This window comes from Yersinia sp. Marseille-Q3913 (genome assembly GCF_963892745.1).
Taxonomy (GTDB): Bacteria; Pseudomonadota; Gammaproteobacteria; order Enterobacterales; family Enterobacteriaceae; genus Yersinia; species Yersinia bercovieri.
This window is the reverse complement of record NZ_CAWQAF010000004.1, coordinates 1-114,400: the sequence shown is the minus strand read 5'-3', so window position 1 is coordinate 114,400 and position 114,400 is coordinate 1. Positions and strand designations below refer to the sequence as shown.

Genomic DNA, 114,400 nt, shown 5'->3' with positions numbered 1-114,400 from the left:
AAAACCTTGTAAATTTTCTGCGACAATTTCCTGTTATTTGTTAGTCTTAAAGCTACTTAGCCTGCAATATGGCGCTTAATTATCGTTAAATGGCTGTAATGCCCGTTTAATACAGTAAAGTTATTAGGAGCCTTCTCAAAATGAAGTCGCAACATGATCCTGGCCGATCTAAATCACGCCATCACGAATACTCCCTTATTCTGCCCATTATTGCGCTGGTTATTCTTAATATCTGGGGCAATACCAGTAATTTCGCCGCGGTTATCATTATCAACCTGATTGCCCTGGTGGGTATTCTGAGCAGCGCTTTCAGCGTGGTTCGCCATGCCGACGTGTTAGCACACCGCTTGGGTGAACCTTATGGTTCTCTGATCCTTAGTCTGTCGGTGGTGGTCCTTGAGGTCAGCCTGATCTCGGCAATGATGGCAACCGGTGATGCCGCCCCCGCGTTGATGCGCGATACACTCTACTCCATCATCATGATTGTTATCGGTGGATTGGTGGGTGTCTCCTTACTGCTGGGTGGGCGTAAATTTGCCACCCAGCACGTCAATTTGGTGGGTATCAAACAATATCTGATGGCTATCTTTCCGCTGGCAATCATTGTGTTGGTGCTACCCGGCACCCTGCCCGGCGGTAATTTTACCGTTGCGCAGTCACTGGTTGTCGCGGCCATTTCGGCGGCGATGTATGGCGTTTTCCTGCTGATCCAGACCAAAACGCACCAGAACTTGTTTGTCTATGAACACGAAGACGAAGGTGATGATCCCAGTGACCCGCACGGTAAGCCGTCGTCTCACAGCAGCCTGTGGCATACACTGTGGTTGTTGGTTCATCTGGTTGCGGTGATTGCAGTCACCAAATTTGATGCTAATCCACTGGAAGCATTGCTGACTGAATTGAATGCACCGGCCAAATTTACGGGCTTCCTGATTGCCTTGCTGATCCTCTCCCCTGAAGGCTTGGGTGCTTTAAAAGCGGTGCTGGCGAATCAGGTGCAGCGCGCCATGAACCTGTTCTTCGGCTCAGTGCTGGCGACCATTTCACTGACAGTTCCAGCGGTGACACTGATAGCGGTACTGACCGGGCAAGAGTTGAACTTTGGTCTGGAAGCGCCGCATATCGTGGTGATGGTCAGCGTCTTGATTCTGTCGCAGATCTCATTCTCCACCGGCAGAACCAACGTCTTGAACGGCACTGCCCATTTGGCACTGTTTGCCGCTTACATGATGACAATTATGCTGTAGCTGCTATTCATCAGCTTTTTCATTGAAAGCAAAGGGCAAGCGTTTATCGCGCTTGCCCTTTTTTATCGGGTCATCTATTCAGAAACTGCCGTTATGAGTAGGCATTCAACGTGTGTTGGCACAGCGCTGAGCGGACGCAATCCTGTTTGTCAAAGCGGATAATACCAATCATTTCATCCTCAGCGAAACGCTCCAGCGCGTCACTAAGACCTGATTTCACACCACGCGGCAGGTCGCATTGGGTGATATCTCCATTAACGATAACCGTGACATTTTCACCGAGACGGGTCAGAAACATCTTCATTTGGCTGGCGGTCACGTTTTGTGCCTCATCGAGGATCACCACCGCATTCTCAAAGGTACGCCCACGCATATAAGCAAATGGCGCAATTTCCACTTTGCCAATTTCCGGACGCAAACAATATTGCATGAAAGAGGAGCCGAGTCGGCGCAGCAGAATGTCATACACCGGGCGGAAGTAAGGCGCGAATTTCTCCGAGATATCACCGGGCAGGAAGCCCAGATCTTCATCTGCCTGTAAAACAGGCCGCGTCACAATAATTCGATCAACTTCTTTGTGAATGAGCGCTTCAGCGGCTTTGGCCGCGCTGATAAAGGTTTTACCACACCCCGCTTCACCAGTGGCGAAGATGAGCAGTTTACTGTCTATGGCTGATAAGTAATGACCTTGAGCTTCCGTACGCGCCTGAATAACGGAGGTATCACGGCTATCCCGTGCCATACCTATTGATTCAACACCGCCCATTTGCACTAACGATGTCACGTTCTCTTCCTCACGCTGACGATGACTACGTGAATCACGTCTAATGACGCGTTTCGCTTCACGACGAGCTTTGATCACTGCTTTCTGTCTTCCCATAGTGGCACCTTACAGTTTGTTTCACCTACCGCAGCAGAAGTTGCCTGCGCGATTATGTTTCACATACGGATGAGGTTTTGGCTTCCTTCGCAGCCAATAGTAGCCAATGAAAAATGCGTATAATATAAACACTCAAGCGGCCTAATAGCTCGAGTGAAAACAGTATCGCAACGGGGGGTATTAAGGGATATAAGTATTGGGAACAAAAATGTTGGAGATAATAGATCAGGAGTAGAGACTGACAGTGGTGCTGGAAATTGAGAGTCGGAGGGGGAGCCCTCGTCACAACGAGTTGCTTGAGTAAAACTTTGGTCTTGTCTTAACAGCCCAATCATGGACTCTACCATTAGCGATCCCCGCAGTGATAAACAACAGCCTAAACTATAATCAGCTTAAACAATGCACCGTGTGAAAAATACCGCCAGATGATTACAGTATAATGACACTCTTAACTTTCGCGCGATCAAAATGCAAAAAATATATAATTTTTTATTTGTTCATTTTTCACTCTAATCATTTTTCAAATCGCGCTATACTATTTAGCCCCGTTTTACTCCCTGAATTAATCTCGCGCTGCTATTTCGCCCTTACCCTTTTTATCTCAGCTTTAAGTAAAGGCGAAATCTAATCATCAATTGGTAATTCAAGGGGATAGTATTAAATATAATTAATCTGGCTATTACTAACGGCTGATTCTTAAATCCTGCAAACGCGCTTTTTGCTTACCCTGACTATCAAAATTTTCCATAGCCAGCCAATCATTAAATGCCTGTTTAATTAATGGCCACTCGCGATCAGTGATTGAATACCAATTGGTGTCTCTATTACGCCCTTTCGTCACGATAGCCTGGCGAAACTGCCCTTCGAATTGGAAACCAAAGCGAGATGCCGCAGCATTTGACGGCTCATTCAATGAATCACATTTCCACTCACAGCGACGATAACCTAATTTGTCAAAGACGTAATGTAAGAGTAAATATATCGCCTCAGTACCTGCCGAGTTGCGCTTTAATCGCGGCGACCAATTAACCGAGCCTATCTCGATAACACCATTCTTTTCATCAACTCGTTGTAAGCCAACAGTGCCTAATGCGAGGCCCATTTGGGCATCAACCACCGTATAGTGGAGAGACTCTGTGCTATTGATTAATGTTTGCAAATATTGATGAAAATCGGCTTCATTTTCCGGCCGCTCACAATAAAAATAGGTCCAGTCATGAGCATCTTTAACCATCTGATACGCCTGATATAAGCAGGCCTCATGTTTATCTGCATTGACTGGGGCGAGATAGCAAAAATGGCCCGGCAAAATTTCCCGCTGCGGCAACAGTGCTGCTTGCCAATCCAATAATTCTGCTCCGATAGTTTGTCCGAAATCGTTTTGCTTCACTGTGTGCTCCCTTTTTAACTCAACTGCCAGAGGAATAGCTGTTATGACGAAACTCAATGATGACTTCACACTATAATTTCAGTCAGATCATAACAATATATAAGGAGGGGTAATAAAAGAAAGTGGTGTTTTGCGGCATCTATCTCAGAAGCAGAGCTAAAATCACAACGGCTATCCCTGAATACCTGATACCAGCGCCTGATAGCCACTGACCTCAAGTATCCAGAGATTATCGCCCATCACCCTCGGCGTAAATTAACCACCGGAGCGACAGTTGGCAGTTGTAGCCCCTCTTTGACCTCAAGAAGTTGCCCGTGCTCATCGTTGTATAACGTGAGACAGGAGCCAGCCTTCAACTGGGCTATCATCTCGCCCGAGAGATCCATGCTGTTCGCCAACTCCTCATCATCCAGATGTGGCCGATGACCACGACGTTCAACCTGAAAACGAATTTGGTTGTACTTGGCCCAGATAATAATAATCACAGCATTGAATAGCGCAATAGCCGCATACAGGGCGATAGTGGTCAAACCGCTGAGAATATAGAGCCGAAACGGGATCGGCCCCATGTTCGGCGCCCGGTCGATCATATCCAAAAATCCCTTCACAAACAGAAAGATAAAACCGAACCAGGCCAATGCGGTAATGATGATGTCGATCCAGCGGGGTAAGGCCCGCTGCTCGGTATGAATCAGGGGTTCATTCATGGTTTAACTCTCCCTATTCCACGGTCTGGGCTCACCCAACGCGCACGTTTACGCTTGCTGTTGAGCATGACCTTGGGGAACGCAACCACAGTGGTAAACAGACTGAGCATCCAGTAGACCATCGGATACCAGATAATCCAAAACAGGGAAGTGCCCAGTTTAGGCTCATAGCGCCGTTCAATCACCAGGCTGATAGCAAACTGCAACAGACAGGTCAGGGCCAATACCATTCCGGTAAAAGCTGGCGGGAAGACCGTTTGCACATGAATTCCCGGCGGCAGTGGAATAACCAGACCCAGCAGGAATAGAGTGATGCTGAACAGGTAAGTAAAGGCCCAAGTGATAGAGAGCGAATACTCCAGGAACAGCAGCCACATCCGGCGATTACGCCAGCGCCACAGCTTGAACATATTCTTCAGGAAGACTTCTGCCCCGCCCTGCGCCCAGCGCAGACGCTGTTTCCACAAGCCGCCCAAGGTTTCTGGCATCAAAATCCAGCACAAACCCCGTGGCTCAAAGAATACTGACCAGTGTCTGACCTGCAATTTCCAACTGATATCAATATCTTCCGTGATCATATCCGGGCTCCAGTAGCCCACATCCGCCAGCGCTCTACGGCGGAAAGCGGCCACCACACCTGAAACGGTGAAGACTTGACCATAGACGCGCTGCGTCCGCTTAATCAGCCCGATAATAGAGGAGAACTCGCCAACCTGCACACGACCAATCAAGGTTGAGCGGGTGCGGATACGTGGGTTGCCGGTGACAGCTCCGGTGCGCGGGTTGGCAATCAGTGGCGCGACCAGATAAGGCACCGCTTTTTTGTCCAGTAAGGCGTCACCATCGATGCACACCAGATATTCACTGCGCGCCGCCGCCGCACCCATGCGCAGGGCAATGGCTTTGCCCTGATTATGGGCCAGATGAATGACTCGCAGACGAGGATCTTCAGCCAGCAGCGAATCCAGCACTTGGGCGGTATCATCACTGGAGCCATCGTTGATCGCGATAACTTCAATATTGGTGTAGGTCTGTGCCAATGCCGCGTGAATGGTCTCCCGCGCATTTAACCCCTCGTTAAAGCAAGGGATTAAAATCGACACCAACGGGTTGCCTTTCAGCTCCGGCGCTGGCACATCATCGCCCCACGGCCAATGTCTCTCCCGGCGTAGCCAGAAGTAGAGGCCGCCGGTTATCCAGATACCGGACATAAAGAGCGGATAGAAGAAAACAAAATTCAGCAGTACGTCACCGGTAAAGAGCAGGATCATTCCCGCAGGAATGCTCAATACCAGGCATAGGATGAGTAACGCAATAATTCTATCGATCATATAAAGGATACCAGGCAGAAGATAGCACAGGGCGGACATCTTTTAGCGGTGGTTCGCCAGTGATAAAGTTATCCGGATAGTAACCAAAATTTTGCGCGCCATTTAACTGCAACTGGCGCATCCATCCTGCCAGTATCGGGCCGCTAATAGCATTGCTGCCCTCAGGCTTGGTCCAGTCCTTCGATTGCAGTTCAAATACAGTTTTATTCAGTGCGCCAGGGCGTTCTGCAACCTTATTAACCAGTTGCGATAGCCACTCTTTCGACTCAGATAGCGGCACTTTCTCCATTAATGGCATCGCCATCGGAGCAACCCAATCATAGTTAGCCAGGAAATCATCAAGATTCTGCGCAAACCACGCCTCACTTTCCGGTTCTAAGATTGGCATAGCGAATATATTGCGTGCTGATTTTACTTGCGGGCCACGGATGTCACGCACCTGTTTTGTTAATTCATTAGTGAAATCAACCAGATACTTGCTCTTATAGCGGGTCCAGCGAGCCATAGTTTCGGGATCGTTGCGGATGGTAGCAATCGAACCTGGGAAGCCAGCTTTCTCATATGCGCGGATAGCATCCGGTGAGGCGTCTTCGAAATCAGACATCACTGCATCGTCGTGATAGAGAATGCCATCAATAGGTGCGCTGTAGGCCATATCGCGATAGATATCAATGATGCGCTGCCGAACCTCTGGATTGAATGGCGACAGCCGGCGATATTGGTCTGGATCGATGCTGGTTTTGCCAGTTTTCGGATCAATACGGGTGACGCGGGGCAAAGATGGGTCCATGTCAAAGGCCAGCACTGGCATCCAGGCATACACATCGACATCTGGACGAGAGGCTAATTGCCAGGCTACGCGGTTAAACAAGTCCTGACGCATTGGGATCCAGCGGTTAGGGAAGTAGACCTGCCGGATATTGCCATCCCCTTTCGGGTCAGAAAAAGCTTGTAAAAACACCGTAGTAACACGTAAATCAGAGATCCGCTGCACCAGTTTATCGAGATTTTCCTTCTCCTGTGCCGGGTCTGGATCGTAGAGATAATCCAAATCGACATGTGCCACCCGCATAATATCTTTTTCTTGTACCGAGGTGACCAACTGGGCAAAGTCTTTCAACGATGGGTTATTACTGATCAAAATACGCGGGATATTCATCAGGTCATTGACGTTAGCAATGCCCGGCTCCAGAGTCATCGCCATTTGATAACCCTGCTGACGTAAGATAGTTAATACTGTGCCGTTCGGCGCACCGTATGGCCAAACCCAGACCCGTGGTTGTTTCCCCGTGGCCTTGATAATCCGCTGCGTAATCAACGAAACGTCTTTTTCCATCCGCTGCTTGAATGCCGCTTCGGTTTCATATTTCTTCGTCTTTGGATCATAGATCAGGTTGGCCGCCGCCGGTTCGGTATTCCCCTGCGGGTTGGCAATCACACCGTAATGTGAGGCATAGGTATGCGCACCTATCTCAATCAGTTTTGATTTAGACATTTCGGCGATCTCTTTCCAGGTGAGGAAACGATCGCGATCGGTACTTAAACCACCAAAATCGACCTTTTTATTGGGCGGTGTATCAATCCAGGTGCCTACCGGTGCCAACACTGCGCTAAAATTATTAGCTTCTAACAGCGGATACACACGGGTGTAAAAACTGCGGTAACCATCGTCAAAAGTGAGCAAAACAGCTTTGTTCGGCAGTGGCGTCCCCCCATTACGGGCCGCCAAAATCTGATCGACAGAGACCACGTTGTAGCGATTATCTTTCAACCACGCCAACTGCTCACTTAAGGCGCTGCTTCTTACCGACAGATAGCGCTGATCTGCCGAGTCATCTTCAACATCATGATAGGCAATGACCACAAAGGTATTTTTTTGCCACGGCCTTTCACTTAGCGGTAACGCACGCTCGGCCGGAGGAACGAATACCGGTTTTTCGGCATAACACACGGATGCCAGTAGCGTTATCATTCCTACTACGAGTATCCGGATAATAAATAGTATCTTCGCCATAGCGCTGATCCCTTAGAAACGGTAATTCAAATCAAAAGCGAGCGAGAGATCATGCTCACGGACACCATCATAAGGGCGTTTATCATAGGTAACCGCCACACCAGCATCGACAACATCATTCCATTGAATACGTTGCCCATAACCGGCCGTGGTGACCAGGCCATTACCATAGTTTTTCTCCCAGTAGCCCCCCACGCCAAGCTGTATTTGTTGGCTCCAGACCGTCTTATAATGGCGATACATAATGTGATTGAGGGTCACTGCTGGCAGGTAAGTGAAATCACTTTTCGGGTTGTAGTAGATAACATCTTCTTTGGTGTTATGGCTCGCAGCCAGACCCAAACTGAAGTCAGCTGTCAGATATGGCCCGGTCCAGATGCGCTGACGCCCATTAAGCTCATATTCCCAACGGTTATTGCCGTCAGAGAAGTCTGATGGTGTGACGTTAAATTCGAGATCACGTCGATCATCGGCCTTCCATAACACGAAGGCAGAAGCACTGTTGGCGGTGATATTGTTTTTCAACGCGCGCAGTGGGGTCTCTTTAGCCAATCTTTCGACCTGACCCCCGACCCGCCAGTGATCATTAAAATCGTACCAAGTGGCTAACCGGGCACCGGTTTTATTGCCAAAACCGTAATTCTGGTTATTCACTTCGGCCTCAGCCCAGTGGTCACGAGAGGTCCACTCCCCGCCTAAACGCATCACGCGATTAATGCCCTTTCCTTCCTCAAATTGCGCATTGTCATAGTTGCCACCACCAAATACCCGCCAGTTTTCCGCTATCGGCGGGCTATACAGCAGGGTTTCAATACCAAAGTCTTTGCTGCCGCTAACCGGGCTATTGGAGGAGAGCGTGTGGTTACCGAGGATACGCAGCTCATACATATTGTGGACTTTGCGTTGGCGGTCTAACTCTTGCGACGGCACGTCTTCCGGTGAGCGAGTAATCACATCATCGGTCAGTAACTCCATCTGATGCCACTCCTGTAAATCCATCGCGGTTTCAGCTTGTGCACGTTCTAAAATAAGGCTGCGTGGTGCCAGGGATTCAACTGCTTTCAACTCTTGTTCAGCTTTGCGCGGCAGATCTCTGGCCAGATAAACACTGGCTAAGGCGATACGTAGATTCTGGTTAGCAGGGGCAGTACTGGATAGTGTCTCCAGCTTTTTCTGTGCTGCGGGGAGGTCATTGAGCGCCACCAGGGATTGAACCAGCAGCGTCTGACCCTCCATCCAATCGTCATTGGGCTCTTTACCCGGCAGGCCGTAAACTCCAACCTGGTACGGGGTTTGCTCGCTATAGTTCTTAGCAAATTGATGCGCTTTATCCAATTGCTCACTTTCATTCAGTGCGTAATAGAGATCATCAGCATCAAGCAAGTCATCACTGTTGCGGAAGGTTTTACCATCGGCGTAATACAAACTGGTCAAGATCGGCGCAGCTTTTTCTGGCATCCGGCGATCAATATAAGCAGAAGCGGCCCAGCGACGGGCATAGTCAGGCATTTTGTAACCTTCCGCTTCCATCGCTTCATATTCTTTAATCAGCTCAGCGGTATTACGGCGCACTAGCAATGCACCCAGCCTATCAATACGGGCGCGCTGGTAATCTGCCTGAGCCTCGGGATCTTTGCTCCAGCGGGCTAACAAATCCTGATAGTCTGCCAGCGCCTGATCTGCGATGTAGAAACGTTCAGTTTCGCTGCGCGTTGGCAACACCGCCATACGGACCTGTTCCGCCGCCGCATCTCTCTCAAGTTGCCTATATTGCTCAGCGGTGACCAGTTTTGGATTCTCTTTAGCAAGCTGCAATGCCGGATCGGCAATACGGTTTCTTTGCAAGATTTCAAGGTGATTTTTTAATACTTCCTCAGACTCAGGGGCTAATCGTACCGCCTCACTGGAAGCCTGCAACGCATCATAATTGCGGTTGGTGGCCCGATTCAGGTAAGAGAGTGTCATGTAGTTTTTGGCGGAGGGATCACGCTCGGCCAACGCTTTTGCCTGCTGTAAAGCCTCCCCCCCACGCCCCGAGTCAGCCTGCGTCATGATCATGCCGGTGATAAGATCAGGGTTGGTCGGGTCTTTCTTCAAGCTGCTTTGCCACAGAGCCAAAGCTTGATCCCAACGTTTTTCGTTGCGATAAGCACGCGCCGCAGCCGCTAATCCACGCGAGGAGAGATTCATTGAAGAGTGATATTTTTCGTAAACGTCGATCACTTCCTGATCGCGCCCTGCCCAACCGGCTATCTGTAGCCAGTCATCAACCTGGCCGCTATTAAGTGGGCCTGCATTAGATTCTTTTTTTAAATAGTCAAGGACCGGCGCAGTATCCCCTGCTCTGGCTTTGATGATTAATGAATCATACTGTGTTTCTGCCATGACGGGGTTAACTGAAAGGCCGGAAATTAATAGCGCTAATATAGTAATTCTCTGCCGATGCAATGGGCGCAGCAGTGTCGTAAATGCGTTATACATTATATAACCCTTAAGCCAGCAACTTGTTTGATGATCAAGAAAAGCCACTTCACGAACTTCCGTTTTTCATTATGGAATTATGATGAAATGAAGTCCTTAGAATGTATTACAGCATGTTACATAGGATAGTTGAAAGAAAATACTGTTGTCGAATTATTATAGAATATTGTTATTCCAGCGATTAATAGAGGTAAAAATGTGATATGTACGTCAATCCAAGCACACTTAAGAATTATCTTAGTTAAAAATATCGTAAAAATCCACTTAGTGGAGATAAAATATTTTCACTAAGTGAATACCACGACACAGTATCCTGTGAAAAGGCAGCAAGATTTGGTCCTATGTACCATTTACTGCTCATAATTTTGATTCTATAAAATAATCTTTATATTTAGGATCACAAGTTCACACTATTATTGGCAAGGTCGATTATCACTTCCGTTATCATTGTTAATAGAACTATTTCAAACTAATAAATAACCAAGAGAATGCTATTAACAGTAGAGTTAATTCACTCATGTGCTTTAACCCTCTATTTTATATGAATAATATTACTATTTACGGGAACCTACACATCTGCTCCCGTAAAAGGTAAATAAGCGCACGGAAAGAGCCGAGGAGCTTATTCTCAGAGATGAATTTAATTCACGTAAAGTGAGATATTGTGCACAAATTAATGGTAGCGCAGTAAATCACGGTTCAATTTACTTAAAAACTCGAAACCGTTATTGGTAATGAGAATCATATCCTCTAACATAATTGAACCAACACCAATACCGTAATAAGGTGTTTCGAGACTTAATACCATTCCTGGACGAAAGGTTTCAGTTGCCGATGTACTCACAAAGGGAGCTTCTTCTAATCCTAAAAATACACCATCACCATGCCCGAGATGACCTCGATTATAGTGCGGCAAGCCTGACTTTTTGATGACATCCATGGTGGAATCAAAGACATCTTTTAATTTCACCCCTGGTGCTACCATCGATAACATATGTTCATGGCCGATTCTGATGGTGTCATAGATTTGCTGTGTCAGTGGGTCTGGCTCCCCTAACACAAAGGTTCTTGCCAAGTCCGCACCATAGCCGGCAACATCAACACCGCAATCAAACTTAATTAAGTCACCCATTTTGGCCGGCGTCTCATCTGCGATCATTTTAGGTGAGAAATTATCGCCAACAGCAATAAGATTGAAACGGGAAAAGTTAGTTTCCGGGAACGTCATTACTGCCGCTTTAAATGCAGCAGTTAACTCCGCAGCAGTGCAACCAACACGAATTTTTTTAGCCGCACAAGCAATACCATATTCGGTAATCTTAGCGCTTTTTCGCAGATGCTTGATCTCCCACGGGCTTTTTATCACTCTTATTTCGTTAAACAGCGGAGCGGAATCAACCAATTTTAACCCTGGGGCTACTTGATCCAACACCCTTTTACCGCCGTTGGACATTGCATTTAATTCAATAGCAATCGTCTTATTCATTACACCCGCACTCTCCAGCGCCGCTTTAACTAAGCTGAAAACAGCCTCAACCGGCGGGCCAATCGGGCGCTCACTTTTTTTCAGATGATTAAGCGGATTACGTGGATCGTCGACATCAACCCATACTGGAAAAGTTTTCAGCTCCATATTGGGCATATCAAAGTGTGTGCTGGCAGCTTCAAACTCATTCATAATGATTTGCGAAGGAATGGTGTCATCCCGAAACATGATAGCAACCGCCGCGCCGGTATGCCGGAAGGTGTACATAAAGAAACTGGCAAACCCAGTCAGATAATAAAAATTATCACATACTGTGACCACCAAAGCATCTAGCCCTTCTCGTTCCATTACTCGACGGGCGTTATGACTTACCGCGTCTAAATGCTCAATCTTTTCGTTATTCACCGAAACTTCCCTCAACTTCGCCTATTTATTGACTATATCGCCAGCTGGTTGCGCAATACCCCCAACTTACCACCCGTTAAATTATCAGCAAGTTAGCATAAGATTTTAACTATCACGCAGCGGCAAGCTCTGTTCGAGGCTGCAATTACGGTTTTTTCGCCAGCAAGGTCGCAAAGCGTAATTTTATTCGATTACCTTGGGCGTCAGTCTTATGTAATTGCCCAATATCTTCGTTGTACTTAATGATCTCCCAATTTTTATAGTAATGGCTTAACTCACCTGACTTTAACGTAAAGGAGAATGGCACAGTACAAGGGAAGTCATCGGTCGACATGGCGGAGATAATCAGATTATAACCACCGGGCAAGGTACACTCTTGCATGTTGTTAATAATATGGGGGATTCTTTCCGGCTGCAGGAACATCAAAACAACCGTCGACAGAATAAAGTCGTAGCGGTTATCCAAACTGGCCTCATTGATGTTATATGTATCGGCGGTTATTTTTTGCAGATCTTCCTGTGCAATGAACTGCTGTAAATTACTGATGCTGTCGGCACTCTTATCCACAGCCGTAACATCAAAGCCTAATAAACTCAGGTATAGCGAGTTGCGCCCGGAGCCACAACCTAAGTCTAATGCTTTACCCGGTTGAACCCACTTTACCGCTTCAATCACTTCAGAGTGTGTCGGGGTTAAATTGTATTTTTTATGGTAAAAATCTTCTGCTGTGCAGTAAAAGCTAAGCTGGCATTGCAGATCATCTGAGCAGGCAGCAATACGGTGCCAGACTTGTGGCTCAATAAACGGCGGCTGATGTTCATTTGAAAATGAGTGTCTTTCCAGGGTGTTTCCTGCTTCATCCAGAATCAGAAAATCCATCTCCCCGCGAAGAATAGTGAGTTTGGCCCAAGTGCCAGCTTTGGTATTGTGTTTCTCGCGAAACATCGCTGGCACACCAGCACTGTTCCAGAGAGGTAACTCTTTATAACAAAGCAGCGCTGATCTATTTTCCATGCTGATATTCCTCAAATAACTTAAAGATGCATTTTATATACAACATATAATACAGCATTCATCTGACCAAATGAAGCAGCGAAATCACTCATATTCAGTGATGACCCTACGCGCATTTAATTTATAAAATCATCCAGATAGCGTCATGATAGGAAATCAGGGGGCTTTAGGCCGGGCGATTTTTAGATTTTCAATATGATCAGCAAGCTTTTGGATATCTTCATTTGACAGATGCGCTTTAGCTTTATTCCCCCTGCCGACAATCTTGCCATCGCGCCGCGCCGTGAGACCATCGACTATCTCATTGCGAGATAACGATATCAGCGAAGGTGCTTTATCCAAACCTTTCCTGTCAGCCAAACGCCCATGGCAGCTTGAACAGGTTTGTTTATAGATATGCTCACCGTCAGCGGCCGCCTGTGCGGTTAAGCTGAACATCATCATACACAGGGCCAACAGCATGACTTTCATTATGCACCCGCTGCCCATTGTTGGAACAACGCCGTCAAATCCTTCTCATTACGTGCGCCCTGATGCAATTCAGTTACCTTGCCGCTTTGATCAATCAGAAAAGAGGTTGGCGTGCCAATAACCTGATAGCGCTCCTGCGTGATCCCCAGTTGATCACGAATGACAGGGTAGCTGAGATTGCGTTGTGCCAATACCGGGTTGATATCCACCTGCGCCGGATCGGTGTTGATAGCCACCACCACAATATCATTCTGATATTGCTGACTCAGCTTATCCAGTGCCGCCATTTCAGCCAGACAACCGCCACAGCTTGCCGACCAAAAGTTGAGGTATATCTGTTTGCCTTTCCATTGATCGAGTGCGACCGGTTTACCCTGCATATCATAAGCTGCCAGTTGAGGGGCCACTTCCCCCACCGCAACCTCTTCTTGTTTACAGGCGCTAAGCAGCAATAGCAGACTACAAAGGCCAATCGTTTTTAACCCATTAAGCCACATGATGACGACTCTCTTCGTTAAGATATTTACCATGCTGGAGTCGAATTATCCGATCAGCAACACACCCTAAGTCTGGATTGTGAGTAACCATAACGATGGTTCTGCCTTGGTGATGAATATGGTTTAACAGATCCAAGACCCGCTGTTCATTCTCTTCATCAAGGTTGCCGGTAGGTTCATCGGCAAAAATAATCGGCGGCTGATTGACCAGTGCGCGCGCAATGCATACCCGCTGTTGTTCACCACCAGAAAGCTGACTGGGTAAGTGACCCATACGTGGCGTCATCCCAACCTGCTCCAATACTTGCCGCGCCGCCTCTTCATCCACCACACTGTGGTAATGCTGCGCTAACATAATGTTTTCTAACGCCGTCAGGTAGGGGATAAGGTGGAACTGCTGGAAAACCAGCCCTATCTTGTCTGCCCGAAATTTCCGGCGCCCCTCTTCATCCAGGCCCGCAGCATCAATGCCATCGAGCAACACCTGCCCTTCGCTTACCGTGTCCAGGCAAGTCAGAATGTTCATCAGCGTGGTTTTACCTGAGCCTGATGCCCCCATAATTGCCACAAACTCACCACGATTGATGCGAATATTGATATCTTCTAGCGCCGTCACCTGCCCGAAACGCTTATATAAGTGCCGGGTTTCAATGACAGCATCCGTAACGTGCTCAGGTTTCACCTGTGTTAGCTTTGATGTCATTTGCTACTCTCCTTTAAGGACTTTAGCGGGTTCAATATGAATAGCCCGGCGGGTGGGAACAATTGCCGCAACAGCGGCCACTAACAATGACAATATCAGTGTCAGCGGTAATACCGGGGCACGTAAGGCTATTGACGCACTGAATACGGTCTGCCCCAAGACTTGCGCCAATATATACCCCAGCAAAGCCCCACAGAGTGCGGCAGCCAGCGAGATAATCAGGGTTTCGGTCAACATTTGGCGAATGATGTCACCACCACTGGCTCCCAGTGCTTTTTGTAAGGCGAACTCTTTCGAGCGCTCGCCCACAATCGCCATCAGTGTGGTATTGACACATAGGGAGGACAAAATAAGGATCACCACCGACACCAACCCCATCAGCCCTTTTATTTTATCGAGCACCTGCCCTTCTGAGGCTGATACCTTTCGAATTGGCCGAATTTCAAGGTCAGGATATTGTTCACGCAGATGGCTGGCAAAAGTCTCGACCTGCCCCACATCATTACTGACGCTAAGCAGCGCGTTACTGATGTGCCCCGGTTGATTGAGCCATTTCTGGGCCAGTTCCAGATTAACGATCAACATGTTATCGGTGGCATCGCCAGCCTCAACAATACCTTTAATTTGCAGACGCTGCCGCGCACCTTCACTCACTAAGGTGAGGGTATCACCCACTTTGACATGCAGGCGCTCCGCAAGTTTGACACCTATCATCGCGTTGCGATCATCAAAACTGACGCCAATCCAATTGCCGGTGACTTGCCAGTAAGGCACCAGCTGTTGCAGGGATTCAAACCACACTCCCATCAACACCACTCTCTCCAGTTCAGTCCGTGCCATGCCATAAATATAGGGGCTGGAGGCGTTGATAAGCCCTTTCGGGGCAGCATCAATGATTGGCTGGAATCGTTCTTGCTCAAATGAACTGCCATGCCCAGGGCCGATATAGAAATTCGCGCCGAAAGTGCGTAACTCCTGACTCATCTTGGCATTAATATCGAAATAGACGGCCGACATGGCCGTGACAATCGCCGCACCGACAGTCAGTGCCGCAAAGACCACACTGACCCGCTGCATCCGCAAGCGTAAGGCACGGAGCACTAGCCGCCAAAACATGCTATGGCTGCCTTTATGTTGCACCACCGGATGATTAACGGCCATAGAGCACCTCCACCGGATAGAGGCTAGCGATACGCCGCGCAGGGAACCAAGTGCCAATGACCGCAATCAAAATCGAAATCACCAACACACAAGGCACTACCATCCAGGCGAAGCTCAATGGAGCACCAAACAGCATCAAGCCGATGGTTTTTGCTAACCCCCATCCCGCCAGGCAACCCGCTAACCCCCCAATCAAACCACTGATGGCGGCCTCAAGATAGAACAACATCAGAATTTGCCACTGGCGCGCTCCTAATGCTTTCATCAAACCGATCTCTTTAGCCCGCTCCATAATCGTACTGGTCATCAGTGATGCTATCCCCATGGCCGCGGCAATCAATGCGGCCATGGTGACGACGGCCAGCAGCAACTGTATTTTTTCAATCACCACGCCTTCCGATGCCGCGACCTGCCAGATGGGCCGGACCACTGATCCGGAGATGGCCTCTTCTAGTTGGTGGGCGATTGAGGAGACATAGGCGGTGCAATACCACAGGTCATACTCTTCGGCGTTGAGAGCCTCAAGATTTTCACGCGCTTTACGTGACAATTCGTTTTCCGGCACAGTCAGTGCCGATACCCGTACGGCCTGAATTTTCCCCGGCAGACCCAGTAACGATTGCACCGCGGCCAGCGGTAACACCAGACGACTCTCCTCTTCACCACCACTGCTCAGCACGCCGCTTATCTTCACTGTTAACGGGCCAGAAACGCCGTTCAGATGCAGTTCATCGCCGGTTTTCCAGCCGGTTTGTTGCGCCAATTGCTTACCCAGCAACGCCTGAACCTCCTGAGCATCGGTTTTGATTGGCTCTTGCGGCCAAGCGCCATTGACCTGCCAATATGGGCTGATAATTTGCTGACCCGTGTGGTAATCCTCTTCATCAGGCACATCAACTGGCTGATTAAAATAGGTGCCCAGTAGCGGAATAGTCTGCCCATTGATCTCAGTTTCACCGCTGAGTAATGGGGCGAAACCGACAATATTGTTACGCCAGAAAATATCTTTAATATTGGGCAACTCAGCTTGATCCAGGAAATCCTGGCCACTCAGTGGATTACTCTGCTCACCAAACAGCGACGGCAGCGCAACCTGACCGGCAGGTTCAATCAGAATATTGGCACCATAAGATTTCAGCTCACGGGACATTTTATCGCCAATATCTATCGACACCGCCAACAGTGAAGAGATTAGCCCTGCGGCAAGGAATACTGTAAATACGGCCAGCGACTTGCGGCGGACATTCCTAAACCAAGACTGCTTGAGCATACGCCACAACATAATTATGGGTTCTCCTGAGTATCACTCTCTTCACTGCGGATAGCTGGGGTGACAAATTGTTCTGGACTATCGCGGAAACGGTTGTAATTCGCCTCTGATGAGAAGAAGTAGGTTTTATCGCCATAACTGTACTTAAATTCGGCTTTTTGGTTAGTCAGGTGCGTTTTATCAACCGGATCAATGACATCTAATGTCACAACCGTGGTGAAGTAATTGACCCCGGCCTCCAGAGAGGCTTTGGGGATCACCAGCTCTTTATCATCACTTCGCCACTCTTCCAGCGGAATCGGATTGCATCCCCCCGCTTTGCCAATAGAAGGAATGAAAATATGCACCGCGCAAGCAACACAAATAACCTGATTACCCTCCATCACGTAGCCTTGGTCGCCACATAACAGGCAGGCATCAAAGACCACACTAAGGCGCAAACGGTCTGGGTAGCGGTTAATAATGAAGAAACGTACGGCTTTGCCATCATCAGCGACCCAAACAAAACGGTGCAACTTGCCGTCCCGCACCTGCTCTACCGGAATATGGACTAAACCATCTGCGGCTAGCGTGACGGGTAAAGCTTCAGAGAGTTGTGGCGGCTGAGAAGCCACTTTGTCCCAATAGAGTTGCGCGCCCGTCACCACAATCCATGCCAATAAAGCCAACACAAAAATTCTGCGCACATTGCGGTAACCCGCCAAAGCTTTACGGTGAGCAATCGGCTCTGAATTTTCACTGACCATCTGGCGAGCATGGCGCAGCGGCATCAGATAACAGAGTGTTATCAATGCCAGTAGCAGCGCACAAATATAGCTGAGCCAGGCATGTCCGTTAGTCACCAAAGCAACATAGCTGAGCAGTGATTTGGTTAACGGCAACACCTGCAACTTCATCAGTAGCAGGATAGCATCGCCACTCAACGGCAAAATGAGTAGCAGTGTTAATAGCAGTAACAGCGGCCAGCGGCAGCCTGGCAGTTGCCGAATCATCATCAGCAATAATACTGCACAGAAAATTACCCAAGCGAATGCGACGATAATAGCCGCCAGATTGAGAAGCAGGTCAGTGTTGATAACATGGATGTTGGTAAACGCTCCCAAATTAGGGTTATTACCCCAATTGAGTGCTGCGCCGAATACCAGAACTGCCTGCCAGAAATAGCCCAATGAGCGGCGGGGAGTGAATTGACTGAATAAGAGTAACAACAGCGCGAGCAGTTGAATCCCCACCAGCGCTAACTGCAACTGCTGCGATTTAGGGTAATGAGTACCGGCCCATATCCCGACTATAGCCATAAGTATTGTTATCCATACCACCCGACTCAATGCAGGGGCGGGACGAATCACCCAACTTAACCCCAGTAGCAAGGCCACGGGTAAAAAGGCTTGTAGTACGGAAACAAAAAAATAACTCATTAGCACACACCTTGGGCAAGGAGATCACAACACCTGCCAGTTATCACTGATCAGCACTTATAGGTGCTGATAACAACAATTGCCTGACCACTCTATATCAGTAAAAAACCGCGATCACTGCATCAGCCATCGCGGTATTACTATCAATTCAAGCCGGTATATTTAAAGTCATAGCTCACATCAAACGGCTTCCACCAACGACCCACACCTGTTTCGCTATCTGTATGGCGATGTAAACCGGCTTTGGATGGCTCGCTAATGTGATAGGTCACTTTATAGTTACCCACCCCCATCATTTTGATGTTAGCGCCGTAGTGTGGGCCATCGCTGGCAACCATTGGCATAAAGGTGCCTTCTTGTTTAGCGCCGGTATCAGTATTCACCAAGGTGTAAGCGATAGTCAGGTAGGGCATCCATTCGCCAGCACCGAAACCATTTTTATTGCCTTCAGTGGCATGGATATCAGCTTCCAGATGGATGTCGGCTTTCGCTGCCGGCAAGCCCATGCCGCGAGGTTCCATATCAATCGGCTGTAAGTAGACCGCCGCAATTTCCATATCATTAATTTTGATAGGTTCGCCAGCTGGATACTCTTTAAAGGCAAAAGCAGCCGGTGCTGCAAAAATGCTGGCAATGATGCTGCTGGCAATAATCGTTTTCTTCATGGTCATGTAGCACACCCTCTGGTATCAAATGATAAGTACATTGTCGTAATTCACACCGGCATCATGCCGGACCATTATGCTGGGATAGCACGACCGCGCCGTTGCATTACCCAAAGGGCAATCAGTGCAGCAATCAGTAATATCCCTTGAGGAATCAACGTCTCCAGGTATGGATAGATCCCCAACCAACTAATTTCAGGTACGCCCGGTAGCAGGGTCGGCTCAAATAATTTACCCTCAATCAGCTCAAGGACACTCTTACCGGCGAATACAAACGCCATCAGATACATAAAGCCACCGGTAAACATAAAGAAGGGTTTAAGCGGCAATTTGACCACGGTAAAGCGCATGACCAAATAAGCCACCAGCAGGAAAACGGAGCCAATGCCAAAGCCCGCCAGAATCGACAAATGACCACTGGTGGTACTGGCATCGCCCATCAACGCCAGATAGAACAGCACGGTTTCGGCCCCTTCGCGGTACACCGCCAGGAAGCTGGTTAGCCATAACCCTATCATCGAGCCGCTACTGAGTGATTTGGAGAACTTCCCTTCGAGATAGGCTTTCCATTGGCGTGCTTCTGTTTTGGATAGCAGCCAATAGCTCATAGAGAACAGCATCACCACAGCAATCATCATAGTGAAGCCCTCCAGTAATTCGCGACTTTGCCCTGAATTGGCAAAGAGCCACTGGAAGACAAAGGCGGTGAGTACACTGGCAATTAATGCCACTACAACTGATTGGCGAATCAGCGGCAGTTTGTCCTGATGGTTGTTTTTGACCAGATAAGCGACGATAGCCGCCACAATCAGCAAAGCTTCCAGACCCTCGCGGACAATGATCAGCAGGCTGTAGATAAACAGGCTCCAGTTGGTTTCATCCCCGCCACCTAACATCACGACCGCGCTGGAGAGATCGTTTTGCAAGGCCACCGCTTCAGCTTGCAACTGTTCGGCCGGTTGTCCCGCTTTCATCAGGCTAACCAGCCGGGTGAAGTGGCCTTCTAGTGTTGATTTAAACGCCGCATCACGGGAACCGACTTTGTTCTCCATGCCACTGGCTTCGAACAGATCAAAATAGGTGTCCTGTACCGCCATCATGGCAGCTGCAGTCTGCCCTTTTTGGTACTGACCGATAGCCGCAGTAATTGCCTGATTTATTTTGTCGGAAACCGCGGCCCAATCAGCATTAGCCGCTCCATCGGTATTGGCCCCCCCCGCAGAGGTTTGCCCCGCAGTTGGTTGATCCGCGCTGACTTGCTGCTGCTCCCGGGTGGTGGGTAGCCCCGGCAGTATCTCTTCAATGGTTTGCAACAAGCCCGTGACGCGATAAGCGACTTCCGTCATTTGGTCAGGTTTGCTGGTTAAATCGATTAATGCGGTGAATTGTTGGTTAATCGCGGCGGCGTCTTGTGCGGAGCGATTGCCCCGCACTGACATCTCCATTTCAGAGTTTTTAAAACCCTGATAGTGCGCCTGTTGCACACTCTGGCTGGCGGCGGCGAAATTCCCCGCCTGATACTCACTGATAGCCTGCGCCAGTAAATCATCGATAATTTTAAAGCTCTGCTGCCAATACACGGCAATGTCACTGTTTTCATAAGCCGCATGTTGTTGTTCGCCAGTGAGCTTATGGCCATCAGTCAGGATGGGTAGCACCCCTGCCAGCTCACTTTTGAGCCAATTGATTTTATTATCAACCTCAGCTTGTGGCCGCCCTTCGCCAATCATGCGGCGGATTTCACCAAAGGCCGCTTCCATTTGATAACTCTTTTGGGCAGAGATATTGATACGAATCGGCCCTTCCAGGTTTTCAAATACTTCAAAATACGCCATCTGCACCGTGGTGCGGGCCTCATCACTGTTCTGCTGTTGATAGAGTTGAGACGTTTTATCAAGGCGGGATTGGATATCATTGACCAGTTGCTGGTAATCGACAGCGGCCCAAGCTAATGAACCAGAAAGCCACCAGCAGCAGCAAAGCAGAGTAAATTTGTGCCAAAGTTGCATAATTGAGTAACGCATATGAAGTTGATAATGAGATTTATTAACATTAACACTAAACAAAGGAAATGTGTCTTGATCCGTATCAAAAAATATTTAGTCTCTTGAAGTTTTGTTTGTAAATGCGGAACGCCCCGCAACTATTTGCCAGTAAAACGTGTTTCCCATGCCAGTTTTGTGGTCTATCTTCAGGCGGCTTAGATGTGATTGATGAGCAGAAAATAAACGCGCCTGCTGCGGAAATACCACAGGTGAAGATGACCTAAATCCGCAGACAGGCGCTTATTGCAGTAGATATATAATCTAATTTAAGTAGTTAACTGATAATATTTATTATCCAATAACTGATATTAAGTCAGAAGAAATATTTGAATCTGGCACGAACACCATAACGATCATCGTTTTCGCCATTCATCACTTTATTATTTTCAGCAACTTCCAATTTAGACCAGTAGGCACCAAGGTATAAATTAAAGTTATTCATATCCATAATATTGGCAATCTTATAAGAGGTATGAATTGTGTGAACATCATATTTGTCTGGTGAGGTTAATATCCCGGAAGTTATCACACCAGCATTCGCACTGTTGAAATATTCTATGTCGTTGTGTGCGTAAATATAACCAATTTCAAAGTTTCGCCATAATATATTAGCGCCAGCACTGAAGTTCTTCTCATTGGTTGCATCCATATAAGCCGAACTCAAGTTTGCCACAATGCCATTTTCGGGGTCTTTATCCTGATTATTAAAGGTGAAGGTGGCACCATAACCATTACGTTTAGACTGATCCTGCCACTCTCCCTGGTCATCCCGATAGCCATAGGCATTGCTAATGACGTTACTTTCCATCGCAATAGCAGCAGAGAGACTCTCTTGTTTCCACGAAATGACCGGGCGAACATAAGCCACATTTTTTTCGTTTTCCAGCGTATTACCATGGTAAGTATTATTGGCAAACAGTGAAGTGCCATCTTTTAAGATGGTGTTAACTTCAAAATACCAGTTACCTAAATATTTGCTTACCAAGAAGTTGCCGCCATTGTTACTGCGCCCCCGCCCCTCTTTCATCATATAGATGTAGCCATAGCCGTCACTATATAAGTCATTCGCGGTGTTCCCTGAGTGCTGGACAAAAGTATCCTGATTCAGTGGGAACATATCGTAAGCTTCAAAGCGGCCGACTTTAACTTTCCAGTCTTTTTCATGACCAAAGAAGAATGCTGCATCATCAAGGTTCATGCTGCCGCCAACATCTGCTAATGGCTGCACGGTAAAGCCCGCAAAGTTGCCATTATTCAGGCGGCGATAACCATCCAGACCAATAAGAATTCGTCCATTAATATCCCATTGCTCCCTGCTACCTGCTTTCCAGTCTTTATTTGCACTGGTACGTAATGAGGTGAGTTGCCCACTCTTACTGGCCGCGTCCATATTAATTTCAACATCACCATATAATTTAAGATCCCCTTGAGGAGTTTCCCAAGTCACTTCAGCTAATGCAGGCATTGATAAAAGACTGGCAAGTCCAACCAGTATAAACTTATTCATATTGACCATCTCTATTTAGGATAATGTGAAGTAAAAGATACTTTCATAATCTATGGGCAGCACTCTGCCACTCGATTTTAAAGAGTTAATAATTTATTTATTTTTATACCCAGAAACATTAATTGGCAAATAACACACCATGGTTAAATATTCATATTTGACCTCTACGAAACAGCTAATGCCTATTTTTATTTGACGACAGTTAATTATGGCGAGTTAATTACACTCGCTGATACAGTAATACTATTTCATTGGTTAACTCACGGGCTAATAGCGACGTCATTAAGTGATCCTGCGCATGGACCATAATAAGTGTCATCGGCGTTTTGGCTTCACCTGCATCTTGTTCAATCAGTTTGGTCTGCATACGATGCGCCGCTTTGGTGAACCCATTAGACTCCGCTAACAGGGCATGAGCCTGGGTGAAATCCCCTTCCCGCGCGGCGCGCAAAGCTTCAAAACACAAGCTTCTGGCTTGACCGGCATTGACGATGATCTCCATGACCGCCTCTTCAAGATCAATCATTTTTCTCTACCTCATCAAAACCTTGGTTATTAGCGGTTGCCGCGAACCATTCACCACTCTTCTTCACTATGCGTTGTTGAGTTTTCAAATCTAACTGCACAAAACCATAGCGGTTTTTGTAAGCATTACACCATGACCAGTTATCAATAAATGTCCACATATGATAGCCCAGGCAGTGACTCCCTTCGGCTAATGCGCGGTGAACCCATTTTAAATGTTCAGAGACAAACTCAATACGATAGTCATCATTAATCTGCCCGTGCTGGCTAAAGCGCTGTTCGTTTTCAACACCCATGCCATTTTCTGAAATAAAGCAGCGTGGATTATCGTAATTTTCACGCAAGTTAGTCAGAATATCGTAAATACCGGGTTCATAAATTTCCCAACCTCGATGCGGATTCATTTTGCAGCCCGGCATCTGATAATAATCAAATAACCATTCCGGCATAAAGGGTGCCTCAGGATTAACCCGGCTATCGCGGCATTTTATTCTACGCGGCTGATAATAATTAATGCCGAGCAGATCAACCTTTCCCTCAACGATTAATGCACGGTCACCGGGCTGGCAATCAGGTAATTGATCGTAATCTTTCAGTAAAGCGACAAGTTCTGCCGGATATTCGCCGCGTAATACCGGGTCGAGAAAACTGCGGTTAAACAGTAAATCTGCAATGTTAGCCGCTTTAACATCCGCCGGATTCTCAGAGCGAGGGTAGGATGGCGTCAGATTTAAAATAATGCCGATTTCGCCACCTAATTCGCGCTGACGGTATTTTTTTACCGCTAAAGCATGGGCCAGTACGGTGTGATAGGCCACGGTTGCCGCGCGCTTGAAATCCACAACATTAGGGTAATGAAAATCGTACAGATAGCCGCCTTCAACGGGCACGATAGGCTCATTGAAAGTGAACCAGTGTTGTACCCTATCGCCAAAGAGACGGAAGCAGGTATCAGCATATTCTGCATAGGACTCAACCACATAGCGACTTTCCCAGCCCCCCTGTTCTTGCATCACCGTCGGCATATCAAAGTGGAACAGATTGATAAATGGGGTTATTCCCTGCGCCAGCAATTCGTCAATCACGCCATTGTAGAAATCCACCGCCTCTGGATTGACGTCACCCCGCCCTTTGGGCATCAAGCGCGCCCAGGAAATTGAGGTGCGAAAACTATTGTGATTTAACTGTTTTAGCAGGGCGATATCTTGCTGCCAGTGCTGATAAAACGTCGACGTCTGCTGCGGGCCAATTTGCTGATGAAAGCGCCCTGGCTGCCTGGCATACCAGGTGTCCCAGACTGTCGCACTTTTGCCACCACTCAGGCTTGCACCTTCAGTTTGCGGGGCAGAACTGGCGCTGCCCCACCAGAAATCACGTGGAAATTGATACTTCATTGCACTCTCCATAAAAACAGATCTAATTAGGATCTAGCGAGTTTCAGCTGCTTCAGCAAAGCTCTGTTGTTGCTCTTTCTCTTCATCAGCTTTCAGCAGACTGCGCTCATAAGCCTTGAGGAATGGGTAGTACATTACCGCAGAGAACAGCATACATAACAAACACATAACCACTGGACTAAAGGCCCAGTTTGCCGCCCAGGAGGCACCAATAGGTGCAGGTGTGGTCCATGGCGTTAATGACACAACTTGTGCTATCCAGCCCAACTTGGTGGCGATATAAGCCAATGTGGCATTGATCATCGGAACAAAGATAAAGGGCAGGAAGAACACCGGGTTCATGATGATCGGCGCACCAAAGAGAATCGGTTCGTTGATATTAAAGAAGCTCGGCACAATCCCCATCTTGCCAATAGTTCGTAAGTGAATAGCTTTACTGCGCAGTAACAGGAAGGCCAGCGGTAGCGTAGAGCCCACACCGCCAATCAATAAGTAGTGGTCCCAAAAGCCTTGCAGGTAGATATGGGGCAGCGGTGCCCCCGCAGCTAATGCCGCCTGGTTCAAGGCCAGATTGGTCATCCAGAATGGGTTCATGATACCGGTAACAATTAATGCACCATGAATACCCGCAAACCACAAAATTTGGCAGAGCAATACTGACAGCAAAATAGCCGGCAGCGAATCTGAAGCTGAAACCAGAGGGGCTAACAGATGCATGATCGCTTCAGGAATAATCATTCCGGTGGATGATTCGATAAATAAGTTCAGAGGGTGTAGCGTCGCGACCACGGCCACCACTGGGATCAGGATCTCAAAAGAGCGCGCAACACCGGTCGGCACCTCTTTGGGCAAGCGAATGGTAATATTGTGGCGCTTTAAAAATGCATAGAGTTCAGTGGAGTAGACCGCCGTCACGATGGCGGTAAAAATCCCCTGGCCGGAGAAGTATTGAGTTGAAATATGGCCGTCGGCTAAAGGTGCCGCCACCAGCAAGAATGACATCAATGCCAGCAGGCCCGTCATGATCGGGTCGAGCTTATATTGCCGCCCCAGACTTGCGCCAATCCCAACGGAGATAAAGAAGGTCATCACCCCCATACTGAGATTGAAAGGCAACATCAGTTGATTACGATAAGTGCTGGAGAAATTCAGCCATGCACGGGCAAAACCCCAAGTGGTGTCAGCCGAAAATGGCGGGAAGATAAAGACCAGCATAAACGAGCCGATGATCATAAACGGCAGCGCCGAGGTAAAACCGTCGCGGATCGCGATAATGTACTTTTGTTGCCCTAATCGCCCGGCCAGCGGCGTGATGGTTTGCTCTATCATCCCAACCATTGTTTGGTAAAGAGAACTCATTGCAGATACCTTTTATTTCACTGCATTAATAAGAGATAAGGCGAAGTCGAGGACCTTATCACCGCGTTGCATGCCGTAATCCATCATGTCGATGGTCATTACCGGAATTCCCAACGGCTCAGCTATCGCGGCTAAATCCCGTTGCATGTATTTCACCTGCGGCCCTAGCAGCACAACCTGATAACGGCTGAATTGCTCGTTGAACTCGCTGGCACCAAAAGCATCAATTTGAACCTCAAGTCCACGTGTTGCCGCTTCAGCCAGCATTTTTTTCACCAACATACTCGTGGACATCCCCGCTGAGCAGCACAACATTATCTTTTTCATTACCTAGAGCCTCACTGTCACTTTGTCATATTGAGCCTCATTGGAAACAAAATGGAAACCGGTTTCCATCCAAACAGAATAGATATGAGAGCGCGCTCAAATATTTACTTACTGAAAGATATGCAGTTGTGAAAGACATCACAAAAAGCTAAGCAGGAATAAAGGTTTTACTGGATACTCTCTGGTAACAGCAGTTTCCGTAAAGGCAATCAGGGTATAGAATGGGTGGCGCTGGATTGGAACCAAGGATAAAAGGAACTGATAAGGCCCTCTGGCCATTGATCAGATAAAGTGGAGTGAAGTTATGTCGACTATTAATGATGTATCGCGGTTAGCCAACGTATCTAAAGCCACTGTGTCGCGGGTGTTGAGCGGGTCACGCGGGGTCAAGGAAGAGAGCCGTCTGGCAGTAATGAAAGCGGTCGAAACTCTTAACTATAAACCGAATGTGATCGCGCAATTTCTGACCGCACAGTCAACGGGCTGTGTCGGGGTAATTTGTGCTACTGAACATATTCAGCAAACAACCAGTTATCTATTTGCCCTGGAAAAACAGTTTAGTCAGCACCAAAAGCACCTATTACTGCGCTTTGCGGATAACAGTGTCGGGGTGGCCAATGCCGTCACTGAGCTTGCCAATGGTCTGTGTGATGCCATCATCATCATCGGCGCGCGCTTTCCGTTGCCACCACCCGATGACAAGACCATCATGATTGATTGTCTTGAATCCTCAACCCCTAATAGTATTTTATTCGACCACTCATTCGCGGCAGAGACCGCCTGCCACTATCTGGTCAGTCAGGGCCGTCGGCATATCGCGCTGTTAAACCATGCTTCGGGTACTGTGGCGGAGCAGACGCTACTGGGTTATCAGCGGGCGCTAGAAAATTACCTGATCCCCTATAATCGCAGCCTGGTGATGGGGAGTGTTCTCTCCTCTTCCGAGGCACTACAGACACTGTTGAACAATGGCGTGCAGTTTAATGCCCTGCTGGTGATGGATGAAATTGAAGCCCAAAAAGCCATTGCGCTGCTGCATCTCTTCAAGCGCACCGTGCCAGATAAAGTGATGGTTTTCAGCCTGGACGGTTCCGTGCAATTACCAGGTGTTCCGGCGGTGCCCGCCATAGAGTATTCGTTGGAAACACTGGCCAGAAAAGTTGTCGACTTAATTGATGCCCGGGCAGGTAACCATGTCAATCCACAAGTTTTTCGGGGCAATCTGGTGGTTCCGCATGGTTTAACCGAATAACACTTACAGTTTTCGTCCATTACCGTGATGACGTTACAGAACGCAGGTGATTAGCGGTGGGATAAAGTTTTGACCAGAAAGGAGAGTGACAGCGGCAATCCTCATCGCCCACTGTCACTCTTTTTTAGAATATTTTTTCTAACAAAACCGCCGCTTATTTACCGGCTTTTGGCTCCAGATTATCCGCAGGCAATTCACCCGGTAGATAGTCAGGTAAGCGACCGGCAGGGAAAATAGCCAGCAGTGATAACAACGCCATGATCAGCAAGCCAAATTTCAGCGCTCGTAACCGTGCTTCTTCGTTGACGCGCACTGCTTCTGCAACCTGTTCAGGGGTAGCGGTCGTTTGTGCTAACACCCCTTGCAGGCGGTCATTACTGACGAAGTTGATGCTATCCATATTGACTTGAGCCTGGATCTCTGGCGTCAGAATTGGCGTTTCAGCCACACCGCGCATCACGTTGGCACTTAACAAGCCCACTAGCAAAGCACCGGCAACCGCAGTACCGATGGCGTTAGCCAGGTTGTTGGTGGTGCCACGCAGTGAACCCACATCGCCTGCCAGTGCCTTAGGTGATGCGCTGACCAACACGTTGAACAGCAAGGTAACCAGCGCCCCTTGAGCAAGGCCGAAGATCACCAGACCTATCAGAACGGCGAACTCACTCCAGTTATTACGCACCACAAATGCCAGCCACAACAGGGCGATGGTACAAGTGATAAAGCCATAACGGCCGATTTTACGTGGTGTCAGTCTCTTGTAGAAACGAACAATCAGCATCGCCGAGAAGAACACCGACAAGTTAAACGGCATCATGGCGATCGCCGTTGCCATTGGGGTACTGCCCTGCACGATTTGAATGTACAACGGAACAGAGAAGTTCAACATCGCTTCCAGTGCCACCACGGCGAACATGGCAAACACGGCGGCTTTCTCGGTGGATGAGGTAATCACTTCCAGTGCCAGTAACGGCGTCTTGCCTTGCTCCTGGCGACGACGTGTCCAGACCACAAACGCCTGACCCAACACGATACCCAGTACAATCATAAATGGCGCAGGTGAGAAGCCCAGCAGATCAAATGGCGCACCGTCACGCACTAAGCCGAAGCCCCAGCGGTTCAGGTTATTGAAGCCGAATGACAGCAAAATAATGGCCGAAGCGGCGAGAACTACACCGATGATATCGATGCCCACTTCAGGACGGCCCTTATCCGCTTTCAAGCGGAAGCTCAGTACAAAGATGACCGCCGACAACACAATCAAAATACCAAACGCCGGACGCCAGCCAATATAAGTCCCGAGAATACCCCCGATCAGAAACGCCGCGACACCGGCACCGGCACGGGCAGAACCCAAAGCGCCGAGCGCGGTCGCCTGTTGCGTACCACGGTAGTTTTCAGCAATCAGTGCCACCAATGCTGGCACCAAGGCGGCACCCGCCAAACCACTGAGTGCCTGCGCACTGATCATCACGGTAACATTCGGGCTGAATGTCATCATGACCTGTGCGATACCGAACAATAAAACAGTGCTGCGGAACACCACCAATGGCCCAAAACGCTGATTGAGTTTGGCACCCAACATAACGAAACCGGCAACTGACAGTGAGTACATCACGATAGCGGTCGCAATCGTGGTGGGTGGCACATTAAAACTTTTGACCATTCCACCCAAGGCGACCGGCAGAGAGGCTACGTTGAATGACATTAAAATCTGGGCTAATGCGATGGTTATCATCGGCACCCAGGACTCTTTAACTTCCGCACCTGCGCGGTGAGCTGATTGATTCGCCATAAATTTCTCTATCCTTTTGACATGTTATTCTTGTTTTCAAAACCACTCGGCGGTTGAAACCGCTTAGTTGTTAAAACGAACGATTTTCAGCGCAGTGCCCAGTTATCTGGACTCAACCCTTTTCGGTGTAAGGCTCAGAAACAAACATGTCCATCCCAAGACGACGTGATAAGAATCGGGCAGCCAGTTGCCCTTTGACACTGTTCCCCGCAGCATCCAGTAATGGGGCGAAGGTCCCCAAGCCACCTTTCCCTGGTGACACTGTCACAATTCCGCCACCAATGCCGCTTTTACCAGGTAGACCAATGTCATACAACCAGTCACCGGAGGTTTCGTACAGCCCTGCTGTTACCATGACGGCTAATGCGTAATGGCACACATCGTTATCCACCACCCGCTCACGGGTCAGTGGGTTAACACCGCCATCAGCCAGTGTTGCACCCATCACCGCAAGATCACGGGCGCTGACATTCAGTGAACATTGGCGGGTATATAAGTCAGTGGCGATCAGCGGATCACAGCCCAGACGCCCATAGCCCTGCAATACATTGGCGATACCACGATTGCGGAAGTTGGTTTCACAGGCAGATTGATACACCTCTTCATTCAGTGTCAGTTCGCGTCCAGCAAAGCGGCATAAACCGTCATAAATAAATTTCCACTGCTCATCACTGGTCGCACCCGGCACTAAACTTGTGGTGGCAATTGCACCGGAGTTCACCATTGGGTTTGTGCGCCCATCCGGTGCGCGTTCAATCGCAGTGACCGAGTTAAATGCCATCCCCGTACTGTTCACGCCCAGTTTTTCACGGGCAACTTTCGCCCCAATAGCCTGACAAACCAGCGCAAAAACAAAGGGTTTAGAGACGCTCATGATGGTAAATTCATAGTCTACATCGCCGGCGGAATGCACTTTACCGTTAGTGCCGACCATGCATACACCAAAGAGATTCGGTGGAATACGCTCCAATGCAGGGTAAACTGTTGAAACCACGCCTTCTGTATCTGTGCCAAAACGTTGGTGGGCTTCTTGCACCAGTTTAACGACTGTATCTGGATCCGGCAGATGTCCGGTTGATACGTAGTCGATAATTCCATTCTTGCTATCATCTGTAGGCATATTGGTTATCTCTCGTTTAACTTCCGTTTATTCTTCTATCTTTCTTTTGTCTCTTTAACTTATTTTAAACGGCAGAAATAGTTCCTTCGCTTAAATTCATAGGAGCTGGTAATAATCAATTGAAGCTTACCCGAGCCTTAGTTTTATCAAAAAATCATGAAATTCTTAGAGTAAGATATCCTAGCTTAAGAAAGCTGTATATCACTTGTTTTCAATAATTTGATTGTTATTGAGCTGAGGAAAAAACATCGAGACTGTTTCAGAATCATGACATTAAAGACGAGGAATAAAAAATTGACGATCGTGTCTTTAATTACAAACAGCAGATTCCCATGTTAGCTAGCAATAATCTGACATAACAGCGCAACAAAGGCATGAAGTTTGCCGTTAATCACTAATATTAATAAAAATGAAACAGCATCTATCGCGATATTTAATGCTGCCACATGAGTCAAATTAATACAGATAATTGTTTTCTCTTTCCGATACATGGAATGAATCACAGAATCACATGATTTAACATTTATAAGTTATGTTTTTCATTACCTCATTTATCAACAAAATTAGTCAATTAGCGCTAAAAAATAACAAGAACACTTTTACTACCGTGTATAATCACATTAATTACCATCAAATTATCGGTAAGCAGGCTAACTTAACAAGCAATGGTCGTGCTAGCACTTGAACGTCACCAACTGAGACTGGCTTGGGTTGCCGAATTCGACCAACTCGCCTGATTGTAGTGACCGAATCTGGGCAGATCGCACATAGCCCTCGGTCGTGATATCCAGGCCGTGAAGGGTGATATTTGAATAACTATATAAATCGTTATGTAGCTAAAGTAACCCTAAGTATTAGCATCCTAATTACTAAACAGCGTAAACTATAAGGCAACTTTGTCAGCCCGCTTATTGGGATTACGGCTTTTGGTCACCCACCCATTTCATCTATCTGGACGTCTGAGGATCATCCAGGCCGGTGTCTCTGGAGCATGGCATGAACAACGCAACATCGGCAGGAAAACAAAAAATGCCGCTACGGCTCAGCACCTCAATTACCCTGATGGTCTCTGCGGTGATTATCTCTGTGCTATTAGTGGTTCACACGCTGTTCTTCATTCAGCTCAGCCAGATGGCTCAAGAGAGTTTGCAAAACAAAGCCGTCGCCGTTGCACGGGCCTTATCATACTCACCCACCATCATTAACGGCTTAACAGACCCGGCGGCCGGCCAGCAGATCCAGGCCTATACCAGCGAAGTACAGAGAGCCAATGAGCTGCTATTCATCGTTATTACTGATATGAAAGGCATCCGTTATTCACATCCCAACCCTGAAATGATCGGTCAACACTTTATCGGCAATGATCTGCTCCCCGCATTGCAGGGTAAAGAGCACAGCGCGATAAATCGTGGTGTACTGGCGCAGGCATTGCGTATTTTTATCCCTATCTATAAGCAGGGAAAACAGATTGGCGTGGTGGCGATTGGTATTTCCCTGACCAGTATTGATTCGGTGGTGAGTGAAACCCGCTGGACTATCCCGTGGACCATCTTATTTGGCGCACTGATTGGTTCACTGGGAACCTGGTTTTTGGTTAAGGCGCTGAAACGAATTATGTTGGGCTTCGAACCCTACGAGATATCTAATTTGTTTGAGCAGCGTAACGCCATGCTGCAATCAATTAAGGAGGGCGTCATTGCTGTTGATGCCGACTCACGTATTACCGTGGTTAACCATGAAGCCAAACGCCTATTTAAGCAAAGTGGCCCGATGGAGAATTTGTTATTGAGTCATGCCAGTCAATATTGGCCGGTGCGCTTATATTTACAACAGGTATTGGAAACTGGCATTGCCCGCCGTGACGAAGAGATAAACTTTAATGGCAGCATATTACTGACCAATACTGTCCCAGTGATGGTGAAAGGTAATATTATCGGCGCCATTGCCACATTCCGCGATAAAACTGAAGTGAGCCAACTAATGCAACGCCTGACCGGCATGGTGCATTACGCTGATGCTTTACGCGCGCAGTCACATGAATTTATGAATAAGCTCCATGTGATCCTCGGCCTGCTACACATGAAGTACTATCAACAACTCGAAGATTACATCGTTAAAACATCGAATAATTATCAGGCAGAAATCGGCTCTCTGCTACGCAAAGTAAAATCACCGGTCATTGCTGGTTTCCTGTTAGGGAAAATTAACCGGGCGCGGGACTTAGGTATCACATTATCCATTAGCGACGATAGCTTATTGCCGGATACCGATAATGAACAAGTGACCACCACCTTAATCACGGTATTAGGCAATTTGATTGAAAATGCCATGGAGGCTATTGGTAGCCAGGGCCAACGTGAGATCAATGTCAGCTTTCATTATCAACATGGCCGAGTGCATTGTGTTGTCAGTGATGATGGGCCGGGCATATCAGCTGAACTGCAAGATCGTATTTTTGATAATGGCTTCTCCACCAAAGGAAATGAACACGGCATCGGTTTGAGCCTGGTGCGTCAGAGTTTAGAGAGCATTGGCGGTAATATTGAGTTTGATTCTGAAGCGGGCGTTTTTACACAGTTCTTTATCAGCCTCCCCTACGACACTACCCTTAATAATATGACACCTAATAACAATATGACTTCTAGCGATATTTCTTCAAACAACATCAGCGCGGTAAATCATGATTAATGTATTAATAGTGGATGATGATGCCATGGTGGCTGAACTGAACAAGTGCTATCTCAACCAGGTAGCTGGCTTCAACTGCTGCGGTTCAGTTTCCAGCTTACAGCAAGCCAGAGAGTACTTAATGGCCGCGGAGCAGCCGATTGATCTCGTACTGCTGGATGTTTTTATGCGCCAAGACAATGGATTGGATTTGTTGCCAGTGCTGCGTGAATTCAGCGTGCATACTGATGTGATTGTGATTTCATCAGCCACCGACGTGAATACCATTAAAAAAGCACTGCAATATGGGGTAGTCGATTACTTAATTAAGCCCTTCCAATTCTCACGTTTTGAAGAGGCGCTCTCCATTTACCGTGAAAAAAAGAACTTGCTGGAACAACGTGAATATTGTGCTCAAGAAGATGTGGACTCATTACTGCGGCGCAGTAATCTGCTCCCTGCCGAGCGGAAAAAGTTACCAAAAGGGCTGACTGCACAGACACTGCGCACGGTATGTGAATGGATCCAAGAAATGCAAGAGGGGGAGTTCTCAACTGAGCAAATGGCGAACGCCATTGGTATTTCGCGGGTTTCTTGCCGCAAATATCTGATTTATCTTTCAGATACCGAAGTCCTCAGCACCAAGGTTCTTTACGGTGCGACCGGGCGCCCCGTCTATCTCTACAAGCGCTTACCCAGTCAGCAAGAAGTCTTAAAACAGTATTGCCAATAGCAGCATTACCAATAACAGAGTGCGCCTAAGCCCCCGAAAAAAGCGGCATCCGATAAGGGATACCGCTTGTTGCGCCAGTACCAATAGAGGAATTATATAATCCAGCCTAATAGCAGCGTGGCACCAATCACGGTAGATGCACCACCAATACGGGTTGCTATCTGAGCAAAGGGCATCAATGACATTCGATTAGAGGCGGACAAAATGGCAACATCCCCCGTCCCCCCTAATCCACTGTGACAGCTAGTGACGATGGAAGCTTCAACCGGATACATATTTAAATACGGGGCGATAATAAAACTGATTGCAGCCATTGATAGCACCACGGCACCACAGACCACCACATAGCCGACAGAGAACACCGCGACAACACTTTCCAATGGAACATATAGCATTCCCAGACCAATCATCAGCGGCCACACCAGTGTGGTAGAGACAAATTTGTACCAACTATGCGCACCCTGCTCCATTTTCGATGGAATAACCTGTGCGTATTTGCACATCACCGCAATCAAGATCATCAGTACGGGGCCAGGAATATGAACGATATGCTCAAACAGACCGCCAACAATAAAGAAAGCGCAGGTCATCAACAACCCTCCGCCCATTAATTGGAAATCCGCTTGTTTTGGCCCCTCTTGCGAAGTAAATACGGCATTGTCCTTTGCCGAACGAATTAGCATCCCCTCGCCATTGAGATCTTTGCGGCGCATACCAATACGCGCCAGTCCCCCTGCACAAATAATCGCAAAAATATTGCCAACTACCGCCGCAGGGGCAAGTTGAGCCACATAAATATCCGGAGACTGCCCAAGGATAGCTGAATACGCCAATGATAATGGCAAAATACCTTCGCCAATACCACCGCCGATGATGGGGACAATAATAAAGAAGAAAGTGTGGTAAGCGGTAAAACCAAATAATTTACCAACCAGTAAACCGGTAGCCACTGCGGTTATCGTGCCCACCACCAGCGGGATAAACATTCGTGTCATCCCTTGAATAAGCACCACGCGGTTCATACCGAGAATACTACCGACCACCAGGCTGGCTATCACAAAATAGAGTAAATTCGCCTCTTTCATCAGCAAGTGGACAGTGTCCAGCGTATTTGTTTGGAAAATACCAAAGTAAACCAGAACCGACGGCACCATTAAGCATAAAATGGCCGGCCCACCAATATCTTTCAGCACGGGAATATGACGGCCAATGTGTGATAAAACAAAGCCCATCGTCATGATAACAGCCAGGCCACCAATCATATTTTTCGGTAAATAGCTGGCATAAGCCGAAATGAACACAATGGCCGAAATAGTCATAAACAGGGCCATTGGCATGGTATTTATATTCATCTCATTGATACTTGAAAAAAATCTCTTGGTTGCGGATTTATCCGCCATATCAATTTTATCGGCGGATGAAAGAGTGATATCCTGATTTGTTTTTTTCATTTTAGACCTACAGTTGGGTAGCACCTAAGGAACGGAAGATGGCCTATCTAATGCCTAAAGCCGTTAATATTCATCCGATTAATATTTCTGATAAAGACATCAATCAGATTGGCACTAAAAATAAATTATCGATATTACATATCAACCATTTTGTTGAAATGTAAATATATGCCATCAAACTACCACTCGATTAAAAATAAAAAAACAACCACAGTGGTTAGGATTTCTGTTTTTGAGAAGATATCGTCAAGTTTATTATAATTAACTTAACTTGGCGTTTTGTAATTAAATAATCTGAAGGGTGACAGTTTTGTCTGGTATGATTTTCAGTTGGTGGTGAATGGATTTATGTTGAGATGCAGTTAGGGCCGACTGCCACTACTCATCATCCGTTGACGAACCCACAATCCGAACCAGGTGTATGATTAAATACAATATTTCATCATTTGAGATAGTGATGCTCAGCAGGTTTTTGATATAATCACGGATTAACATACTGCATCGGTACTCAGCTGGATACTCGCGAATTACTTGTTCAAAAATAAAATTATCTTTGGTTTTAATCTGGCTACTCTCAATCATACGCTGAATAAAAAACTGCATATGAGTCAGAAAACGTTGGTAATTGAGTGAATTCTGGTCAATCACAACATTAAAGTGATATTTAATAATATTAAAGATATCTTTCAGCATCTTAACTGAAAGCAGAGTACTCTCCATGCTCTGGATATTAGTCTGACCATTCACTAAATGGAATGCAATATTACCGGCCTCTTCTTCCGGCAACTGAATATTGAGTTTTTCATTCAGATAATTAACGGCTTGTTGTGCAATGACAAACTCATGTGGATAAAATATTTTGACTTCATATAATAAGCGATTTTGAATTGAAATACCTTTTTGAAAGCGCTCAATAGCAAAAGTGATATGACCCGTCAATGTGAAGAATAACTGCTCGCTCAGTTTTCCCTTTAGGCTTAAATTGGCGTTATTCATAATATTCTGAACCAAAGAGAGATACTCCTCTGGCGTATTTTCAATCAACCGCACATACTCTTTACTTGCCTGTGTGTTTTGTACACCATAGATTTTTTCTATTTTTCCGGATCGATCGCATCGCCAATTTTGCTATTGAATCCAATACCTTTGCCCATAACAATAACTTCATTATGTTACAGGATGGGGGCCAACCCTCGGTCCTGTAAATAGCGCCACGCCAGCGAATTATAACGGCCATCAACAGCCACATCGAGAAAGCTCCAACAGCGTAATATTTCCCAGTTATGCGCAGCAATCGCATCTTGTGGTGCGCACTTGCCTGATACATGGAGGTGGTATTAATCGCCGGGCCAATTTTCCCGTCAGGACACATTTGGTGGCACAATGTCATAATCTCGCCCGTGACCGGAGCACGAACTTCCCCCACCTCCGGGGTGATAGCCACACCTTGCCCCAACAACCCCAGAGAGAAAACATCATCGTTAACCTGAGCTAGTGGCAGTAACTTACCGCTCAGCGGGCTGTTAATGACCTCGGCCAGTACCGCCGTTTCAGCGCGGTTGCCTGCGGTATCTGATCTGCTATTATCTTTAATAATTTCATCGAGTTGTGGCTGCTTCTCAACCGGGTCCTCAAAACCCAGCACCCACGTCAGGGCAAAAGTGACAACAATCGCAATCACGCAAGTTATCAGTGCATGAACGATATTCATTGGATTTTCGCCAATAAATGCCGGTAACGCAGCAAGCCCTGGTGAAACAAAGGCGTAACGCACCACGCCACTTAACCCCGCATAGATACCTGCACAGCCCCCACCAATCATCGCCGCCACCAGTGGACGCTTCAGTTTAAGGGTCACACTGTACAATGACGGTTCGGTTATCCCCAATAGTGCGGTAAAACCTGCAGAGGATACCAGTTGTTTCAGATCCCTATTCTTGGTCTTGAATGCCACGCAGAGGGTAGCGGCACTTTGGGCAAATTGTGTGCCAGATCTCATCCTGACCAAAAACATGCGTGTTTTATGCTCAGTGAGTGAGCAAGGTCATTCACATAAAAATATCTGAACCAAAATCTATTGGAGAAACAGATTTCATTATAACAATCTAGTAGCTTACTAAATACCATTGATGACATTAACGTGGTTACATAAAAATAAATTATAAGTTAGCACGGAGAAATAAAAAACAATGATGCCTCATTATTAATATCAATAGGATAAGTTGCAATCTTGTGAGATGTAACAATCTAGCAATAGAAACTAAGCGAGTTAATAATTTACTACGAATAGATAAGGAGTTAATATATATTTAAAATAAGCAGCGCTTTAATTTTCATCAATTAAACAATGAGCTATAAATTGCTGATAATTTAATCAATAACCATGGAGAATGTGACTACCACAAAGAATTCTCATTGAATATAAATAAGCCGCCTAATCTCAATTATTGACTCTGCTAATAACACAAAAAAAATAATTTATAAGTGAATATTTTTTTGCCTCATCACGACAGAAACGATAGCATGCCCCTCCAGAAATCCAATGGCAGCAATAAAAACCATAATAACTGAAGGCGCTAAGACGCTCTTTATGCATTAACCTTTAGCAATCAGTTGCTGTAATACATTCACCATGATTGCACGACAGACAGGAAAATAGGGAAAGTCTATGATGTCAGGAAAGCACTCTGCGGAGACCCATCACGCCGCAAAAAAACGCTGGTTAGATTCTCATGATACTGGCTACCACAAAAGTATGGGGCGACGTCATATACAGATGATAGCTATCGGCGGTTCTATTGGTACCGGATTGTTTTTGGGTACAGGTGCCCGCTTGCAAATGGCAGGTCCGGCGCTAGCGTTAGTTTATCTTGTGTGCGGAGTTTTCTCGTTTTTTATTCTCAGAGCTCTCGGCGAATTAATCTTACATCGCCCGTCCAGTGGTAGCTTTGTTTCTTATGCCAGAGAGTTTTTAGGCGAAAAAGCGTCCTATGTCGCGGGGTGGATGTATTTCCTCAATTGGGCAATGACCGGGATCGTCGATATTACTGCTGTAGCACTTTATATGCACTATTGGGGGACATTCTCTGATGTACCCCAATGGTTATTTGCACTCGGCGCGTTATCCATTGTTGCGACCATGAATATGATTGGTGTGAAGTGGTTTGCCGAAATGGAGTTTTGGTTCGCGCTGATCAAAGTTGCTGCCATTGCAATATTTTTGGTGGTGGGAGTCGTCTTCCTTGGGACTGGGCAGAGTGTTGCTGGGCATTCAACCGGTGTGCATCTCATCACCGATAATGGCGGACTCTTTCCTCACGGGTTATTACCAGCGCTGATATTGGTCCAAGGAGTCATATTCGCTTTCGCAGGGATTGAATTGATCGGTACTGCCGCCGGTGAATGCAAGGACCCGGAAAAAATGCTGCCAAAGGCCATTAATAGTGTTATTTGGCGCATCGGCCTATTTTATGTCGGTTCCGTAGTGCTGTTAGTCTGTTTGCTACCATGGAATGCCTATCAGGCGGGGCAAAGTCCTTTTGTAACATTTTTCAGCAACTTAGGTGTCCCCTATATTGGCAGCATCATGAATATTGTGGTGTTAACGGCTGCACTTTCCAGCTTGAACTCAGGCCTTTACTCTACTGGCCGCATTTTACGCTCGCTATCAATGGGCGGTTCAGCACCTAAATTCATGTCCAAAATGAGCCCGCAGTCTGTCCCCTATGCCGGGATACTCGTTACCGTAGGAATTTATGTCTTTGGCGTGTTACTAAACTACCTTGTCCCATCACAAGTATTTGAAATCGTTTTGAACATTGCCTCATTGGGCATTATCAGCTCATGGGCATTTATCATTATCTGCCAGATGAAATTACGCCAGGCAATAAAACAGGGCACAGCTAAACCGGTCTCCTTTAAAATGCCCGGCGCTCCAGTAACATCTTGGCTGACACTCTGTTTCTTGCTCGGTGTTTTAGTGATGATGGCTTTCGACTATCCGAATGGCACCTGGACTATCGCCACTGTCCCCGTGATAACTCTGTTACTTATTGCCGGTTGGTTCAGCTTACGTAAACGCGCCCGCGAGGTTGCTGCTGCGCCGATCGAAGTTGTATCGCAAGACGCCCTATTTAACGAAGCCGAAATGCCAAAAACACCACCAAAAGAGCTATGTAAGCAAGAGTCGGCAGGCTAATACCCTCAATAATTGAAAGTCTGTAGGTGGGTCATTACCCCTACAGACTGGATTGAATTTTATGTATTATCTGTTCAACCTCAATTAGAAATATCAGTAGTCAAACTGGTAAAAATAAGTACGAGAAGGCTAACAACAAATACAATGATAGTGATTTCTTCATAAATACTAACATGTTATATTCATTTCTGCTGAACCATTGGTGAAAAAAATGACTACTGTTCCGATGAATACCACCAGACAGATGAAACAAAAAAATATTATGTTGGTTACAAGTACATTAAAATCACTGACGTCTGCAACCAAAGGCGATATATCCAACCACACCGGGCTAAGTCTGGCGACATGCGGCACCATTTTGAATGAACTCTGTTCAAAGGGAGAAATTATTGAGGAGTCTCTTGATGAATCGCGCGGTGGCCGCCCGGCAAAACGATATATATATAATTCGAACTATTTTAGCCTATTAAGTATTTATATTGAGGGAACCAACACCTCAGGTGTTATATCCTCTCGCCTAATCTCTGCTGATAATAAGACTATCGAAGAATATAATGAGATCTACAGTAATCTCACTGTGGATGCATTGATAACGCACATTCAGAATATTGCTGATAAGCATAGTAATATCCGAGCCATAGGGCTTGGGTTACCCGGTATTGTTGGTGGTGGAAGCGTACTTTCCTGCGATATTATCAACCTGGAGGGATTAGCAATAACCGAGTTATTAAGTGCCCGCTTTGGTATTTTTGTCCAGGTAGGTAACGATATGAATTATACGGCATTTGGTTTCTATCGGAATAACTGCCGTGATATAGATGAACCTATCGCTTATATTTATATGCCGCCAAGGCATTGTACTGGTTGTGGTATTGTTATTTCAGGGGAAATGCTTAGAGGCGCTAGCCAATTTGCAGGTGAAGTATCTAATCTGCCATTTTATAATAACGTTGAAAATAGCGACAATATAAAATCTCATCACACCTTGGTGTTAGAGAGACTAATCCATATTACGTCATCTTTGATTGCAATAATTAACCCCGCCACCATAGCCATATCAGGGGAACTGGTCAGCCAGAGTTGTATCGAAGATCTCTCTGCTGAGTTACTAAAAAGGTTTGATAGCAAACACATCCCTCACTTTGTTTATCGCGATAGCATAAAATCTGATTACCATAATGGAATATCAGAATACACCCTTGATGCTTACAATAGCTTCCGAGTATTTAAGATTTAGCACTCAGATACTTCTGCCATCGGGTAAATATGTCTAAGACATAAATACACCATTCAAAAAAATGCACTTCCAGTTTGCACTCACCACTGAATACTTCCGCCCTTCAACCTCAGGTGATAAACCTGTTCACCAGTCAAGATTGTGCTTGACACTACTCGCGGTAGCATTATATTTTATAACTTAATTTAAGTATTTTATAAAGTGTTTTAGAATTGATTACTCGAACATTTAACCAGACAAAGGTCACTATAGAATGTCTACTTATCCCCGCGACTACCCTCTGGACTCTCAGGCTAAACGTATCGCCACACGAGCCATCTTCTTTGTCGCCGGATTTGCTATGGGGCTTTGGGCATCACTAGTGCCTTATGCCCAAAACAGATTAAATTTCGATGCAGGCTCATTGGGTATGTTGCTGCTCTGCCTGGGTAGTGGCTCACTTCTGGCGATGCTTTTCTCAGGAAAACTCATCGGCCGTTTTGGGTGCAGAAATATAATGCTATTGGGTATCACACTGACCAGTATTTTCTTACCTACTTTGGCCGTTATTGACCAATTTCCCTTAATGGCACTATGCCTATTCTTTTTTGGCGCGGGTATTGGCCTGGTCGATGTCGCCGTGAATGTTCAGGGCTCTCTGGTTGAACAATCCGCTGATAAGCCCCTAATGTCCGGCTTCCATTGCTTATTCAGTATTGGCTCACTTGCTGGCGCTGGGGGCGGCGCAATACTGTTTACGGTCGGCTTAATGCCCTTCACCGTAACACTTATTGCTGTCGCAGTGATTGCAATAATTACATCAACCGTATTCAACCAATTAATCCCCTTTGGCGATCATAAAGAGCCTAATGAGCCGGTAATAACAAAACCGCGACCAAACTTTAGGCTCATTTTAATGGCGCTGATGTGCATGATATGTTTCATGGCAGAAGGTGCAATATTGGATTGGAGTGGCGTATTTCTGACTAATGACCGTGGCCTCGATATCGCCCATGCCGGATGGGGATTTGCCATTTTCGGTGGCACTATGTCGGTCATGCGTTTTACTGGCGACAAAGTTGTCACTCTCTTGGGACGTAAACGTGTACTGATTTTCAGTAGTGTCTTTGCCATGATCGGTTATACCATCGCGGTCGCTATTCCTGACTGGAAATTGACCTTGCTTGGTTTTGCTCTGGTGGGGATTGGGGCTGCGAATATAGTTCCAGTGCTTATCACTCTGGCGGGGCAGGAAAAAGTGATGCCTGTTAATATGTCAGTCGCTCTGGTCGCAACAATGGGTTATTTCGGGGTCTTGGGTGGGCCAGCATTAATCGGTTTTATTGCCCACTTGACTGACCTTTACACGGCATTCTCAATAGTTGCACTGACATTCCTTGTTATCGCAATAGGCGCTTTTAAGCTGAAGTATTCCAGTGACTAGTGACAATATGACTGGAATGAAAGCTACGGAAGAGTTAGCCAACGCAATGTTTTGAAGATTAAATTTGAAGATTAAAATGTAACTGAGTAGGTAATTTTACCGGCTAGCAAAATTATGCTAGCTTTTTTTTAGATAAATTATGTGTAAATATTTTCTATTAGCCCTATTTTAAAATATGTTAAAGAGGAAAATGAAATGAGCATCAAAATTATTGCTGTTGATATGGATGGAACCTTCCTCAACGATCAAATGAGCTTTGATCGGCAACGGTTTAGTGCACAATATTCACAATTAAAAGAGAATGGAATAAAATTTGTTGTTGCCAGTGGTAATCAATATTATCAGCTAATTTCATTTTTCCCTGATATCGTTAATGAAATCGCTTTTGTTGCTGAGAATGGCGCCTATGTCAGCAATGAAAATACCGAGATTTTTTGTGGCGAAATCGCCAGTGGCGACTGTCATCATGTGCTAAAAACGTTACTGCCGATCCCCTATCTTGATGTAATACTTTGCGGAAAGAGTGGTGCGTATATGCTGAGTTCTTCAGATCAAGAATTCTATACCACCATGAGCAAATACTATCACCGACTTAAAATCATTGATGACTTTAATCAAGTCACAGAACCAGCATTTAAATTCGCGATCAGTTTACCCAATGAAAAGTTGCCCGACTTTATGACATTCATTGAATATGAATTGGCAGGTATTGTCACGCCAGTCTCCAGCGGCCATGGTTCTGTCGACCTGATAATACCCGGTGTCCACAAAGCCAATGGCATCAAATTACTCCAAAATATTTGGGGGGTAAAAGATGAGGAGGTGGTCACCTTTGGTGATGGTGGCAATGATATTGAGATGTTGCAATATGCCGGATTTGGCTATGCCATGGCAAATGCACCCGATAATATTAAAAAAATTGCCAAGTATCAGACTGACTCAAATAATGATTCTGGTGTGCTAAATATCATAGATAAAATCCTGAAAAAAGAGTCTCCATTCGCGTAAGGATTCACATCAGATGGCGGGAAGAGTTCCCGCCTATCCTAAGATCAATTAAAACGCAGCAATCAGTAGTACTCAGTATTATATGTTGCCGTATAGACCTCAATGACTTTACCTGCGGGCTCCATACTCTCTATTTTGCAAGATGTCGGATTCCCATGTGAATCAGTTTTGCAATCTCTTTTAGTTGAGAGTAGCAGCTTATCATTTTCATAAATCTTCGTTTTATAATTGAATGGGCGTTGCCCTTTAGCATCTAATTCAGTCACTATTTTAAATGTCTTACCATGATCGTAGCTAATATCTACAACAGGAAACCCACTAGCATCATAATCATAATGTTTCTTTGTCACTCCAGACTCAGACATTTTAACATCGGTTACGAATCCTTTGTCATTACTTATGACTTTAACGTTTCCACTCGCGGTTTGAGTAATGTTGCATTTATCATTTAAAATGAGCTGTTTTTCTTTAGTTTTATTATCGATTAGATAACTCCCCTCTTTTACGTAATCCAAATCAACATCTTGGTCAGGAGTATGTATCCGAAGGACGGTAAAGCAGCCATCTTTATTTATCTCTGCATGAACATCAGAATAAGTATCACCCTTTGCATCTAGCATTTTTTGAGTCAGTGATTTCACCGGCCCCTGTATTGGGTCAAACCCGAATATATTCGAATAGCTTGCAACGTTTGCGGTGAAGACGAAAGGCTCATGGCCCCTATCGCAGGCACTTAATGCCAAAGCCAGCAAACAAATACTTAAAATCCGTCCCATTAATTACTATTCCTATAATAATCAGTGGGCATACTCTAGCAGAGAGTGGATCCAAAACCATGAGACATACCACTAATACCTTAAAAATTTCCGGAATTTTGCTAATCGCAGGATATTAAGTCAGCTAAGAATGGCTATTTTGCAGAAGGGTTTTGCAGAAGAAATGTTAGAGTGTTGAAAAACCCACGGAAGCATAAGCCCCCGTGAAGTTTTATAGATGTATTAAAATCACATGTGTTGAATAATGGCGTCGCCAAATTCACTGCATTTCAACAGTTTAGCGCCATCCATTAAGCGCTCGAAATCATAAGTCACTGTCTTGGCCTGAATCGCGCCTTCAGTGCCTTTAATGATTAAATCAGCCGCTTCAAACCAGCCCATATGACGCAGCATCATCTCTGCTGACAGAATAATAGAACCTGGGTTCACTTTATCCTGACCCGCATATTTTGGTGCAGTCCCGTGTGTGGCTTCGAACAAGGCACATTCATCACCAATATTAGCACCTGGGGCAATACCGATACCGCCAACCTGTGCAGCCAATGCATCAGAAATATAATCGCCGTTCAGGTTCATACAGGCGATAACATCATATTCAGCAGGACGCAGTAGGATTTGTTGCAGGAAGGCATCAGCAATCACATCTTTCACGATGATCTCTTTGCCGTTGTTTGGGTTTTTGATTTTAACCCAAGGGCCGCCGTCGATCAGCTCACCACCAAACTCCTCGCGCGCTAACTGGTAACCCCAGTCTTTAAATGCGCCTTCGGTGAATTTCATAATGTTGCCTTTATGAACCAGAGTGACTGATTCACGATCGTTGGTAATTGCATACTCAATCGCAGCACGTACCAAGCGCTTGGTCCCCTCTTCTGAACAAGGTTTTACACCGATACCGCACTGTTCAGGGAAGCGGATTTTCTTCACGCCCATCTCTTCACGCAGGAACTTGATGACTTTCTCTGCTTCTGGTGAACCCGCTTTCCATTCGATGCCCGCATAGATGTCTTCTGCGTTTTCGCGGAAAATCACCATATTGGTTAATTCAGGGTGTTTTACCGGGCTTGGTGTCCCTTCGTAATAACGCACTGGGCGCAGGCACACATACAGATCGAGTTGTTGACGTAAAGCAACGTTTAAAGAGCGAATACCGCCACCAACTGGCGTGGTCAACGGGCCTTTAATCGCAACACGATAGTCACGAATCAGATCCAGTGTCTCTTCTGGCAACCAAACGTCTTTACCATAAACATGCGTTGATTTTTCACCGGTGTAGATCTCCATCCAGGCGATTTTACGCTCACCTTTATAGGCTTTCTTCACCGCAGCATCGACCACGTTGATCATGGCTGGAGTCACATCAACACCAATGCCGTCACCTTCAATAAAGGGAATGATCGGATTATGCGGAACAACCAGTTTACCCTGAGCATCGACAGTAATTTTCTTACCTTCTGCCGGAACCACTACTTTGCTTTCCATCAACCTCTCCTTCAGCGCAATTTTGTTAATGCCTTGTAAGATTCGTGTCAATACTACTTGAATATTCGTTCCACGCCAATCCGAAACGGATTGAGGTATAATGCGCTAATCATTCGGAATCGCAATAATCATGAATAAATTCTCTGTTAAAAATCACAAAGTTAACCGATTCAGCACTCAGTCACAGGCCAAAGCGGTAACACCAGTCACCCTACGGCGAGTACTGTTATTCAACAAGCCTTTTGATGTGTTGCCGCAATTTACAGATGAGTCCGGACGCCGAACATTGAAGGAATTCATTCCTTTTAATGATGTTTATGCCGCTGGCCGACTCGATCGTGACAGTGAAGGTTTACTGGTATTAACCAACGATGGCAAATTACAAGCCAAACTGACGCAACCGGCCCAGAAAACAGGTAAAGTCTATTTTGTGCAAATAGAGGGGGTACCCGGAGAGGAAGCGCTTACTCAGCTTCAACGGGGTGTGACCTTAAAAGATGGCCCGACCCTACCGGCCGGAGCTGAGTTAGTGGCTGAACCCGAATGGCTCTGGCCACGTAATCCGCCTATTCGAGAACGAAAATCGATCCCCACTAGTTGGCTAAAGATCACGCTTTTCGAGGGCCGCAACCGGCAAGTCCGCAGAATGACTGCCCATGTTGGCTTCCCAACCCTGCGCCTGATACGTTTTAGTATGGGAAATTTAAGTCTTGGCGACCTACAGCCAGGCGAATGGAAGGAGATAAACCATGTTTAAGCCCCATGTTACCGTCGCTTGTGTCGTACACGCTCAAGGGAAGTTTTTAGTTGTTGAAGAGACCATTAACGGTAAAAAGTTGTGGAATCAACCTGCGGGTCACTTGGAAGCAGATGAAACCCTGCTACAGGCCGCGGAAAGAGAGCTGTGGGAAGAGACCGGTATTCGGGCAACACCGCAATCGTTTTTGCGGATGCATCAATGGATCGCACCGGACAAAACGCCATTTTTACGTTTCGCTTTTGTGATTGAACTGCCGGCCCCACTACCCACCTCGCCCCATGACAGTGATATCGACTGCTGCCTGTGGCTCACTGCCGATGAAATAGTGCAATCAGCCAATTTGCGTTCACCGCTGGTCGCTGAAAGTATCCGCTGTTACCAACAGCCAGAGCGCTACTCCCTTGATTTGGTAGGCCCCTTTAACTGGCCGCTGTAGCAGGCGGATTTGATTTACGTAGGTAATTTCACTCAGACTGCGAATCAACAATGCAGCAACGCGATCAACGTGATAAAATCCGGCGCTTGTTTTTATAATGCCTTATCGGCGTGGAAAAATTGTTCGGATGGTTGATCCGCAAGAGTCCTGCCGAGGCTTAGGTATTTACGTTAGTGAGACTCCCATGTCAGATAACAGCCAGAAAAAAGTCATTGTCGGTATGTCCGGCGGTGTCGACTCTTCCGTTTCCGCTTACCTGCTCCAGCAACAGGGCTACCAAGTCGCTGGCCTGTTCATGAAGAACTGGGAAGAGGATGATGGCGAAGAGTATTGCTCAGCAGCGACCGATTTGGCCGATGCTCAAGCGGTATGCGACAAGCTGGGCATGGAGTTGCACACCGTCAATTTTGCTGCAGAATATTGGGACAACGTGTTCGAACTGTTCCTCGCAGAGTATAAAGCTGGGCGCACGCCTAATCCCGATATTCTCTGTAATAAAGAGATCAAATTTAAAGCTTTCCTTGAGTTCGCCGCCGAAGATCTGGGGGCTGACTATATTGCTACCGGTCACTATGTTCGCCGTCAGGACGTTAATGGTAAAAGCCGCTTGTTACGTGGCTTGGATGGCAATAAAGATCAAAGCTACTTCCTTTATACCCTCAGTCACGAACAGCTTGCTCAGAGCCTGTTCCCGGTGGGTGAGTTAGAAAAACCTGAAGTTCGCCGCATCGCCGAGCAGCTTGATCTGGTTACCGCAAAGAAAAAAGACTCTACCGGTATCTGTTTTATTGGTGAACGCAAATTCCGCGATTTCCTTGGTCGTTACCTGCCCGCGCAACCCGGCCCAATCATGACCGTAGACGGCCAACATATGGGTGAACATCAGGGCCTGATGTATCACACCTTGGGGCAACGTAAGGGGTTAGGGATTGGTGGCACCAAAGATGGCGGCGATGACCCTTGGTATGTGGTGGATAAAGATGTGGCCAACAATATCTTGCTGGTGGCACAAGGCCATGAACATCCGCGATTGATGTCTGTGGGTCTGATTGCCCAACAGCTACATTGGGTTGATCGTCAACCTATCACCGCCGCTTTCCGCTGTGTCGTGAAAACACGTTACCGCCAGCAGGACATTCCTTGCACCGTGACACCGCTGGATGATGAACGTGTGGAAGTTCGGTTTGATGATCCGGTGGCAGCAGTTACGCCCGGTCAGTCCGCCGTCTTCTACCAGGCTGAAGTGTGTCTCGGTGGTGGTATTATTGAAGCGCGCTATCCGCTGATTGACTCAGCAACCCACTAAATCAGTCAACACTGAGCCGAAATGTTTACAGGAGTGACCGTGGCGAAGAACTATTATGATATTACGCTGGCATTGGCAGGAGTCTGCCAGTCAGCTCGCTTGGTTCAACAATTGGCCCATGAAGGTCAGTGCGATAATGACGCATTAAGTACCGTGTTGGGGGGGCTGCTGCAAACCAATCCCCCCTCAACACTGGCGGTGTTTGGCGGTAATGAGCAATCCCTGAAAATGGGATTGGAAACCTTGCAAAGCGTCTTAAATGCCAATCGCCAGGGGCCAGCAGCGGAATTGACCCGCTATACCCTGAGCCTGATGGTGCTGGAACGGAAGCTCAACGCCAATAAATCAGCCATGAATACCTTAGGTGAACGTATCAGCCAGCTTGATCGCCAACTGGCACATTTTGACCTCGAATCTGAAACTATGATGAGTTCGCTGGCATCTATTTATACTGATGTTATCAGCCCGCTCGGCCCGCGTATTCAGGTCATAGGTTCACCGGCTATTTTACAAAGCACACTGGTGCAGGCAAAAATTCGTGCCACCCTGCTGGCGGGTATCCGCTCAACCGTGCTTTGGCAACAAGTTGGCGGAAGCCGCTTGCAGTTAATGTTTTCGCGAAATCGTCTGTTTAAGCAGGCACAGAGTATTCTTGCTCATAATTGAAATCTGATCTCAGGAGTCGCCACCGATGGAATTATCCTCACTGACCGCCGTTTCACCTATTGATGGACGCTATGGCGATAAAGTCAGCGCACTGCGCCCAATCTTCAGCGAATTCGGTTTGCTGAAATTCCGTGTGCAGGTCGAAGTACGTTGGCTGCAAAAACTGGCCGCCTGTGCAGAAATCAAAGAAGTTCCGGCTTTTAATGCCGACGCAAACGCTTACCTCGATAAGATCGTGCAAGAGTTCAATGAACAGGATGCACAACGCATCAAAACCATTGAACGTACCACGAACCATGATGTGAAAGCGGTTGAGTACTTCCTCAAAGAGAAGGTGGAGAGCATTCCAGCCCTACATGCGGTGTCAGAATTCATTCACTTCGCTTGTACGTCTGAAGATATCAATAACTTATCCCACGCCTTAATGTTGCAAACCGCCCGCCAGGATGTGGTCTTACCGATGTGGCGTCAGATTATTGATTCAATTAAAGCGCTGGCCCACCAATATCGTGACTTGCCGCTGCTGTCCCGCACCCATGGTCAACCAGCAACCCCCTCCACTATCGGTAAAGAATTTGCTAACGTTGCTTACCGTATGGAGCGTCAGTTCCGCCAACTGTCACAAGTGGAAATTCTGGGCAAAATCAACGGTGCTGTTGGTAACTATAATGCGCACATCGTGGCTTATCCTGAAGTTGACTGGCATCAGTTCAGCGAAAGTTTTGTCACGTCACTGGGGATTAACTGGAACCCATACACCACTCAAATCGAACCTCACGATTATATTGCCGAGCTTTTTGATTGTGTTGCCCGCTTCAATACTATCCTGATCGATTTTGATCGCGATATCTGGGGTTATGTTGCACTGAATCACTTCAAGCAAAAAACCATCGCTGGCGAGATTGGTTCAAGTACCATGCCGCATAAAGTCAACCCGATTGATTTTGAAAACTCCGAGGGCAACCTTGGGCTATCTAATGCAGTGCTGGGCCATTTGGCTAGCAAGTTACCGGTTTCACGCTGGCAGCGTGATCTCACAGACTCCACCGTGTTGCGAAATCTGGGTGTCGGCCTGGGTTATGCCCTGATCGCCTATCAGGCGACGATGAAAGGGATCAGCAAGCTGGAGGTCAATAAAGCACACCTGCTGGAAGAGTTGGACCATAACTGGGAAGTTCTGGCTGAGCCAATCCAGACTGTCATGCGCCGCTATGGCATTGAAAAACCTTATGAGAAGCTGAAAGAACTTACCCGTGGCAAGCGTGTTGATGCCGCAGGTATGCAGGCGTTTATTGATGGTCTGGCCTTGCCGGAAGAGGAGAAAACTCGCCTGAAGGCCATGACACCTGCCAACTATATTGGTCGGGCTGTCACCATGGTTGATGAATTAAAGTAATATATCACCACTGCTTGAGCCTCAAGGATGAGGCTCATTAGCGTCTTAATCATTTTTATCCCTCCACGCTCCTGCCCTGTTTATACCCTGTTTAGTCGTTGTGATTGATAATAATAGCGATATCAAAAGGATTTCTTACACGCAGGAGTTATTATCAAATGTTGAAACCAACCCTACTAGCACTCACCCTGATGGGAACTTGTGTCACCTCAATGGCGAGTGACTACACATACGTCGCCGGTGGACTGCAATACGGTGTGATCAATAATAATGCGCGCTTTGATCAACAATTTAGTCAAAATAACTACTCTCATGTTGGCAACCGCAATATGGGTGGTCTCTATATCAACGGTGGCTATGGCTTTGATAACAATGTATTTATTGATGGTCGCCTAAATAGCATTGCCAATAAAGACCGAGGTCTTGCAGAAGCCGTTCTCGGAGTTGGGTATCACTTTGCTTTTTCCCCTAATATCGATTTTTATAGTTTAGTGGGCGCTAGTCGCCGCGCAATGGTATTTGATGCCAGTAAAGACGGTAAAAAAACCAATACTTACAATAGTGCTACGGGCGAAATTGGCATTAAAAGTAAACTATCGCAGAACGTCGGTATGGATGTAGCCTATCGAATGGCAAACTATGACCATCGTGCCTTCCATGAAGCTCGCATTATGACAAGCTACGCGTTCACGCAAAGCCTCGTGGGCGAAGTGGGATACACTTACCATAATTGGAAGGTGAGTGATCAAGCAATGCAAGTGGGTTTACGTTATAACTTCTAATTAATAACTTACCGGGTAATATTGGTTATCCGGTTATTTACTTATCGAGGGACGTGGTATGCGGGTTTTGGTTGTGGAAGATAACGCTTTGTTGCGCCACCATCTTACGGTGCAAATGCGTGAAATGGGCCATCAGGTCGACGCAGCAGAAGATGCTAAAGAGGCGGACTATTTCTTACAAGAGCACGCCCCAGATATCGCCATTATTGATCTTGGCCTACCCGGCGAAGATGGGTTGAGCCTTATCCGTCGTTGGCGTAGCCATCAAACAAACCTCCCCATTTTGGTGCTAACTGCACGTGAGAGCTGGCAAGATAAAGTTGCAGTGCTGGAAGCCGGTGCCGATGATTATGTGACCAAACCCTTTCATCTGGAGGAGGTCATTGCCCGAATGCAAGCTTTGATGCGACGCAATATTGGTCTGGCGTCTCAGGTCATTGAGTTCCCCCCGTTTCAGATTGACCTTTCGCGCCGGGAGTTGTGTGTCAACCAGCAACAGATTAAACTGACCGCCTTCGAATACACCATTATTGAAACCCTGATTCGTAATTCGGGTAAGGTCGTCAGCAAAGAGACACTTATGCTGCAACTGTACCCTGATGCAGAACTACGTGAGAGCCATACCATTGATGTATTAATGGGCCGTTTGCGTAAAAAACTGCAGGCAGAACATGAGGGTGAAGTGATTACGACCATCCGTGGTCAGGGCTACCGTTTTGACGCCAACTAGACACCATGTTCAGGAAAAATAGTAAGCCGTTCTCCCTGCGTGCCCGTTTTCTTATGGCAACTGCCGGTGTCATCCTTGCGCTATCACTATCTTATGGCATGGTCGCTGTGGTGGGCTATATTGTCAGCTTTGATAAGAACACCTTCAGAGCTCACCGTGGTGAAAGTAACTTATTTTTCAGTCTGGCACAGTGGCACGATAATAAACTCAGTATTTCGGTGCCCCCTGAACTTGAACTGAACATCCCTACGCTGATTTTGATTTACGATAAAGATGGCAACATCTTGTGGCGTCAGCGCCATGTCCCTGAACTTGAATCTCATATCGAAAAAAGCTGGTTACAAAAACCGGGCTTTTACGAACTGGATACCGGGACACACATCAGTAGCATGATGCTCGGTGATAACCCGAAAGCCCAAGATCAGCTTAAAAAATATGACGATAACGATAACAGCGCCTTAACTCACTCAATCTCCGTCAATACTTATCCCGCGACCTCCCGCTTGCCACAACTCACTATTGTGGTCGTCGATACCATCCCGCAGGAGTTACAGCGCTCTGACCTGGTTTGGGACTGGTTTAGCTATGTCTTATTGGCAAATTTACTGTTGGTGATCCCCCTGCTGTGGTTAGCAGCCTATTGGAGCCTGCGGCCAATTAAAGCGCTGGTCAGCCAGATCAATCAGCTTGAAAAAGGTGAGCGCGAACAACTAGATGAGAACCCACCTCGCGAATTACAGGGTTTGGTCCGTAATCTCAATACCTTGCTAACCAATGAACGCCAGCGTTATACCAAATATCGCACCACACTGTCGGACCTCACCCATAGTCTTAAGACCCCACTGGCAGTATTGCAGACGACGTTACGCTCTTTACGTACCGGTAAGCAGACGACTATCGAGGAAGTTGAGCCGATCATGCTTGAGCAGATCAGTCGAATCTCCCAGCAAATTGGTTATTACCTGCATCGTGCGAGTATGCGTTCAGAACATAGCGTGCTGGTTCGGGAAATTCACTCTGTTCCTGCCCTGCTAGATAGCTTGTGCAGTGCGCTGAATAAAGTTTACCAGCGTAAAGGGGTCGTATTGACACTGGATATCTCGCCGGAAGTCACTTTCCTCGGTGATAAAAATGACTTTATGGAGGTGATGGGCAATGTTTTGGATAACGCCTGCAAATACTGTTTGGAATTTGTTGAGATCACCGCCCTGCACTCTGAAAAACAGCTCACTATCGTAGTCGAGGATGATGGGCCAGGCATCCCTGAAAGCAAGCGACAGTTGATTTTCCAACGCGGGCTGCGGGTTGATACGTTACGCCCAGGGCAAGGGCTGGGGTTATCAGTCGCCGCCGAAATAATCGAACAGTATCAGGGTGAAATTTCCATCACTGAGAGCCTCTTAGGGGGCGCAAAAATGATGGTCACCTTTGGGCAACAAAATGATTATCACGATGATTAACAAAATTTGCCTATCACCCCCTGATACTGGTGGCAGGCATCCGTTATAATCACTGCCAAGCCCCTCCTATTTGGAATAAACATGGATTACCAACTCGATCTCGATTGGCCTGATTTTCTGCAACGCTATTGGCAGAAACGTCCCGTTATCCTCAAACGCGGCTTTAAAAACTTTATTGACCCGCTCTCGCCAGACGAGCTTGCCGGGTTAGCGATGGAGAATGAGGTCGATAGCCGTCTGGTCAGTCATGAAGATGGTCGCTGGCAAGTGGGTCACGGCCCCTTTGAGAGCTTTGACCACTTAGGCGAAACCAACTGGTCACTGCTGGTGCAGGCGGTTGACCACTGGCACGAACCCGCGGCGGCATTAATGCGCCCCTTCCGTGAGCTTTCTGACTGGCGCATGGATGACTTAATGATCTCCTTCTCGGTACCCGGTGGCGGCGTAGGCCCGCACTTTGACCAATATGACGTCTTTATCATTCAGGGTACGGGCCGGCGGCGCTGGCGGGTCGGCGAAAAAACCGAAATGAAGCAGCATTGCCCACATCCAGATTTGCTGCAAGTTGCCCCCTTCGACGCCATCATTGATGAAGAGATGGAGCCGGGTGATATTCTCTATATCCCACCGGGTTTCCCTCATGAAGGCTATGCACTTGAAAATGCATTGAATTACTCCGTCGGCTTCCGCGCTCCAAATGCGCGGGAACTGGTCAGTGGCTTTGCTGACTACATACTTTCACGGGAGTTAGGCAGCTACCGCTACAGTGATCCCGACCTGCAATTGCGCGAACATCCTGCTGAGGTGTTGCCGCAAGAAGTCGATAAGCTGCGTACCATGATGTTGGATTTAGTCCAGCAACCAGAGCACTTCCAAAATTGGTTCGGTGAGTTTATCTCTCAATCGCGCCATGAGTTGGATATTGCACCACCGGAGCCGCCTTATCAGGCCGGTGATATCTATGAATTACTTCAGCAAGGCGAGGCGTTACAACGCCTGACCGGCCTGCGCGTGCTACGCATTGGTGATCATTGTTATGCTAACGGTGAGCTGATTGACACACCGCATTTGCAGGCCGCCGACGCATTGTGCCAACATTTCAGTGTTGATGCCGAGAAACTGGGTGATGCACTGGAAGACCCTTCATTCCTGGCGATGCTGAGTGCAATGGTAAACAGCGGATATTGGTATTTTAACGACTGATTTGCGGTTTATGATACAAAAATGCCCCGAATAACGGGGCATTCTACTAAAAAATAGCCAGTAACTTTATGCGACTTTAGCTCGTTTAGCGGTCAATTCCGCAATTCGCATAATAACTGAGACCGCTTTCTCCATCCCTTCCAGCGTAATAAACTCATGCTTACCGTGATAGTTATAACCGCCGGTAAAGATATTTGGGCAAGGCAACCCGCGGAAGGATAGCTGAGCGCCATCGGTCCCGCCACGGATCGGCTTCATAATCGGGGTGATATCACAATCGCGCATGGCCTGCTGGGCCAGTTCAATAATATGCGGATGCTTAACAATATGCTCACGCATGTTGTAATAGCTGTCATCCATAATGATTTCGATATAGCAATCACGGTGTAAACCTTTCCCGACCCGCTTGGCAATATCTACCATATTCTTCTTGCGCGCTTCAAAACCATCGCGATTGAAATCCCGCACAATATAGTGCATTTCAGCCCGCTCAACAGTGCCTTTGATACTTTGCAGATGGTAGAAACCTTCGTAACCCTCTGTACACTCAGGTGTTTCATCCACAGGAAGTTCCTGATGGAAGCGAGTCGCCAGCGACAAAGCATTGACCATCACCCCTTTAGCACTGCCGGGATGAACATTATTGCCTACAATTTTGATGGTCACTGATGCCGCATTAAAGTTCTCAAACTCCAGCTCACCAACACCGCCACCATCTACCGTGTAAGCCCACTGCGCATCAAACTCCTCCACATTAAAGAAGCGCGCACCTTTGCCCACCTCTTCATCTGGTGTGAACGCAATGCGGATATCCCCATGAGGAACATGGGTGTGCTTTAAGCGCACCATGGCGGTGATTATCTCGGCAATGCCAGCTTTATCATCCGCGCCTAACAGAGTTTTACCGTCAGTGGTTATCAAGGTGTGTCCAAGTAGCTGATGCAATACCGGGAACATAACCGGAGACAAAACCTCGTCACCCATACCCAAGGCAATATCGCCACCGCGGTAGTTTTCTAAAATCTGTGGATTGACGTTTTTACCTGAGAAATCAGGTGAAGTATCAAGATGGGCAATAAAACCAATGGTGGGGACCGGCCAGGAGACATTTGCAGGCAATGTTGCCATGACACAGCCATGGTCACTCAAGCTAACCTGAGAGAGACCCAGCGCCTGCAACTCATGTTGTAATGCCTGAGCAAGCTTGCGCTGCCCTTCAGTGCTCGGCACGGATTTTACATTGGCTTTTGCTTGTGTATCAAAAGAGACATAGTTGAAAAAGCGGTCGAGTAATTTGTCCATGGTTCCCACCCTCATAATAGTGATTATCATTATGGGGAAGTGATCGTGATCAAATATTGCGTCAGGTCAGTTTTAGACAAACTTAAGCCAGAATAAAAGCCGCGACATAAAAAACTCGCCGGATGAGTTATTGATCAACCGGCAGAGTATTATTGCGGTGCCAATCCAATGAAGCAGATAGCGCATTAGCCGAAATCATTAGTCGCCCTGACGATTCTCGCCCCGCGTGGTTAAAAACTCGCGCACATATTCTGGAACCACTTTACTCGCCAGACCATAGTGCTTTTCATCAAACTGACTTTCCACCTGACTAGGCTCCAGATTCAACTCGACGGTATGCGCACCATGTAAGCTTGATTCATGCACAAAACCGGCAGCAGGATAGACATGGCCTGAGGTGCCAATCGAGATAAAGAAATCAGCTTCAGCCAGTGCTTGATAGATCTCATCCATCCCTATCGGCATTTCGCCAAACCACACAATGTGCGGCCGCAGCGGTGAAGGGAATTGGCAGCAGTGGCAGCGCTCATCAGCAGAGAGATCACCCGGCCAATCCAGCACTTGACCTGACTGCGTGCAACGGACTTTCAGCAGCTCACCATGCATATGGATCACTCGCTTACTGCCCGCTCTTTCATGCAAATTATCAATATTCTGAGTCACCAGAACAAAGTTATCACCGAGCACGGCTTCCAAATCTGCCAGTGCGAAGTGAGCCGCATTGGGTGCAATATCTGGCTGCTGCAACTGGCGACGGCGGGCGTTATAAAAAGCCTGGACTAATTCAGGATCCCGACGATACCCCTCAGGCGTGGCGACATCCTCAACCTGATGCTCCTCCCATAAACCATCAGCGGCACGGAAAGTACGAATGCCCGATTCAGCCGAGATCCCCGCTCCCGTAAGTACCACCACCAAGGGTTTTTTCATTTCTGAGATGGCAGCACTGTCCCGATGAAAAATGCGGGAGCGAAAACGTTGATGCCGCAAATGCTTATTCTTGCGAAACCGACATAGCCGATGGCGAATGCGCATAACTTTTTGCCTCTTCTATAACCTTGCCACTTGGGGTTACAGGGGCAACAACATGCTGCCGACCTGTAGCATCAATGACATTGGGTATTATTATTGATAGTAACGACTATTGCTCATTCAAATTCAGAAATGCAGCCCCACGAACACCACCCGCATCGCCATAACGCGCTTTTTCAATACGTGGCAATCGCGCCACTCGCAATAAGTGCTGCGGTAAGCGTTTTGGTAGCTCCTCGTAGATCTGCGCGAAATTAGATAATCCGCCGCCAATCACCACTAAATGGGGGTCCAGCATGGTCAATAAGTTGCCCAGACACACGGCGAGCACATCCATAAATCGCTCAATATGAGCCATGGCCTTAGGTTCACCAGCATTATAGTTGGCGATAATCTCGGTCGCTGGCAAGGATTGCTGAGTGAAGTGCTGATACAGCCATTCAAAACCACGACCAGAAATATAATTCTCGATGCAACCATTATGGCCGCAGCCACAAGGCACCCGAGGAATATCTGCGCCCAAGATATCTAGCGCATCCACCGGTAAGCGGAAGTGACCAAATTCACCGGTGATATGGTTGCGTCCACTGACAATGCTGCCGTTGACAATCAGGCCACCACCAACCCCCGTGCCAAGGATCAGCCCCAAAACGGTTGGATAGGCACGAAATTCCGGATCCCAAGCTTCAGACAGCGCAAAACAGTTGGCATCGTTATCAATGCGAACTTCACGCTGAATCAATTTTGACAGGTCGCCTTGCAATGATTGGCCCATCGCCGCCGGGACATTGGCGGTGAAAACAGTGCCATCATCTGCATTAGGTAAACCGGGAATACCAATACCCACACGGCCTTTAACACCACAATGCGCATCTGCTTCCAGTGTTAAACTCTGTAATGTTTGCAGCAACTGTTGATAGTCTTCACGTGGCGTAGGGACTCGTTTATGCCAGATTCGTTGTAGGTTGGCATCAAAAACGCCCAACTCAATTTTGGTGCCACCCATATCAAAGCCGTAATACATAAACTTATCCTTATATGCCCTAGATAATTCGAGTTGTAGCCGGCGGCCAACATAGATGCCGCTGGGAGTATCACGGCAATAACTACTGCCCGCTCAATACCCGCGCAGGATCAATACGACTGGCACGACGCGCAGGATACCAACTGGCAATCAAGCTCAGGATCAGCGCGGTTGCCAACACGCAGGCCACGTCAAACCAGTGCAGCTCTGACGGCAAGAAATCGATGAAATAGATATCACCCGACAAAAATTGATGCCCGATCAGCTGTTCCAAGCCGCGGATAATGGTGGTTAATTGCAGCGAAATAATCACCCCCGCCACCACACCGCTAATACTGCCGATAAACCCGGCCAGCAAACCATACCAGATGAAGATGGCCCGGATCAGGCCATCTTTAGCGCCTAACGTGCGCAATACGGCGATATCACTACTCTTATCTTTAACCGCCATCACCAACGTAGACACAATATTAAAACTGGCAACCCCGATCACCAGCACCATAGCTAAGTACATGATAGTGCGGATCATCTGGATATCTCGGTACATATAGCCATAGGTGCCAATCCAGCTGCTGATATAGACATAGGCGTTACTCACCTCACCGGCGCTGCGCACCAGTTTATTGGCGTTATAAACATCATCTACCTTGATGGCGATACCGGTAACACTATCACCCATATCAAGATATTGCTGTGCATCAGCCAATGGCACCAGTGCCAGACTGTGATCCAACTGACCACTTAGCTGAAAAATACCCGCCACTTGTAGACGAATGCGCTTAGGTTGCAGCAATTTCATCTCAGGATCGCTATTGGGGATCATCACCGTCAGCCAGGAGCCCTGTTTCACCCCCAGGGCATCCGCCAGACCCTTGCCTAAGATAATCTGCTGCTGCCCCGCCTTGAAATTATCCCAGGCGTGATCAGCAACAAAACTGGGCAATGCGCTAAGGCGCTGCTCAGACTCGGGATCAACCCCTTTGACCTGCACCGCCCGCAGTTGCGTGGCGTTTTCAATCAGCCCGGTGAAATTGATATAAGGGGCGGCAGCCAGAATACCCGGCACTTTTTCAATGCGTTGTAAGCTTTGTGACCAGTCAGCGAACGGTTGATTAACCGCCGCAATTTCACCATGGGGCACAACCGCCAAAATACGGTTTTTCAGCTCACGTTCGAAGCCATTCATCGCACTTAGGCCGACGATCAAGACGGCAACACCCAAGGCAATACCCAGAGTGGAGATCACCGAAATTAGCGACACCATACCACCACGACGGCGACCACGGCTAAAACGTAAACCGATTAAGAGCGAAAGTGGCAAAGCGCCCATCACTGAGCCCCCACCAACGTCAAGTGCTGCTGTAACTGACCATCACGCATTTCTAGCTGGCGACTCATCCGTTTCGCCAACTGTAAATCGTGGGTAACCACTAAAAATGCCGTCCCTTGACGAACATTCAATTCACCCAGCAAATTGAAGATGCTATCCGCATTGCGTTGGTCAAGATTACCGGTCGGCTCATCGGCTAAAACTAGCGAAGGGTTATTGACCAGCGAACGGGCAATCGCCACCCGCTGCCGCTCACCACCGGATAACTCAGAGGGGCGATGCTTACTGCGCTTCTCCAGCCCTACAGCCACTAACATGGCACGGGCCTTATCCTGCGCCTGCGCCGGTTTAGCGCCGCCAATTAACAGGGGCATCGCGACATTTTCTAATGCCGTAAAATCAGGCAACAAATGGTGGAATTGATAGATGAAACCTAACTCACGGTTACGCAATTCTGCTTTCGCGCTGGAGGAGAGCTGATTCAGTGAGCGCCCCTGATAAATCACCTCACCGGATGTCGGGGTATCTAAACCCCCCAACAGATGCAGCAAGGTGCTTTTCCCTGAACCGGAGCTACCGACAATCGCCATCAGCTCACCAGACTCAATGGTGAACGACACATTACTCAAAACGTCAGTATGCAGTTGCCCTTCCTGATAGCGTTTGCACAAGTTTAAGCACTGTAATAAAGGATGATTACTCATAGCGTAAAGCCTCGGCAGGTTGTGCGGCGGCAGCGCGCCAGGAAGGATAAAGCGTGGACAGCAAAGCAATCGCCATCGCCACCAGGGCAATGACTGTGACCTGAAGCGGGTTAATTTCCACCGGTAATGAGCCGCCATCGATCAGTAAACCGAGAATAGGAATGATGGTGTTCAATTGGCTGGCAAGTAAAATACCCAACCCGGCACCAAGCAACGCACCAATCACGCCAGCGGTCGCGCCCTGTACCATAAATATCAGCATGATTTGGCGGCGGCTCAAGCCTTGCGTCTGCAAAATAGCCACCTCGCCCTGCTTTTCCATCACCAACAGACCCAGCGAGGTAATGATATTAAAGGCCGCAACGGCAATAATCAGGCTCAGCAGCAGCCCCATCATATTCTTTTCCATGCGCACGGCTTGGAACAACTCACCTTTGCGATCACGCCAATCCTTCCATACCATGCCTTCCGGCAAGGTCTGCTGGCTCAGGCTATCAACGGATAGTGGCTGTGAAAGGAATAAGCGCCAGCCGGTAATATTACCCGCCGGATAGCGCATTAGACGCGATGCATCCTGTTGATTAACCAGCATTTGATAGCCATCGACTTCGCTGTCCGCCGCGAATGTCCCGATCACATTAAATAGCCGCTGGCTAGGAATGCGCCCCATAGGGGTGAACTGGCTGGCACTCGGCACCATCAAACGCAGCGTTTCGCCCCGTTTAACCCCTAACTGCCCTGCGAGCTTCTCGCCGAGGATCATATTGTAGCTACCGGGCTGTAAATCTTTCAGCTGCACATTAACCAGATAGCTGGCCAATGGCTCATGCTGAGAGGGATCAACCCCCAACATCACCCCTGCGGAGAGATTGCGCGCGCTTTGCAACACCACGTCTGCGGTGGTCAGCGGCACAATGTCGGTCACACCGGTCAGTGATTTCAGTGCTGAAGCTGGCATCTGCTTCGGGTCGAGTGAACCTTGCGGCGTGGTTATCAGCGCCTGTGGCATCAGCCCCAAAATATTATCTTGCAAACCGCGCTCAAAACCATTCATCACAGATAATACTGTAATCAGTGCCATCACACCCAGCGTGATGCCAATGGTCGAAAGCCACGAAACGAACCGACCGAAACGGTCGGATGCACGGCCGCGCATATAACGCAGGCCAATAAATAGTGCGACAGGTTGATACATGAAATCTGTTTAGATCCTGTTGCTAAAGCAAAGTGATCGAGGATAATAAAGGGTACTACCGCTTTATGGAACCATTAACCGCCTAAATCTCCGGCTTTTATTCCAAAAAAGAGCACCCATCTGTGGCTATAGCTGTTCACGTGCTAGGATAGCCGCCGAGATAATTTGTCCTGATAAAGAGACTGTTTAACTGCTTATGTCCCAACAATATCGTTATTCATTACCTGAACGACGTGGCGATACCCGTCAGTTAGGTCAGTTGACCGGCTCTGCTTGCGCGGTCGAATGTGCGGAAATCATTGAGCGCCATCATGGTCCGGTAATGTTAATTACCCCCGATATGCAGACGGCGCTGCGCCTACGGGATGAGATCCAGCAATTCTCATCATGGCCGGTGAATACCCTCTCCGACTGGGAAACACTGCCTTATGACAGTTTTTCGCCGCATCAGGATATTATTTCGGCCCGCCTCTCTTGCCTATACCAGCTTCCAGCAATGGCGCGTGGCGTTATTATTCTCCCAGTCAATACCCTAATGCAACGGGTATGCCCCCATGAGTTCCTGCATGGTCATGCGCTGGTGATGAAAAAAGGCCAGCACCTGTCACGGGATAAGTTGCGCGCCCAACTAGAGCAAGCAGGCTACCGCAGTGTTGATCAGGTCATGGAGCACGGTGAGTTTGCCACCCGTGGCGCACTGCTGGATCTCTATCCGATGGGCAGCGAAGAGCCATATCGCATTGATTTCTTTGACGATGACATTGACAGTTTGCGGGTGTTTGATGTGGATACCCAGCGCACGCTCACTGAAGTTGAGCAGATAAACTTACTGCCGGCTCATGAATTCCCCATTGATAAAGCGGCCATTGAGCTATTTCGCAGCCAATGGCGTGAGCAGTTCGACGTCCGCCGTGATGCGGAACATATCTATCAGCAAGTGAGCAAAAGCATCTGGCCCGCCGGGATCGAGTACTGGCAGCCGCTGTTCTTCAGCCAGCCATTACCTTCACTTTTCAGTTATTTACCTGAAAATACCCTATTGATAAACACCGGTTCACTGGAGAACTCAGCTGAGCGTTTTTGGCTGGATGTGAATCAACGTTTTGAGAGTCGCCGCATTGACCCAATGCGCCCATTGCTGGCCCCAGAAACCCTCTGGTTGCGGGTCGACTCGCTGTTCAGTGAGCTAAAAGAGTGGCCACGACTCCAGTTTAAAACCGATGAACTGCCCGCCAAAGCAGCCAATACCAACTTGCACTATCAGGCGCTGCCTGATTTAGCGGTGCAAGCGCAGCAAAAAGCGCCATTGGATAATCTGCGCCGCTTTATTGAGGCATTCAGCGGCAGCATTGTGTTCTCCGTAGAGAGTGAGGGGCGACGCGAAACACTGCAAGACCTGCTGGCACGGATAAAAATCAGCCCGACTCTGATAACCGAGCTATCGCAAGCCCGCGCGCCCGGCCACTATCTGATGATTGGTGCAGCCGAACGTGGTTTCCTTGATGCAGATAAACAGCTCGCGCTGATTTGTGAAAGCGATTTATTGGGCGAGCGCGTGAGCCGCCGTCGGCAAGATAACCGCCGCACCATCAATACCGATACCCTGATCCGCAATCTGGCCGAGCTGCGCCCCGGTCAGCCAGTGGTGCATCTGGAACACGGTGTTGGCCGCTATCTGGGCCTGACCACCCTTGAAGCGGGTGGCATCAAAGCCGAATACCTGATTTTGACCTACGCTGGTGAAGATAAGCTGTATGTGCCGGTCTCATCCTTGCATCTGATTAGCCGCTATTCCGGCGGCGCAGACGAAAATGCGCCGCTGCATAAACTGGGCGGCGAAGCCTGGGGCCGAGCACGGCAGAAGGCCGCAGAAAAAGTGCGGGATGTTGCCGCTGAACTGCTGGATATCTACGCGCAACGCGCAGCCAAATCGGGCTTCAAATTTAAACTCGATCGCGAACAATATCAGCTGTTCTGCCAAAGTTTCCCGTTTGAAACCACGCCTGATCAGGAACAGGCCATCAACGCCGTTCTCAGTGATATGTGCCAGCCATTGGCGATGGATCGCCTGGTGTGTGGTGACGTCGGCTTCGGTAAAACTGAAGTGGCGATGCGAGCCGCATTCCTCGCGGTGGCTAATAATAAGCAAGTCGCGGTATTGGTGCCGACCACCCTGCTCGCCCAGCAGCATTTTGACAACTTCCGCGACCGCTTTGCCACCTGGCCGGTGCGGATTGAGATGATGTCTCGCTTTCGTAGCGCCAAAGAGCAGCAGCTAATTCAGGAGCAAGCCGCGGAAGGGAAAGTCGATATTATTATCGGCACCCACAAGTTGCTGCAAAGTGATCTGCGCTGGCAAGATCTCGGCCTGTTGATTGTCGATGAAGAGCACCGTTTCGGTGTGCGCCATAAAGAGCGCATCAAAGCCATGCGCGCGGATGTGGATATCCTGACGCTAACCGCAACGCCTATTCCGCGCACCCTGAATATGGCGATGAGCGGTATGCGCGATTTGTCGATTATTGCCACACCGCCTGCGCGCCGTTTGGCGGTGAAAACCTTTGTCCGCGAATATGATAGCCTGGTGATTCGCGAAGCAATTTTGCGTGAAATTCTGCGTGGTGGGCAGGTTTACTACCTGTATAACGACGTGGAGAACATCGAAAAGGCCACCCAGCGGCTGGCTGAATTAGTGCCAGAGGCACGGATCGCGATTGGTCATGGTCAGATGCGTGAGCGCGATCTAGAGCGGGTGATGAATGACTTCCATCATCAGCGCTTTAACGTACTGGTATGCACAACGATTATCGAAACAGGCATCGACATTCCTAGTGCCAATACCATTATCATCGAACGCGCCGATCATTTTGGTCTGGCGCAACTACACCAATTGCGCGGCCGGGTCGGGCGATCGCATCATCAAGCTTATGCCTACCTGTTGACGCCAAACCCAAAAGCCATGACCACCGATGCCAAAAAGCGGCTGGAGGCCATCGCCTCATTGGAAGATCTCGGTGCTGGCTTCGCGCTGGCAACCCATGATCTGGAAATTCGTGGGGCGGGTGAATTGTTAGGCGAGGACCAAAGCGGCCAGTTGACTACCATTGGTTTCTCGCTCTACATGGAGCTGCTGGAAAACGCCGTTGATGCACTGAAGGAGGGTCGCGAGCCATCACTGGAAGATTTGACCAGTCAACAGACTGAAATTGAGATGCGTATGCCGGTGCTGCTGCCCGATGATTTCATTCCTGATGTGAATGTCCGGCTTTCATTCTATAAACGTATCGCCAGTGCACGCAATGAAACAGAACTTGATGAGTTAAAAGTTGAGCTAATCGATCGCTTTGGCAAGCTGCCAGATGCTGCCCGCTACCTGTTACAAACCGCTGAATTGCGTCAGCAAGCGCAGAAGTTGGGGATTAAGCGAATTGAAGGCAATGAACGCGGTGGTTTTGTCGAATTTAGCGAGAAAAACAAGGTCGATCCGGTCTATCTGATTGGGCTGCTGCAACGTCAGCCGAAAATATATCGACTGGAAGGGCCAACCAAGCTGAAGTTTATGCAGGATTTAACTGACCGGACGCAACGGCTGAAATTTATCAGCGAATTGTTAGCGGCATTTGCTCAGCATTGCGTGGCTTAATCGGCTAATTAGCGCGGGCTCTCAGAAAGGAGAGACCCGCGTTAATGCTAATGCCACTCGCTCAACTGCTATACTCTTCGTACTTGGCGCCTCAGGGGGGTTAGCTACACTCACTCACCCGAATCACTTACTTGAGTAAGCTCAACGGGATTCGTTCATTTGCTGCCTACCTGCAACCACAATAACTTTGAGTATCAATTGGCTAAAAATTACGTTAAGCGATCAGAATTAGCACTATATCGCGGGTTCTTGGTACAAGGTCTTGGACAACAGATTTTATATTATGCTCGGTCGTTCAGTATCAGTTGACCATTTTTATCGATTGGGATCTGCGTACCTGGATCACGATCCATACGAATTTTTCCCTGTTGATCGCCAATTTTGTAGGTTACGTCATATCCCAGCATTTTCTGTGACTTATCGTAAACTGTTTGGCAACGTTGTTGGGTGGTCGTATAAGTATCATTTTCCTGCATGTTATTTTGCACGCGGTTACCGGCATAGCCACCTGCCAAGGCACCTGCAACAGTGGCGATATCTTTACCACGGCCACCGCCTACCTGATGGCCCAGAACGCCACCCGCAACGGCACCTAACACTGAACCCGCGATTTGGTTCTCATCCTGCACCGGTTTACGGTGAGTGACAGTCACATCGCGGCACTCTTTACGCGGCGTTTTGATAGTCTCTTTAATCGGCGTTGCGGCAAGAACTTGTGCATATTGCGGTGCGCCGGAGAAGACATTCATACTCGCGACAGCGGCAATTCCCAGAGCGGCCGCAATACCGATACCCACACCTGCTAACATTGATTTGTTCACAGGAAATCCTCCTGAAAGTGTTACCACGCATCTTCTGCCCCAGAATTCCATGTAATAAACAGAAAATCTGGCGGCGTCTGGCTTTGAGGGCTGAACCCTGATCACCGGAGTACGGCGTGCGTGACTCGCCGTCTTAACTCAGTAGACCGGTGAAGTCTGCACAATGTGCGTAGACCTAGCAATAAGACAAATGGACTAAACATCCAGATAATAGGTGTGAATGAATGTGTTTAGGAGGAATCCGACTGATAGGCCATGTTAATGCGAAATTTTATGCTGATGATTTAACATTACCTGCGCATTTTTTTAGCTTTACGTGCGTTGCTTAAGATCAAAAAAAACCGCCACCATAATAAAATAGCAGCGGTTTCTATTGAGCAGAACAGACCTAAAAGCCATTGGTATTACAGCTAATCCTGCTGCGATGCCAAGGAGGAAAGGCAGTTTAGTGGAGCTTAAGGCGCGGTCTAATCACCCGATTAATCCCACCCACCAGCATCATAAGGCCTGTCTTAGTGTAACCATGCAGTGCCACTTGATGCATACGATAGAGCGAGATGTAGACCACTCGAGCAACACGGCCCTCGACCATCATGGAGCCACGCATCAGGTTGCCCATCAAGCTGCCAACGGTGCTGAATTTCGACAGTGAAACCAGTGAGCCGTGGTCTTTGTAGATGTACGGCTTCAGCGGCTGGTCATTGAGCAGTGCCAGAATGTTGCTGTAACAACGGCTGGCCATCTGATGTGCTGACTGCGCGCGCGGCGGCACAAAACCGCCATTTGGCTGCGGACAAGAGGCACAGTCGCCGATGGCAAAGATATTCGGATCACGGGTCGTTTGCAGTGTCGGCTCAACCACCAACTGGTTAATGCGGTTGGTCTCCAGCCCGGCGATATCTTTCATAAAGTCCGGCGCTTTAATCCCCGCGGCCCAGACCATCAGATCGGCGTTAATGTACTCACCCTCTTTGGTATTCAGGCCGTTTTCGTCAGCGCTGGTTACCATAGTTTTGGTCAATACACGGACACCCAACTTAATCAGCTCTTGATGCGCAGCAGCCGAAATGCGCGGCGGCAGGGCCGGCAGAATACGCTCACCCGCTTCAACCAGCGTCACATTCAGCGCCTGGTTATCCAAACCTTCAAAACCGTAACTGTGCAGCTGTTTCACCGCATTATGCAGCTCGGCAGAGAGCTCCACACCGGTAGCACCACCACCCACAATGGCAATATTTACTTTGCCCTTCTCACCCGGTTGCGCGGAGTATTTCAGGAACAGGTTGAGCATCTCATTATGGAAACGGTGCGCCTGATGCGGGTTATCCAGGAAGATGCAGTTCTCTTTCACCCCCGGCGTGCCGAAATCGTTCGAGGTGCTGCCCAACGCCATGACTAAAATGTCATAGGTTAATTCACGTTGCGTCACCAGCACATCGCCGTGTTCGTCGCAAATCTCCGCCAGACTGAGGGTTTTGGTTTCACGGTTGATGTCAGTTAAGGAACCCAACTGGAAATTAAAAGAGTGGTTACGAGCATGAGCCAGATAGCTCAGCGCATCGACGCCATCATCCAGAGAGCCGGTTGCCACCTCATGCAACAGCGGTTTCCACAAATGGCTATGGTTACGATCGACCAAAACTATTTCGGCTTTTTTACTGCGGCCTAGCTTATGGCCCAGGCTTGTTGCCAGCTCCAGACCTCCGGCACCACCACCAATAATAACGATTTTTTTCTTCGGCGTTGTCAAAATGACCCCCTAAATGTGAACCAATTGTTAGCTAAGGGTAAAAGAATAATATCCTTAGATAACATAGGGTTCGCTGATGCTAAATCAATAATCTGTAGCCAGAATATCATGCAGGGTTATTTGGTCATACCAAAATTGATATATATCAACTTTTTTTGATTAAAGTGGCCGCGGCGGGATTTTTTCTGGAATAGGATTCAAATAGTTAGCATTTCGTCACAATTTAGAATCTTGCTATTGGCCAACACGGAAAGAGCTATTTTGATGTTATTTGTCATAAAAATGGCCTGAAAAAAGCACCTCAGATACTCTTTTCAAGCCAGGAAATAGCGAGCTATTATCTCTACAATTAACCCATCATTAACATTAAGCGGGATTAACCCTTGAGTTTTAGGTTACCCCATCGCTCACACTACCCCAGCGTTTTAAACGCCTTGACGCGCTGAAGATGGGGCGACAGATCCTTAAATTTGTGACTCTGCTTCTCATCCCAGACAATTTCATAGTAGGGGTGTAAATCACTGGCCGTCAGCTTGCTATCGAGCATTTCATCATGGCGAGAGAGCACTACCAGGCAGCGATCGCGATTTTTCTCGCGGAAGTTATTGATGCATTTGCTGGCAATATCGACATACTCTTCCGGGCGGTCAATTTTGCCACTCATATTATTCTGTGGGTAGAGATTGGGGTTGAACACCACCTGACGAATGCCACACAGAAAACCGATACGTTCAGCCCAAAAACCACCCAAGCCGACGCCGCAAATCAGTGATTTGGCATCGCCACCCTGCTGGATGGCTTTGTCCACTTCTTTCAGTAAATGCTGCATGTCATGGCGAGGATGCAAAGTGCTGTAACTGATAAAACGCACATCCGGATCAATGAATTGCAGTTGCAGGACTTTCTCGTGATTACCGGGGCTGTTGGAATCAAAACCATGTAGATAGACGATCATATTTATCCTCGCGACTTAACTTAGAAGCTCTTATGTGCATCCCAGCGCTCACTGAGAGCCGTCAACGCCCTATTTGCCTGCTGCCAGCGTGATGACGCCATCAACGCCTGACGGCTAAACTGCCCAGAATGGTACAATCGCGTCAGTGGGTCTGCTTTGACCGGGGACAGGTTATCTAGCACACTGACAGCTCCCTGACGGTTATTGCACACCAAAATCATATCGCAACCCGCATCCAAAGATGCCTGCCCGCGCTCGGCGTAACTGCCCATAATCGCCGCCCCCTCCATCGAGAGATCATCGGAGAAAATGATGCCATTGAAACCTAGCTCTTGGCGCAATATCTGCTGAAGCCAGTAAGGCGAGCCACTTGCCGGGCGCGCATCTGCTTCAGTATAAATCACGTGAGCGGGCATGATGGCATCCAGCAACCCGCGCGCGATCAATTCGCGAAATATAACCATATCATGGGTACGGATTTCCGCCAGTGGTCGATTATCACGTGGCGTCTCTTTATGAGAGTCCGCTGTTACCGCGCCGTGGCCGGGGAAGTGCTTGCCAGTGGTTTTCATCCCCGCGCTGTGCATCCCTCGGATAAAGCACTCGGCCATATTCAGGGCTTGCTGCGGATCACTGTGGAACGAACGCTCACCAATAGCGGCGCTGACATGGCCAATATCCAACACCGGCGCGAAGCTGATATCGATATCCATTGAGGTCATCTCTGCCGCCATCAGCCAGCCCGCTTCTTGCGCCAACTGCGCCGCCGTGACGGCATCATTAATGGCGGCAAATGACTGAGCCGCAGGCAGGCGGGTAAAGCCATCACGGAAACGCTGCACCCGACCGCCCTCTTGATCAACCGCCACCACCAGCCGATCATGGGAGGCCGCCCTGATTTGGCGAACTAACTCACGCAACTGCTCAGCATCATGATAATTACGGCTAAACAAAATCAGGCCACCCACCAGCGGGTGTTTTAAAATCTCACGCTCTTCTGCATCCAGCTCATAGCTGGCAACATCTAACATCACTGGACCCACGATAACCCCACAACTTTAAAGTAAAAATCAAAAAGACAGATTAAATCGCTGACGCAACGGCGCGGCCCATTGTAGAAATACGCGATCCCCCGTCTGCTGCCAGCGAACTTCAAACCACATCAGCATCAGGTAATCAATCCACGGTAGCCACTGCTGTATTTGGCGCGCGAAAGGTGCAATATCATGGTAGCCACTTCCACCACCACCATTTTCACCGCCACAATAGTGCTGCAAAAAAGCCTGCTGCTGCGACAGCGACCAGTTATTACCGCGAAACAGGGCCGCAATATCCAGCGCAATATCACCATCAGCGGCGTACTCCCAATCAATCAGTTTCAGCCCAGTGGTGGTCATTAAGAGATTGCCGGGATGAATATCCATATGCAAGGGAGCCAGTTTTATCGGTTGCGGTTGCGCCCTGCGCAGAAAATCTTGTTGAAGCCGCAGCCAACCCGGTGTGCGGCGCGCGGGATCAATCAGGTTGCCATAGCGGATTAACTGAGCGCGTAAATCCAGGCGATAACCACTGGCGGGTAAATGATGGAGGCGAGCCAGCAGTTGCGCCAACTGACCATTATTCGATAATTCAATGAATTGCGAATCAGTGACAACGTCACCATGGAGCCAGTTGACCACCAGCCAGTGCGGGTTTGCGGCAATAATGGCCGGAGATAAATCACTGCCAGCGACATGACGTAACAGTTTGCGCTCTCGCCGCCGATCTACGCCCAATTGCGTTTTCTGCGCTGACTGCTCACGCGCCAGCCAGTCAATGTTCGCAGCGGTAATTCGCCAGCTTTCACCGGTCAGGCCGGAGACAGGGCTAATCTGATAACCGGCGATTTTCACCGCCGGATTGATGCTTTCAATCAGTGCATGTAGGGTGGGATCAGCGCTGGACTGGGCCATGACCTGACCAGATTATTTCGCCGGTTTGCACCTGCATCAACTGCATTTCAATGGTCGGTGATTTCACATCACCGCTAACATCGCTGTACAGCACATACTGAGCACTGACATAACGGGCCAAACCAATCGCTTTGCTGCGCGATCCCAGGCTATCCTCTTCCGATAAGCCCAGAGTTTGCCTGGCGACCGCCAATTGCTGCGGCGAGATCAAAACAAATTTCTTATTTGATGTCAGCACCTGATGCAGTGCGGCTGTGGCTTTCGCCATCTGCAATGCGCCATTGGTGTTATTTTTGACGCTATCGAGTAGCAAAATGCTGCCATTCGCCACATCTTTGCTGTTGACCATTTGCGCGACTAAAGGTTCTACACTGGCGGCCCAGTCGATAGATTGCTGTACTTTCGGCGGCTGCGGCACAGTGTCGACCGGCGGTGGAGTCTCGATGACAGGTGGTGTGACCGGCTCAATGGTGACTGGTGGTGTGGTTGGCTCAACAGGTGGCTTAGTAATACACCCCGTCAGCACAAGTGCCGCTAGCGCCACAGATAAATACCTTTTCATTGTCCCACTCCAATAGCGGCTGAATTATTATAAAAATAGATAGAGCGCGTTATAAAAACAGATAGAGGCGCGCACTTCGCGCGTTAAAATTATTATTCACTGATTGGACCTCCACCTCATCCCCTGGCGAAATCATCAGGGTGCGCGGCGCTTCGAGTGGCACGACTTCCAGGCCCTGCGCATCATACCAATAAAAGCGATAGTTGATTTTTACCTGCTTATTCTGGCTATTAGAGATGACTGAGCGCGCAACATTGTTGCCAGCAGAGGTTGATATTGCGGGTTGAGAAGCCAAAATGCCCGCCGTCAGTACCGACGAATCCATTACCACGGTTTGCTGTTGATTGACCGCAATCCCTTTCGGACTGCTGCACCCCAGCAATGTCGCTATACTCGCACATGCAATCACCGGTAATAAAAACGCCTTCACACGGCGCATAGGCTTGCCTCTTATTTAGGGTATAAAGTTAATTACTTATGCGACAGCAACGAACCCAAATCACGACCACCGACCAAATGCATGTGGATATGGTAGACAACCTGCCCGGCATGACGGTTGCAATTGATAATCAGGCGATAACCATCTTCAGCAATGCCCTCTTGCTCTGCAAGTTTAGCAGCTACCGTGATCATGCGACCTAAAGTTGCTTCGTGTTCAGCGGTAACATCATTCACGGTAGGAATAAGAATATTGGGAATAATTAAAATATGGGTTGGTGCCTGTGGGGCGATATCACGAAACGCGGTCACCAGTTCATCCTGATAAACCACGTCGGCAGGGATTTCACGGCGGATAATTTTGCTGAAAATCGTTTCTTCGGCCATAACGCATTTCCTTGATCATGATAAAAATGGGGAATGCGTAGTATGAGCGACAAATTCTATTGATTTCAACCTCAATCATCAGCCGCGGGCATAAGCCGCCGCTTTTTCAAACAAAGCCGGATCAGGACGAATGCCGGTATACAGCACAAATTGCTCAACCGCCTGAATGGCAAACACTTCAGCACCGGTAATCACCGTTTTCCTTTGCGTTTTGGCATAACGGATCAGTGGGGTAATCGCCGGCAGCGCCACCACATCAAAAATGATATCTGCATGGTTAACTTCATTTTCAGTGAAAGCTATGGTATCTGCCTCTTTGCCCCCTGCCATGCCCACTGGCGTAGCATTGATGAGCATATTGGCCTGAACCCCCTGCATATCAGGGCGATAGCGGAAGCCCGACTGCTCAGCTAATTGCTTACCGGTTCTTTCATTGGTTGCAATGATAAAGCCCTGCTTAAAACCGGCATTTTTGAGGGCAAACGCCACCGCCTTCGCCATCCCCCCACTGCCGCGTAGCGCAAAAACTTTATCGGTCGGCACCTGATAGCTCTGTAGCAATTGCGCGATGGCGAGATAGTCAGTGTTGTACGCCGTCAAATAGCCATCAGTATTAACCAAAGTATTGACCGAATTAATTGCTGCGGCTGATGGGGTCATCTCATCCACCATCGGGATAACCGCCTCTTTAAATGGCATTGAAATGGCGCAACCCCGGAACCCAAGCGCCCGCACGCCACCAATGGCCGCAGCCAAATCCGTGGTGGTGAATGCCTTATAGAGGTAATCGAGATCGAGCGCATCATACAAAAAGTTATGAAAACGGGTGCCAAAGTTGCTGGGTCTGGCGGCCAGAGAGATACAGACTTGGGTATCTTTGTTTAGGTAGCGAGTCATCTTATTACCTCAAATATCATCGTCAAAAAGGTTGCGCCTTGTGCATTCTGCACTGTGGGCGACAAAGGCTTGCTGTGTTAAAAATTATCGGCTAAAAAGGTGATGCAAAAAACTGCTGACTTTTTCTTAATTTGGATCCTCTTTTATGACCAGCCGACGCCTTGAGCAACAATATCTGCGATTACTGAATCTGGTCGGCGTGCAACCGGTGGCCATTACACTGCAACAGTTAGCCGATCAACTCAGCTGCACCGAGCGCCACATGCGGACATTACTGGTTCAGATGCAACAGGCGGGCTGGTTTGATTTCCAAACCACCTGGCTGGAGCCGGAATAATTGCAATCTACGTAAAAGAAAGCACTAACGTCATTTACTCATTGAGAGAGTATCAACTTAGATTGCGGCCTGGTGAGAAATATAGGCAGAGTCATTGCCGGGCAATAGCGCTTATTGTGCAAGAAGCTTATCTTTGTAGCGATAATTATCAATCTCACCCTATTTAAATATGATAAGTGATTAAATTATATTTACCATACAGAAATAGCCAACTACTTAAATTGAAAACCTAACATAACAAATTCACTTAATTAATATTAGCTCGCCATATCGCGACAATAAAAATAGTTATCTCCTTTGACACCACGATATATTCAGTGATAGCTTTAATGCAAGGAAAGTAGGAGTACGCGTAATTGCACTGAATTATAGAATTAAGATATACATGTGATATATTCCCATAAGCAAAAATAAAGACTCGCGTAATAATACTTTCCTTAACTGAAAAGCCCAAGAAATTATCTCTTGGTTTTCATCATCAATGGAGGGATTAATTATGTCTCGTTTAAAAAAAGAGATCATTGCAACGAAAACTGTCGTTAATGTTAGTGAAGCCAAACGGAATCAACCACAGCGCTTGGCTGAGGATGTCCTTGAACAGGTCGCGGGTGGGTGGGTAAATGCTTTTGCAAGGTGGGGGAGAGCATTCTGATCTCTAATCATATGTGGGCTGCCATTGGCGGCCCCTATTTTGTTTACTCATTAACTCTACAGTCCAGGCATATCTATTAACGCTGGAAGGAGTGTAGCCTCATGGTTAATATATCAAGTAAAAAAAACATTCAACACCTTGAAGTTATATTGAAAATAAGTGAACGCTGTAATATCAATTGTGACTATTGCTACGTATTCAATAAAGGAAACTCAATCTCTGACAATAGCCCAGCCAGAATATCCAGTGAAAATATCAATCAATTAGTCTATTTTTTACAGCGAGCCTGTCTGGAATATGATATTGCCACCCTACAAATTGATTTCCATGGCGGGGAACCGCTACTAATGAAAAAAGAGAATTTTGCCAGAATGTGTGATCAACTCGTGACAGCTGACTACGGCGGCTCGAATATCAATCTTGCATTACAAACGAATGGCACGCTTGTTGATGATGAGTGGATCTCGTTATTTGAAAAATACTCAGTGAATGCCAGTGTCTCTATTGACGGCCCCAAGCATATTAATGATAGACACCGACTAGACACCAAAGGGCGTAGTACCTATGAAGGCACAGTGCGTGGTCTGCGTATGCTGCAAAAAGCTTATCAGCAAGGTCGAATTCCATCCGAACCCGGCATTTTGTGTGTTGCGGATGCTAGTGTAGACGGCGCTGAAATCTACCGACATTTTGTTGATGAGTTAGGGGTTTATAGTTTTGATTTTCTGATACCCGACGACTGTTACAAAGATACCCACGTTGATGCTATTGGTATGGGCCGTTTTCTCAATGAAGCGTTGGATGAGTGGGTGAAGGATGATAATCCCAAGGTTTTTGTACGCCTCTTTCAAACCCACATTGCTAGTCTTCTTGGCCAGATGAATTCAGGTGTTTTGGGCCATAATCCCAATGTCACGGGTATATATGCCCTGACTGTAAGTTCCGACGGTCTTGTCCGTGTAGATGATACCTTACGGTCAACATCAGACAGTATGTTTAATCCCATTGGTCATATGTCTGAGATTAGCCTGTTAGATGTATTCGACAGCCAACAGTTCAGGGAATACTCATTAATCGGGCAATCCTTACCCACTGAGTGCACAGGTTGCATTTGGGAAAATATTTGTGCTGGGGGGCGCATAGTCAATCGTTTTTCCCCTGAAGATCGCTTCAATCGCAAGTCCACTTATTGCTACTCCATGAGAAGTTTTCTTAGCCGTGCATCTGCTCACTTGCTCAATATGGGCATCAAAGAAGAGCGCATTATGGCAGCAATTAGCCAATAGATTTTTGTCGCCAACAGATTTTGGCTAAACGGTGAAGGAGCGCCTATAAATTGGTCATTATACATCCTATTTTCAGACAAGAGGCGATAGCGCATCGATCTCACTATTGGTTAGGCAGCCCGCAAGTGATGACACCGATGGGAGCCTCTATTTGGGCAATAATAGCGCTGGTGCTTATTGTTAGCCTGGTAACCTTCATGGTGGTAGGGACTTACACTCAGAGAGCGCGCCTTACGGGCACCGTGGTTCACCAACCTGCGGTGGCGCGGATCACCGCCACCCACGATGGCGTTATTGTCCATAGCTTTGCTGAAGAAGGAAAAGCGGTTCGTGCCGGTGACGTGATTTTTATTGTTAACCGGGAGACGCAAACCGAGTATGGCGCAACGAGTCATGAAATGAGTGCCGCGCTAAAGTCGCAAAAAGCCACTATTGAGCGGGAGATCACGCTGAAATCTGCGGCGGCAGACACCGAGCAAAACTTTCTTCGTCAACTGCTTATAAACAAAGAGACCGAGCAGCAAAAAATGGGCGATTTGATTACCAAATCCGCACAGCAAACTTCATGGTTATTGGCCAAAGCAGAGCACTTTAAAAAGTTAGTTCGTCAGGGGATCGCCCTTGAGACAGAGCATATGGCGCGCCTCTCTGAATATTATAGCGCCGCAGTTCAACTCAAAACCCTTCAGCGGGAAAAGGTCAAATTACACGGGGAAGCCGTCAGCATACAAGCACGGCTAGCCGCAATCCATAGCGAACTTGCAGCTACCTTGGAGGGGCTGCATCGACAAACTGCCCAGTTGGATCAAGATTTAGTTTCTACGGAAGAGCGGCGGGAGTTGTATATCACCGCGCCGATCGATGGCGTATTAACTGGCATTATCGGCTTGACTGGCAACAATATTCGGGCAACACAAGAGTTAGCCAGTGTGGTGCCGACATCAGGACGAGCTGAGGTGGAAATTTTTGCTGCCACCGACACCATTGGCGAGTTACGTGAAGGCCAGACTGTAAGATTGCGCTTCGATGCCTACCCATACCAATGGTTCGGGCAATACGACGGTATTGTTACTTCAATCTCTACCACCGCAATTTCCAGCGCCGCCACCGAAAGGGCTTTAGCCGCAAATGGGGTGCAGACTCATCACTCTCCATCTCCATTAAGGTATTTCCAAATACGCATCAGCCCCAAGAGTGATACGGTATTTTTAGCAGGAGAAACCTACCCGCTGCGGCCGGGGATTGGTGTTGAAACAGATATTTTCATCAGAAAACGTCCTCTTTACCAATGGCTACTCTCCCCCCTCAAAAGCACTCTCAGCACGACGAGAAGTGAAGCGGGAGATGCCGTATGATCGCCAGCACAATGAAGGGCTACTTTGAAGCGCTGCGCCAACGCCTGCCGGTGGTGATGCAAACAGAAGCCACGGAGTGCGGGCTGGCCTGTATGGCGATGGTTGCGGGCTATTATGGCCTTAACATCGATCTCCAGGCACTGCGCAAACACTATCAAGTGTCGCTAAAGGGCATGTCGCTACGGGATCTCATCGTACTGGCTGATCGGCTATCATTGGGGTCACGCCCGGTGCGTGCTGATTTAGACGCCGTCGGTCAGCTAAAAACCCCCTGTATTTTGCATTGGTCGTTTAACCATTTTGTGGTGCTAAAGAAATTTTCTCGCCACGGAGCCATCATTCATGATCCGGCAAAAGGCGAGAGACGAATCTCTATTACGGAGTTATCTCAACACTTTACCGGCATCGCCCTTGAGATTTGGCCGAATCAACACTTTCAGCGGCGTACTGAAAAACAGGTCATTCGGCTGCTGGACATGTTCAAAAACGTGTCTGGATTGTCGCGGGCATTAGCGCATGTATTAGCCCTCTCATTTGGCATTGAACTTCTGACCATGGCAGTGCCGATGGCGATTCAATTCACTGTCGATATGGCCTTACGATCTGGCGATATCAATCTGGTCGCGCTCATCGTTTGGGGGATTGTTGCCCTATTAATCTTCAGAGCGTTACTCAGTTTGGTTCGTTCCTGGACGTTGATGTCTGTTAAGTACTCATTGGGTCTCCAATGGAGCTCAGGGCTTTTTAGCCATTTGCTTCGACTACCTGTTTCCTATTTCGAAAAACGTCATATCGGTGATGTGACGTCGCGCTTTAACTCGCTCTCGGTAGTGCAAGATGCTTTTACAGCGGAGATGGTCGCGTCATTGCTGGATATTGTGGTGGTGATTGGCCTGCTCTTTTTAATGTGGGTCTACAATGGCTACCTTGCGGCAGCGGTTGTGTTCATATCCTGCATCTATGCCGCCATAAAATTCTGTCTTTTTCGCGCCTACCGTTCTGCCAACCTTGAAGCTATTGCGCACGAAGCGAAACAACATTCGCACTTCCTTGAAACAGTACGCGGTATCAATGGCGTTAAAATTTTTAATTTAGCGGAACGTCGGCGATCCGATTGGCTCAATCTGGTTATTGATGAAGCCAATGCAAAAATCTACCTTTTTAAAATAGATCTGGCGACACAAACGGTAGGGCTGCTGTTAATCGGGCTATCTTCCGCGATGGTACTGTGGTTGGGCGCGAAGCTGATTGATGCTGGCACCATGACCACCGGCATGTTATTCGCATTCTTAATTTATTCGGATATGTACATCACTCGAACCATTAGTGTGGTTGACTCAATAATCAAACTCCGTTTGATTGATATGCACAGTGAGCGCCTCTCTGAAGTGGCACTTACCCCACCTGAACCTGATGAAGGTGAGATGGATTTAGTGATGCCCAATGCCCTTGCTGGCAGCATCGAGGTGAAAGAACTGAGCTACCGTTATGGCGACGGCGAACCTGCGGTATTTGAGAATGTTTTTCTGTCTATCAAGGCGGGTGAAAGTATCGCCATCGTCGGGCCATCGGGTTGTGGTAAATCAACACTGCTTAAAACCATGGGGGGGGTAGCCCCGCAAGAGAGCGGCACCATACTATTGGATGGCATAGATGTGCGGCGATTGGGCCTCGAGGCCTACCGTAAACATATCGCCTACGTCTTACAAGAAGACCGACTCTTTGCGGGGTCTTTGCTGGATAACATCAGCTCATTTGATATTCATCCAGATAGCGAATGGGTGTTTGAGTGTGCTCGTCTGGCTTCAATTCATTCTGAGATTGAAGCCATGCCAATGAAATATGAAACAATGGTCGGCGATATGGGCAGCGCGTTGTCCGGTGGGCAGCGGCAGCGTATCTCTCTGGCCCGCGCCTTGTACAAACGCCCACGAATACTATTTCTCGATGAAGCGACCAGTGATCTGGATATCGATAATGAAGCCCGAATTAATGATTCGATACGCGCGTTAAAAATCACCCGAATTTTTGTTGCCCACCGTCCGTCAATGATAGCGATGGCGGACCGGGTATTTGACCTCAGCACCAACTCTGAAAAGGAAAAGGAAACTCCTCATGCACTTTTTACTGAAAAAAAACATCATGTTACTGAATAAGCATATTATAGCTATCACAATGATTCTCTTAGCTTCTCTCCTCTCACTGGCTGCCCTCAATGCCACAGCAGCAGAGAAGGTCATGCATATACCCTTTGAGTGGGATAAAACCTCGAACCCCTTGGTCAAAATTGACATCAACGGCATGCGCCAGACATTTTCAATTGATACAGGCTCCAACACTGGCCTGCATTTAACGGAAGAGGTTATGGCTCAACTCCCCGAATTAGTCATTGATTCAGAAAAGCATCGCGCTATCGATCTGGCTGGCAACGTCTCTTTTAATGATAAGTTTCACATCCCCCAGGTCTCAATTAATGGCATGACGTTTAAGGATGTCAAAGGGGTTTCATTTACCCCTTGGGGACTGACTCTCACCCCCGACAGCAGCCTCCCCGACTCAATGGTCATTGGCTTGGGCTTATTTAAAGAAAAGTCAGTGATGTTAGATTACAAAAACCAGCGCATCTCGGTTGCTGATAATACTCAAGAGTTGGGCATCAATATAGCTGATGGTTGGCTCTCATTACCGCTGCGACTCACTCAAGAAGGGATTGAAATTAAAGTCTCGCAAGATAAAAAACAGTACAACATGGTGTTGGATACCGGAGCCACCTTCTCGGTTTTTTGGAAAGAGCGGCTTAGTCGCCCTGTGACTGATATTCCCTGCCGCACCGTGCTGGCAGAAGTACGCATTGAAGGAGACATTGAGGGCTGTGTAGCTTCGGCGTTTCAGCTTAACGAAATGGGTGCCGAGGGGATAAAATTGAATGCAGTATTATTAGACGGATCATTCAAGCAGATGGATGCCGATGGAGTAATCGGTAATAACTTCCTTCACCAATTCGCCATGGTAATTGATTTCCCTGGTCAGCAATTGCTTATAAAACCGTTTTAGAACGCGCGTAAAACATAAAAAAAGGGAGGCATAAGCCCCCCTTTTGCACTCCCCTAGCCTGAATTAATGGTTACGGATGTACTCGTCCATATCTGTTTTCAGGTTATCAGATTTAGTCCCGAAGATAGCCTGAACACCAGAACCTGCGACCACAACGCCCGCAGCACCCAGTTTCTTCAGACCAGCCTGGTCAACCTTGGATATATCCGCCACGCTGACACGCAGACGGGTGATACATGCATCCAGGTTAGTGATGTTTTCTTTACCGCCAAACGCGTTAACCAGTGCCGCTGACATTTCTGTGCCGCTCTGTGTCGTTTGTTCAGTAGAAGAGTCTTCACGGCCTGGTGTTTTCAGATCCAGCTTAGCAATCAGCACACGGAAGATGGTGTAGTACACCAGACCGTAGCAGATCCCCACCAGAGGGAACAGCCAAATACGGCTGCTGTTGCCACTCAGTACGATGAAGTCGATCAAGCCGTGGGAGAAGCTGGTACCGTCACGCATCCCAAGCAGGATACAGATTGGGAACGCCAGACCGGCCAGAATTGCATGGATAACATACAAAATTGGCGCCACGAACATGAAGGAGAATTCAATTGGCTCGGTGATACCGGTCAGGAATGAGGTTAGTGCTGCGGAGATCATGATCCCGCCCACTTTTGCCCGATTTTCCGGTTTAGCTGAGTGCCAAATCGCAATCGCTGCCGCTGGCAAGCCGTACATTTTGAACAGGAAACCACCAGAGAGTTTGCCCGCAGTTGGGTCACCCGCCATATAACGTGGAATGTCACCGTGGAATACCTGACCCGCAGCATTGGTGTATTCACCAATTTGCATTTGGAATGGTACGTTCCAGATATGGTGCAGACCGAATGGTACTAACGCACGTTCAACCACGCCGTAGATACCAAAGGCGACGACGGAGTTCTGATAAGCAGCCCACTGGGAGAATGTCTGGATAGCCGTACCGATTGGCGGCCATACGAAAGACAAAATCACACCCACGAAGATCGCGGTGAAACCAGAGATAATCGGAACGAAACGTTTACCCGCAAAGAAGCCCAGATATTCAGGTAACTGAATACGGTAGAAGCGGTTAAACATGTAGGCGGCTATTGCACCTGCAATGATCCCACCCAATACCCCGGTATCGGCTAAATGCTTAGCAGCAATCTCTTCTGCTGGCAGATGCAAGACCAGTGGTGCTACCACAGCCATGGTTTTCACCATGATGCCGTAAGCAACAACTGCCGCCAACGCGGATACACCGTCGTTATTGGTAAAGCCAAGTGCAACGCCAATAGCAAAGATTAATGCCATGTTAGCAAAAACGGAACCGCCCGCTTCTGCCATTACGTGAGAGACTACCGTTGGTAGCCAGCTAAAATTCGCGGAACCGACACCCAGCAGAATACCTGCGATGGGTAAGACGGATACCGGTAGCATTAGCGATTTACCTACCTTTTGCAGGTTTGCAAATGCGTTCTTAAACATAGTGAGTGAGCTCCTGAGTAATAGTGCTTTTTTCTGCTTTTTCTCGCGTTTATTGGCGTTACAAAGGGGGGAGTAAGCCTTTGCGAATAAGGGTGTCTAAAGCACCCCTTTAATTTTTACGAAGAGTAAAATAAATAGCCTGCTTAATGTTTGATGGCAGTCACGTTTCTTTCAAGAAAGCGCTGATTTTGCTTCAAACCGCACGTTTTTTGTAAAAAAACGTCAATAAGAGCTGCCCTCACCCAATAAATCGGGTGAGAACATTACTCGTTTCGGCGATTAATTACGAGCTTAAAAAAAAGTATTGTTAAGGAAGTTAGCGCTTTTCCCTGGCGAGTCGCGATGGATCCAGATGAAACAGTCGACAGAAGTTGTCTGTGGTGGCTTCGGCCAGAGATTCAATACTCACGCCTTTCAATACCGCCATATATTCTGCGACATCACGGACATAGGCGGGTTGATTCTCTTTGCCACGATGAGGAACCGGTGCCAGATAAGGTGAATCCGTCTCTACCAGTAACCTATCCAGCGGCACATAGCGGGCAACGTCACGCAACTGTTCTGCATTGCGAAAGGTGAGGATCCCCGAGAAGGAGATATAAAAACCCAAGTCCAGCAGAGTGGCGGCGGTCGCTTTGTCTTCTGTAAAGCAGTGTAAAACGCCACCACACTCTTGAGCTTGCTCTTCACGTAAAATGGCGAGGGTATCTTCGCGCGCATCACGGGTATGCACGATAACCGGTTTGTTCAATTCACGGCCGATACGAATATGCTCGCGAAAGGAGGCTTGTTGCAGTGGGATATTATCTTGCTGATAAAAGTAATCCAGCCCCGTCTCACCCATGGCGACCACATTGTCTGCCGCCGCCAGCACTCTCAACTGCTGAAAATCATAGCCACCGTCAAGATTAAGCGGATGAACACCACATGAGAATGCCACATCTTTGCGTTCGCCAATCAGTGCTGTCATGGCTGAAAAACCTGGTAAAGTGGTGGCAACCGCCAGCACAAAGCCCACATCCCGCGCATTCGCTTTGGCTAATACATCATCAACGCTGCTGTGCAACGTCTGGTAATCAAGGCTATCAAGATGGCAGTGTGAATCGACTAACAACATAATATTAAACCTATTTACAACGAAGATAAGGTGGAATAGCTGCCACTGGCGAGTGCAGTTTCCCAGTTGAGCAGTTGATCGGTGAGTAACAATTCACGGTTGACACCGACCACAGTTAATAATTGATGACGGCAATGAGCTAGCTGCTTAGCCGATTGCAGTAATATCTGCGTGGTAGCGGCCTGTGCCAGCTGTTGCACCAGGGGTAATTGATCCCGATTCACAGCAAACTCACCCGCACCCTGCTGCCACTTCAAAGCATCCAGTAGCAACGAAGAGAGCCACTGTAAGCGCTCAGCCGCATCGTCATGATTCAATTGCGGTAGTAGCGACAGTAGATCCGAATGACTTAGTGCGCTACTGAGCGCGTCACATAGGGTGGTTCGGGCAGCCCAGCGCTCCGGTTGCAACAGACGCTCTGCCGCCAGCGGTGCACCTTCGCTTAATTTAAGCGCCGCCAGTGCCGCAACAGGTTCAGCTTGAATCTGGCGTTGCAGCCATTGCAGGCTGAGTGCCATCTCAGGACACGCCAGATACCAGTAAAAACAGCGGCTACGTAAGGTGGCTAACAAGTTTGCCGGTTGGTGGCAATCGAGTAGAAAATAAGTTTTCTCTGGCGGCTCTTCCAGTGTTTTCAGCAAGGCATTGGCAGCGGCATCTGTCAGCTGTTCGGCGTGAGGTAACCAAACCACTTTGGCCCCACCTTGCTGCGCATGAGAGTAAAGTTTCTCTATCTGCTGGCGCACCAGTTCAACCCCAATGCTACTTTTACCTTTTTCCGGTGCCAGCACATACCAGTCAGGGTGATTACCCGCCAACATCAAACGGCAGCTGTGGCATTCACCGCAGCTTTTCTCACCCTGGCGTTGCTGGCACATCAACCAGCGGCTAAGGCCATAAATCAGTGCCTCTTCGCCATTACCGGGCAACGCGTGCAACAATAGTGCATGGTGCCCACGCCCGGCGATGTGCTGCCCTATCAACTGACGATAAGGCCCCGTTAGCCAAGGATACCATTTCATTACAAGGTTTCCTGGCCAGCCAGCCATTGGCTCAGTACCTGGCTGATAGATGCGCTCACCTGTTCTAGCGGCTGTGAAGCATCAATGGTTTTGATTCTTGAGTCAGCGGCAGCCAAGGCAAGATAGCGCGCACGGGTGCGCTCAAAAAAGGCCAGTGACTCTTGTTCAATGCGATCCAACTCGCCACGAGCACGGGCGCGGGCCAGACCGACTGCCGGCGGTAAATCCAGGTATAGCGTCAGATCAGGGCGAAAATCACCCAGAACCGTGTCACGCAAGGAAGTCATGAGCTGGCTATCAATCCCCCGCCCTCCGCCCTGATAAGCCTGCGACGACAAATCATGGCGATCACCCACCACCCAACTGCCCCGGGCTAGCGCAGGTTTGATCACGTTTTCAACCAATTGCACGCGCGCGGCATACAGCATCAACACTTCTGCTTTATCTGTCAGAACTTCGCCATCAATGCCTTGCTTAATCAAATCACGCAGCTTCTCTGCCAGCGGCGTCCCTCCCGGCTCGCGGGTAAAGACAATATCGTTAATCCCCTGAGCACGCAGCGTGGCAACTACGATCTCTTTGGCGGTGGTTTTCCCTGCCCCTTCAAGCCCTTCAATAACGATAAATTTACTGTTCATTTTTATCCTTTAGCGATTGGCGATAAACCCGCACCGCTTGGTTATGACTGGCTAAATTGGTGGTAAATGTATGCCCGCCCTGACCATCCGCGACAAAATAGAGGTAAGGCGTTTTGGCTGGATGCGCAGCAGCAGTCAAGGATGCCAGCCCCGGCATCGCAATCGGGGTCGGCGGCAGACCGGAAATAACGTAGGTATTATAAGGCGTCGGGGTTTCTAAGTCTTTACGACTAATGTTGCCATTATAGTTATCCCCCATGCCATAAATGACCGTCGGGTCGGTTTGCAGCCGCATACCTATGCGCAGGCGGTTGATAAATACCGATGCCACTCTGGTCCGCTCTTCATTTACCGCAGTCTCTTTTTCGATGATAGACGCCATCGTGACCAGTTCACCCGGCGTCTTATAAGGTAATGATTTATCGCGCCCTTGCCAGATTTCATCAACCGTTTTCACCATCTTCATATGGGCGCGTTTAAGTAATGCGAGATCCGTGGTGCCAGCAGTGTAGGAGTAGGTATCAGGGTAGAGCCAGCCTTCGGGGTGCTCACTCTCTTTCAGCCCTAGCAATTTAGCGATTTCTGCGTCACTCTTTCCCTCCAGCAGATGCTTCACATATTTTGACTGTTGCAGCTCATCCATCCAGTCACGCAGCCGTTTGCCTTCAACAAAGCGCACGGTAAATTGTGCCTCTTTGCCACTGACCAGCAGTTGCAACATGTCGCGCACCGTCATTCCGGGGGTAAAGCGGTAAGTCCCCGCTTTGAATTTAGCCAGTTCAGATTCGATACGCAGTAGCCAAGGAAATAAGCGGGTATTTTTAATCAGGTGATCACGTTGCAGCAAATTCTCCAATGCCACCCGCCCGGTACCCGCCGGCAGCTTAAAAATGGTCTCTTGCGTAATCGCCAATGGCTGGTTGGCAAAACGCTGTACTTTTTGATAACCCAGCAGCAGTAATCCAAAACAGATCACCACCAACAGGATTATCGCTCTGGTGCTTTTTATTTTCATCGGACGGCCATCTTCACATTAAAAGCATTCACGAAAACTATATTGAGTCACTCATGCATCACAGCAATGTTGGCTCAGGAAATCAAACAGTTGTCGCGAATGATAAACCCAGTTATCGGCGCGATTTACCGGCAGTAGCGGCATCAGCGCATTGCAAATAACCACTTCATCCGCATCAGCCAGGACACCCGGCGGTTGTGCCACAATCTCGACCCGCCGACCATGAGCCTCAAGGCAGACCATAATCTGTTGACGCATGATGCCATCAACACCGGATTGGCTCAGATCGGGGGTAAATATCACCCCATTTTTACGCCAAAATATGTTAGCCGCACAGCATTCCACCAGCATACCTTCAGTGTCAAGCACCAGTGCCTCATCAGCTGTTGTGTGCTCAAGATGCGCACGGATCAGTACTTGCTCCAGTCTATTGAGATGCTTCAGGCCAGCCAGCAAGGGGTTACGCGCCAAAGGTACTGGGCTAAGTGCCAGTGAGACACCACGTTCACGCCAACTATGGTAGTGAGCCGGATAATCACTGAGGGAAATAATTCGCGTCGGATGCTGACAAGCCGTGCCACTGTAGCCGCGCCCACCACTACCCCGGCTAATAATCACCTTCAGTACCCCCTCCTCAGTGTGGTTCCCGGCATCAACCATTTCTTGGGTCAATGCGTTCCAATTTACTGCGGGCATCAATAAGCGCTCAGTCGCCAGCTGCAAGCGCAGTATGTGCTTATCAAGCCACACCACCCGCCCGTGAGAGACCCTTGCAGTGGTAAAACAGCCATCACCAAACTGCACCGAACGGTCAGAAGCTGAAATCAAATTTTGCTCTACGCCATTAATCCAGAACATTCAGATTCTCTTTAAGTGGGATGCGATTGTTTGTCATCTGACAGTATCAGTTTTAAGCCAATGGATGTTTTCAGATCTGAGACAATTATTATTGAGGGATGTTATGAGGGTGGGTGGTTTAGCTAATAAAAGACCCAGAAAACCGGGTCTTTTAAGTAGCAGAAGCTTAACAGCCAAGGTTATACCTTGCGGAAAACCAAAGAGCCGTTGGTGCCGCCGAAGCCGAAGGAGTTACACAGAGTGTACTCCATATCTTTTATCTGGCGGGCATCATGGGGAACAAAATCCAGATCACAACCTTCATCAGGGTTATCCAGGTTGATGGTCGCGGGTATGGCCTGATCACGCAGAGCCAGCACAGTGAAGATAGACTCAACTGCACCTGCTGCACCAAGTAAGTGCCCAGTCATGGATTTGGTGGAACTGACCATTACTTTACGGGCATCTTCACCAAATACAGACTTAACTGCCTGCGTTTCGGCTTTATCGCCAGCAGGAGTTGATGTGCCGTGGGCATTGATATAACCAATTTGAGAGGGGGTCACACCCGCATCACGTAAAGCATTCACCATGGCCAATGCTGCTCCAGAACCATCTTCCGGTGGAGAGGTCATATGGTAGGCATCGCTGCTCATACCAAAGCCAACAACTTCAGCATAGATTTTCGCACCACGTCTCTTCGCGTGTTCGTACTCTTCCAACACCATCATGCCTGCGCCATCACCCAGCACGAAACCGTCACGGTCTTTATCCCATGGGCGACTTGCTGCCTGTGGGTTATCGTTGCGAGTAGAGAGTGCTCGAGCAGCACCAAAACCACCGACACCCAATGGCGTACTGGCTTTTTCAGCCCCACCCGCCACCATGACATCAGCATCATTGTAAGCAATGATACGTGCCGCGTGACCGATGTTGTGCACACCAGAAGTACATGCAGTCGCAATAGAGATGCTTGGCCCACGCAAACCATACATAATGGTCAAGTGGCCGGCAATCATGTTAACAATGGTTGAAGGCACGAAGAACGGGCTAATTTTACGTGGCCCACCATTCACCAATGAGGCGTGGTTTTCTTCAATCAGACCCAAGCCACCAATACCCGAGCCAATCGCGGCACCGATACGAGGTGCATTGGCTTCTGTCACTTCAAGTCCGGAGTCTTGCATCGCTTGCATACCAGCGGCGACACCGTACTGTATGAAAGCATCCATTTTGCGTGCATCTTTACGCGAAATGTAATCTTCACAATTAAAATCTTTTACTAAGCCAGCAAATCGCGTTGCATAGGCACTAGTATCGAAATGGTCGATCAGGCTGATGCCACTCTGCCCGGCAAGAACAGCTTTCCATGTGGATTCGACTGTATTACCGACAGGAGACAACATGCCCAGTCCAGTCACAACAACTCGACGCTTAGACACGGTTGTCCTCCAAGGAGGGAAAATAACGCTTAGGACAAAAAAAACTTAGGCGGTCGAATGACCGCCTAACTATCTAAACTAAAAGCATGTTCGCTTACTGCTGATTAGCGTTGATAAAATCAATAGCTGCCTGAACAGTAGTGATTTTCTCTGCTTCTTCGTCTGGAATCTCAGTATCAAATTCTTCTTCCAGAGCCATTACCAGCTCAACGGTGTCCAGAGAATCCGCGCCAAGATCTTCAACGAAAGAAGCACTGTTCTTCACTTCGTCTTCTTTAACACCCAGTTGTTCAACGATGATTTTCTTAACGCGTTCTTCGATAGTGCTCATACTCTTAAATTTCCTATCAAAACTCGCTTTCGCGATGGTTTTCGTAGTGTATAAAATGTTGAAAAAGATGCAACTAAATCTCGGCTGGTCAAACCACGATTTTACGCTATTTTGCGGTTTCCACCCCAAATAACGCAAATACTTTCGTGATTTTTAAATCATATACATGCCGCCATTGACATGTAATGTTTCACCAGAGATGTAGCTGGCCTCGTCAGAGGCTAAAAATGCAACAGCGCTGGCGATTTCTTTAGCTTGCCCAAGCCGGTTAGCTGGTACCTGGGCTAAAATGCCTGCGCGTTGATCATCTGTCAACGCCGTCGTCATGTCTGTCTCAATAAAGCCAGGTGCCACAACGTTGACAGTAATGCCACGTGAAGCAACCTCACGCGCCAAAGACTTGCTAAAACCGATCAGACCCGCTTTAGCTGCCGCGTAGTTAACCTGCCCCGCATTGCCCATTGTCCCAACTACAGACCCGATGGTGATGATACGCCCAAACCGCTTTTTCATCATAGCGCGCATTACCGCTTTTGACAGACGGAATACGGAAGTCAGATCGGTGTCAATAATATCTTGCCACTCTTCGTCCTTCATACGCATCAGCAGGTTATCACGCGTAATACCTGCATTATTCACTAAAATGTCGACTTCGCCAAATTCCGCACGAATCGTTGCCAAAACTGACTCGATTGATGCTGGGTCCACGACATTTAGCATTAAACCTTTGCCACTATCGCCCAGGTAGGCGCTAATCGCTTGTGCACCCTTTTCACTGGTCGCTGTACCAATAACACGGGCACCACGTTCAGCCAATAACTCTGCAATCGCCCGGCCGATACCGCGGCTAGCGCCTGTTACCAGCGCAATTTTTCCTTCGAAGCTCATGTTATCCTCTTTCTTGGTTTTCAAGCGCACTCGTTAGCGTGGCAACATCGTTTACCGGCGCTGCAGCCAAAGTATCAACGATACGCTTGGTTAAGCCAGTCAAGACCTTACCCGGCCCAACTTCTAACAGCAGCTCAACACCTTCTGACGCCATAAATTCAACACTTTCTGTCCAACGTACCGGATTATATAACTGGCGCACCAACGCACTACGGATAGCTTCTGGTGACACTTCAGTTTTCACATCTACGTTATTCACAATAGGGAATAGCGGTGCCTGGAACTCAATATTTTCCAGGGCTGCTGCCAGCTTATCCGCCGCAGGTTTCATCAACGCACAATGGGATGGCACGCTGACCGGCAAAGGTAAGGCACGTTTTGCGCCAGCAGCCTTACAAGCGGCACCGGCACGCTCGACCGCCTCTTTGTTACCCGCAATAACCACCTGACCCGGTGAGTTAAAGTTGACCGGTGAGACAACCTGCCCTTGAGCAGACTCTTCGCAGGCTTTGGCAATGGATTCATTATCCAGCCCAATAATTGCGTACATCGCGCCAGTCCCTTCGGGTACGGCTTCTTGCATCAGTTTACCGCGCAGTTCAACCAGACTCACCGCCTGTTTGAAATCCAGTACCCCGGCACAAACCAGAGCTGAATATTCACCCAGACTATGGCCGGCCATCATCGCAGGCAATTGACCACCTTGATGCTGCCAAACACGCCAGATAGCCACCGAGGCCGTCAGCAATGCAGGCTGTGTTTGCCACGTTTTATTCAGCTCTTCTGCTGGGCCTTGTTGCACCAACTGCCACAGGTCGTAACCCAGTACCGATGATGCTTCACTGAAGGTTGCTTCAACTATCGGAAATTGTGCGGCCAAATCGGCCAGCATGCCAAGGGATTGAGAGCCCTGACCTGGAAAAACACAAGCAAATTTCGACATTCTGCATTCCTGTTAAATCAAAAGAGTCGCTATTGAATCAAAAACGAACCAGCGCAGAGCCCCAGGTAAAGCCACCGCCAAACGCTTCCAGCAGCACTAACTGCCCACGTTGAATACGCCCATCTCGTACTGCTTCGTCAAACGCCGCTGGTACTGATGCCGCCGAGGTGTTGCCATGACGATCAAGCGTGATCACCACTTTATCCATCCCCATGCCTAATTTTTTAGCCGTTGCGCTGATAATACGCAGGTTAGCCTGATGTGGCACCAACCAATCCAGCGCTGAGCGATCCAGATTATTGGCCTGCAATGTCTCATCCACAATGTGGGCAAGCTCAGTCACCGCAACTTTAAAGACTTCATTCCCGGCCATCGTGACATAGGCGGGTTGGTCTTGCTGTTGGCGATCCTGATACGGCAGTGCGAGCAATTCGCCATAACGACCATCTGCATGCAGATGAGTCGAAATGATACCCGGCTGCTCGGATCTGCCCAGCACGACAGCGCCTGCGCCATCACCAAACAGAATAATTGTGCCTCGGTCTTCAGGGTTCAGCGCGCGAGATAGTACATCTGAACCGATCACGATGGCATGTTTGACCGCCCCGCTTTTAACGTACTGATCAGCAACACTGAGTGCATAGGTAAAACCTGCACAGGCCGCAGCCAAATCGAAAGAGGCGGCATCTTTGATGCCCAGCATTTGCTGTACCTGACAGGCCGAGCTTGGGAAAGCATGGCTTGACGAGGTAGTTGCAACGATGATTAGACCAATTTCGTCTTTATCAATGCCGGCCATTTCCAAGGCTTTTTCTGCCGCATGGAAACCCATGGTCGCCACGGTTTCATCCAGCCCGGCAATACGTCGTTCACGAATACCTGTCCGGGTGACAATCCACTCGTCCGATGTATCCACCATTTTTTCTAAATCAGCATTACTGCGCACTTGTACGGGCAGATAACTCCCCGTACCGAGAATCTTAGTATACATGTACGATCAGTCACTCTTGGGTAGTACCGCTTCAAGGCGCGCGGCAATCCGTTGAGGGACTTGCCGCTGCACCGCCTGTACAGCCTGTTCGATGGCGACTGCGAATGCTCGTTGATTCGCCGCACCGTGACTCTTGATTACGATGCCCCGTAATCCTAACAGACATGCACCATTATACTGGTCGGGGTTCAAATGACCGAACCGCTTTGCCACACGTTTTTGCAGCCAGCGCCCAATGAGTTTAAGCCACCAGGATTGCTTACTGCCTTCGCCCGATGATTTGAGCAGTGACAAGAACATTCTTATCACACCTTCCATGGTCTTTAGAGTGACGTTACCCACGAAGCCGTCACAAACCATTACATCAGTCTTGCCCGTCAGCAAATCATTGCCTTCCAGATAACCAATATAATTGATTGCCGGTGTATTTTTTAATACTGCGGCGGCTTCGCGGATATTATCTAGCCCCTTGGTCTCCTCTTCGCCAATATTAAGCAAAGCAACACGCGGGTTCGTAATTCCAACAACTTCTTCTGCCATCACCGATCCCATGACAGCAAATTGCACCAACATTGTACTATCACATTCAACGTTAGCGCCTAAATCTAATACCACTGTCTTACTGCGCTGTTGATTTGGGATGACACTCATCAACGCCGGGCGTTCTATGCCATCCAGTGGCTTGATCATCATCTTCGCCAACCCCATCAATACCCCAGTGTTCCCTGCGCTAACACAAGCCTGGGCGTCTCCGTTTTTGACTAATTCCAATGCGATACGCATAGAAGTACCGCGGCTGGCACGAATAGCTTGTGAGAGTTTAGCATCGCTGGCAATAACATGCTCAGCAGGGATGACCTGCAACCTCTCCAGCAACAAAGGAGCGGCATTAACAAGTAACGGAGTGAGGGTGTCGGGAACCCCGACCAGCAAGAGTTTTAGCTGTGGATTAGAGGCCAGTGCCTGCAATGAAGCAGGCACTGTGACGCAGGGACCGAAGTCCCCACCCATTGCATCTAACGCCAGGGTTAGACAAGTCAAGGTATCGCCTTGCTAAAGATCAGCAAGTACTACTCAGCCGATAACCTTGCGGCCACGGTAGAAACCGTCGGCTGTGATGTGGTGACGCAGGTGAGTTTCACCGGAAGTTTTGTCCACAGACAGAGTGGCAGTGGTCAGCGCATCGTGTGAACGGCGCATGCCACGTTTGGAACGAGTTGGTTTGTTCTGTTGTACGGCCATTGACCTTACTCCTTAATTACTTTTCTTTAAACTGGCTAATACGGCAAATGGATTGGGTTTCTCCACCTCTGCAGGCAGTTTACCAAATACCATGTCCGCCTCGGACACTTCACAGTGTTCAGAATCATGTACCGGAACGACAGGCAGTGAAAGAATAATTTCGTCTTCAATCATTGCCAGCAGATCAACTTCGCCAAATTCGTCGACTTCGATCGGCTCGTACGCTTCCGGTAATGCTTCAGCCTGCTCATCATTGACGATCGGGCTAAAACAATACGTTGTGTGAACATGGTGTGCAAACGTGTTATTGCAGCGCTGACACATCAATGTTACATCGACGTCCGCATGACCTGTAATAACCGCCAGACGCTGATTATCGATATTAAACGATAATGAGGCCACGACATCGCTGTCCACACTTACCACTGAGTCGGCTACTCGTGTAACCTGCTCAGGCGAATAGATACCTGCGTAATCTAAACGTTTCTGAGCGGTACGAACCGCATCAATGGTCAGGGGTAATTTTACCTTTTGCATAGGGCGCGCATATTAACTTTGTAACGACATAGAGTCAAAGAAAAAGGCCGTTTTACTGCACCTTTCACCAATATTCGCTTCCGAAGCGGCAGACAGTTTAAAATGTCTGATTAAATTACGCCACGGTTTATGGAAAATATTATGCCGCAACTGGTTCTTGCTTCGACCTCATCTTATCGCCGCACCTTGCTCGAAAAGCTGCAATTACCCTTTATTACCGCCGCGCCGGAGGCCGATGAGACGCCACTGCAGGGGGAGGCCGCTGACGCATTGGTGCAACGGCTAGCGCTCGCAAAGGCACAAGCGCTGGCGGTGCGTTACCCACAACATAGGATTATAGGCTCAGATCAAGTTTGTGTGATTAACGGAGAAATCGTCGGAAAACCCCACAATCATGCCAATGCGGTGAAACAATTACAGCAAGCCAGCGGGCAATGTGTCACTTTTTATACCGGCTTAGCGCTGCTAAATACGGCAACCGGCACCATTAATTGCCTTTGTGAAACCTTTGACGTCTATTTCCGCACCTTAAGCGAAGCGGAGATAAATGGCTATTTGACACGAGAACAACCGTGGAATTGTGCCGGCAGTTTTAAAAGTGAAGGGTTGGGCATTACATTATTTGAGCGTTTGTCAGGCCGTGATCCAAACACCCTCATCGGCCTGCCACTCATTGCCCTCACCCAAATGTTAATTGAGCAAGGGGTAAATCCATTACTATAAACGGCTTTAAACGGCTGCTTTCTTACGCAGTATCAGCAAGCAATGGTGTAACTGATTATCCAGCGGTGCTTCAATGCGCATTGTTTCACCGGTATTCGGGTGCTCAAAACGTAATGCCGCGGCATGCAGGAATAGACGATGCAGCCCAGTTCCTTGCAATTGTTGATCAAACTCACGATCACCATAGCGATCATCGAAAGCGATTGGATGACCTGCATGTAGCGCATGAACGCGAATCTGGTGGGTACGGCCCGTGATTGGGCTAGCTTTAACCAGCGTCGCGTGCTCAAAACGCTCTTCTACTTTAAAGCGCGTTTCTGAAGGCTTGCCTTCACTGCTGACTTTTACCACCCGCTCGCCACTTTGCATAATATTTTTCAGCAAAGGTGCCTGCACCGCTTTGCAGTGGGATTGCCACTGACCACGAACTAGTGCCAGATAATCTTTCTGCATCCCTTTCAAGCGCAACTGCTCATGCAAAGAGCGTAACGCCGAGCGTTTCTTGGCGACCAGCAAGACACCCGAGGTGTCGCGGTCAAGGCGGTGAACCAACTCCAGGAAGCGGGCTTCAGGGCGCAGAGCACGCAATGCTTCAATCACACCGAAACTCAAACCACTGCCGCCATGTACCGCCGTGCCGGAAGGCTTGTTCAGCACCAAGAGATAATCGTCCTCAAATAAGATGCAATTGGCCAGCGCCGCGACTTTATCAAGTTTAGCTGATACCTGAATCTCTTCACGTTCCGCAACGCGTACCGGTGGTACGCGCACCACATCACCGTCAGCCAACTTATATTCTGGCTTAATGCGTCCTTTATTAACGCGAACCTCACCTTTGCGCACGATACGGTAGATCATACTTTTGGGCACACCTTTCAATTTGGTGAGCAAAAAGTTATCGATCCGCTGGCCCGCTTCATCGGCAGATATGGTTATTAATTGCACTGCTGGATTATTCGTTTTCATGGGGCGCGATTCTAAATACACCGAGGAATTAGCGCCACCCCTTTTTATGTGCTTAACTGTCATTCTGACTATTTAGAGATAACGTTTGCGCACATTTATTGTTTAATAAGACAACGATAGCCGCCAACACTGTGGAAACAGTAAAATAATCTTTATGTAGACAGGTAAAGTCATCTTGCTATATCAGTGTCAGCAATGGAATAATGATAGTAATTCTGCGTTGATTCTCGTTAGACCAAGAGACTTGTGGAATAAAAAGATTTGCCTGATCACACAAAAACGCAGCAATGGCGTAAGACGTAATGTGAAATCAAGCAATTAGCGGGCTGCGGGTTGCAGCTTGGTCGGCAAGTGGGTAAAGCTCTGTTGTCTTATATTCAGAAGCTGCCCGTTATATAAAAGCGCTGTTTTTCAGAACGAGACACAGGCTTACCGAAATAATGCGCCCCTATGCAGGCGACAACCGTGAGGTTGACGACTTTGCTAGAAGACTCGGGGTCATCGGTTTATCCGACCATGAGGTTATTTTGCCCGCAGTTCTAACGCCAATGTAAAAATAACGAGTAAGTAAAGATGAAAAGAATGTTGATTAACGCAACTCAGCAAGAAGAGTTGCGTGTTGCCCTTGTAGATGGACAGCGGCTGTATGATTTGGATATTGAAAGTCCAGGCCATGAACAGAAAAAAGCGAATATTTACAAAGGTAAAATCACCCGAATCGAACCCAGTCTGGAAGCCGCTTTTGTTGATTACGGCGCTGAACGACATGGTTTCCTGCCACTAAAAGAAATTTCTCGCGAATATTTCCCTAGTAATTACTCTTCCCATGGCCGCCCGAACATCAAAGATGTGCTGCGCGAAGGCCAAGAAGTTATTGTTCAGGTTGATAAAGAGGAACGTGGCAATAAAGGTGCCGCACTAACGACTTTCATCAGCCTGGCTGGCAGCTATTTAGTTTTGATGCCAAACAACCCACGTGCCGGTGGTATCTCTCGCCGCATCGAAGGTGATGACCGCACAGAACTGAAAGAGGCCCTATCCTCTCTGCAATTGCCTGATGGCATGGGTCTGATTGTCCGTACTGCGGGCGTTGGCAAATCTGCCGACGCGCTGCAATGGGACTTGTCATTCCGCCTGAAGCACTGGGATGCGATTAAAAAAGCGGCGGAAGGTCGCCCTGCGCCGTTCCTGATCCATCAGGAAAGTAATGTGATTGTCCGCGCTTTCCGTGACTACCTGCGCCCAGATATCGGTGAAATTCTGATCGACAACCCGAAAGTTCTCGAGTTGGCGAAAGAGCATATCGCCGCATTAGGTCGCCCGGATTTCAGCAGCAAAATCAAGCTCTATAGTGGTGAAATCCCACTGTTCAGCCACTACCAGATTGAGTCGCAGATTGAATCTGCATTCCAGCGCGAAGTGCGTCTGCCATCAGGTGGTTCTATCGTTATCGATACTACCGAAGCCCTGACCGCGATTGATATCAACTCCGCACGGGCTACCCGTGGGGGTGATATCGAAGAAACAGCCTTCAACACCAACCTTGAAGCTGCTGATGAAATTGCTCGTCAGTTACGTTTGCGTGACTTGGGTGGCCTGATTGTTATCGACTTCATCGATATGACCCCAGTGCGTCATCAACGTGAAGTGGAAAACCGTTTACGCGATGCCGTCCGTCAGGACCGCGCCCGTATCCAGATTGGCCGTATCTCCCGCTTTGGTTTGCTGGAAATGTCCCGTCAGCGTCTCAGCCCATCATTGGGTGAGTCAAGCCACCACGTGTGCCCACGCTGTAGCGGCACCGGGACAGTGCGCGATAACGAATCCCTGTCACTCTCTATTCTGCGTTTGATTGAAGAAGAAGCGCTGAAAGAGAACACCCATGAAGTTCACGCCATTGTGCCGGTACAGATAGCTTCGTACCTGCTAAATGAAAAACGTGAATCAGTGAACGCCATTGAGAAACGTCAAGGCGGCGTACGTGCAGTGATCGTGCCAAACGATCAGATGCAGACACCGCACTACTCTGTCCTTCGGGTACGTAAAGGTGAGGAAGTTCCTTCCCTTAGCTACCTGTTGCCACAACTGCATGAAGCAGAAATGGCGCAGCCGCAGGAAGAAGCCACCATTGAGCGTAAGCGCCCAGAACAACCGGCGCTGGCGACCTTCTCTTTACCGACGGAAGTGCCACCGGAATCAACACCGGCTGCCACCAGTGCTAAACCAACAGCTGCGCCACAGGCTACGGCTTCTACCACCGGTGAACAACCAGGCTTCTTTAGCCGCCTGTTCACCGGTCTGAAAGGCATCTTCGCTACATCAGCAGAAGCCGAAGTTAAACCGGTTGAAGTTGAAAAAACCGAAGCTAGCGAAACTCGTCGTAATGATCGCCGCAATCCACGCCGCCAAAACAGTGGCCGTAAAGATCGCGGTGACCGCACACCACGCGAAGGTCGTGATAACGCTAGCCGTGATAATAATGGCCGTGATAACGCGAACCGAGATAACAGTGCTCGTGACAACAGTGCTCGCGACAACAATGGCCGCGACAATGTCAATCGCGAGGGTCGTGAAGATCAACGCCGCAATAATAAGCGTCCAACTCAACAAACTGCTGTAGCACCAGCATCAACTGACATTGTTGATGCCGATAAAGAGCAGCGCGAAGAGCAGCCGCAACGTCGTGGTGATCGCCAGCGCCGTCGTCAGGACGACAAACGTCAGGCACCGCAGGATGTTAAAGCTAACCTTGATGTTCCCGTCGTCAGTGTCGAAGAAGCACAACCTGAGCAAGAAGAACGCCAACAGGTGATGCAACGTCGTCAACGTCGCCAATTGAATCAGAAAGTCCGTATTCAATCGGCGAACGATGAGTTGAATGCTCAGGAAAGCACCTCACAGGTTGCCCCTGCTAGCTTACCAGTCGCTACTTTTGCTACGCCAGTCGTGCAGGAAGAGGTGAAGTTGCTGCCGCAAGCAACTGCTCAGGCAGATGATGAAGCGACTAACGATCGTAATGCCAACAATGAAAATGGTATGCCGCGTCGCTCTCGCCGTTCACCTCGTCACCTGCGCGTGAGTGGTCAACGCCGTCGTCGCTATCGTGATGAACGCTACCCGACTCAATCTGCTATGCCTCTGGCGGGTGCTTTCGCCTCACCAGAAATGGCGTCAGGTAAAGTTTGGGTTCGTTATCCGGTCGCTCAGCCATTTGAGCAAGCTGCGTTTGTTGAAAATCCGGTTGAAGAACAGTTGCCAGTCGACGTTGCCGCAGTAGAATTTGCGGTAGTTGAAACGCCCGCAGTCGAAGCACCGGTAACTGTTCCAGCTGCAATAATTGCAGCGCCAGTGGTTGTCGCAGCAGTGACTGAAGCTGTTGCTCCGACACCCGCGCCGCAACATAAGCCCGGAGGTTCATCATCATCGGCTGCCGCCGTTCCAGGTCGTGCTCCTGTTGTTGTGCCTGACGTTATCGCTGAGCCAGTTGCCGAAGTGGTAGCAGAAACTGAAACCATTGCAGCGATTGAAGCAGCCCCTGTCGTAGAAGAATCTATCACGCCAGAAACTGTCAGCGAAAACACAATCGAGCCAGAAGCTGTGGTTGAAGAGATTCAGGTTGTTGAGACAGCAGTTGAAGAAGCGGTGGTGGCACAAGAGCCCGTCGTTGCAGAGACTATCGTTGAGGCGCCAGTTGCCGCTGAGACGGCTGTTGTTGAAGAGACTATTGTTGCTGAAGAGACTATTGTTGCTGAAGAGACGGTTGTTGCTGAAGAGCCAATTGTTGTTGAGTCAGTTGAAGAGCCGAACCTGACTGAAGCTAACACCGTCGCCGAAGAGAGTGTCACTGAAGAGGTGCATGTAGCTGAACCTGTCGTCGATGCAACGCCAGTTGCTGTGGCACCGCAACAGCCAGCTATCGCGCATCCAGAAGGCGTGTTATTCAAACACTACGCCTCTGCACCGATGACCAAAGCACCGGCACCTGAGTATGCGCCGGAGTCGCAAGCCAAAGGTCATTGGGAACGTCCAGCCTTTGATTTTGCAGGTAAAGGTTCTGCTGGCGGGCATGCAGCCGCCACTCAGGCAACAGCCCCTGCGACCAAACCACAATCAGTCGAATAAATGCACTATTGTTAAAAGCAATATGCAAAATAAAACCCGCTTCGGCGGGTTTTTATATCACTTTTAGGCTATCTGTTTCAGTTTCTTGATTTCAAGGCTTTCCAGCTTACCCTCTATCGATTTGACAAAATCGATGAAATGTTGCGCTTTATTATGTTTTTCCAATGCTTCAGCAGAGGCCCATCGCTCGAAAAACACAAAAGAACCATTTTGGTCGTTTTCAGCATGGAGATCATATTGTAGATTCCCCTTCTCCTCACGACTCGGTTCTATAATCTGATGAACCGCCTCTCTGACTTCATTAACAAATTCAGGCTTGGCCACTAAACTGGCAATAACACGGACTTCCATCGTAATTCTCCCATACAGTACATTCAATTCGTCTATTTACGGCTAATCAATCGCTCATCTTAACGGGCAATTTCACCTAGAGCCCTTCTATAAGATGCCCTTTTTGCGTTATTTTCAACTCACCACTCACAATGTTTTCAACTTAACCCTAACAATCAGATGCATCCTGCGCACTTTCCGCTTATCCTTACACCCCGCCGGAAACAGTACAAAAAACCTGAAATCTCATCATCACTGCGGAGCTCGTTGAATGACTGCACAACCCCAAACCCTGAAAATTCGCCGCCCAGATGACTGGCATATTCACTTGCGTGATGACGAAATGCTCAGTACCGTGCTGCCTTATACCTCCGAGGTGTTTGCCAGAGCTATTGTTATGCCGAATCTGGCCCCCCCCATTACCACTGTTGCCAGTGCTATTGCGTATCGGGACCGTATTCTGGCGGCCGTGCCGGTTGGGCATAAATTCACACCGTTGATGACTTGTTATCTGACCGATTCACTTGATGTCAATGAGTTGACCGCCGGTTTTGAGCAAGGCGTATTTACGGCGGCAAAACTCTATCCAGCCAATGCCACCACCAACTCAAATCATGGTGTATCCGATATCCCAGCGATTTATCCATTGTTTGAGCAAATGCAAAAAATGGGTATGCCACTGCTTATCCATGGTGAAGTCACAGACGCCGCTGTCGATATCTTCGATCGCGAAGCGCGTTTTATTGATCAAATTATGGAACCGATCCGCCGCAAGTTCCCCGAACTGAAGATGGTCTTTGAGCATATCACCACCAAAGATGCCGCTGATTACGTGCTGGCAGGCAATCGTTTCCTTGGTGCTACCATCACCCCGCAACATCTGATGTTTAACCGAAATCATATGTTGGTTGGTGGAATTCGCCCCCATTTATTCTGTCTGCCAATACTGAAGCGCAGCACACACCAAGAAGCATTGCGTCAGGCTGTCGCCAGTGGCTCAGATCGTCTCTTCCTTGGAACCGACTCAGCTCCACACGCCAAACACCGTAAAGAGTCATCCTGCGGCTGTGCTGGTGTGTTCAATGCACCATCAGCGCTGCCTGCTTATACGACCGTTTTCGAAGAGATGAACGCGCTGCAACATTTGGAAGCATTCTGCTCCTTAAATGGTCCACGCTTCTATGGTCTGCCGGTTAACGACGATTTTGTTGAGTTGGTTCGAACTCCCTGCCAGCAACCGGAAGAGATACCGCTGGGGAATGAATCGATCGTCCCTTATCTAGCCGGTCAAAGCATTAACTGGTCAGTTAAAGGCTGATAATGATCAGGGTAGGGTGTTCCATCCCTGCCCTTGAAGATTTTTATCTCAGTCAGTTGCAACCTGAATACATACACTGTATAAATAGCCAGTATAAATATTCGGAGGGCCAGATATGCGTGTTGAAGTCAGTATTGATAAAAAAAACCAGTTACCCGCAGGTGCTATCGAAGCGCTAACCAATGAATTAAGTCAGCGACTGGATGCGAAATTCCCGGACACTAGCACCACAGTACAAGTGCGTTACGCTGGAGCAAATAACCTTTCTGTTTTGGGCGGCTCTAAAACAGATAAGGACCTGATCTCTGAGATATTACAAGAAATATGGGAAAGCGCTGACGATTGGTTTGACGCAAAATAACCCACATCAATGCTGTTTTTGCCGGGGGTCGCTCCTCGGCTTTTTTATATCGATGGGTAACTCCCCCCTTTCTCCCCGTACTTCAATCACTCGCTTTCGATTAATTAATCATCAGAAAATAAATAATTTGTAAAGATCCGTGGATAATACACCACATTTATTAGCCGTTGCGTATACTGAAAAAGCTCACTTGATAAAGAGCCGCATTGATCCTCATTAGTCACTCCAGTCAGTAACTACTATATAAGGGGTCTTTATGGACAGAAATGATGAAGTTATTCAGACTCACCCGCTTGTAGGTTGGGATATCAGCACGGTAGATGTATACGACGCGATGATGATACGTCTTCATTACCTGTCTTCCATGGATCAACCGCCAGAAGATGCACTGGTTGATAGAACACTCTGGTTAACGACCGATGTTGCACGCCAATTAATCAATATCTTAGAAGCAGGCATTGCTAAAATTGAGTCATCAGAATATCAAGATCTTGATCACCGCAAGCATTAATTTTTGTTCACCAGTTAATTGTTCAATACTCTCAAAAACAGGCACCAGTGAATATCACTTGGTGCCTTTTTATTAACCACTCCCATCGCCATAGGGCTAACACCCCTTTTTCTCCCCTCACTCCCATGCTATTACTATCGTTTTAGTTTTTATTGTTTCTAAATTGAAATCGTTTTGGTAATTACCACGATAAATACGCGCAGCCAATCCAAAACGTATTGAATTAAGCCAGCAACGATATTCTCCAAGGTGCAAAATATGGATTACGATTTAATTGTCATTGGCAGTGGCTCTGTCGGCTCTGCCGCTGGCTACTATGCCTCACAAGCCGGTTTAAACGTATTAATGATTGATAGTGCGATGCCGCCCCATCAGGCTGGCAGCCACCACGGCGACACCCGAATCATTCGCCATGCATATGGTGAAGGCGAGAAATATGTGCCCTTAGTATTGCGTGCTCAAGCGCTTTGGGATCAACTGTCAGCCGAAACGGGTGAGAAATTATTTCAGGCCAGTGGCGTGCTTAATTTGGGGCCAGATGATTCAATTTTCCTGCAAAATGCACAACACAGCGCGCAACAGTATCATTTGCCGGTAGAGACGTTAACGGCGGCGCAGGTCCGTGAAAAATGGCCGGTATTTACTGTACCGGATAATTATGTTGGTGTGTTTGAACCACAGGCGGGTTTTTTGCGTTCAGAATTAGCCATCAAAACATTGATTAAGGCGGTCACTGAGGCTGGCTGCGGTATCTTATTCAATTGCCCGGTCACGGCGATTATCCCTCTGGATGAGGGGGTAGATGTCGTAACCATTGATGGTACTTACAGCGCTAAAAAAGTCGTCATCACCGCAGGCACATGGGTCAAAGAGTTGTTACCTGCATTGCCAGTGACAGCAATACGCAAAGTTTTCTCCTGGCATCATGCCGATGGCCGCTACAGCGAAGGGAATCATTTCCCGGCATTTACCGTAGAAACACCAGATAACATCCATTATTACGGTTTTCCCTCACAAAATGAGGAGCTTAAACTCGGCAAGCATAATGGCGGGCAACCTATCGAATCAGCAGCCCAGCGCAAACCTTTTGGCAGCTATGCAGAAGATGGCACGGAAGTTTTTGGGTTTTTACGGAATTTCTTACCCGGTGTTGGCGTCTGCCTGCGTGGTGCCGCATGTAGCTATGATATGAGCCCCGATGAAGACTTCATCATTGATACGCTACCTGATAACCAGAATATTATGGTGATAACGGGTTTAAGTGGCCATGGATTTAAATTTGCGACGGCATTGGGAGAGGTAGCGGCGCTCTTCGCACAAAACAGACCTTCCCCCATTGATATCTCTGCTTTTTCTTTGTCTCGCTTTACTCATTCCTAGCCTGAGAACTGACCCTCAAGCCATATATTCTTACCGGCGACTATTTTAATAACAAATAGCTCGCCTGGTTTTATTTGTATTATTTATACCTACTTTTTGGTATAAAGTATCACCCTATTAATGGTAATAGTAATATTTGCTCGTGCATTCCGTGGAAATAAGTCGATAATCCCGAATTGACGTTTAAGGCATCTGAGGACTACCTTATCCTTGTATGCAGCCAGGTATGGTTGCAGTTAGACAAGGATGTATGTCTCATGAAAATATTAATTATTGATGAATGTTTTTATACCCGATCAGGGGTAAATACTTATTTTGATAGCTCTGTATCGCTTAATTTAATGGATTCGCCTACTGTTGAGCAGGCGACATTGACTGTTAATGATTTCGCTCCAGATATAATAATTGTTAATCTTACCAAATATTGCCGCTTCGGTGGCTACTGCCCATTACTCGAACAATTTTTAAGTTGTTGTGGTCAAGCTAAAATCTATATTTATCTGGATGCATCCTATCCATTCAGTGAAACGCCAATTCCCTTGACTGATTCAGTCTCAATTTTGGCAAAAAGGTATTTACCGGGGCTACTGCAAAAGCTTGCGAATATCTCAAATGAGATGCGTAAACCGCACTCGCCTTACCCATCATCACTGTTCAGCCCACAAGAGCATAAAGTGATGTGCTACTGGATGATGGAGATGCCTAATTACCGGATTGCCCGAAAATTGAATATCAGTGATAGCACCGTTTATTCACATAAACGGCATATTACCGAGAAAATCAAAGTTAGAAATCGGCTAGAGCTGTGCTTTATCTATAATGTTTTTAAATATTTATACTAAATTAATTAAGTCGATATATAAGTAATTTTGATAGAAAATGTAGCCGGATTAATATAGCTAGAGATAGATTGCGGTTAGAAAAACGGTTACATTTGATTTGATAATTTTAATGAAAAGAGACCTCAACTACTGACTATCTTATTACTCTGGCTATCTAAACGCCCTCTCACCTTGCAAGCTTCAGGATACCGGAATTTAATCTGCTAGCTTATTGTTTGCTAAATTAAAAATCTCTATAATGAGCAACGATTTTAACCGCAGGCAGTCAGCATGTTAAATAAATTGCTCTCGATGGTTATCAATAATGTACGAGAGCACCTACTGCTCTATATCTGCCTATGGTTGATTTTGCTGGCGTTAGATATTTATTTCTTTTTCTATTAGTTTAATTAATAGGTCTACGCTACTCTCTCTTCTCTCTAGTGGGCCTACGGGTATCAATCCACCCGAGGCCCCAAGCTGATAACCACTGATCTGTACTACTCTGCTTTGCTCGGTTTACCATCACTCAGCAAAACTGCAAATTTATAGCCCGCAGGGGTTAGTTCAAGTGCAATTTTGGCAATGATGGTTAAGGGGACGGAGAGCAACATACCAATAGGCCCTAATAGCCAGCCCCAGAAAATCAGTGATAAGAATACCACCAGTGTTGATAACCCCAAGCCACGGCCCATCATACGTGGATCAATAATATTGCCGCCAATCAGATTGATTAGAATATAGCCGCACGTTACCGCAAAAGCATCGGCAAAGCCGTTAAACAGCAGCGCCTGAATAATGGGCGGAATAGCAGCCAATACTGAACCGATATTAGGTATGTAATTCAGGACAAAAGCCAGCAGTCCCCATAGGAAAGCAAATCTGACGCCCATCGCCGCCAGGAATAGCCAAATAACAATCCCCGTCGCGATACTAATAACTGTTTTGATGACCAGATAGTGGGTTACACCATTTAGCGCACGTTTGAGGATAGCATTACCCTGCTCTGGATTATCAAACATCAACTGCATTTTATAAGGCAGGCGTTCTACTTCAAATAACATAAACACCACGGTCATCAGCAACAAGAACGTGCTGGCCATGGCACCGGAAAGATGGCTAAGCAGCCGAGTAACAAAGTTCACCGCAGTGCTAGGATCGACATGTTTCATGATGTCATCCACCGAGAATTCGATATTAAAGCGCATGGCGAACTCTTGCAGCTCGCGCATTTTTTCCAGCATCATACCGCGATATTGCGGTAATGATCGGGCGAACTCATTTAATGAGGAACCCAGGCGGCTAAAGAGTAGTGCCATCAGTAAAATAATGAGGGTGACTAATAAGACAATAGCCAGTGTGCGGGGAATTTTTATTTTCTCGAGTAATTTAACCAACGGATTCAGTACAATAGCGAGAAAAATAGCCAGTAAAAATGGTACTACAATGGGTGATGCAGCCTTTATTCCGGCCATAATTACCACCAGCATTGCCAGCATCGCAACTAGCCGTAACCCTTGGTGACTTACCACAGGTGTTGTCATTATCAATCCTTGTATTAGAACCGCCACTGCTCAAAATGGCAAAAAAAGACGCTGTCGAATAAAATAACCGACAACGTCTCTATTTAATAGTATAACCAGCAGGTAAATACCCGGATTAATTGAGTATCACTCTTTATTATCCGCACCCTTTTCTGGCATTGGGATATGCATGGTTGTTTGCAACAACCCCTTCGATTTATTAAAAATCTTGATACCGTTTTCACGCCCTGCCCGACGGGAGCGCTGCTCTTCCTGCGGCAATTTCAGCTCTTCCTGGCAAATCTGGCTACAGCAGCCTTCAAACTTAGTCGCACAAACCGGACACTGAATAAACAGCAAGTGGCAACCATCATTTTTGCAATTGGTATGCGCATCGCAAGCAGTACCGCACTGATGGCAATGGGCGATCACATCGTCAGAGATCCGCTCGCCCATGCGCTCATCAAAAACAAAGTTTTTGCCGATAAATTTCAGCGGTAAACCTTGCTCTTTCGCTTTGCGGGCATATTCGATAATCCCGCCTTCAACGTGATAAACGTTTTTAAAGCCGTTGTGCAGCATGTAGGCGCTGGCTTTCTCACAGCGGATCCCACCGGTGCAATACATAACAATATTCTTCTCTTTGTCATGTTGCAGCATATCAACCGCCATCGGCAGTTGCTCACGGAAGGTATCGGACGGTACTTCTATCGCGTTTTCGAAATGGCCCACTTCGTATTCATAGTGGTTACGCATATCGACGAACAAAGTATCAGGGTCCTCAATCATTTGATTGACCTGATCCGCTTTCAGGTAGTGCCCCACATGACTGGGATCAAAGCTGTCATCATCAATACCATCGGCCACAATGCGCTCACGAACTTTCAGGCGCAACACCCAAAATGACTTACCGTCATCTTCATGGGCCACATTCAGTCGCACTTGATCCAGCGCAGGGTGTGAGGCGAACAGCGCGACTTTAAATTCGTCATAGCGGTTAGCAGGCACACTAATTTGGGCATTAATCCCCTCTTTCGCCACATAAACCCGGCCAAATACCCCGAGTTTAACAAATTGGCTATAGAGGCTATCGCGGAAGGCTTTGGCATCTTCTAATGTGAAATATTTATAAAAAGAAACTGTGGTGCGCGGTTCGGTTTCAGCCAACATGCGCGCTTTAAGTTCCTCATTAGAAATTCGGTTATGTAACACTGGCATGGTGTACGTTCCTGTCTTTCAAAGAGGTTACTGATAGATATTTAATTACTGCTCAATGGGTTACGTAAGCCATTAGACGGCTAACCAGGGTAATTCATTGCGCAATAGAACTGATGTTTCTGGCGCTGGTTGCCCCTCGCGGCGCATATTATACCTGAAACAGCGTGACGACATAGCGTCGCCCCATTTATTGGTTAGTGGGTGGCGTTGGGATCAGTGGTTGAACTGGCTATTTGCCGCGAGGCTCCCCACCTGCAAAACTCGCGCGATCAGTAAAGCCAGATACAATGATACCGGCCAGCAGGGAGATACCTGCCGCGATCAGCAACGATTTTGTCTGCCAATAGGCCCCGACGTAACCCAAAAGGCCGCCAACAGCCAATAGACCCGCACTGAATTTTGCTGCTGACATGGCCGCTTCTCCGCTAAATACTGATTATGCTGATTTATACATCGAAATTATCATAACCCAGAAATGATAAATCCCTCTCCAGTGGTGAGGGATTTATGCAAAAAATAATCAGCCGTTAATCAGTAGGTTAAAAATAACGTTTTTTAGCGGATTAACGCCAATTTTGCCGGTAAGCCCTGCCGGACAGCAGCACCGCTTACCCAGTCCAACCAGGTGTTGGGGATCTCCCGCGTTGGATCGGTAAAACCTAAGTCATTTAGATTGCTTCCCTGACCAATGCGCGGATCTGACGCCATCATTTCGCCATCGAGGAGATGGGTTCTGGCCCCCATCTCGCGATGCCCATAGCCATGCTCAATAGCCACCACGCCTGGCATAACGCCATCCAGTAGGCTGACTTGCACCTCCATCTGCCCTCCGGGTGTCATCAGTTGCACGATATCACCCTGCTGTATGCCATAGCGGCTGGCATCTACTGGATTAATGGCAACCAGATTTGTGGGTTTGACCGCCCGCAACCGCTCAATCATCGCCGTCGAGCTGCTCATCAAATGTGACTTAAATGACATCAAACGCAGCGGCCACTCCGCCGCCGGATAGTGTTGGAACACATCAGAACCGTCGGCTAAACGTGGTGGATACCAGGTAGGACAACCGCTGTAGCGCTCGCCGGTAATGGCATGGTGATGTTTCGCCACATTCTCATTCCAGATTTGCAGTGGTTTTTTCCACTGTGGGCCAGTGGCATCACCATTCCAACTTTTCTCATAGGGGGCAAAACGACCACCGCGCGCCAGCAGATAGGCGACACGGCGCTGCTCATCCGCCTGCAAACTGCGCTGCAATGCAGGCCACAAGCGGTCCACGCCAGTTAATTTGAGTTCATCATCCGCCGCCGCTGGCAGGGGTTTTTCGCCACCATAGGCAATGTTAGCCGCTGCCCGTAAGTAGTAATCCTCTGCCCTTTCTAGCGGCCAATGATTGCCTGCGCTGTCCTGCATCGCATTGGCACCAAACCCTGGCAGTTGCAGTGTTTTTGCCACCGCAATCAGGAAGCTCTCCATTGCCACCGGTTCGCCCTGTGCGGTGCGGGTGGTGCGCGATCCAACTACCGGCCAACGGGCGGTGCTGGCCTTGACCAACACCCCCGCCCACGGCGCACTGAAGCCCCAGCTCTCAAAATTGTGGGTATCCGGCACGATATAATCCGCCAGTGCGGTGGTTTCATTCATAAAGGCATCGATGGCGATAAACAGCGGCAGGTGGCGCGGATCTCGCAGTTTTTCCTCAATCAGATTGCGTAGTCCCGCCACCCCATACAGGGGATTGGTCATATGGCTGATCCAGGCTTTTAGCGGGTAAGGATATCCGGCCAACGCCGGTGCTAACTGCTCGGTCAACTGCCCGCCGACAAAGGGATACCACGGGCCGCGAGCCGGATAACCGGATTGGCCCTGCTGAATTTTTTGCTGATACTCGGCTGACTGCTCATAGGGCTGTTTGCTGCGCGAGAGCGGCAACCCTTTGGGTTTGACCATGCCATCAAAGGTCGCCAGCTGATAGCGCGGCCCATCGGCAAAGCCATCAAATTTACCGCCGCCGACCGACACCCCGCCTTTGAGATTCAGGTTGCCAATCAGGGCATTGAGCATCATCACCGCCCAGGTGGTATAGAAGCCATTACCGCCCATCATCCCGCCATGGGAGATAACCGCCGCCTGCCGCTGATACGCGGTAAATTCACGCGCCAGACCAATCATCGTGGCCTCTGGCACACCGCATTGTTGGCTATATTCTGACAGTGAAAAGCGCGCCGCCGCCTGTTGCAGGCAGCTCATGCCCGATTGCACCTGCACACTCTGTCCATCATGCAAGGTCACTTCTCGGGTGACGAACAACTCTGCCTGTAGGGTGGAAGTGGCGGGTTGCAGTGCCGCGTCCGGCGTCACTTGTACCAACACCTGGCTCTCTTCCCCCTCCGCTACCGATTCACCGCTTAAATGGCTAGCGCGCAGAAATTGACCGCATAGCGGATGAGTTGGCGTCATAATCACCAGATGGCTGGCATTAGTCCAACTGCGCTCTCCAGCCGCCTGCATGGCGCTTTCACCGGGCAGTGACAGGTAACCATGATTAAAGCGATTTTGTTCGATAATCCAGCGGATCATCCCCATCGCCAGCGCCGCATCACTCCCCGGCAACACCGGCACCCAGCGGTTATGCTGATTGGCCAGGGTGGTGGTGAGCGGCAAGGCGGGGGCGACCACCACATAGTTGAAATCATCACGCTGACGCGCATTGGCGAGCTGACGCCCTTGGCGCTTGAATGGGTTACCCGATTGCGCCGGCGAGGTGCCGAGGAACAGAGCAAAACGCAGGTGATCCCAATCGGGCTTCACGTGGGCATTTTTGTCTAAATCCCCCATTAGCGCACCGGAACCAGCACGGTAAGCCAGCCCGCAATACGCGCCGTGGCTGCCGAGATTTTTAGTCCCGAATGCCTGATTGGCAAAGCGCTGGATAAAGGCATCGCGGCCATCATCACCAGCATTGGTCACCAGCAGTTGATTGGCTTTCGGGCCAAGGGAGGGTTGTTTAGCATCAATGGGAGTGACCAGATCACGGATCGCCCGCAGCCCCTCAACCGGCCCCTCACCGAAGAGATCACCGCCCTCGGTCACTTCCGCCACCAGCTGCTCAAAGCTGATGCGCTGCCATTTTCCACTGCCCCGTGGGCCGACTCGCTTCATCGGCTCGGTGATGCGATAAGGGCTATCGACCCCCTCCAGCAGGGTGGCACCACGGGCGCAGGCGGTCGAGCGCCCCTCCATACCCTGTTCGCCGCCGAGGCGTTGCAGTGCTTCACTCAGCGGTAACTGATAGGGGAAGTGGTGGTCATGGGATAAGGGATGGTAAGGATTACCGGCGATCCGCAAAATTTTATTTTGCTGGGTATCGACCCGCACCCGCAGGCCACAGAGTGTCCAGCAGCCAAAGCATTGCGTCATTGATACCGCCTGCTGTGGGTTGGCCTGCCACTGCGGCCCGACACGCCCTTCGGGGGGCAACGCATTGGCGCTGATAGGGTCGAGTGTGAGCTTGCCCGCACTACCGTCCAGCAGTCCGGCCACTGTTTTGCGCGCCACCTCATGGTAGCTGGCAGCAAACGCGGCCACGCCACCCAAGGCTAAGCTGCCTTTTAACCATTGACGCCGTGTAAACTTAGCCATGATGCATTTCCCCTTCGAATGTTTTTCCGCCCGACACTTTTTTCTCCAGCCAACTGACACCTTCGCGCGCCGCAATAATCACGGCTATCCATAATCCAAATGTGCCGATAATCGCCAGCAATCCCTCACTGCCGAGCGGCAAGGAGTAGGGATTGGCTAAGATATTGTATTTAGGCAAGGTTTGAGTTTGCATCAGCAGCAACCAGCGCACCGACCAGCACAGGCTGAGGGCTATCCCCCCCTGTACCACCAGCAGCGGAATTGATAAGTTTTTTTGTAAATTGGCCCCTGCCAGCCCAAGTAGCAGCAACCACAGCACCATGGGAAGTGCTGCCAACATGGGGGCATTAGTGGCCCACGCGCGCAGCGCCTGTCCGGACGGGCTATCGCCACTGGCCCACAGCAAGGTTACCGCCGCCAGTGCCACTAAATTGATCAACTGCCCGCGCGCTAATTTGTGCTGATACTGCGGCTGGTGCTGTAGCCATGCGGCCAGCAATGACGGAACCGCTTGCCAGGCGGTGAGAAAGATAAATAGCGGCAACCACCGGCTAAACCACAATGGTTGAGCACGTAATATCGACACCTCGCGGCCGGTGTACAGCAAAATGCTGACGGCAGAGAGCGCACAGAGCAGTGCCAATCCCGCCAGTAGCCGTGGCAGCGCTTTTCCCCACAACCGGCTGTAGGTCAGCGCCATAAAATAGGCCACCACCAGCAGGCTAAATAGCGGTAAGAACAGTGAACCCCATGACATCCATGACCACGGCGTAAAATGCGCATAAAAGTGCCAGACTCGGGCCGGCTGATGGAGATCCGCATTCAGTGCCAGCGGCGCGACCACCACCGCCGTCACCGCCAACATCAGTGCGGCGAACTCCAGCGGGTTATGCTGCTGGCGTGAGAATGCCCGCTGCCAACAGGCAAACAGCACCGCGCTACAGGCCAGCCCGATAAAGAAGAAGTACTGCACCGCCCAAGGTAGCCAGGCGATATCCTGCGGGCGGGCTAAAATTTCGCGGATCATGGATGTACCTCCTGCCACAGTGCGGGCTGGCCCTGTAATGGGCGGGTAAAGACCTCATTCAAGCCGAGGTAAAACACCTGCGGATGAGTGCCCTGTTCCGGTTTCAACACTTTGATGTCGACCGCATGTTCCAGCAGCATTTTGCGTATTGTGCTATTGCCATCACGCAGGTCGCCAATGATGCGCGCCCCGCCGACACAAGACTCGACACAAGCAGGCAGTAGCCCGGCGTCCAGTCGATGCACACAAAAAGTACACTTATCGGCGGTTTGGGTACTGTGATTGATAAATCGGGCCTCGTAGGGGCAAGCCTGCACGCAGTAGGCGCAACCGACGCAGCGGGTGTTGTCGATCACCACAATGCCATCTTGCCGCTGATAGGTGGCCTGCACCGGGCAAACCGGCACACAGGGAGGGTTATCACAGTGGTTACACAGCCGTGGCAGCAAGACGTTAGTGACACTCTCCGCGCCCGACAGTGCTATCTGATACTGATTGACCGTGGTGCGAAACTGGCCCTGCGGCAGTTGGTTTTCGATGGCGCAGCTAACAGTGCAAGCTTGACAGCCGATGCAGCGGCGCAAATCAATCAACATGGCATAGCGCCGTTTGATATCACCCTGTTTGCGGGCCGGCTCCATCTGCCAGCCCGCATCCGCCAAGGGCACCAGTGCGGCTCCGGCGGTTAGCACCCCCAACCGCTGTAAAAATGCTCTTTTCCCGTGATCCATTTTTCTGCTCATCTTTTTTGATAAGAATCTTCTTGGTGACAAGGAGTGTAGAAATCTGCCAGCAGAAGCCCTATTGTGGTTTTCCACATTCCCTTTAGGGACTTGATCCAGGACAATTACGCACCGCGATCGGGATCATAAAAAGGACAATGCATGTATTTCAGAGTGCTGGCGATAATGCTCTATTTATGCATTTCAGCCGCTGATGCCGGTGAATGGACCATCGGTGTTTTGGCACTGCGTGGCGATGCGCAGGCGCAGACCCATTGGCAACCACTGGCTGATAGGCTAAATCAGCAGTTGCCGGATCACCATTTTCAGTTGTTGCCGCTGGATTTGAATGCAATGAAAACCGCCGTGGCGCAGAACCGAATCGACTTTCTGCTCACCAATCCGGCGCAATATGTGCAGATTGATAGCCACTACCCCTTGCGCTGGCTGGTGTCGTTGCGCTCCAGCCACCAACCGGACAGCACCAGCCGCAATGTGATTGGCAGTGTGATCCTGGTGCGTGCTGACAGTGATATCTATAGCCCGCAGAGTCTGCCGGGCTTGAGGGTCGGCGCAGTCTCACCCGATGCATTTGGCGGTTATCTCTTGGGCTACAAAGCCTTGCGCGATGCGGGGTTTCAGCCTGAGCAGGATTTTCAGTTACATTTTTCGGGCTTTCCGGTGGATGCCTTGATCTATCTGCTGCGCGATCGCGCCATTTCCGCCGCCATTGTCCCCACCTGCTTGCTGGAGGATATGCAAGCCGAGGGGTTGGTAGATGCCGCCGATTTCCGGCCATTATTGGCAAAGCAGACCCCAATCCCCTGCCTGACCAGCACCGAGTTGTACCCTAACTGGTCATTTGCCGCGTTATCCCACCTGCCTGATAAGCTGGTCGACAGTGTCACGCGAATTTTACTCAGCCCCGATGGCAGCAAAAATCCACAGTGGGGCGCGGCCTCCTCCACCAGCCAGGTCGAAAGCTTGCTGCGCTCGGTGAATCAACACCCGCAGCAACCGCAAATTTGGCGGCAGGTGGTCGATTGGGCGCAGCAGCATCGGCTATTGCTCGCCACTATTGGGCTGATTTTGCTGTTACTCGGTGCCAATCATATCTGGGTGGCTTTTTTGGTGCGCCGTCGTAGTCGCCAGTTGGAGCAGCTACATCAACAGCTGAGAAGCCGGGAGAGCGCACTGGAGCAGGCGCAGCGCCTGAGTATTCTGGGGGAGATGGCCTCTGGGTTTGCCCATGAGCTGAACCAGCCGCTCAGTGCCATTCAGCACTATGCCGAGGGCTGTGCTATCCGCTTGCAGCGGGAACATGGGGATCACCCGCTGCTACCGATCCTCGGGCAGATAGCTCATCAGGCCCAGCGCGGGGCCGATACCCTCGCTAACCTGCGCCTGTGGGTCGGGAAGCAGCCCGCACCTAATTCGGCGGCGAATCATTCAATAATCAGCCAGCCACTGCATACTTTGCTCAACCATATCTGGCAGTTATTGGGGGCCGGGCAGCATCAGCCGCCCTGTCAGTTACAGCTGGATATCGACACCACATTGACACTGCATTTGCCGCCTACTTTGCTCGATCAAGTTTTATGTAACCTGATCACCAATAGCTTGCAGGCTGGCGCGCGTCAGTTAACCTGTCGTGCCTATCAGCAAGCTGGGGTGGTCACCCTGATACTGCAAGATGATGCTGGCGGCTTAACCGCTGAACAGCTTCGCCAGCCCTTTATCCCCTTCCGCTCCACTAAAAGTGACGGGCTGGGGCTGGGGTTGGTGATTTGCCAACGATTGATCAGCAGTCAGGGGGGCCATCTAACTCTGCTTAACCAGCGGACTGCCAAAGGTAAAATGGGGTTGCAAGTGACCCTGACACTGCCACTTAACCCACGCAAGGAGCTGACTTTTGTCACTGATTCATCTGGTTGATGACGATATTGCCGTCACCGACGCCTGCCGTTTTCTGCTCGACAGCCTGGGCTATAGAGTGAAGGTGTGGCACGACGGTGCGCGTTTTCTGGCACAGGCTGATTTGTATCACTCCGGGGTGGTGCTGCTGGATATCCGTATGCCATTGCTCGATGGTACTGAGGTCTATGCCAAGATGCGCCAGATAGAGAGCACGCTCGCCACTATCTTCCTCACCGCCCATGGCGAGGTGCCGCAAGCGGTTGAGCAGATGAAGCTGGGGGCGGTTGATTTTTTACAAAAACCGGTGGCAACTGCGCCATTGATTGCCGCCTTGCAGCAGGGTTTGCTGCAATCCGAACAGTTGATTGCCCGCCGACAAGTAGCGCTGCGCTATGCTACTCTCACATCACGGGAGCAGATGATTGCACAATGGGTGATGCAGGGTTTGATTAACCGCGATATCGCCGACAGAGCTTGTGTTTCGGTCAGAACGGTAGAAGTGCATCGGGCTAAAGTGATGGAGAAGATGGCGGTTAACAGCCTCGCGGAGTTAGTCAGCCTGCTGAGTCCGATAAAATAGCTGGATGAAATTTTGCCTATTTTACGTTCAATTTGATGATTTACCTGTCGGGATCTTCAACAAAGCGGCATAAAAATGGCTTTTTGGTGCGGTCTTTTTTCCCGTAGCCCACTAAAAATGCCACAATGGTCTATCTTAACCCACTGATGAGACAGCTAAACAGGTTGGCATGGAGTGCCCATCAAGATTCATGAATGCACCACATCTCCGCCATCAAGACTAATTGTTAACTGTCCCGATGAATTACAATGACGCTGAGAACAGATATGCAAGTTCCCTCTTTTGATCGTTCACTACTGCACCCTCGTTATTGGCTGACCTGGCTCGGCCTCGGTATTCTCTACCTGCTAGTTCTGCTCCCCTACCCGGTTATCTATACCATGGGCACTTCCCTTGGCCGCTTCTCTATGCGTTTTCTCAAACGGCGCAAGCAGATTACACAGCGCAATCTGGAGTTGTGCTTCCCGTCGATGCCGCAAGCGGAGCGCGATGAGCTACTGGTTAAGAATTTTGAGTCGGTGGGGATGGGGTTATTTGAAACCGGTATGGCATGGTTTTGGCCCAACTGGCGCATTGAGCGCTGGTGCAGTGTCAGTGGGCTAGAGCATATCCAGCAAGCCCGCGATGAAGGCAAAGGGGTGTTGCTGATTGGCCTGCACTTTCTGACTCTGGAGCTGGGCGCGCGTATTTTTGGCATCTACAATCCGGGGATTGGCGTCTATCGCCCTCATGATAATAAAGCCATGGATTGGATGCAGACCTGGGGCCGGATGCGCTCAAATAAGGCCATGCTGGACCGCAAAGATCTGAAGGGGATGATCCGCAGCCTAAAACAGGGCGAAATTATCTGGTACGCACCGGATCACGATTACGGCCCGCGCAGCAGTGTCTTTGTGCCGCTATTCGCCGTCGATCAAGCCGCCACCACCACCGGGACTTATCTGTTGGTGCGCATGGGCAAACCGGCGGTGATCCCATTCACGCCACGGCGTTTACCGGGTGGCAAGGGCTATCAACTGATTTTGCAGCCTGCCGTTGAAAACTTCCCGCTGGATAGTGAAGTTGAGGCCGCTGCCTTTATGAATAAAGTGATCGAAAAAGAGATTACTCAAGCCACTGACCAATATATGTGGTTGCATCGGCGATTTAAGACCCGCCCGGAGGGGGCACCTTCGCTATATGAGTAACACGACTTATTCTGAAAAGTAATAACATAAATGATAATGAGAATTATTTTATATCAGTTTTTTTGATATAGTCTGTCAGTTTTATCCACTAGAAATGCAGTATCTATCTGACAGATAATTAAAAGTAATTAATCGTAGTTATTATCGGGTTATTTCTTAACAAGGATACACTCATGTTGGCAAGTTTAAATCTCTGGTTCACCCGCATAACCAATCATCAAGACGGCGGCAAACTCTTATTGCGCCTGACGTTCGGTATTTTAATGTTGTTCCACGGCGTGGCAAAAATTCAGCATGGCACTAGTTGGATCGCTGAATCTTTACAGGCGCAAGGTATTCCCGGTTTTGTGGCTTATGGCGTTTACATTGGCGAAATCATTACCCCGCTGCTGATCATTCTTGGCCTATTCACCCGCCCTGCGGCTTTTGTTTATGCGGTTAACCTGCTGGTGGCGGTATTGATGGTCGGCACAGGGAAATTCTTTACCCTGACTCAAGTCGGTGCATGGGGTCTGGAAAACGAAGCGATGTATTTCTTAGGTGGCGTTGCCATTATGTTGCTGGGCAGCGGTCGTTACTCGGTGACCAAAAACGAAGCTTACCGCTAAACTTTCAGCGGTGATATTGAGCCACTCCGCGCATATGAACTGACCCCATAAAGTTGGACGGTTTGTCAGGCGGTTATCTGGGCCTGAGT

99 protein-coding genes and 4 pseudogenes are annotated in these 114,400 nt (G+C 48.5%); 37 read left to right on the top strand and 66 right to left on the bottom strand.

Going from position 1 to position 114,400, the window contains the following annotated elements; translation table 11 throughout:
• The first annotated feature begins 140 nt into the window (after nucleotides 1-140).
• The gene (gene chaA / locus AACW11_RS02450; RefSeq protein ID WP_212585811.1) at nucleotides 141-1,247 is read left to right on the top strand and encodes a sodium-potassium/proton antiporter ChaA; all 1,107 of its coding nucleotides are present in this window, start codon (nucleotides 141-143) and stop codon (nucleotides 1,245-1,247) included.
• A 91-nt stretch (nucleotides 1,248-1,338) separates the two neighbouring features.
• Here the strand turns inward: chaA and phoH are convergent, their stop codons facing one another.
• From phoH to AACW11_RS02345, 21 genes are all read right to left on the bottom strand, one after another.
• On the bottom strand, nucleotides 1,339-2,127 hold the full coding sequence (phoH, locus tag AACW11_RS02445) for a phosphate starvation-inducible protein PhoH (RefSeq protein WP_005271909.1): 789 nt from the start codon (nucleotides 2,125-2,127) through the stop codon (nucleotides 1,339-1,341).
• A gap of 682 nt (nucleotides 2,128-2,809) precedes the next feature.
• Nucleotides 2,810-3,517, bottom strand: coding sequence for a GNAT family N-acetyltransferase (locus tag AACW11_RS02440; protein ID WP_212585810.1), 708 nt, complete (start codon nucleotides 3,515-3,517; stop codon nucleotides 2,810-2,812).
• A gap of 239 nt (nucleotides 3,518-3,756) precedes the next feature.
• Complete coding sequence (gene pgaD / locus AACW11_RS02435) at nucleotides 3,757-4,224, bottom strand: poly-beta-1,6-N-acetyl-D-glucosamine biosynthesis protein PgaD (RefSeq protein ID WP_212585809.1); 468 nt, start codon at nucleotides 4,222-4,224, stop codon at nucleotides 3,757-3,759.
• Entirely contained in the window at nucleotides 4,221-5,555 is a 1,335-nt protein-coding gene (pgaC, locus tag AACW11_RS02430; protein ID WP_212585808.1) for a poly-beta-1,6-N-acetyl-D-glucosamine synthase, read from the bottom strand. Before pgaC ends, pgaD begins: the two co-directional genes overlap by 4 nt.
• Nucleotides 5,545-7,569: a poly-beta-1,6-N-acetyl-D-glucosamine N-deacetylase PgaB gene (pgaB, locus tag AACW11_RS02425; RefSeq protein WP_212585807.1), complete on the bottom strand. Its 2,025-nt coding sequence runs from the start codon at nucleotides 7,567-7,569 to the stop codon at nucleotides 5,545-5,547. Before pgaB ends, pgaC begins: the two co-directional genes overlap by 11 nt.
• Before the next feature lie 12 nt (nucleotides 7,570-7,581).
• On the bottom strand, nucleotides 7,582-10,050 hold the full coding sequence (pgaA, locus tag AACW11_RS02420) for a poly-beta-1,6 N-acetyl-D-glucosamine export porin PgaA (protein ID WP_212585806.1): 2,469 nt from the start codon (nucleotides 10,048-10,050) through the stop codon (nucleotides 7,582-7,584).
• Between the two features lie 673 nt (nucleotides 10,051-10,723).
• Complete coding sequence (locus AACW11_RS02415) at nucleotides 10,724-11,941, bottom strand: M24 family metallopeptidase (protein ID WP_212585805.1); 1,218 nt, start codon at nucleotides 11,939-11,941, stop codon at nucleotides 10,724-10,726.
• Between the two features lie 145 nt (nucleotides 11,942-12,086).
• Nucleotides 12,087-12,956 (bottom strand): SAM-dependent methyltransferase TehB, encoded by an 870-nt coding sequence (gene tehB / locus AACW11_RS02410; protein WP_212585804.1) that lies wholly within the window; start codon nucleotides 12,954-12,956, stop codon nucleotides 12,087-12,089.
• 156 nt (nucleotides 12,957-13,112) lie between these two features.
• Nucleotides 13,113-13,427 carry a c-type cytochrome gene (locus AACW11_RS02405; protein ID WP_212585803.1) on the bottom strand — a complete coding sequence of 105 codons (315 nt, stop codon included), beginning with the start codon at nucleotides 13,425-13,427 and terminating at the stop codon, nucleotides 13,113-13,115.
• A complete protein-coding gene (locus AACW11_RS02400; protein WP_212585802.1) occupies nucleotides 13,427-13,924 on the bottom strand; it encodes a TlpA family protein disulfide reductase in 498 nt (165 codons plus the stop codon). Before AACW11_RS02400 ends, AACW11_RS02405 begins: the two co-directional genes overlap by 1 nt.
• Nucleotides 13,914-14,627 (bottom strand): ABC transporter ATP-binding protein, encoded by a 714-nt coding sequence (locus AACW11_RS02395; RefSeq protein WP_212585801.1) that lies wholly within the window; start codon nucleotides 14,625-14,627, stop codon nucleotides 13,914-13,916. Before AACW11_RS02395 ends, AACW11_RS02400 begins: the two co-directional genes overlap by 11 nt.
• A gap of 3 nt (nucleotides 14,628-14,630) precedes the next feature.
• Nucleotides 14,631-15,743: an ABC transporter permease gene (locus AACW11_RS02390; protein ID WP_212585814.1), complete on the bottom strand. Its 1,113-nt coding sequence runs from the start codon at nucleotides 15,741-15,743 to the stop codon at nucleotides 14,631-14,633.
• Nucleotides 15,744-15,777: 34 nt separating this feature from the next.
• Nucleotides 15,778-17,070, bottom strand: a complete 1,293-nt coding sequence (locus tag AACW11_RS02385) for an ABC transporter permease (protein ID WP_212585800.1) — start codon at nucleotides 17,068-17,070, stop codon at nucleotides 15,778-15,780.
• Nucleotides 17,071-17,072: 2 nt separating this feature from the next.
• Nucleotides 17,073-18,476: a Fe-S-containing protein gene (locus AACW11_RS02380; protein WP_212585799.1), complete on the bottom strand. Its 1,404-nt coding sequence runs from the start codon at nucleotides 18,474-18,476 to the stop codon at nucleotides 17,073-17,075.
• Nucleotides 18,477-18,619: 143 nt separating this feature from the next.
• Nucleotides 18,620-19,147 (bottom strand): iron transporter, encoded by a 528-nt coding sequence (locus tag AACW11_RS02375; protein WP_004390794.1) that lies wholly within the window; start codon nucleotides 19,145-19,147, stop codon nucleotides 18,620-18,622.
• 68 nt (nucleotides 19,148-19,215) lie between these two features.
• Nucleotides 19,216-21,150: an FTR1 family iron permease gene (locus AACW11_RS02370; protein WP_212585798.1), complete on the bottom strand. Its 1,935-nt coding sequence runs from the start codon at nucleotides 21,148-21,150 to the stop codon at nucleotides 19,216-19,218.
• Nucleotides 21,151-21,499: 349 nt separating this feature from the next.
• Nucleotides 21,500-22,702 (bottom strand): carbohydrate porin, encoded by a 1,203-nt coding sequence (locus tag AACW11_RS02365; protein WP_212585797.1) that lies wholly within the window; start codon nucleotides 22,700-22,702, stop codon nucleotides 21,500-21,502.
• A 211-nt stretch (nucleotides 22,703-22,913) separates the two neighbouring features.
• On the bottom strand, nucleotides 22,914-23,219 hold the full coding sequence (locus AACW11_RS02360) for a PTS lactose/cellobiose transporter subunit IIA (protein ID WP_212585796.1): 306 nt from the start codon (nucleotides 23,217-23,219) through the stop codon (nucleotides 22,914-22,916).
• Entirely contained in the window at nucleotides 23,212-24,612 is a 1,401-nt protein-coding gene (locus AACW11_RS02355; RefSeq protein ID WP_212585795.1) for a glycoside hydrolase family 1 protein, read from the bottom strand. Before AACW11_RS02355 ends, AACW11_RS02360 begins: the two co-directional genes overlap by 8 nt.
• Before the next feature lie 33 nt (nucleotides 24,613-24,645).
• Nucleotides 24,646-25,971 (bottom strand): PTS sugar transporter subunit IIC, encoded by a 1,326-nt coding sequence (locus AACW11_RS02350; protein ID WP_212585794.1) that lies wholly within the window; start codon nucleotides 25,969-25,971, stop codon nucleotides 24,646-24,648.
• Between the two features lie 12 nt (nucleotides 25,972-25,983).
• Complete coding sequence (locus tag AACW11_RS02345; RefSeq protein ID WP_042569652.1) at nucleotides 25,984-26,298, bottom strand: PTS sugar transporter subunit IIB; 315 nt, start codon at nucleotides 26,296-26,298, stop codon at nucleotides 25,984-25,986.
• 304 nt (nucleotides 26,299-26,602) lie between these two features.
• On the opposite strand from AACW11_RS02345, the gene AACW11_RS02340 reads away from it, so the two are divergent.
• Nucleotides 26,603-27,550, top strand: coding sequence for a LacI family DNA-binding transcriptional regulator (locus AACW11_RS02340; RefSeq protein WP_212585793.1), 948 nt, complete (start codon nucleotides 26,603-26,605; stop codon nucleotides 27,548-27,550).
• Nucleotides 27,551-27,704: 154 nt separating this feature from the next.
• Here AACW11_RS02340 and AACW11_RS02335 read toward each other — a convergent pair whose 3' ends face one another.
• Both AACW11_RS02335 and glsA read right to left on the bottom strand, forming a co-directional pair.
• Nucleotides 27,705-29,345, bottom strand: a complete 1,641-nt coding sequence (locus tag AACW11_RS02335) for an MFS transporter (RefSeq protein WP_212585792.1) — start codon at nucleotides 29,343-29,345, stop codon at nucleotides 27,705-27,707.
• A gap of 112 nt (nucleotides 29,346-29,457) precedes the next feature.
• Nucleotides 29,458-30,465: a glutaminase A gene (gene glsA / locus AACW11_RS02330; protein ID WP_048620056.1), complete on the bottom strand. Its 1,008-nt coding sequence runs from the start codon at nucleotides 30,463-30,465 to the stop codon at nucleotides 29,458-29,460.
• 996 nt (nucleotides 30,466-31,461) lie between these two features.
• Here glsA and AACW11_RS02325 point away from each other — a divergent pair.
• A complete protein-coding gene (locus AACW11_RS02325; protein ID WP_212585791.1) occupies nucleotides 31,462-33,153 on the top strand; it encodes a sensor histidine kinase in 1,692 nt (563 codons plus the stop codon).
• Nucleotides 33,146-33,865, top strand: coding sequence for a two-component system response regulator DcuR (gene dcuR, locus AACW11_RS02320; protein WP_212585790.1), 720 nt, complete (start codon nucleotides 33,146-33,148; stop codon nucleotides 33,863-33,865). Before AACW11_RS02325 ends, dcuR begins: the two co-directional genes overlap by 8 nt.
• Before the next feature lie 92 nt (nucleotides 33,866-33,957).
• On the opposite strand, the gene AACW11_RS02315 is transcribed toward dcuR, so the two are convergent.
• Nucleotides 33,958-35,316 (bottom strand): 2-hydroxycarboxylate transporter family protein, encoded by a 1,359-nt coding sequence (locus AACW11_RS02315; RefSeq protein ID WP_212585789.1) that lies wholly within the window; start codon nucleotides 35,314-35,316, stop codon nucleotides 33,958-33,960.
• Between the two features lie 38 nt (nucleotides 35,317-35,354).
• On the opposite strand from AACW11_RS02315, the gene AACW11_RS02310 reads away from it, so the two are divergent.
• Nucleotides 35,355-35,480: a hypothetical protein gene (locus tag AACW11_RS02310; RefSeq protein WP_283050032.1), complete on the top strand. Its 126-nt coding sequence runs from the start codon at nucleotides 35,355-35,357 to the stop codon at nucleotides 35,478-35,480.
• A gap of 214 nt (nucleotides 35,481-35,694) precedes the next feature.
• Here AACW11_RS02310 and AACW11_RS02305 read toward each other — a convergent pair.
• From AACW11_RS02305 to AACW11_RS02295, 3 pseudogenes are all read right to left on the bottom strand, one after another.
• Nucleotides 35,695-36,488 (bottom strand): annotated as a pseudogene (locus AACW11_RS02305) (PRD domain-containing protein); the annotation flags it as partial.
• A 9-nt stretch (nucleotides 36,489-36,497) separates the two neighbouring features.
• Nucleotides 36,498-36,712 (bottom strand): annotated as a pseudogene (locus tag AACW11_RS02300) (family 1 glycosylhydrolase); the annotation flags it as partial.
• Nucleotides 36,701-37,303 (bottom strand): annotated as a pseudogene (locus AACW11_RS02295) (PTS glucose transporter subunit IIA); the annotation flags it as partial. The pseudogenes AACW11_RS02300 and AACW11_RS02295, both read right to left, overlap by 12 nt.
• A gap of 681 nt (nucleotides 37,304-37,984) precedes the next feature.
• Between AACW11_RS02295 and ansP the strand changes: the two are divergent.
• The 4 genes from ansP to AACW11_RS02275 all read left to right on the top strand — a co-directional run bounded on the left by ansP (nucleotide 37,985) and on the right by AACW11_RS02275 (nucleotide 43,182).
• Entirely contained in the window at nucleotides 37,985-39,514 is a 1,530-nt protein-coding gene (gene ansP / locus AACW11_RS02290) for an L-asparagine permease (protein WP_212585786.1), read from the top strand.
• A gap of 211 nt (nucleotides 39,515-39,725) precedes the next feature.
• Nucleotides 39,726-40,751, top strand: coding sequence for an ROK family protein (locus AACW11_RS02285; protein WP_212585785.1), 1,026 nt, complete (start codon nucleotides 39,726-39,728; stop codon nucleotides 40,749-40,751).
• A 253-nt stretch (nucleotides 40,752-41,004) separates the two neighbouring features.
• The gene (locus AACW11_RS02280) at nucleotides 41,005-42,174 is read left to right on the top strand and encodes an MFS transporter (protein WP_212585784.1); all 1,170 of its coding nucleotides are present in this window, start codon (nucleotides 41,005-41,007) and stop codon (nucleotides 42,172-42,174) included.
• A 195-nt stretch (nucleotides 42,175-42,369) separates the two neighbouring features.
• A complete protein-coding gene (locus tag AACW11_RS02275; RefSeq protein WP_212585783.1) occupies nucleotides 42,370-43,182 on the top strand; it encodes a Cof-type HAD-IIB family hydrolase in 813 nt (270 codons plus the stop codon).
• Nucleotides 43,183-43,244: 62 nt separating this feature from the next.
• Here AACW11_RS02275 and AACW11_RS02270 read toward each other — a convergent pair whose 3' ends face one another.
• Together AACW11_RS02270 and icd are read right to left on the bottom strand one after the other, a co-directional pair.
• Nucleotides 43,245-43,958, bottom strand: coding sequence for a YnfC family lipoprotein (locus AACW11_RS02270; RefSeq protein WP_212585782.1), 714 nt, complete (start codon nucleotides 43,956-43,958; stop codon nucleotides 43,245-43,247).
• 228 nt (nucleotides 43,959-44,186) lie between these two features.
• Complete coding sequence (icd, locus tag AACW11_RS02265) at nucleotides 44,187-45,440, bottom strand: NADP-dependent isocitrate dehydrogenase (protein WP_004873900.1); 1,254 nt, start codon at nucleotides 45,438-45,440, stop codon at nucleotides 44,187-44,189.
• 130 nt (nucleotides 45,441-45,570) lie between these two features.
• Between icd and rluE the strand changes: the two genes are divergently transcribed.
• The 9 genes from rluE to AACW11_RS02220 all read left to right on the top strand — a co-directional run bounded on the left by rluE (nucleotide 45,571) and on the right by AACW11_RS02220 (nucleotide 54,179).
• Nucleotides 45,571-46,197, top strand: a complete 627-nt coding sequence (rluE, locus tag AACW11_RS02260; protein ID WP_212585781.1) for a 23S rRNA pseudouridine(2457) synthase RluE — start codon at nucleotides 45,571-45,573, stop codon at nucleotides 46,195-46,197.
• A complete protein-coding gene (locus tag AACW11_RS02255) occupies nucleotides 46,190-46,636 on the top strand; it encodes an NUDIX hydrolase (RefSeq protein WP_212585780.1) in 447 nt (148 codons plus the stop codon). The genes rluE and AACW11_RS02255 overlap by 8 nt, the downstream gene beginning before the upstream one ends.
• 184 nt (nucleotides 46,637-46,820) lie before the next feature.
• A complete protein-coding gene (gene mnmA / locus AACW11_RS02250) occupies nucleotides 46,821-47,942 on the top strand; it encodes a tRNA 2-thiouridine(34) synthase MnmA (RefSeq protein WP_212585779.1) in 1,122 nt (373 codons plus the stop codon).
• Nucleotides 47,943-47,981: 39 nt separating this feature from the next.
• Nucleotides 47,982-48,608, top strand: a complete 627-nt coding sequence (gene hflD / locus AACW11_RS02245; RefSeq protein WP_212585778.1) for a high frequency lysogenization protein HflD — start codon at nucleotides 47,982-47,984, stop codon at nucleotides 48,606-48,608.
• A gap of 25 nt (nucleotides 48,609-48,633) precedes the next feature.
• Complete coding sequence (gene purB, locus AACW11_RS02240; protein ID WP_212585777.1) at nucleotides 48,634-50,004, top strand: adenylosuccinate lyase; 1,371 nt, start codon at nucleotides 48,634-48,636, stop codon at nucleotides 50,002-50,004.
• A gap of 158 nt (nucleotides 50,005-50,162) precedes the next feature.
• Nucleotides 50,163-50,786 (top strand): YPO1635 family putative outer membrane beta-barrel protein, encoded by a 624-nt coding sequence (locus AACW11_RS02235; RefSeq protein ID WP_212585776.1) that lies wholly within the window; start codon nucleotides 50,163-50,165, stop codon nucleotides 50,784-50,786.
• Between the two features lie 58 nt (nucleotides 50,787-50,844).
• Nucleotides 50,845-51,516, top strand: coding sequence for a two-component system response regulator PhoP (gene phoP / locus AACW11_RS02230; RefSeq protein ID WP_212585775.1), 672 nt, complete (start codon nucleotides 50,845-50,847; stop codon nucleotides 51,514-51,516).
• 5 nt (nucleotides 51,517-51,521) lie between these two features.
• Nucleotides 51,522-52,976: a two-component system sensor histidine kinase PhoQ gene (phoQ, locus tag AACW11_RS02225; protein ID WP_212585774.1), complete on the top strand. Its 1,455-nt coding sequence runs from the start codon at nucleotides 51,522-51,524 to the stop codon at nucleotides 52,974-52,976.
• A gap of 81 nt (nucleotides 52,977-53,057) precedes the next feature.
• Complete coding sequence (locus AACW11_RS02220; RefSeq protein WP_212585773.1) at nucleotides 53,058-54,179, top strand: ribosomal protein uL16 3-hydroxylase; 1,122 nt, start codon at nucleotides 53,058-53,060, stop codon at nucleotides 54,177-54,179.
• A gap of 66 nt (nucleotides 54,180-54,245) precedes the next feature.
• Here AACW11_RS02220 and pepT read toward each other — a convergent pair whose 3' ends face one another.
• The 6 genes from pepT to lolC form a co-directional block, all read right to left on the bottom strand.
• A complete protein-coding gene (pepT, locus tag AACW11_RS02215; protein ID WP_212585772.1) occupies nucleotides 54,246-55,481 on the bottom strand; it encodes a peptidase T in 1,236 nt (411 codons plus the stop codon).
• Nucleotides 55,482-55,679: 198 nt separating this feature from the next.
• Nucleotides 55,680-56,516 carry a Sir2 family NAD+-dependent deacetylase gene (gene cobB / locus AACW11_RS02210; RefSeq protein WP_212585771.1) on the bottom strand — a complete coding sequence of 279 codons (837 nt, stop codon included), beginning with the start codon at nucleotides 56,514-56,516 and terminating at the stop codon, nucleotides 55,680-55,682.
• A gap of 106 nt (nucleotides 56,517-56,622) precedes the next feature.
• Nucleotides 56,623-57,537, bottom strand: coding sequence for an N-acetylglucosamine kinase (nagK, locus tag AACW11_RS02205; RefSeq protein ID WP_212585770.1), 915 nt, complete (start codon nucleotides 57,535-57,537; stop codon nucleotides 56,623-56,625).
• A gap of 82 nt (nucleotides 57,538-57,619) precedes the next feature.
• Nucleotides 57,620-58,867 carry a lipoprotein-releasing ABC transporter permease subunit LolE gene (gene lolE / locus AACW11_RS02200; protein ID WP_212585769.1) on the bottom strand — a complete coding sequence of 416 codons (1,248 nt, stop codon included), beginning with the start codon at nucleotides 58,865-58,867 and terminating at the stop codon, nucleotides 57,620-57,622.
• A complete protein-coding gene (lolD, locus tag AACW11_RS02195; protein ID WP_032897398.1) occupies nucleotides 58,867-59,571 on the bottom strand; it encodes a lipoprotein-releasing ABC transporter ATP-binding protein LolD in 705 nt (234 codons plus the stop codon). The genes lolE and lolD overlap by 1 nt, the downstream gene beginning before the upstream one ends.
• Nucleotides 59,564-60,766: a lipoprotein-releasing ABC transporter permease subunit LolC gene (gene lolC, locus AACW11_RS02190; protein ID WP_005273108.1), complete on the bottom strand. Its 1,203-nt coding sequence runs from the start codon at nucleotides 60,764-60,766 to the stop codon at nucleotides 59,564-59,566. The genes lolD and lolC overlap by 8 nt, the downstream gene beginning before the upstream one ends.
• 196 nt (nucleotides 60,767-60,962) lie before the next feature.
• On the opposite strand from lolC, the gene mfd reads away from it, so the two are divergent.
• On the top strand, nucleotides 60,963-64,409 hold the full coding sequence (gene mfd / locus AACW11_RS02185) for a transcription-repair coupling factor (protein ID WP_212585768.1): 3,447 nt from the start codon (nucleotides 60,963-60,965) through the stop codon (nucleotides 64,407-64,409).
• 281 nt (nucleotides 64,410-64,690) lie between these two features.
• On the opposite strand, the gene AACW11_RS02180 is transcribed toward mfd, so the two are convergent.
• The 9 genes from AACW11_RS02180 to AACW11_RS02140 form a co-directional block, all read right to left on the bottom strand.
• Complete coding sequence (locus tag AACW11_RS02180) at nucleotides 64,691-65,230, bottom strand: glycine zipper 2TM domain-containing protein (RefSeq protein WP_005273099.1); 540 nt, start codon at nucleotides 65,228-65,230, stop codon at nucleotides 64,691-64,693.
• Between the two features lie 445 nt (nucleotides 65,231-65,675).
• Nucleotides 65,676-66,980, bottom strand: a complete 1,305-nt coding sequence (locus AACW11_RS02175; protein ID WP_212585767.1) for an NAD(P)/FAD-dependent oxidoreductase — start codon at nucleotides 66,978-66,980, stop codon at nucleotides 65,676-65,678.
• Nucleotides 66,981-67,392: 412 nt separating this feature from the next.
• Nucleotides 67,393-67,935 carry an alpha/beta hydrolase YcfP gene (gene ycfP, locus AACW11_RS02170; RefSeq protein ID WP_212585766.1) on the bottom strand — a complete coding sequence of 181 codons (543 nt, stop codon included), beginning with the start codon at nucleotides 67,933-67,935 and terminating at the stop codon, nucleotides 67,393-67,395.
• A gap of 20 nt (nucleotides 67,936-67,955) precedes the next feature.
• On the bottom strand, nucleotides 67,956-68,978 hold the full coding sequence (gene nagZ, locus AACW11_RS02165; RefSeq protein ID WP_212585765.1) for a beta-N-acetylhexosaminidase: 1,023 nt from the start codon (nucleotides 68,976-68,978) through the stop codon (nucleotides 67,956-67,958).
• A 27-nt stretch (nucleotides 68,979-69,005) separates the two neighbouring features.
• Nucleotides 69,006-69,887 carry a thiamine kinase gene (gene thiK, locus AACW11_RS02160; RefSeq protein WP_212585764.1) on the bottom strand — a complete coding sequence of 294 codons (882 nt, stop codon included), beginning with the start codon at nucleotides 69,885-69,887 and terminating at the stop codon, nucleotides 69,006-69,008.
• A complete protein-coding gene (gene lpoB / locus AACW11_RS02155) occupies nucleotides 69,868-70,449 on the bottom strand; it encodes a penicillin-binding protein activator LpoB (protein ID WP_212585763.1) in 582 nt (193 codons plus the stop codon). Before lpoB ends, thiK begins: the two co-directional genes overlap by 20 nt.
• Before the next feature lie 49 nt (nucleotides 70,450-70,498).
• Nucleotides 70,499-70,888, bottom strand: coding sequence for a YcfL family protein (locus tag AACW11_RS02150; protein ID WP_212585762.1), 390 nt, complete (start codon nucleotides 70,886-70,888; stop codon nucleotides 70,499-70,501).
• A gap of 32 nt (nucleotides 70,889-70,920) precedes the next feature.
• The gene (gene hinT, locus AACW11_RS02145; RefSeq protein WP_005273079.1) at nucleotides 70,921-71,274 is read right to left on the bottom strand and encodes a purine nucleoside phosphoramidase; all 354 of its coding nucleotides are present in this window, start codon (nucleotides 71,272-71,274) and stop codon (nucleotides 70,921-70,923) included.
• Nucleotides 71,275-71,352: 78 nt separating this feature from the next.
• Nucleotides 71,353-72,171: a shikimate 5-dehydrogenase gene (locus AACW11_RS02140; RefSeq protein WP_212585761.1), complete on the bottom strand. Its 819-nt coding sequence runs from the start codon at nucleotides 72,169-72,171 to the stop codon at nucleotides 71,353-71,355.
• Between the two features lie 145 nt (nucleotides 72,172-72,316).
• Here AACW11_RS02140 and AACW11_RS02135 point away from each other — a divergent pair.
• From AACW11_RS02135 to AACW11_RS02110, 6 genes and pseudogenes are all read left to right on the top strand, one after another.
• Nucleotides 72,317-72,484, top strand: a pseudogene (locus AACW11_RS02135) (SgrR family transcriptional regulator); the annotation flags it as partial.
• A gap of 505 nt (nucleotides 72,485-72,989) precedes the next feature.
• Entirely contained in the window at nucleotides 72,990-73,160 is a 171-nt protein-coding gene (gene xyeA, locus AACW11_RS02130) for a XyeA family cyclophane-containing RiPP triceptide (RefSeq protein ID WP_339379035.1), read from the top strand.
• A 101-nt stretch (nucleotides 73,161-73,261) separates the two neighbouring features.
• Nucleotides 73,262-74,446: a cyclophane-forming radical SAM/SPASM peptide maturase XyeB gene (xyeB, locus tag AACW11_RS02125; protein WP_212585759.1), complete on the top strand. Its 1,185-nt coding sequence runs from the start codon at nucleotides 73,262-73,264 to the stop codon at nucleotides 74,444-74,446.
• Between the two features lie 50 nt (nucleotides 74,447-74,496).
• The gene (locus AACW11_RS02120; RefSeq protein ID WP_212585758.1) at nucleotides 74,497-75,801 is read left to right on the top strand and encodes an HlyD family secretion protein; all 1,305 of its coding nucleotides are present in this window, start codon (nucleotides 74,497-74,499) and stop codon (nucleotides 75,799-75,801) included.
• The gene (locus AACW11_RS02115) at nucleotides 75,801-77,957 is read left to right on the top strand and encodes a peptidase domain-containing ABC transporter (protein ID WP_445285795.1); all 2,157 of its coding nucleotides are present in this window, start codon (nucleotides 75,801-75,803) and stop codon (nucleotides 77,955-77,957) included. The genes AACW11_RS02120 and AACW11_RS02115 overlap by 1 nt, the downstream gene beginning before the upstream one ends.
• Nucleotides 77,917-78,855, top strand: a complete 939-nt coding sequence (locus AACW11_RS02110) for an aspartyl protease family protein (RefSeq protein WP_445285794.1) — start codon at nucleotides 77,917-77,919, stop codon at nucleotides 78,853-78,855. Before AACW11_RS02115 ends, AACW11_RS02110 begins: the two co-directional genes overlap by 41 nt.
• Nucleotides 78,856-78,918: 63 nt before the next feature.
• On the opposite strand, the gene ptsG is transcribed toward AACW11_RS02110, so the two are convergent.
• The 14 genes from ptsG to yceD all read right to left on the bottom strand — a co-directional run bounded on the left by ptsG (nucleotide 78,919) and on the right by yceD (nucleotide 91,355).
• Nucleotides 78,919-80,352 carry a PTS glucose transporter subunit IIBC gene (gene ptsG / locus AACW11_RS02105; protein WP_005273056.1) on the bottom strand — a complete coding sequence of 478 codons (1,434 nt, stop codon included), beginning with the start codon at nucleotides 80,350-80,352 and terminating at the stop codon, nucleotides 78,919-78,921.
• Between the two features lie 316 nt (nucleotides 80,353-80,668).
• Nucleotides 80,669-81,469, bottom strand: a complete 801-nt coding sequence (locus tag AACW11_RS02100) for a metal-dependent hydrolase (RefSeq protein ID WP_212585756.1) — start codon at nucleotides 81,467-81,469, stop codon at nucleotides 80,669-80,671.
• Nucleotides 81,470-81,483: 14 nt separating this feature from the next.
• Nucleotides 81,484-82,491 carry a DNA polymerase III subunit delta' gene (holB, locus tag AACW11_RS02095; protein ID WP_212585755.1) on the bottom strand — a complete coding sequence of 336 codons (1,008 nt, stop codon included), beginning with the start codon at nucleotides 82,489-82,491 and terminating at the stop codon, nucleotides 81,484-81,486.
• The gene (gene tmk, locus AACW11_RS02090; RefSeq protein ID WP_212585754.1) at nucleotides 82,491-83,129 is read right to left on the bottom strand and encodes a dTMP kinase; all 639 of its coding nucleotides are present in this window, start codon (nucleotides 83,127-83,129) and stop codon (nucleotides 82,491-82,493) included. The genes holB and tmk overlap by 1 nt, the downstream gene beginning before the upstream one ends.
• Nucleotides 83,119-84,144 (bottom strand): endolytic transglycosylase MltG, encoded by a 1,026-nt coding sequence (gene mltG / locus AACW11_RS02085; protein ID WP_212585753.1) that lies wholly within the window; start codon nucleotides 84,142-84,144, stop codon nucleotides 83,119-83,121. The genes tmk and mltG overlap by 11 nt, the downstream gene beginning before the upstream one ends.
• Nucleotides 84,145-84,195: 51 nt before the next feature.
• Nucleotides 84,196-85,002 carry an aminodeoxychorismate lyase gene (gene pabC / locus AACW11_RS02080; RefSeq protein ID WP_212585752.1) on the bottom strand — a complete coding sequence of 269 codons (807 nt, stop codon included), beginning with the start codon at nucleotides 85,000-85,002 and terminating at the stop codon, nucleotides 84,196-84,198.
• A gap of 179 nt (nucleotides 85,003-85,181) precedes the next feature.
• Nucleotides 85,182-86,423 carry a beta-ketoacyl-ACP synthase II gene (gene fabF, locus AACW11_RS02075; RefSeq protein WP_212585751.1) on the bottom strand — a complete coding sequence of 414 codons (1,242 nt, stop codon included), beginning with the start codon at nucleotides 86,421-86,423 and terminating at the stop codon, nucleotides 85,182-85,184.
• 94 nt (nucleotides 86,424-86,517) lie between these two features.
• Complete coding sequence (gene acpP / locus AACW11_RS02070) at nucleotides 86,518-86,754, bottom strand: acyl carrier protein (protein WP_002220787.1); 237 nt, start codon at nucleotides 86,752-86,754, stop codon at nucleotides 86,518-86,520.
• A 153-nt stretch (nucleotides 86,755-86,907) separates the two neighbouring features.
• Nucleotides 86,908-87,642 (bottom strand): 3-oxoacyl-ACP reductase FabG, encoded by a 735-nt coding sequence (gene fabG, locus AACW11_RS02065; RefSeq protein ID WP_005273041.1) that lies wholly within the window; start codon nucleotides 87,640-87,642, stop codon nucleotides 86,908-86,910.
• A gap of 1 nt (nucleotide 87,643) precedes the next feature.
• The gene (gene fabD, locus AACW11_RS02060) at nucleotides 87,644-88,585 is read right to left on the bottom strand and encodes an ACP S-malonyltransferase (protein ID WP_212585750.1); all 942 of its coding nucleotides are present in this window, start codon (nucleotides 88,583-88,585) and stop codon (nucleotides 87,644-87,646) included.
• Between the two features lie 37 nt (nucleotides 88,586-88,622).
• Nucleotides 88,623-89,576, bottom strand: coding sequence for a beta-ketoacyl-ACP synthase III (locus AACW11_RS02055; RefSeq protein WP_212585749.1), 954 nt, complete (start codon nucleotides 89,574-89,576; stop codon nucleotides 88,623-88,625).
• 6 nt (nucleotides 89,577-89,582) lie between these two features.
• Nucleotides 89,583-90,617, bottom strand: coding sequence for a phosphate acyltransferase PlsX (gene plsX / locus AACW11_RS02050; RefSeq protein ID WP_212585748.1), 1,035 nt, complete (start codon nucleotides 90,615-90,617; stop codon nucleotides 89,583-89,585).
• 33 nt (nucleotides 90,618-90,650) lie between these two features.
• Complete coding sequence (gene rpmF, locus AACW11_RS02045; RefSeq protein WP_002210931.1) at nucleotides 90,651-90,818, bottom strand: 50S ribosomal protein L32; 168 nt, start codon at nucleotides 90,816-90,818, stop codon at nucleotides 90,651-90,653.
• A 12-nt stretch (nucleotides 90,819-90,830) separates the two neighbouring features.
• On the bottom strand, nucleotides 90,831-91,355 hold the full coding sequence (gene yceD, locus AACW11_RS02040) for a 23S rRNA accumulation protein YceD (protein ID WP_005273034.1): 525 nt from the start codon (nucleotides 91,353-91,355) through the stop codon (nucleotides 90,831-90,833).
• 141 nt (nucleotides 91,356-91,496) lie between these two features.
• On the opposite strand from yceD, the gene AACW11_RS02035 reads away from it, so the two are divergent.
• Entirely contained in the window at nucleotides 91,497-92,078 is a 582-nt protein-coding gene (locus AACW11_RS02035) for a Maf family protein (RefSeq protein ID WP_212585747.1), read from the top strand.
• A gap of 6 nt (nucleotides 92,079-92,084) precedes the next feature.
• Here AACW11_RS02035 and rluC read toward each other — a convergent pair whose 3' ends face one another.
• Nucleotides 92,085-93,044, bottom strand: a complete 960-nt coding sequence (gene rluC, locus AACW11_RS02030) for a 23S rRNA pseudouridine(955/2504/2580) synthase RluC (protein WP_212585746.1) — start codon at nucleotides 93,042-93,044, stop codon at nucleotides 92,085-92,087.
• A gap of 573 nt (nucleotides 93,045-93,617) precedes the next feature.
• Here rluC and rne point away from each other — a divergent pair.
• Nucleotides 93,618-97,166, top strand: a complete 3,549-nt coding sequence (rne, locus tag AACW11_RS02025; RefSeq protein WP_212585745.1) for a ribonuclease E — start codon at nucleotides 93,618-93,620, stop codon at nucleotides 97,164-97,166.
• A gap of 63 nt (nucleotides 97,167-97,229) precedes the next feature.
• On the opposite strand, the gene AACW11_RS02020 is transcribed toward rne, so the two are convergent.
• Entirely contained in the window at nucleotides 97,230-97,517 is a 288-nt protein-coding gene (locus tag AACW11_RS02020; RefSeq protein ID WP_212585744.1) for a putative quinol monooxygenase, read from the bottom strand.
• A gap of 250 nt (nucleotides 97,518-97,767) precedes the next feature.
• On the opposite strand from AACW11_RS02020, the gene pyrC reads away from it, so the two are divergent.
• From pyrC to AACW11_RS01990, 6 genes are all read left to right on the top strand, one after another.
• Nucleotides 97,768-98,814 carry a dihydroorotase gene (pyrC, locus tag AACW11_RS02015; protein ID WP_212585743.1) on the top strand — a complete coding sequence of 349 codons (1,047 nt, stop codon included), beginning with the start codon at nucleotides 97,768-97,770 and terminating at the stop codon, nucleotides 98,812-98,814.
• Between the two features lie 115 nt (nucleotides 98,815-98,929).
• Nucleotides 98,930-99,175: a DNA damage-inducible protein I gene (dinI, locus tag AACW11_RS02010; protein ID WP_212585742.1), complete on the top strand. Its 246-nt coding sequence runs from the start codon at nucleotides 98,930-98,932 to the stop codon at nucleotides 99,173-99,175.
• A 256-nt stretch (nucleotides 99,176-99,431) separates the two neighbouring features.
• Nucleotides 99,432-99,686: a biofilm formation regulator BssS gene (gene bssS / locus AACW11_RS02005; protein WP_032813201.1), complete on the top strand. Its 255-nt coding sequence runs from the start codon at nucleotides 99,432-99,434 to the stop codon at nucleotides 99,684-99,686.
• 258 nt (nucleotides 99,687-99,944) lie between these two features.
• Nucleotides 99,945-101,066: an N-methyl-L-tryptophan oxidase gene (gene solA / locus AACW11_RS02000; RefSeq protein WP_212585741.1), complete on the top strand. Its 1,122-nt coding sequence runs from the start codon at nucleotides 99,945-99,947 to the stop codon at nucleotides 101,064-101,066.
• Between the two features lie 257 nt (nucleotides 101,067-101,323).
• Nucleotides 101,324-101,908: a helix-turn-helix transcriptional regulator gene (locus tag AACW11_RS01995; protein ID WP_212585740.1), complete on the top strand. Its 585-nt coding sequence runs from the start codon at nucleotides 101,324-101,326 to the stop codon at nucleotides 101,906-101,908.
• 270 nt (nucleotides 101,909-102,178) lie between these two features.
• Nucleotides 102,179-102,292 (top strand): DUF2770 family protein, encoded by a 114-nt coding sequence (locus AACW11_RS01990; protein ID WP_005183270.1) that lies wholly within the window; start codon nucleotides 102,179-102,181, stop codon nucleotides 102,290-102,292.
• 95 nt (nucleotides 102,293-102,387) lie between these two features.
• Here the strand turns inward: AACW11_RS01990 and AACW11_RS01985 are convergent, their stop codons facing one another.
• The 6 genes from AACW11_RS01985 to ttrB all read right to left on the bottom strand — a co-directional run bounded on the left by AACW11_RS01985 (nucleotide 102,388) and on the right by ttrB (nucleotide 110,028).
• Nucleotides 102,388-103,431 carry an AI-2E family transporter gene (locus AACW11_RS01985; protein ID WP_212585739.1) on the bottom strand — a complete coding sequence of 348 codons (1,044 nt, stop codon included), beginning with the start codon at nucleotides 103,429-103,431 and terminating at the stop codon, nucleotides 102,388-102,390.
• A 126-nt stretch (nucleotides 103,432-103,557) separates the two neighbouring features.
• A complete protein-coding gene (trhO, locus tag AACW11_RS01980; RefSeq protein ID WP_212585738.1) occupies nucleotides 103,558-104,628 on the bottom strand; it encodes an oxygen-dependent tRNA uridine(34) hydroxylase TrhO in 1,071 nt (356 codons plus the stop codon).
• Between the two features lie 229 nt (nucleotides 104,629-104,857).
• Nucleotides 104,858-105,040 (bottom strand): hypothetical protein, encoded by a 183-nt coding sequence (locus tag AACW11_RS01975; RefSeq protein ID WP_212585737.1) that lies wholly within the window; start codon nucleotides 105,038-105,040, stop codon nucleotides 104,858-104,860.
• 143 nt (nucleotides 105,041-105,183) lie between these two features.
• Nucleotides 105,184-108,270 (bottom strand): tetrathionate reductase subunit TtrA, encoded by a 3,087-nt coding sequence (ttrA, locus tag AACW11_RS01970; protein ID WP_212585736.1) that lies wholly within the window; start codon nucleotides 108,268-108,270, stop codon nucleotides 105,184-105,186.
• Nucleotides 108,263-109,297 carry a tetrathionate reductase subunit TtrC gene (ttrC, locus tag AACW11_RS01965; RefSeq protein ID WP_212585735.1) on the bottom strand — a complete coding sequence of 345 codons (1,035 nt, stop codon included), beginning with the start codon at nucleotides 109,295-109,297 and terminating at the stop codon, nucleotides 108,263-108,265. The genes ttrA and ttrC overlap by 8 nt, the downstream gene beginning before the upstream one ends.
• Nucleotides 109,294-110,028 (bottom strand): tetrathionate reductase subunit TtrB, encoded by a 735-nt coding sequence (gene ttrB, locus AACW11_RS01960; RefSeq protein WP_212585734.1) that lies wholly within the window; start codon nucleotides 110,026-110,028, stop codon nucleotides 109,294-109,296. Before ttrB ends, ttrC begins: the two co-directional genes overlap by 4 nt.
• 153 nt (nucleotides 110,029-110,181) lie before the next feature.
• Here ttrB and ttrS point away from each other — a divergent pair, with 153 nt between their 5' ends.
• The 4 genes from ttrS to AACW11_RS01940 all read left to right on the top strand — a co-directional run bounded on the left by ttrS (nucleotide 110,182) and on the right by AACW11_RS01940 (nucleotide 114,311).
• A complete protein-coding gene (ttrS, locus tag AACW11_RS01955; protein WP_212585733.1) occupies nucleotides 110,182-111,954 on the top strand; it encodes a tetrathionate respiration histidine kinase TtrS in 1,773 nt (590 codons plus the stop codon).
• Complete coding sequence (ttrR, locus tag AACW11_RS01950) at nucleotides 111,932-112,516, top strand: tetrathionate respiration response regulator TtrR (RefSeq protein WP_212585732.1); 585 nt, start codon at nucleotides 111,932-111,934, stop codon at nucleotides 112,514-112,516. The genes ttrS and ttrR overlap by 23 nt, the downstream gene beginning before the upstream one ends.
• A gap of 266 nt (nucleotides 112,517-112,782) precedes the next feature.
• Entirely contained in the window at nucleotides 112,783-113,703 is a 921-nt protein-coding gene (locus AACW11_RS01945; RefSeq protein ID WP_212585812.1) for a Kdo(2)-lipid IV(A) acyltransferase, read from the top strand.
• 173 nt (nucleotides 113,704-113,876) lie between these two features.
• The gene (locus AACW11_RS01940) at nucleotides 113,877-114,311 is read left to right on the top strand and encodes a DoxX family protein (protein ID WP_212585731.1); all 435 of its coding nucleotides are present in this window, start codon (nucleotides 113,877-113,879) and stop codon (nucleotides 114,309-114,311) included.
• Nucleotides 114,312-114,400: the final 89 nt, after the last annotated feature.

What these genes read in the sequence shown, in the direction of transcription:
- AACW11_RS02345 (WP_042569652.1), bottom strand. Translation starts at nt 26,298, where the DNA reads ATGAAAAAGATAATGTTGTGCTGCTCAGCGGGGATGTCCACGAGTATG.
- AACW11_RS02235 (WP_212585776.1), top strand. Translation starts at nt 50,163, where the DNA reads ATGTTGAAACCAACCCTACTAGCACTCACCCTGATGGGAACTTGTGTC.
- cobB (WP_212585771.1), bottom strand. Translation starts at nt 56,516, where the DNA reads ATGCGCATTCGCCATCGGCTATGTCGGTTTCGCAAGAATAAGCATTTG.
- AACW11_RS02310 (WP_283050032.1), top strand. Translation starts at nt 35,355, where the DNA reads ATGGCCTATCTAATGCCTAAAGCCGTTAATATTCATCCGATTAATATT.
- hinT (WP_005273079.1), bottom strand. Translation starts at nt 71,274, where the DNA reads ATGGCCGAAGAAACGATTTTCAGCAAAATTATCCGCCGTGAAATCCCT.
- dcuR (WP_212585790.1), top strand. Translation starts at nt 33,146, where the DNA reads ATGATTAATGTATTAATAGTGGATGATGATGCCATGGTGGCTGAACTG.
- AACW11_RS02340 (WP_212585793.1), top strand. Translation starts at nt 26,603, where the DNA reads ATGTCGACTATTAATGATGTATCGCGGTTAGCCAACGTATCTAAAGCC.
- glsA (WP_048620056.1), bottom strand. Translation starts at nt 30,465, where the DNA reads ATGCCTACAGATGATAGCAAGAATGGAATTATCGACTACGTATCAACC.
- AACW11_RS02280 (WP_212585784.1), top strand. Translation starts at nt 41,005, where the DNA reads ATGTCTACTTATCCCCGCGACTACCCTCTGGACTCTCAGGCTAAACGT.
- AACW11_RS02055 (WP_212585749.1), bottom strand. Translation starts at nt 89,576, where the DNA reads ATGTATACTAAGATTCTCGGTACGGGGAGTTATCTGCCCGTACAAGTG.
- xyeA (WP_339379035.1), top strand. Translation starts at nt 72,990, where the DNA reads ATGGAGGGATTAATTATGTCTCGTTTAAAAAAAGAGATCATTGCAACG.
- AACW11_RS02375 (WP_004390794.1), bottom strand. Translation starts at nt 19,147, where the DNA reads ATGACCATGAAGAAAACGATTATTGCCAGCAGCATCATTGCCAGCATT.
- AACW11_RS01940 (WP_212585731.1), top strand. Translation starts at nt 113,877, where the DNA reads ATGTTGGCAAGTTTAAATCTCTGGTTCACCCGCATAACCAATCATCAA.
- AACW11_RS01945 (WP_212585812.1), top strand. Translation starts at nt 112,783, where the DNA reads ATGCAAGTTCCCTCTTTTGATCGTTCACTACTGCACCCTCGTTATTGG.
- mnmA (WP_212585779.1), top strand. Translation starts at nt 46,821, where the DNA reads ATGTCAGATAACAGCCAGAAAAAAGTCATTGTCGGTATGTCCGGCGGT.
- AACW11_RS02405 (WP_212585803.1), bottom strand. Translation starts at nt 13,427, where the DNA reads ATGAAAGTCATGCTGTTGGCCCTGTGTATGATGATGTTCAGCTTAACC.
- AACW11_RS02380 (WP_212585799.1), bottom strand. Translation starts at nt 18,476, where the DNA reads ATGAGTTATTTTTTTGTTTCCGTACTACAAGCCTTTTTACCCGTGGCC.
- AACW11_RS02385 (WP_212585800.1), bottom strand. Translation starts at nt 17,070, where the DNA reads ATGTTGTGGCGTATGCTCAAGCAGTCTTGGTTTAGGAATGTCCGCCGC.
- AACW11_RS02275 (WP_212585783.1), top strand. Translation starts at nt 42,370, where the DNA reads ATGAGCATCAAAATTATTGCTGTTGATATGGATGGAACCTTCCTCAAC.
- AACW11_RS01975 (WP_212585737.1), bottom strand. Translation starts at nt 105,040, where the DNA reads ATGTCAGCAGCAAAATTCAGTGCGGGTCTATTGGCTGTTGGCGGCCTT.
- lpoB (WP_212585763.1), bottom strand. Translation starts at nt 70,449, where the DNA reads ATGAAAAGGTATTTATCTGTGGCGCTAGCGGCACTTGTGCTGACGGGG.
- AACW11_RS02335 (WP_212585792.1), bottom strand. Translation starts at nt 29,345, where the DNA reads ATGGCGAATCAATCAGCTCACCGCGCAGGTGCGGAAGTTAAAGAGTCC.
- fabD (WP_212585750.1), bottom strand. Translation starts at nt 88,585, where the DNA reads ATGTCGAAATTTGCTTGTGTTTTTCCAGGTCAGGGCTCTCAATCCCTT.
- mltG (WP_212585753.1), bottom strand. Translation starts at nt 84,144, where the DNA reads ATGAAAATAAAAAGCACCAGAGCGATAATCCTGTTGGTGGTGATCTGT.
- rluC (WP_212585746.1), bottom strand. Translation starts at nt 93,044, where the DNA reads ATGAAAACGAATAATCCAGCAGTGCAATTAATAACCATATCTGCCGAT.
- chaA (WP_212585811.1), top strand. Translation starts at nt 141, where the DNA reads ATGAAGTCGCAACATGATCCTGGCCGATCTAAATCACGCCATCACGAA.
- AACW11_RS02315 (WP_212585789.1), bottom strand. Translation starts at nt 35,316, where the DNA reads ATGAAAAAAACAAATCAGGATATCACTCTTTCATCCGCCGATAAAATT.
- AACW11_RS02035 (WP_212585747.1), top strand. Translation starts at nt 91,497, where the DNA reads ATGCCGCAACTGGTTCTTGCTTCGACCTCATCTTATCGCCGCACCTTG.
- rne (WP_212585745.1), top strand. Translation starts at nt 93,618, where the DNA reads ATGAAAAGAATGTTGATTAACGCAACTCAGCAAGAAGAGTTGCGTGTT.
- AACW11_RS02325 (WP_212585791.1), top strand. Translation starts at nt 31,462, where the DNA reads ATGAACAACGCAACATCGGCAGGAAAACAAAAAATGCCGCTACGGCTC.
- ttrC (WP_212585735.1), bottom strand. Translation starts at nt 109,297, where the DNA reads ATGATCCGCGAAATTTTAGCCCGCCCGCAGGATATCGCCTGGCTACCT.
- pgaB (WP_212585807.1), bottom strand. Translation starts at nt 7,569, where the DNA reads ATGGCGAAGATACTATTTATTATCCGGATACTCGTAGTAGGAATGATA.
- solA (WP_212585741.1), top strand. Translation starts at nt 99,945, where the DNA reads ATGGATTACGATTTAATTGTCATTGGCAGTGGCTCTGTCGGCTCTGCC.
- tehB (WP_212585804.1), bottom strand. Translation starts at nt 12,956, where the DNA reads ATGGAAAATAGATCAGCGCTGCTTTGTTATAAAGAGTTACCTCTCTGG.
- acpP (WP_002220787.1), bottom strand. Translation starts at nt 86,754, where the DNA reads ATGAGCACTATCGAAGAACGCGTTAAGAAAATCATCGTTGAACAACTG.
- ycfP (WP_212585766.1), bottom strand. Translation starts at nt 67,935, where the DNA reads ATGATCGTCTATCTACATGGTTTTGATTCCAACAGCCCCGGTAATCAC.
- lolD (WP_032897398.1), bottom strand. Translation starts at nt 59,571, where the DNA reads ATGAGTAATCATCCTTTATTACAGTGCTTAAACTTGTGCAAACGCTAT.
- ttrA (WP_212585736.1), bottom strand. Translation starts at nt 108,270, where the DNA reads ATGGCTAAGTTTACACGGCGTCAATGGTTAAAAGGCAGCTTAGCCTTG.
- purB (WP_212585777.1), top strand. Translation starts at nt 48,634, where the DNA reads ATGGAATTATCCTCACTGACCGCCGTTTCACCTATTGATGGACGCTAT.
- ptsG (WP_005273056.1), bottom strand. Translation starts at nt 80,352, where the DNA reads ATGTTTAAGAACGCATTTGCAAACCTGCAAAAGGTAGGTAAATCGCTA.
- AACW11_RS02270 (WP_212585782.1), bottom strand. Translation starts at nt 43,958, where the DNA reads ATGGGACGGATTTTAAGTATTTGTTTGCTGGCTTTGGCATTAAGTGCC.
- nagK (WP_212585770.1), bottom strand. Translation starts at nt 57,537, where the DNA reads ATGTATTACGGCTTTGATATGGGTGGCACCAAAATTGAGTTGGGCGTT.
- rpmF (WP_002210931.1), bottom strand. Translation starts at nt 90,818, where the DNA reads ATGGCCGTACAACAGAACAAACCAACTCGTTCCAAACGTGGCATGCGC.
- rluE (WP_212585781.1), top strand. Translation starts at nt 45,571, where the DNA reads ATGAATAAATTCTCTGTTAAAAATCACAAAGTTAACCGATTCAGCACT.
- mfd (WP_212585768.1), top strand. Translation starts at nt 60,963, where the DNA reads ATGTCCCAACAATATCGTTATTCATTACCTGAACGACGTGGCGATACC.
- AACW11_RS02150 (WP_212585762.1), bottom strand. Translation starts at nt 70,888, where the DNA reads ATGCGCCGTGTGAAGGCGTTTTTATTACCGGTGATTGCATGTGCGAGT.
- yceD (WP_005273034.1), bottom strand. Translation starts at nt 91,355, where the DNA reads ATGCAAAAGGTAAAATTACCCCTGACCATTGATGCGGTTCGTACCGCT.
- dinI (WP_212585742.1), top strand. Translation starts at nt 98,930, where the DNA reads ATGCGTGTTGAAGTCAGTATTGATAAAAAAAACCAGTTACCCGCAGGT.
- holB (WP_212585755.1), bottom strand. Translation starts at nt 82,491, where the DNA reads ATGAAATGGTATCCTTGGCTAACGGGGCCTTATCGTCAGTTGATAGGG.
- AACW11_RS01995 (WP_212585740.1), top strand. Translation starts at nt 101,324, where the DNA reads ATGAAAATATTAATTATTGATGAATGTTTTTATACCCGATCAGGGGTA.
- phoH (WP_005271909.1), bottom strand. Translation starts at nt 2,127, where the DNA reads ATGGGAAGACAGAAAGCAGTGATCAAAGCTCGTCGTGAAGCGAAACGC.
- AACW11_RS02285 (WP_212585785.1), top strand. Translation starts at nt 39,726, where the DNA reads ATGACTACTGTTCCGATGAATACCACCAGACAGATGAAACAAAAAAAT.
- AACW11_RS02100 (WP_212585756.1), bottom strand. Translation starts at nt 81,469, where the DNA reads ATGTTGTTAGTCGATTCACACTGCCATCTTGATAGCCTTGATTACCAG.
- tmk (WP_212585754.1), bottom strand. Translation starts at nt 83,129, where the DNA reads ATGAACAGTAAATTTATCGTTATTGAAGGGCTTGAAGGGGCAGGGAAA.
- AACW11_RS02220 (WP_212585773.1), top strand. Translation starts at nt 53,058, where the DNA reads ATGGATTACCAACTCGATCTCGATTGGCCTGATTTTCTGCAACGCTAT.
- phoP (WP_212585775.1), top strand. Translation starts at nt 50,845, where the DNA reads ATGCGGGTTTTGGTTGTGGAAGATAACGCTTTGTTGCGCCACCATCTT.
- AACW11_RS02020 (WP_212585744.1), bottom strand. Translation starts at nt 97,517, where the DNA reads ATGGAAGTCCGTGTTATTGCCAGTTTAGTGGCCAAGCCTGAATTTGTT.
- AACW11_RS02360 (WP_212585796.1), bottom strand. Translation starts at nt 23,219, where the DNA reads ATGATTGATCTTGAAGAGGCGGTCATGGAGATCATCGTCAATGCCGGT.
- fabG (WP_005273041.1), bottom strand. Translation starts at nt 87,642, where the DNA reads ATGAGCTTCGAAGGAAAAATTGCGCTGGTAACAGGCGCTAGCCGCGGT.
- thiK (WP_212585764.1), bottom strand. Translation starts at nt 69,887, where the DNA reads ATGGCCCAGTCCAGCGCTGATCCCACCCTACATGCACTGATTGAAAGC.
- AACW11_RS02255 (WP_212585780.1), top strand. Translation starts at nt 46,190, where the DNA reads ATGTTTAAGCCCCATGTTACCGTCGCTTGTGTCGTACACGCTCAAGGG.
- lolC (WP_005273108.1), bottom strand. Translation starts at nt 60,766, where the DNA reads ATGTATCAACCTGTCGCACTATTTATTGGCCTGCGTTATATGCGCGGC.
- AACW11_RS02370 (WP_212585798.1), bottom strand. Translation starts at nt 21,150, where the DNA reads ATGCAACTTTGGCACAAATTTACTCTGCTTTGCTGCTGCTGGTGGCTT.
- AACW11_RS02400 (WP_212585802.1), bottom strand. Translation starts at nt 13,924, where the DNA reads ATGTGGCTTAATGGGTTAAAAACGATTGGCCTTTGTAGTCTGCTATTG.
- AACW11_RS02395 (WP_212585801.1), bottom strand. Translation starts at nt 14,627, where the DNA reads ATGACATCAAAGCTAACACAGGTGAAACCTGAGCACGTTACGGATGCT.
- xyeB (WP_212585759.1), top strand. Translation starts at nt 73,262, where the DNA reads ATGGTTAATATATCAAGTAAAAAAAACATTCAACACCTTGAAGTTATA.
- pgaC (WP_212585808.1), bottom strand. Translation starts at nt 5,555, where the DNA reads ATGATCGATAGAATTATTGCGTTACTCATCCTATGCCTGGTATTGAGC.
- bssS (WP_032813201.1), top strand. Translation starts at nt 99,432, where the DNA reads ATGGACAGAAATGATGAAGTTATTCAGACTCACCCGCTTGTAGGTTGG.
- AACW11_RS02365 (WP_212585797.1), bottom strand. Translation starts at nt 22,702, where the DNA reads ATGGTCAATATGAATAAGTTTATACTGGTTGGACTTGCCAGTCTTTTA.
- AACW11_RS01990 (WP_005183270.1), top strand. Translation starts at nt 102,179, where the DNA reads ATGTTAAATAAATTGCTCTCGATGGTTATCAATAATGTACGAGAGCAC.
- trhO (WP_212585738.1), bottom strand. Translation starts at nt 104,628, where the DNA reads ATGCCAGTGTTACATAACCGAATTTCTAATGAGGAACTTAAAGCGCGC.
- AACW11_RS02140 (WP_212585761.1), bottom strand. Translation starts at nt 72,171, where the DNA reads ATGACTCGCTACCTAAACAAAGATACCCAAGTCTGTATCTCTCTGGCC.
- icd (WP_004873900.1), bottom strand. Translation starts at nt 45,440, where the DNA reads ATGGAAAGCAAAGTAGTGGTTCCGGCAGAAGGTAAGAAAATTACTGTC.
- AACW11_RS02350 (WP_212585794.1), bottom strand. Translation starts at nt 25,971, where the DNA reads ATGAGTTCTCTTTACCAAACAATGGTTGGGATGATAGAGCAAACCATC.
- AACW11_RS02355 (WP_212585795.1), bottom strand. Translation starts at nt 24,612, where the DNA reads ATGAAGTATCAATTTCCACGTGATTTCTGGTGGGGCAGCGCCAGTTCT.
- pyrC (WP_212585743.1), top strand. Translation starts at nt 97,768, where the DNA reads ATGACTGCACAACCCCAAACCCTGAAAATTCGCCGCCCAGATGACTGG.
- ttrS (WP_212585733.1), top strand. Translation starts at nt 110,182, where the DNA reads ATGTATTTCAGAGTGCTGGCGATAATGCTCTATTTATGCATTTCAGCC.
- ansP (WP_212585786.1), top strand. Translation starts at nt 37,985, where the DNA reads ATGATGTCAGGAAAGCACTCTGCGGAGACCCATCACGCCGCAAAAAAA.
- AACW11_RS02110 (WP_445285794.1), top strand. Translation starts at nt 77,917, where the DNA reads ATGCACTTTTTACTGAAAAAAAACATCATGTTACTGAATAAGCATATT.
- ttrB (WP_212585734.1), bottom strand. Translation starts at nt 110,028, where the DNA reads ATGGATCACGGGAAAAGAGCATTTTTACAGCGGTTGGGGGTGCTAACC.
- pgaA (WP_212585806.1), bottom strand. Translation starts at nt 10,050, where the DNA reads ATGTATAACGCATTTACGACACTGCTGCGCCCATTGCATCGGCAGAGA.
- phoQ (WP_212585774.1), top strand. Translation starts at nt 51,522, where the DNA reads ATGTTCAGGAAAAATAGTAAGCCGTTCTCCCTGCGTGCCCGTTTTCTT.
- lolE (WP_212585769.1), bottom strand. Translation starts at nt 58,867, where the DNA reads ATGGGCGCTTTGCCACTTTCGCTCTTAATCGGTTTACGTTTTAGCCGT.
- AACW11_RS02390 (WP_212585814.1), bottom strand. Translation starts at nt 15,743, where the DNA reads ATGTTTTGGCGGCTAGTGCTCCGTGCCTTACGCTTGCGGATGCAGCGG.
- pgaD (WP_212585809.1), bottom strand. Translation starts at nt 4,224, where the DNA reads ATGAATGAACCCCTGATTCATACCGAGCAGCGGGCCTTACCCCGCTGG.
- pepT (WP_212585772.1), bottom strand. Translation starts at nt 55,481, where the DNA reads ATGGACAAATTACTCGACCGCTTTTTCAACTATGTCTCTTTTGATACA.
- pabC (WP_212585752.1), bottom strand. Translation starts at nt 85,002, where the DNA reads ATGTTCTGGATTAATGGCGTAGAGCAAAATTTGATTTCAGCTTCTGAC.
- AACW11_RS01985 (WP_212585739.1), bottom strand. Translation starts at nt 103,431, where the DNA reads ATGACAACACCTGTGGTAAGTCACCAAGGGTTACGGCTAGTTGCGATG.